The 112,492-nt window shown below is 40.6% G+C and carries 133 protein-coding genes, 1 pseudogene, 1 riboswitch and 1 other annotated feature (2 of these 136 running past the window's edge); of the genes and pseudogenes, 30 read left to right on the top strand and 104 right to left on the bottom strand.

From position 1 onward, the window contains the following. The 6 genes from pepF to ACFO3D_RS14085 all read right to left on the bottom strand — a co-directional run. Window positions 1-596, bottom strand: the 5' portion of a protein-coding gene (gene pepF, locus ACFO3D_RS14110; RefSeq protein WP_390297243.1) for an oligoendopeptidase F. 1,216 nt of this gene lie to the left of the window's left edge; the window shows 596 of its 1,812 coding nt (coding positions 1-596); the start codon lies at window positions 594-596; its stop codon lies off the left edge, out of view. 95 nt (window positions 597-691) lie between these two features. Next, on the bottom strand, window positions 692-1,870 hold the full coding sequence (locus ACFO3D_RS14105; protein WP_390297240.1) for a competence protein CoiA: 1,179 nt from the start codon (window positions 1,868-1,870) through the stop codon (window positions 692-694). Between the two features lie 136 nt (window positions 1,871-2,006). Further along, complete coding sequence (mecA, locus tag ACFO3D_RS14100) at window positions 2,007-2,690, bottom strand: adaptor protein MecA (protein ID WP_390297237.1); 684 nt, start codon at window positions 2,688-2,690, stop codon at window positions 2,007-2,009. 333 nt (window positions 2,691-3,023) lie between these two features. Next, window positions 3,024-3,419 (bottom strand): transcriptional regulator SpxA, encoded by a 396-nt coding sequence (spxA, locus tag ACFO3D_RS14095; protein ID WP_390297234.1) that lies wholly within the window; start codon window positions 3,417-3,419, stop codon window positions 3,024-3,026. A gap of 376 nt (window positions 3,420-3,795) precedes the next feature. Continuing rightward, window positions 3,796-4,383 (bottom strand): GNAT family N-acetyltransferase, encoded by a 588-nt coding sequence (locus ACFO3D_RS14090; RefSeq protein ID WP_390297231.1) that lies wholly within the window; start codon window positions 4,381-4,383, stop codon window positions 3,796-3,798. A gap of 233 nt (window positions 4,384-4,616) precedes the next feature. After that, window positions 4,617-5,846 (bottom strand): putative glycoside hydrolase, encoded by a 1,230-nt coding sequence (locus ACFO3D_RS14085; protein ID WP_390297228.1) that lies wholly within the window; start codon window positions 5,844-5,846, stop codon window positions 4,617-4,619. Between the two features lie 689 nt (window positions 5,847-6,535). Between ACFO3D_RS14085 and ACFO3D_RS14080 the strand changes: the two genes are divergently transcribed. Both ACFO3D_RS14080 and ACFO3D_RS14075 read left to right on the top strand, forming a co-directional pair. Continuing rightward, window positions 6,536-7,174, top strand: coding sequence for an NAD(P)-dependent oxidoreductase (locus tag ACFO3D_RS14080; RefSeq protein ID WP_390297225.1), 639 nt, complete (start codon window positions 6,536-6,538; stop codon window positions 7,172-7,174). A gap of 149 nt (window positions 7,175-7,323) precedes the next feature. After that, window positions 7,324-8,229 carry a nuclease-related domain-containing protein gene (locus tag ACFO3D_RS14075; protein WP_390297222.1) on the top strand — a complete coding sequence of 302 codons (906 nt, stop codon included), beginning with the start codon at window positions 7,324-7,326 and terminating at the stop codon, window positions 8,227-8,229. Between the two features lie 763 nt (window positions 8,230-8,992). Here the strand turns inward: ACFO3D_RS14075 and ACFO3D_RS14070 are convergent. The 4 genes from ACFO3D_RS14070 to ACFO3D_RS14055 form a co-directional block, all read right to left on the bottom strand. Beyond that, a complete protein-coding gene (locus ACFO3D_RS14070) occupies window positions 8,993-10,192 on the bottom strand; it encodes a trans-sulfuration enzyme family protein (RefSeq protein WP_390297219.1) in 1,200 nt (399 codons plus the stop codon). 65 nt (window positions 10,193-10,257) lie between these two features. Beyond that, window positions 10,258-10,932, bottom strand: coding sequence for a GntR family transcriptional regulator (locus tag ACFO3D_RS14065; protein WP_390297215.1), 675 nt, complete (start codon window positions 10,930-10,932; stop codon window positions 10,258-10,260). Window positions 10,933-11,171: 239 nt separating this feature from the next. After that, a complete protein-coding gene (locus ACFO3D_RS14060; protein ID WP_390297212.1) occupies window positions 11,172-12,287 on the bottom strand; it encodes a 5-methyltetrahydropteroyltriglutamate--homocysteine S-methyltransferase in 1,116 nt (371 codons plus the stop codon). A gap of 109 nt (window positions 12,288-12,396) precedes the next feature. Then, a riboswitch (SAM riboswitch) is annotated at window positions 12,397-12,499 on the bottom strand. 102 nt (window positions 12,500-12,601) lie between these two features. Beyond that, on the bottom strand, window positions 12,602-13,699 hold the full coding sequence (locus ACFO3D_RS14055; protein ID WP_390297209.1) for a YkvI family membrane protein: 1,098 nt from the start codon (window positions 13,697-13,699) through the stop codon (window positions 12,602-12,604). Between the two features lie 129 nt (window positions 13,700-13,828). Between ACFO3D_RS14055 and ACFO3D_RS14050 the strand changes: the two genes are divergently transcribed. The 3 genes from ACFO3D_RS14050 to alr all read left to right on the top strand — a co-directional run bounded on the left by ACFO3D_RS14050 (window position 13,829) and on the right by alr (window position 17,584). After that, the gene (locus ACFO3D_RS14050) at window positions 13,829-15,070 is read left to right on the top strand and encodes a PucR family transcriptional regulator (protein WP_390297206.1); all 1,242 of its coding nucleotides are present in this window, start codon (window positions 13,829-13,831) and stop codon (window positions 15,068-15,070) included. Between the two features lie 117 nt (window positions 15,071-15,187). Further along, the gene (ald, locus tag ACFO3D_RS14045) at window positions 15,188-16,309 is read left to right on the top strand and encodes an alanine dehydrogenase (protein ID WP_390297203.1); all 1,122 of its coding nucleotides are present in this window, start codon (window positions 15,188-15,190) and stop codon (window positions 16,307-16,309) included. A gap of 84 nt (window positions 16,310-16,393) precedes the next feature. After that, the gene (gene alr / locus ACFO3D_RS14040) at window positions 16,394-17,584 is read left to right on the top strand and encodes an alanine racemase (protein WP_390297200.1); all 1,191 of its coding nucleotides are present in this window, start codon (window positions 16,394-16,396) and stop codon (window positions 17,582-17,584) included. A 258-nt stretch (window positions 17,585-17,842) separates the two neighbouring features. On the opposite strand, the gene purU is transcribed toward alr, so the two are convergent. The 6 genes from purU to ACFO3D_RS14010 all read right to left on the bottom strand — a co-directional run bounded on the left by purU (window position 17,843) and on the right by ACFO3D_RS14010 (window position 27,495). Further along, a complete protein-coding gene (purU, locus tag ACFO3D_RS14035) occupies window positions 17,843-18,709 on the bottom strand; it encodes a formyltetrahydrofolate deformylase (protein ID WP_390297197.1) in 867 nt (288 codons plus the stop codon). Between the two features lie 306 nt (window positions 18,710-19,015). After that, window positions 19,016-20,203, bottom strand: coding sequence for an amidohydrolase (locus ACFO3D_RS14030; protein WP_390297194.1), 1,188 nt, complete (start codon window positions 20,201-20,203; stop codon window positions 19,016-19,018). A gap of 54 nt (window positions 20,204-20,257) precedes the next feature. Further along, entirely contained in the window at window positions 20,258-21,634 is a 1,377-nt protein-coding gene (locus ACFO3D_RS14025) for an MFS transporter (RefSeq protein WP_390297348.1), read from the bottom strand. A gap of 505 nt (window positions 21,635-22,139) precedes the next feature. Continuing rightward, window positions 22,140-24,479 carry a helix-turn-helix domain-containing protein gene (locus ACFO3D_RS14020; RefSeq protein ID WP_390297191.1) on the bottom strand — a complete coding sequence of 780 codons (2,340 nt, stop codon included), beginning with the start codon at window positions 24,477-24,479 and terminating at the stop codon, window positions 22,140-22,142. Between the two features lie 357 nt (window positions 24,480-24,836). Further along, entirely contained in the window at window positions 24,837-26,024 is a 1,188-nt protein-coding gene (locus ACFO3D_RS14015; RefSeq protein WP_390297188.1) for an amidohydrolase, read from the bottom strand. A gap of 73 nt (window positions 26,025-26,097) precedes the next feature. Next, window positions 26,098-27,495 carry an MFS transporter gene (locus ACFO3D_RS14010; protein WP_390297185.1) on the bottom strand — a complete coding sequence of 466 codons (1,398 nt, stop codon included), beginning with the start codon at window positions 27,493-27,495 and terminating at the stop codon, window positions 26,098-26,100. Between the two features lie 365 nt (window positions 27,496-27,860). After that, window positions 27,861-28,037, top strand: a binding site (T-box leader). A 78-nt stretch (window positions 28,038-28,115) separates the two neighbouring features. Here ACFO3D_RS14010 and trpS point away from each other — a divergent pair. Beyond that, window positions 28,116-29,114 carry a tryptophan--tRNA ligase gene (gene trpS, locus ACFO3D_RS14005; protein ID WP_390297345.1) on the top strand — a complete coding sequence of 333 codons (999 nt, stop codon included), beginning with the start codon at window positions 28,116-28,118 and terminating at the stop codon, window positions 29,112-29,114. Between the two features lie 105 nt (window positions 29,115-29,219). Here the strand turns inward: trpS and ACFO3D_RS14000 are convergent, their stop codons facing one another. The 6 genes from ACFO3D_RS14000 to ACFO3D_RS13975 form a co-directional block, all read right to left on the bottom strand. Beyond that, the gene (locus ACFO3D_RS14000) at window positions 29,220-29,978 is read right to left on the bottom strand and encodes a YjbA family protein (protein WP_390297182.1); all 759 of its coding nucleotides are present in this window, start codon (window positions 29,976-29,978) and stop codon (window positions 29,220-29,222) included. Window positions 29,979-30,144: 166 nt separating this feature from the next. Continuing rightward, on the bottom strand, window positions 30,145-30,351 hold the full coding sequence (locus ACFO3D_RS13995) for a YuzI family membrane protein (protein WP_390297179.1): 207 nt from the start codon (window positions 30,349-30,351) through the stop codon (window positions 30,145-30,147). Window positions 30,352-30,874: 523 nt separating this feature from the next. After that, the gene (fabF, locus tag ACFO3D_RS13990) at window positions 30,875-32,116 is read right to left on the bottom strand and encodes a beta-ketoacyl-ACP synthase II (protein WP_390297176.1); all 1,242 of its coding nucleotides are present in this window, start codon (window positions 32,114-32,116) and stop codon (window positions 30,875-30,877) included. 37 nt (window positions 32,117-32,153) lie between these two features. Then, the gene (locus ACFO3D_RS13985; protein WP_390297173.1) at window positions 32,154-33,092 is read right to left on the bottom strand and encodes a beta-ketoacyl-ACP synthase III; all 939 of its coding nucleotides are present in this window, start codon (window positions 33,090-33,092) and stop codon (window positions 32,154-32,156) included. A 96-nt stretch (window positions 33,093-33,188) separates the two neighbouring features. Continuing rightward, on the bottom strand, window positions 33,189-34,154 hold the full coding sequence (locus ACFO3D_RS13980) for a BMP family ABC transporter substrate-binding protein (RefSeq protein ID WP_390297342.1): 966 nt from the start codon (window positions 34,152-34,154) through the stop codon (window positions 33,189-33,191). A gap of 84 nt (window positions 34,155-34,238) precedes the next feature. Next, window positions 34,239-34,814, bottom strand: a complete 576-nt coding sequence (locus tag ACFO3D_RS13975) for a hypothetical protein (protein WP_390297170.1) — start codon at window positions 34,812-34,814, stop codon at window positions 34,239-34,241. A 137-nt stretch (window positions 34,815-34,951) separates the two neighbouring features. On the opposite strand from ACFO3D_RS13975, the gene ACFO3D_RS13970 reads away from it, so the two are divergent. Beyond that, window positions 34,952-35,131, top strand: coding sequence for a DUF2929 family protein (locus ACFO3D_RS13970; RefSeq protein WP_390297166.1), 180 nt, complete (start codon window positions 34,952-34,954; stop codon window positions 35,129-35,131). A gap of 81 nt (window positions 35,132-35,212) precedes the next feature. Here ACFO3D_RS13970 and ACFO3D_RS13965 read toward each other — a convergent pair whose 3' ends face one another. Further along, a complete protein-coding gene (locus tag ACFO3D_RS13965; RefSeq protein WP_390297163.1) occupies window positions 35,213-35,578 on the bottom strand; it encodes a hypothetical protein in 366 nt (121 codons plus the stop codon). Window positions 35,579-35,673: 95 nt separating this feature from the next. Here ACFO3D_RS13965 and ACFO3D_RS13960 point away from each other — a divergent pair, with 95 nt between their 5' ends. Both ACFO3D_RS13960 and ACFO3D_RS13955 read left to right on the top strand, forming a co-directional pair. After that, complete coding sequence (locus ACFO3D_RS13960) at window positions 35,674-36,495, top strand: undecaprenyl-diphosphate phosphatase (protein WP_390297160.1); 822 nt, start codon at window positions 35,674-35,676, stop codon at window positions 36,493-36,495. Window positions 36,496-36,550: 55 nt separating this feature from the next. Continuing rightward, the gene (locus tag ACFO3D_RS13955; protein WP_390297158.1) at window positions 36,551-36,829 is read left to right on the top strand and encodes a YrhK family protein; all 279 of its coding nucleotides are present in this window, start codon (window positions 36,551-36,553) and stop codon (window positions 36,827-36,829) included. Window positions 36,830-36,845: 16 nt separating this feature from the next. Here the strand turns inward: ACFO3D_RS13955 and ACFO3D_RS13950 are convergent, their stop codons facing one another. Then, complete coding sequence (locus ACFO3D_RS13950) at window positions 36,846-37,982, bottom strand: TIGR04053 family radical SAM/SPASM domain-containing protein (RefSeq protein WP_390297155.1); 1,137 nt, start codon at window positions 37,980-37,982, stop codon at window positions 36,846-36,848. Window positions 37,983-38,144: 162 nt separating this feature from the next. Further along, window positions 38,145-38,387, bottom strand: coding sequence for a DUF2249 domain-containing protein (locus ACFO3D_RS13945; protein WP_390297152.1), 243 nt, complete (start codon window positions 38,385-38,387; stop codon window positions 38,145-38,147). 237 nt (window positions 38,388-38,624) lie between these two features. Here ACFO3D_RS13945 and ACFO3D_RS13940 point away from each other — a divergent pair, with 237 nt between their 5' ends. From ACFO3D_RS13940 to ACFO3D_RS13920, 5 genes are all read left to right on the top strand, one after another. Then, window positions 38,625-39,320 (top strand): Crp/Fnr family transcriptional regulator, encoded by a 696-nt coding sequence (locus ACFO3D_RS13940; RefSeq protein ID WP_390297149.1) that lies wholly within the window; start codon window positions 38,625-38,627, stop codon window positions 39,318-39,320. An 805-nt stretch (window positions 39,321-40,125) separates the two neighbouring features. Further along, the gene (locus ACFO3D_RS13935; RefSeq protein WP_390297147.1) at window positions 40,126-40,377 is read left to right on the top strand and encodes a DUF2249 domain-containing protein; all 252 of its coding nucleotides are present in this window, start codon (window positions 40,126-40,128) and stop codon (window positions 40,375-40,377) included. Next, entirely contained in the window at window positions 40,374-40,589 is a 216-nt protein-coding gene (locus ACFO3D_RS13930; RefSeq protein WP_390297144.1) for a DUF2249 domain-containing protein, read from the top strand. Before ACFO3D_RS13935 ends, ACFO3D_RS13930 begins: the two co-directional genes overlap by 4 nt. Before the next feature lie 4 nt (window positions 40,590-40,593). Then, on the top strand, window positions 40,594-41,838 hold the full coding sequence (locus ACFO3D_RS13925; RefSeq protein WP_390297141.1) for a hypothetical protein: 1,245 nt from the start codon (window positions 40,594-40,596) through the stop codon (window positions 41,836-41,838). Between the two features lie 20 nt (window positions 41,839-41,858). Then, window positions 41,859-42,161 (top strand): metal-sulfur cluster assembly factor, encoded by a 303-nt coding sequence (locus ACFO3D_RS13920; protein ID WP_390297138.1) that lies wholly within the window; start codon window positions 41,859-41,861, stop codon window positions 42,159-42,161. A 106-nt stretch (window positions 42,162-42,267) separates the two neighbouring features. Here ACFO3D_RS13920 and ACFO3D_RS13915 read toward each other — a convergent pair whose 3' ends face one another. The 7 genes from ACFO3D_RS13915 to ACFO3D_RS13885 all read right to left on the bottom strand — a co-directional run bounded on the left by ACFO3D_RS13915 (window position 42,268) and on the right by ACFO3D_RS13885 (window position 46,102). Then, window positions 42,268-43,092 carry an alpha/beta hydrolase gene (locus tag ACFO3D_RS13915; protein WP_390297135.1) on the bottom strand — a complete coding sequence of 275 codons (825 nt, stop codon included), beginning with the start codon at window positions 43,090-43,092 and terminating at the stop codon, window positions 42,268-42,270. Between the two features lie 20 nt (window positions 43,093-43,112). Further along, the gene (locus ACFO3D_RS13910) at window positions 43,113-43,616 is read right to left on the bottom strand and encodes a GNAT family N-acetyltransferase (RefSeq protein WP_390297132.1); all 504 of its coding nucleotides are present in this window, start codon (window positions 43,614-43,616) and stop codon (window positions 43,113-43,115) included. A gap of 42 nt (window positions 43,617-43,658) precedes the next feature. Then, on the bottom strand, window positions 43,659-43,892 hold the full coding sequence (moaD, locus tag ACFO3D_RS13905) for a molybdopterin converting factor subunit 1 (protein WP_390297129.1): 234 nt from the start codon (window positions 43,890-43,892) through the stop codon (window positions 43,659-43,661). Next, on the bottom strand, window positions 43,885-44,358 hold the full coding sequence (locus ACFO3D_RS13900) for a molybdenum cofactor biosynthesis protein MoaE (protein ID WP_390297126.1): 474 nt from the start codon (window positions 44,356-44,358) through the stop codon (window positions 43,885-43,887). The genes moaD and ACFO3D_RS13900 overlap by 8 nt, the downstream gene beginning before the upstream one ends. Next, window positions 44,351-44,860 (bottom strand): molybdopterin-guanine dinucleotide biosynthesis protein B, encoded by a 510-nt coding sequence (gene mobB / locus ACFO3D_RS13895; protein WP_390297123.1) that lies wholly within the window; start codon window positions 44,858-44,860, stop codon window positions 44,351-44,353. The genes ACFO3D_RS13900 and mobB overlap by 8 nt, the downstream gene beginning before the upstream one ends. 94 nt (window positions 44,861-44,954) lie before the next feature. Next, a complete protein-coding gene (locus ACFO3D_RS13890; protein WP_390297120.1) occupies window positions 44,955-45,266 on the bottom strand; it encodes a metal-sulfur cluster assembly factor in 312 nt (103 codons plus the stop codon). Between the two features lie 74 nt (window positions 45,267-45,340). Next, on the bottom strand, window positions 45,341-46,102 hold the full coding sequence (locus ACFO3D_RS13885) for an alpha/beta fold hydrolase (RefSeq protein WP_390297117.1): 762 nt from the start codon (window positions 46,100-46,102) through the stop codon (window positions 45,341-45,343). A gap of 138 nt (window positions 46,103-46,240) precedes the next feature. On the opposite strand from ACFO3D_RS13885, the gene ACFO3D_RS13880 reads away from it, so the two are divergent. The 4 genes from ACFO3D_RS13880 (at window position 46,241) to ACFO3D_RS13865 (ending at window position 48,047) form a co-directional block, all read left to right on the top strand. After that, window positions 46,241-47,074, top strand: a complete 834-nt coding sequence (locus tag ACFO3D_RS13880) for a Cof-type HAD-IIB family hydrolase (protein ID WP_390297114.1) — start codon at window positions 46,241-46,243, stop codon at window positions 47,072-47,074. 158 nt (window positions 47,075-47,232) lie between these two features. Further along, window positions 47,233-47,382 carry a hypothetical protein gene (locus tag ACFO3D_RS13875; RefSeq protein ID WP_390297111.1) on the top strand — a complete coding sequence of 50 codons (150 nt, stop codon included), beginning with the start codon at window positions 47,233-47,235 and terminating at the stop codon, window positions 47,380-47,382. After that, window positions 47,383-47,580, top strand: a complete 198-nt coding sequence (locus ACFO3D_RS13870; protein ID WP_390297108.1) for a DUF3813 family protein — start codon at window positions 47,383-47,385, stop codon at window positions 47,578-47,580. It begins immediately after the preceding gene. A 200-nt stretch (window positions 47,581-47,780) separates the two neighbouring features. Beyond that, on the top strand, window positions 47,781-48,047 hold the full coding sequence (locus ACFO3D_RS13865; RefSeq protein ID WP_390297105.1) for a NifU N-terminal domain-containing protein: 267 nt from the start codon (window positions 47,781-47,783) through the stop codon (window positions 48,045-48,047). A 111-nt stretch (window positions 48,048-48,158) separates the two neighbouring features. Here ACFO3D_RS13865 and ACFO3D_RS13860 read toward each other — a convergent pair whose 3' ends face one another. The 25 genes from ACFO3D_RS13860 to ACFO3D_RS13740 all read right to left on the bottom strand — a co-directional run bounded on the left by ACFO3D_RS13860 (window position 48,159) and on the right by ACFO3D_RS13740 (window position 62,316). Beyond that, window positions 48,159-48,614 carry a hypothetical protein gene (locus tag ACFO3D_RS13860; RefSeq protein WP_390297102.1) on the bottom strand — a complete coding sequence of 152 codons (456 nt, stop codon included), beginning with the start codon at window positions 48,612-48,614 and terminating at the stop codon, window positions 48,159-48,161. 31 nt (window positions 48,615-48,645) lie between these two features. After that, window positions 48,646-49,188, bottom strand: coding sequence for a 2'-5' RNA ligase family protein (locus ACFO3D_RS13855; RefSeq protein WP_390297099.1), 543 nt, complete (start codon window positions 49,186-49,188; stop codon window positions 48,646-48,648). Between the two features lie 18 nt (window positions 49,189-49,206). Next, the gene (locus ACFO3D_RS13850) at window positions 49,207-49,404 is read right to left on the bottom strand and encodes a DUF4083 family protein (RefSeq protein WP_390297096.1); all 198 of its coding nucleotides are present in this window, start codon (window positions 49,402-49,404) and stop codon (window positions 49,207-49,209) included. 21 nt (window positions 49,405-49,425) lie between these two features. After that, window positions 49,426-49,746: a hypothetical protein gene (locus ACFO3D_RS13845; RefSeq protein ID WP_390297093.1), complete on the bottom strand. Its 321-nt coding sequence runs from the start codon at window positions 49,744-49,746 to the stop codon at window positions 49,426-49,428. Window positions 49,747-49,884: 138 nt separating this feature from the next. Next, window positions 49,885-50,295, bottom strand: coding sequence for a GlcG/HbpS family heme-binding protein (locus tag ACFO3D_RS13840; RefSeq protein WP_390297090.1), 411 nt, complete (start codon window positions 50,293-50,295; stop codon window positions 49,885-49,887). A gap of 245 nt (window positions 50,296-50,540) precedes the next feature. Continuing rightward, window positions 50,541-51,485 carry an ABC transporter permease gene (locus ACFO3D_RS13835; RefSeq protein ID WP_390297087.1) on the bottom strand — a complete coding sequence of 315 codons (945 nt, stop codon included), beginning with the start codon at window positions 51,483-51,485 and terminating at the stop codon, window positions 50,541-50,543. Next, on the bottom strand, window positions 51,469-52,422 hold the full coding sequence (locus ACFO3D_RS13830) for an ABC transporter ATP-binding protein (RefSeq protein ID WP_390297084.1): 954 nt from the start codon (window positions 52,420-52,422) through the stop codon (window positions 51,469-51,471). Before ACFO3D_RS13830 ends, ACFO3D_RS13835 begins: the two co-directional genes overlap by 17 nt. Window positions 52,423-52,581: 159 nt before the next feature. Then, window positions 52,582-53,154: a histidine phosphatase family protein gene (locus ACFO3D_RS13825; RefSeq protein ID WP_390297081.1), complete on the bottom strand. Its 573-nt coding sequence runs from the start codon at window positions 53,152-53,154 to the stop codon at window positions 52,582-52,584. A gap of 16 nt (window positions 53,155-53,170) precedes the next feature. After that, window positions 53,171-53,731, bottom strand: a complete 561-nt coding sequence (locus ACFO3D_RS13820) for a hypothetical protein (RefSeq protein WP_390297078.1) — start codon at window positions 53,729-53,731, stop codon at window positions 53,171-53,173. Window positions 53,732-53,766: 35 nt separating this feature from the next. Beyond that, the gene (locus ACFO3D_RS13815) at window positions 53,767-54,387 is read right to left on the bottom strand and encodes a class I SAM-dependent methyltransferase (protein ID WP_390297075.1); all 621 of its coding nucleotides are present in this window, start codon (window positions 54,385-54,387) and stop codon (window positions 53,767-53,769) included. A 72-nt stretch (window positions 54,388-54,459) separates the two neighbouring features. After that, window positions 54,460-54,930: a DinB family protein gene (locus ACFO3D_RS13810; RefSeq protein WP_390297072.1), complete on the bottom strand. Its 471-nt coding sequence runs from the start codon at window positions 54,928-54,930 to the stop codon at window positions 54,460-54,462. Between the two features lie 483 nt (window positions 54,931-55,413). After that, window positions 55,414-55,617, bottom strand: a complete 204-nt coding sequence (locus tag ACFO3D_RS13805) for a hypothetical protein (RefSeq protein ID WP_390297069.1) — start codon at window positions 55,615-55,617, stop codon at window positions 55,414-55,416. A gap of 14 nt (window positions 55,618-55,631) precedes the next feature. Then, a complete protein-coding gene (locus tag ACFO3D_RS13800; RefSeq protein WP_390297066.1) occupies window positions 55,632-56,066 on the bottom strand; it encodes a hypothetical protein in 435 nt (144 codons plus the stop codon). 202 nt (window positions 56,067-56,268) lie between these two features. Continuing rightward, a complete protein-coding gene (locus tag ACFO3D_RS13795) occupies window positions 56,269-56,646 on the bottom strand; it encodes a DUF4440 domain-containing protein (RefSeq protein ID WP_390297063.1) in 378 nt (125 codons plus the stop codon). 19 nt (window positions 56,647-56,665) lie between these two features. Further along, window positions 56,666-56,851, bottom strand: a complete 186-nt coding sequence (locus ACFO3D_RS13790) for a hypothetical protein (RefSeq protein ID WP_390297060.1) — start codon at window positions 56,849-56,851, stop codon at window positions 56,666-56,668. A gap of 21 nt (window positions 56,852-56,872) precedes the next feature. Next, complete coding sequence (locus ACFO3D_RS13785; RefSeq protein WP_390297057.1) at window positions 56,873-57,172, bottom strand: hypothetical protein; 300 nt, start codon at window positions 57,170-57,172, stop codon at window positions 56,873-56,875. 15 nt (window positions 57,173-57,187) lie between these two features. After that, window positions 57,188-57,778, bottom strand: a complete 591-nt coding sequence (locus ACFO3D_RS13780; RefSeq protein WP_390297054.1) for a kinase — start codon at window positions 57,776-57,778, stop codon at window positions 57,188-57,190. After that, window positions 57,771-58,247, bottom strand: a complete 477-nt coding sequence (locus tag ACFO3D_RS13775; protein ID WP_390297051.1) for an arsenate reductase/protein-tyrosine-phosphatase family protein — start codon at window positions 58,245-58,247, stop codon at window positions 57,771-57,773. Before ACFO3D_RS13775 ends, ACFO3D_RS13780 begins: the two co-directional genes overlap by 8 nt. Window positions 58,248-58,281: 34 nt before the next feature. Next, window positions 58,282-58,449 carry a hypothetical protein gene (locus tag ACFO3D_RS13770; protein ID WP_390297048.1) on the bottom strand — a complete coding sequence of 56 codons (168 nt, stop codon included), beginning with the start codon at window positions 58,447-58,449 and terminating at the stop codon, window positions 58,282-58,284. A 412-nt stretch (window positions 58,450-58,861) separates the two neighbouring features. Then, complete coding sequence (locus tag ACFO3D_RS13765) at window positions 58,862-59,083, bottom strand: hypothetical protein (protein ID WP_390297045.1); 222 nt, start codon at window positions 59,081-59,083, stop codon at window positions 58,862-58,864. A gap of 154 nt (window positions 59,084-59,237) precedes the next feature. Continuing rightward, window positions 59,238-60,143 (bottom strand): hypothetical protein, encoded by a 906-nt coding sequence (locus tag ACFO3D_RS13760; protein ID WP_390297042.1) that lies wholly within the window; start codon window positions 60,141-60,143, stop codon window positions 59,238-59,240. Continuing rightward, entirely contained in the window at window positions 60,133-60,636 is a 504-nt protein-coding gene (locus ACFO3D_RS13755; RefSeq protein WP_390297039.1) for an RNA polymerase sigma factor, read from the bottom strand. The genes ACFO3D_RS13760 and ACFO3D_RS13755 overlap by 11 nt, the downstream gene beginning before the upstream one ends. A gap of 120 nt (window positions 60,637-60,756) precedes the next feature. Further along, window positions 60,757-61,326 (bottom strand): hypothetical protein, encoded by a 570-nt coding sequence (locus tag ACFO3D_RS13750; protein ID WP_390297036.1) that lies wholly within the window; start codon window positions 61,324-61,326, stop codon window positions 60,757-60,759. A gap of 127 nt (window positions 61,327-61,453) precedes the next feature. Next, window positions 61,454-61,879, bottom strand: coding sequence for a GNAT family N-acetyltransferase (locus ACFO3D_RS13745; protein ID WP_390297033.1), 426 nt, complete (start codon window positions 61,877-61,879; stop codon window positions 61,454-61,456). Window positions 61,880-62,139: 260 nt separating this feature from the next. Next, window positions 62,140-62,316, bottom strand: a complete 177-nt coding sequence (locus ACFO3D_RS13740) for a hypothetical protein (RefSeq protein ID WP_390297030.1) — start codon at window positions 62,314-62,316, stop codon at window positions 62,140-62,142. Between the two features lie 327 nt (window positions 62,317-62,643). On the opposite strand from ACFO3D_RS13740, the gene ACFO3D_RS13735 reads away from it, so the two are divergent. The 3 genes from ACFO3D_RS13735 (at window position 62,644) to ACFO3D_RS13725 (ending at window position 63,383) form a co-directional block, all read left to right on the top strand. Next, window positions 62,644-62,781 carry a hypothetical protein gene (locus tag ACFO3D_RS13735; RefSeq protein WP_390297026.1) on the top strand — a complete coding sequence of 46 codons (138 nt, stop codon included), beginning with the start codon at window positions 62,644-62,646 and terminating at the stop codon, window positions 62,779-62,781. Continuing rightward, window positions 62,778-63,110 carry a type II toxin-antitoxin system PemK/MazF family toxin gene (locus tag ACFO3D_RS13730; RefSeq protein ID WP_390297024.1) on the top strand — a complete coding sequence of 111 codons (333 nt, stop codon included), beginning with the start codon at window positions 62,778-62,780 and terminating at the stop codon, window positions 63,108-63,110. Before ACFO3D_RS13735 ends, ACFO3D_RS13730 begins: the two co-directional genes overlap by 4 nt. A gap of 75 nt (window positions 63,111-63,185) precedes the next feature. Beyond that, window positions 63,186-63,383, top strand: a complete 198-nt coding sequence (locus ACFO3D_RS13725) for a hypothetical protein (protein ID WP_390297021.1) — start codon at window positions 63,186-63,188, stop codon at window positions 63,381-63,383. A 137-nt stretch (window positions 63,384-63,520) separates the two neighbouring features. Here ACFO3D_RS13725 and ACFO3D_RS13720 read toward each other — a convergent pair whose 3' ends face one another. After that, window positions 63,521-63,943 (bottom strand): lipoprotein, encoded by a 423-nt coding sequence (locus tag ACFO3D_RS13720; RefSeq protein ID WP_390297018.1) that lies wholly within the window; start codon window positions 63,941-63,943, stop codon window positions 63,521-63,523. Between the two features lie 21 nt (window positions 63,944-63,964). Further along, complete coding sequence (locus tag ACFO3D_RS13715; RefSeq protein ID WP_390297015.1) at window positions 63,965-64,810, bottom strand: YitT family protein; 846 nt, start codon at window positions 64,808-64,810, stop codon at window positions 63,965-63,967. 157 nt (window positions 64,811-64,967) lie between these two features. Between ACFO3D_RS13715 and ACFO3D_RS13710 the strand changes: the two genes are divergently transcribed. The 4 genes from ACFO3D_RS13710 (at window position 64,968) to ACFO3D_RS13695 (ending at window position 69,358) form a co-directional block, all read left to right on the top strand. Further along, window positions 64,968-65,828, top strand: a complete 861-nt coding sequence (locus tag ACFO3D_RS13710; protein WP_390297012.1) for a DegV family protein — start codon at window positions 64,968-64,970, stop codon at window positions 65,826-65,828. Between the two features lie 76 nt (window positions 65,829-65,904). Beyond that, window positions 65,905-66,567: a haloacid dehalogenase type II gene (locus tag ACFO3D_RS13705; protein ID WP_390297009.1), complete on the top strand. Its 663-nt coding sequence runs from the start codon at window positions 65,905-65,907 to the stop codon at window positions 66,565-66,567. Window positions 66,568-66,676: 109 nt separating this feature from the next. After that, window positions 66,677-68,917 carry a beta-propeller domain-containing protein gene (locus tag ACFO3D_RS13700; RefSeq protein ID WP_390297006.1) on the top strand — a complete coding sequence of 747 codons (2,241 nt, stop codon included), beginning with the start codon at window positions 66,677-66,679 and terminating at the stop codon, window positions 68,915-68,917. Continuing rightward, window positions 68,918-69,358, top strand: a complete 441-nt coding sequence (locus ACFO3D_RS13695) for a hypothetical protein (RefSeq protein WP_390297003.1) — start codon at window positions 68,918-68,920, stop codon at window positions 69,356-69,358. A gap of 102 nt (window positions 69,359-69,460) precedes the next feature. Here ACFO3D_RS13695 and ACFO3D_RS13690 read toward each other — a convergent pair whose 3' ends face one another. The 4 genes from ACFO3D_RS13690 to ACFO3D_RS13675 all read right to left on the bottom strand — a co-directional run bounded on the left by ACFO3D_RS13690 (window position 69,461) and on the right by ACFO3D_RS13675 (window position 74,392). Beyond that, entirely contained in the window at window positions 69,461-70,369 is a 909-nt protein-coding gene (locus ACFO3D_RS13690) for a VOC family protein (RefSeq protein ID WP_390297000.1), read from the bottom strand. A gap of 284 nt (window positions 70,370-70,653) precedes the next feature. After that, entirely contained in the window at window positions 70,654-72,531 is a 1,878-nt protein-coding gene (gene abc-f / locus ACFO3D_RS13685) for a ribosomal protection-like ABC-F family protein (protein ID WP_390296997.1), read from the bottom strand. A 133-nt stretch (window positions 72,532-72,664) separates the two neighbouring features. Further along, window positions 72,665-72,793, bottom strand: a complete 129-nt coding sequence (locus ACFO3D_RS13680) for an RAxF-45 family protein (protein ID WP_390296993.1) — start codon at window positions 72,791-72,793, stop codon at window positions 72,665-72,667. A 111-nt stretch (window positions 72,794-72,904) separates the two neighbouring features. After that, the gene (locus ACFO3D_RS13675; protein ID WP_390296990.1) at window positions 72,905-74,392 is read right to left on the bottom strand and encodes an aldehyde dehydrogenase family protein; all 1,488 of its coding nucleotides are present in this window, start codon (window positions 74,390-74,392) and stop codon (window positions 72,905-72,907) included. A 212-nt stretch (window positions 74,393-74,604) separates the two neighbouring features. On the opposite strand from ACFO3D_RS13675, the gene yppF reads away from it, so the two are divergent. Further along, complete coding sequence (gene yppF / locus ACFO3D_RS13670) at window positions 74,605-74,790, top strand: YppF family protein (protein ID WP_390296987.1); 186 nt, start codon at window positions 74,605-74,607, stop codon at window positions 74,788-74,790. A gap of 133 nt (window positions 74,791-74,923) precedes the next feature. Here the strand turns inward: yppF and ACFO3D_RS13665 are convergent, their stop codons facing one another. The 5 genes from ACFO3D_RS13665 to abc-f (ACFO3D_RS13645) all read right to left on the bottom strand — a co-directional run bounded on the left by ACFO3D_RS13665 (window position 74,924) and on the right by abc-f (ACFO3D_RS13645) (window position 80,413). Further along, complete coding sequence (locus tag ACFO3D_RS13665; RefSeq protein ID WP_390296983.1) at window positions 74,924-76,192, bottom strand: MDR family MFS transporter; 1,269 nt, start codon at window positions 76,190-76,192, stop codon at window positions 74,924-74,926. Then, window positions 76,189-76,797 carry an ArsR family transcriptional regulator gene (locus tag ACFO3D_RS13660; protein WP_390296980.1) on the bottom strand — a complete coding sequence of 203 codons (609 nt, stop codon included), beginning with the start codon at window positions 76,795-76,797 and terminating at the stop codon, window positions 76,189-76,191. Before ACFO3D_RS13660 ends, ACFO3D_RS13665 begins: the two co-directional genes overlap by 4 nt. 186 nt (window positions 76,798-76,983) lie before the next feature. Then, entirely contained in the window at window positions 76,984-77,835 is an 852-nt protein-coding gene (locus ACFO3D_RS13655) for an alpha/beta fold hydrolase (RefSeq protein WP_390296977.1), read from the bottom strand. Between the two features lie 10 nt (window positions 77,836-77,845). Beyond that, window positions 77,846-78,589, bottom strand: coding sequence for a DUF5694 domain-containing protein (locus ACFO3D_RS13650; protein WP_390296974.1), 744 nt, complete (start codon window positions 78,587-78,589; stop codon window positions 77,846-77,848). Between the two features lie 33 nt (window positions 78,590-78,622). After that, window positions 78,623-80,413, bottom strand: coding sequence for a ribosomal protection-like ABC-F family protein (abc-f, locus tag ACFO3D_RS13645; protein WP_390296971.1), 1,791 nt, complete (start codon window positions 80,411-80,413; stop codon window positions 78,623-78,625). Window positions 80,414-80,784: 371 nt separating this feature from the next. Here abc-f (ACFO3D_RS13645) and ACFO3D_RS13640 point away from each other — a divergent pair, with 371 nt between their 5' ends. After that, window positions 80,785-81,651 carry an SDR family oxidoreductase gene (locus tag ACFO3D_RS13640; protein ID WP_390296968.1) on the top strand — a complete coding sequence of 289 codons (867 nt, stop codon included), beginning with the start codon at window positions 80,785-80,787 and terminating at the stop codon, window positions 81,649-81,651. A 20-nt stretch (window positions 81,652-81,671) separates the two neighbouring features. Here the strand turns inward: ACFO3D_RS13640 and ACFO3D_RS13635 are convergent, their stop codons facing one another. The 4 genes from ACFO3D_RS13635 to ACFO3D_RS13620 form a co-directional block, all read right to left on the bottom strand. Further along, window positions 81,672-83,156, bottom strand: coding sequence for an alpha-amylase family glycosyl hydrolase (locus tag ACFO3D_RS13635; protein ID WP_390296965.1), 1,485 nt, complete (start codon window positions 83,154-83,156; stop codon window positions 81,672-81,674). A 116-nt stretch (window positions 83,157-83,272) separates the two neighbouring features. Beyond that, window positions 83,273-84,277 (bottom strand): NAD(P)/FAD-dependent oxidoreductase, encoded by a 1,005-nt coding sequence (locus ACFO3D_RS13630; protein ID WP_390296962.1) that lies wholly within the window; start codon window positions 84,275-84,277, stop codon window positions 83,273-83,275. An 18-nt stretch (window positions 84,278-84,295) separates the two neighbouring features. After that, entirely contained in the window at window positions 84,296-85,312 is a 1,017-nt protein-coding gene (locus tag ACFO3D_RS13625; RefSeq protein WP_390296959.1) for a FecCD family ABC transporter permease, read from the bottom strand. Then, window positions 85,312-86,328 (bottom strand): FecCD family ABC transporter permease, encoded by a 1,017-nt coding sequence (locus tag ACFO3D_RS13620; protein WP_390296956.1) that lies wholly within the window; start codon window positions 86,326-86,328, stop codon window positions 85,312-85,314. Before ACFO3D_RS13620 ends, ACFO3D_RS13625 begins: the two co-directional genes overlap by 1 nt. Window positions 86,329-86,480: 152 nt before the next feature. Between ACFO3D_RS13620 and ACFO3D_RS13615 the strand changes: the two genes are divergently transcribed. Further along, on the top strand, window positions 86,481-87,449 hold the full coding sequence (locus tag ACFO3D_RS13615; protein WP_390296953.1) for an iron-hydroxamate ABC transporter substrate-binding protein: 969 nt from the start codon (window positions 86,481-86,483) through the stop codon (window positions 87,447-87,449). Window positions 87,450-87,780: 331 nt separating this feature from the next. Here ACFO3D_RS13615 and ACFO3D_RS13610 read toward each other — a convergent pair whose 3' ends face one another. From ACFO3D_RS13610 to ACFO3D_RS13595, 4 genes are read right to left on the bottom strand one after another with little or no spacing between them, the layout of a single operon-like run. After that, window positions 87,781-88,257 (bottom strand): thioesterase family protein, encoded by a 477-nt coding sequence (locus tag ACFO3D_RS13610; protein WP_390296950.1) that lies wholly within the window; start codon window positions 88,255-88,257, stop codon window positions 87,781-87,783. Between the two features lie 17 nt (window positions 88,258-88,274). Further along, entirely contained in the window at window positions 88,275-89,249 is a 975-nt protein-coding gene (locus ACFO3D_RS13605; protein ID WP_390296947.1) for a 3-hydroxyacyl-CoA dehydrogenase NAD-binding domain-containing protein, read from the bottom strand. Between the two features lies 1 nt (window position 89,250). Continuing rightward, window positions 89,251-90,144 (bottom strand): beta-keto acid cleavage family enzyme, encoded by an 894-nt coding sequence (locus ACFO3D_RS13600; RefSeq protein ID WP_390296944.1) that lies wholly within the window; start codon window positions 90,142-90,144, stop codon window positions 89,251-89,253. Further along, the gene (locus tag ACFO3D_RS13595) at window positions 90,134-90,709 is read right to left on the bottom strand and encodes a GbsR/MarR family transcriptional regulator (RefSeq protein WP_390296940.1); all 576 of its coding nucleotides are present in this window, start codon (window positions 90,707-90,709) and stop codon (window positions 90,134-90,136) included. The genes ACFO3D_RS13600 and ACFO3D_RS13595 overlap by 11 nt, the downstream gene beginning before the upstream one ends. 291 nt (window positions 90,710-91,000) lie before the next feature. Here ACFO3D_RS13595 and ACFO3D_RS13590 point away from each other — a divergent pair, with 291 nt between their 5' ends. Continuing rightward, complete coding sequence (locus ACFO3D_RS13590; protein WP_390296937.1) at window positions 91,001-92,617, top strand: BCCT family transporter; 1,617 nt, start codon at window positions 91,001-91,003, stop codon at window positions 92,615-92,617. A 180-nt stretch (window positions 92,618-92,797) separates the two neighbouring features. Here ACFO3D_RS13590 and ACFO3D_RS13585 read toward each other — a convergent pair whose 3' ends face one another. Together ACFO3D_RS13585 and ACFO3D_RS13580 are read right to left on the bottom strand one after the other, a co-directional pair. After that, window positions 92,798-93,802: a DUF2268 domain-containing putative Zn-dependent protease gene (locus ACFO3D_RS13585; protein ID WP_390296934.1), complete on the bottom strand. Its 1,005-nt coding sequence runs from the start codon at window positions 93,800-93,802 to the stop codon at window positions 92,798-92,800. A 259-nt stretch (window positions 93,803-94,061) separates the two neighbouring features. Beyond that, the gene (locus tag ACFO3D_RS13580; RefSeq protein ID WP_390296931.1) at window positions 94,062-94,424 is read right to left on the bottom strand and encodes a YisL family protein; all 363 of its coding nucleotides are present in this window, start codon (window positions 94,422-94,424) and stop codon (window positions 94,062-94,064) included. Window positions 94,425-94,587: 163 nt separating this feature from the next. On the opposite strand from ACFO3D_RS13580, the gene ACFO3D_RS13575 reads away from it, so the two are divergent. Continuing rightward, a complete protein-coding gene (locus ACFO3D_RS13575; RefSeq protein WP_390296928.1) occupies window positions 94,588-95,784 on the top strand; it encodes an ornithine--oxo-acid transaminase in 1,197 nt (398 codons plus the stop codon). Between the two features lie 91 nt (window positions 95,785-95,875). Here the strand turns inward: ACFO3D_RS13575 and ACFO3D_RS13570 are convergent, their stop codons facing one another. From ACFO3D_RS13570 to ACFO3D_RS13445, 26 genes and pseudogenes are all read right to left on the bottom strand, one after another. Further along, window positions 95,876-96,148 (bottom strand): hypothetical protein, encoded by a 273-nt coding sequence (locus ACFO3D_RS13570; protein ID WP_390296925.1) that lies wholly within the window; start codon window positions 96,146-96,148, stop codon window positions 95,876-95,878. A 187-nt stretch (window positions 96,149-96,335) separates the two neighbouring features. Further along, complete coding sequence (gene zupT / locus ACFO3D_RS13565; protein ID WP_390296922.1) at window positions 96,336-97,145, bottom strand: zinc transporter ZupT; 810 nt, start codon at window positions 97,143-97,145, stop codon at window positions 96,336-96,338. Window positions 97,146-97,375: 230 nt separating this feature from the next. Continuing rightward, the gene (locus ACFO3D_RS13560) at window positions 97,376-98,554 is read right to left on the bottom strand and encodes a DUF418 domain-containing protein (RefSeq protein WP_390296919.1); all 1,179 of its coding nucleotides are present in this window, start codon (window positions 98,552-98,554) and stop codon (window positions 97,376-97,378) included. Window positions 98,555-98,592: 38 nt separating this feature from the next. Further along, window positions 98,593-98,949 carry a VOC family protein gene (locus ACFO3D_RS13555; protein WP_390296916.1) on the bottom strand — a complete coding sequence of 119 codons (357 nt, stop codon included), beginning with the start codon at window positions 98,947-98,949 and terminating at the stop codon, window positions 98,593-98,595. A gap of 13 nt (window positions 98,950-98,962) precedes the next feature. Continuing rightward, window positions 98,963-99,364, bottom strand: coding sequence for a VOC family protein (locus ACFO3D_RS13550; protein ID WP_390296913.1), 402 nt, complete (start codon window positions 99,362-99,364; stop codon window positions 98,963-98,965). A 150-nt stretch (window positions 99,365-99,514) separates the two neighbouring features. Beyond that, window positions 99,515-100,051, bottom strand: coding sequence for a DUF1572 family protein (locus ACFO3D_RS13545; protein WP_390296910.1), 537 nt, complete (start codon window positions 100,049-100,051; stop codon window positions 99,515-99,517). A gap of 16 nt (window positions 100,052-100,067) precedes the next feature. Next, window positions 100,068-100,646 (bottom strand): histidine phosphatase family protein, encoded by a 579-nt coding sequence (locus tag ACFO3D_RS13540; protein WP_390296907.1) that lies wholly within the window; start codon window positions 100,644-100,646, stop codon window positions 100,068-100,070. Between the two features lie 107 nt (window positions 100,647-100,753). Beyond that, window positions 100,754-100,954 carry a hypothetical protein gene (locus tag ACFO3D_RS13535; protein WP_390296905.1) on the bottom strand — a complete coding sequence of 67 codons (201 nt, stop codon included), beginning with the start codon at window positions 100,952-100,954 and terminating at the stop codon, window positions 100,754-100,756. A gap of 26 nt (window positions 100,955-100,980) precedes the next feature. Next, entirely contained in the window at window positions 100,981-101,391 is a 411-nt protein-coding gene (locus tag ACFO3D_RS13530) for an NUDIX hydrolase (protein ID WP_390296902.1), read from the bottom strand. A gap of 24 nt (window positions 101,392-101,415) precedes the next feature. Next, complete coding sequence (locus tag ACFO3D_RS13525) at window positions 101,416-101,913, bottom strand: GNAT family N-acetyltransferase (RefSeq protein WP_390296899.1); 498 nt, start codon at window positions 101,911-101,913, stop codon at window positions 101,416-101,418. Between the two features lie 157 nt (window positions 101,914-102,070). Then, window positions 102,071-102,775 (bottom strand): hypothetical protein, encoded by a 705-nt coding sequence (locus tag ACFO3D_RS13520; protein ID WP_390296896.1) that lies wholly within the window; start codon window positions 102,773-102,775, stop codon window positions 102,071-102,073. 124 nt (window positions 102,776-102,899) lie between these two features. Then, window positions 102,900-103,184 carry a hypothetical protein gene (locus ACFO3D_RS13515; protein ID WP_390296893.1) on the bottom strand — a complete coding sequence of 95 codons (285 nt, stop codon included), beginning with the start codon at window positions 103,182-103,184 and terminating at the stop codon, window positions 102,900-102,902. Between the two features lie 113 nt (window positions 103,185-103,297). After that, window positions 103,298-103,642 (bottom strand): annotated as a pseudogene (locus ACFO3D_RS13510) (N-acetyltransferase family protein); the annotation flags it as partial. An 84-nt stretch (window positions 103,643-103,726) separates the two neighbouring features. Next, a complete protein-coding gene (locus tag ACFO3D_RS13505) occupies window positions 103,727-104,374 on the bottom strand; it encodes an HAD family hydrolase (protein WP_390296890.1) in 648 nt (215 codons plus the stop codon). 26 nt (window positions 104,375-104,400) lie between these two features. Continuing rightward, on the bottom strand, window positions 104,401-104,886 hold the full coding sequence (locus ACFO3D_RS13500; protein WP_390296887.1) for a tetratricopeptide repeat protein: 486 nt from the start codon (window positions 104,884-104,886) through the stop codon (window positions 104,401-104,403). Window positions 104,887-104,888: 2 nt separating this feature from the next. After that, window positions 104,889-105,689, bottom strand: coding sequence for a class I SAM-dependent methyltransferase (locus tag ACFO3D_RS13495; RefSeq protein ID WP_390296884.1), 801 nt, complete (start codon window positions 105,687-105,689; stop codon window positions 104,889-104,891). 20 nt (window positions 105,690-105,709) lie between these two features. After that, window positions 105,710-106,156 carry an NUDIX domain-containing protein gene (locus ACFO3D_RS13490; protein ID WP_390296881.1) on the bottom strand — a complete coding sequence of 149 codons (447 nt, stop codon included), beginning with the start codon at window positions 106,154-106,156 and terminating at the stop codon, window positions 105,710-105,712. After that, entirely contained in the window at window positions 106,149-106,712 is a 564-nt protein-coding gene (locus tag ACFO3D_RS13485) for an NUDIX hydrolase (RefSeq protein WP_390296878.1), read from the bottom strand. Before ACFO3D_RS13485 ends, ACFO3D_RS13490 begins: the two co-directional genes overlap by 8 nt. Further along, complete coding sequence (locus tag ACFO3D_RS13480) at window positions 106,709-107,332, bottom strand: D-glycero-alpha-D-manno-heptose-1,7-bisphosphate 7-phosphatase (protein ID WP_390296875.1); 624 nt, start codon at window positions 107,330-107,332, stop codon at window positions 106,709-106,711. Before ACFO3D_RS13480 ends, ACFO3D_RS13485 begins: the two co-directional genes overlap by 4 nt. Window positions 107,333-107,357: 25 nt before the next feature. Next, the gene (locus ACFO3D_RS13475) at window positions 107,358-108,131 is read right to left on the bottom strand and encodes an aminoglycoside 6-adenylyltransferase (protein WP_390296872.1); all 774 of its coding nucleotides are present in this window, start codon (window positions 108,129-108,131) and stop codon (window positions 107,358-107,360) included. Window positions 108,132-108,211: 80 nt separating this feature from the next. Further along, on the bottom strand, window positions 108,212-108,739 hold the full coding sequence (locus ACFO3D_RS13470) for a cysteine hydrolase family protein (RefSeq protein ID WP_390296869.1): 528 nt from the start codon (window positions 108,737-108,739) through the stop codon (window positions 108,212-108,214). 20 nt (window positions 108,740-108,759) lie between these two features. Next, window positions 108,760-109,170 (bottom strand): Cif family virulence factor, encoded by a 411-nt coding sequence (locus ACFO3D_RS13465; protein WP_390296866.1) that lies wholly within the window; start codon window positions 109,168-109,170, stop codon window positions 108,760-108,762. Window positions 109,171-109,337: 167 nt separating this feature from the next. After that, entirely contained in the window at window positions 109,338-109,982 is a 645-nt protein-coding gene (locus tag ACFO3D_RS13460; RefSeq protein ID WP_390296863.1) for an alpha/beta family hydrolase, read from the bottom strand. A 73-nt stretch (window positions 109,983-110,055) separates the two neighbouring features. Then, window positions 110,056-110,928: an alpha/beta fold hydrolase gene (locus tag ACFO3D_RS13455; protein ID WP_390296860.1), complete on the bottom strand. Its 873-nt coding sequence runs from the start codon at window positions 110,926-110,928 to the stop codon at window positions 110,056-110,058. A gap of 113 nt (window positions 110,929-111,041) precedes the next feature. After that, window positions 111,042-112,106, bottom strand: coding sequence for a hypothetical protein (locus tag ACFO3D_RS13450; protein ID WP_390296857.1), 1,065 nt, complete (start codon window positions 112,104-112,106; stop codon window positions 111,042-111,044). Next, window positions 112,099-112,492 carry the end of an ABC transporter permease subunit gene (locus ACFO3D_RS13445; protein WP_390296854.1) on the bottom strand. Its footprint extends 476 nt past the window's final position, so 394 of the gene's 870 nt are visible here — the last part of the coding sequence; the start codon falls outside the window, past its right edge; it ends in the stop codon at window positions 112,099-112,101. Before ACFO3D_RS13445 ends, ACFO3D_RS13450 begins: the two co-directional genes overlap by 8 nt.

Below are 112,492 nucleotides of genomic sequence, written 5' to 3'. Positions count from 1 at the left end.
TCAACCTCTTCCCCATCCTCATTCTTGATTGTCGGGAAAGTGAGGTCAGCGTTATTAAGCATCCCAAACGTATTGGACGGCGTTGACATTGGTTCAGATGCTTCCGCGAGCAAAGCTTCCTCTTTTTCACTAAGCACGTGTGGGCGCTGACGGCTGATTTCATCCAATGTATGCTTATAGAGCTGCAGTTCTTCTTTTCCCTGCAGAAAGCCACGAAGCTTTTCCTCATCTGCAGAAAGAATTTCAGGAACGATAAAACTCATGGAACTTGATGCCAGCGTCAGTACATTTTCTGCTTTTGAATTCATCGCCTGATACGTTGAGTTGGTCGTATCTTGGTCTGACTTCATATGCGCGTATGTAAACAGCATGCCAAGCCGCTCAGACAGCTGATCCTGCAGCTTCAGCACCTCATACAGATTCTCTGCAGAATCAGTTATTTTCCCCTGAAACTTCTCAATTTCCGGTATATCATTTTTTAGCGCCTGCAGTTCTTTTTCCCAGGCTTCATCGGTTTCAAAAATCTGACTCAAATCCCATGTTAGTTCCTCTGGTATTTCACTACGTTTCGGTAACTCCTTTGTTGGTTTTGCCACAATATCTTCCTCCTTTATTTCCTTTTACTACTACTATTTCTATATTTATGAAAAAAAACCTTTATTTCTATTTAGTATAACGAAATACCGGTTAATCATGCTTCCATTTTGCCTGTCGTAAGCAAATTCAAAATATGAACATCACCGGCCAGCGCTTCGTCCATTGTCCGGTAAAATAACAGCGCGTTTCGTTTGGAAAATGTATTTGTGGATTCGCGATTGAGAATTCCCGTTCTTGTTAGCAGCGTGAGGTATTGCTCGATGGGATTTTTGAAAATGGTGATCAGCGGAAAATCTTTATGAGAGTATAGATAACGTCGGAGTTGTCGTTCACACATCTTGAGCGATAATCGGCTGCCAATCGGTAGTGGGTCAATAATATCGAGGCACAGTCTGCTCTGCCAGTCCCATGGCGGTGTTTTCATCAGGTACCCAGCTGATACAGGCATGTCGATGATTGTTGGCAGGTAATCCTTATATGTGCCTTTCTGGTACAACCACTGTCTCCACTTATGTTCAAGGCCGAAACCCTTTCCAGGTGGTCTTGTGCGGAATGAGCGCTTTTCTTTGATCCAGATTAAAAACAACTCGTTTTCGGTAAAAGAATCCTTTCTAAACAAGTCGGTGAACATCATATTATTGAGTTTCGTAATATGAAATTTACCTGCTGCACGGTGATTAGCGGAAAAGTATATATCCTGGAAGAATATAAATTGAAGGGTATCAGGACAAAAATAATATATTGTCTGAGGAATAGTGCTTGCGGATTGGTGGATAAACTGACGTTGGAATTGATCGATTTTTAGGTGATGCCGAGATTGTCGTTCAAACCGATTGGCACCGAGAATCCAGATCGGTTTGATACCGATGCTGTGGTATCCCAGTGTTCTACTGTGAATTTGTTCGGCAGGAATGCGGGCGCATTGATATTCAATGGCTATTCTCCGCTCGCCTATCGTGAGTAAAATATCGGGACGCTGCTGAATGTCTGGCAGATAGGCTTCAAGCTGCGCATTGAGCCCCTGTCCGAGCAGCCACTGATAAAGCAGCAGCTTTCCTTTTTCGTGGTAAATGCCCTCGCCACCTTCCCGAGACGGACAGTCGTCAATGGACAGGTGGGCAAAGTGAGGAATTATTTGCGGGCCAGCTTTAACGATTACCGGCGAATGGCATGTCGGGCAAAAGAAGTTCTCCTGCCGCATCCCGAAAATCTCAGGTCTGGTAAGCATTGCAAGGGTTACTAGTTCTCCATATTCTGTTGTCGCCTGAAGCATGACAAGTTTCACCTCCATCCTTAAATATTCGACAGGGTGAAGACGGATTCCTCTTTTGGCGACAAATTTTTAGACAGGAATAAATCAGAACAGGAATGAAACTTTCTTAAGAACCACAAAAAAAAGACACCCTTCGTTAAGAGCGCCCAATGTTGGCCGGAAAGTAGGTGCGAACCTGTTCGAATGTGTTACTTTCGAAAACTTGATTTCCGTATTCTTCCAGAAAATGAATGGTAACTTCCGTATCGTGTGCAAACTCAAAAATCTGACTGATGATATCTTCATGTTCATCATCATCTGTGTCCTCGCCACTAGGGAATTCCATATACAAGTAATATTTATTGTCATGGTGATAAAGTGTATCGTCAATTCCCGCATCTTTGTCCTGGAGATAATAACTCAACTGTATAACGTCTTCAAAGTCATTAAACTTAACCGTCAATGACAGGTTATCATCCGCAGTTCTGTCTTTGCTGGAGCCATATTTATCCTCAAGTAAATCCTCAATTTTTTCATCAACTGAAATATCGATGGTCTGGCCGTTCTCAGTTGGCAATTCGATATTCTCACCGTTTTTGGATACTTGTGCTTTCGTTACAATGATTTCAAGGCCTTTGTCGAGTGCCTGCACTTGAATCCATAGCGGCCCATCAACAGTAAAGTCCTCCTTGTAGTTCACTTCATCCATCATCTGCCAGAATAACTGCTCACTGCGTTCACGGTTATACCAGATTTCTTCGCGTTCAAATCCCCGATCCTCAATGTCAATATACGAGATATAAAATTTTACAGTATTTTCATTTATACGTTCTATTTCCATCTCACTTCTCTCCCTTCGTATGAAACTTGACTTTCACGGTCAATAAATTGGTGGAAGAGACTACTTCACCTTGAATCTATACATTATTCGTGTTCCCTTTTTGACACGTTGTTAACCATTCAACTATTTCTATATAACCATTGTATGGCATACTGGCGAATTTGAAAATTCATATGCCCATTATTCAACGATTAATATAATATTTTACCCGATTTGTGGAATTTTGTCATTAGCAAATTTCAGCAATTATTGGATTCTTTCTATATGAGAAAAACGCAGACCCATTTCGGGTTCTGCGCTTTTATGTGTAATTGTTATAACAATGCAGGGATTTTAGTTAACCATCCGCTGAGCTTCACGCAATTGGAATGTACGTACAGTTCTTGGAAGGAACCTGCGAATTTCATCTTCATTGTAACCAACCTGCAGACGTTTCTCATCAAGGATGATTGGTCGGCGCAAAAGGCCGGGGTTCTGCTGAATCAGGCGGAACAAATCTTTCATTGGAAGCTGGTCAATGTTAACATCCAGCTTTTGGAACACCTTGGAGCGAGTGGAGATGATCTCATCCGTACCATCTTCAGTCATACGCAATATTTCCTTGATCTCGTCCAGTGAGAGCGGTTCCGAGAAAATATTACGTTCGGTGTAAGGGATTTCGTGCTCTTCCAGCCATGCTTTTGCTTTCCTGCAAGAGGTACAGCTTGGTGAGGTATAAAGTGTTACCATGAAACTTCACTCCTCAATCTAATAAATTGTATGGTCATTTCATAAACATTTTTCAGAACTTATTAAATTACAATAAGTTTAAATAACCTACTATGTAAAGTATACTATATCTGTCAAGTATAAGGTAGAGTATATCCAAAAAAATTTGCTGAATTTATAAATGTTCATGAAATGTTCTCATTTAATTGTAAGTTACCCTATTTATTTTTAATTAAACCATTTATTTGAGAAAAGTTGAAAAAACTTTTTCATTTTTTTCATTGAATGCAGCCTGACGACGAGATGTGCATAATTATAGCCCCTTATTTGCAGAAAATAAGAGGCTGCATCAGACAGTGGCATGCATGTACCACAGTCACAGGTATTTAAAAAAGAATTATGCTTTTCCCTGGAGGGTTTCAAGGATATTATCGGACTCACGATCCTCATCGTAGCTAAGGACTTCTTCTACCGGCTGGTATGCCTGGCCATAGATTTCCTCGTCCTTGTAAGTATGAATATCCTCGTACATTTTTTTCATTTTTTCATAAATTTCTTCTTCCGATTCATTTTGTGGAGACCAATATAAAATTTCCATTGAGGTTTCCTCGTTGGTAGCTAAGGAGCGCCGGTTATAACCGATGGATTGAGCGTGGGTGAAGCCTTCCCGCTTATAAAAATGAAGTCGCTTCGCTGTGTCAGTGTCATCGTAGTCGACTGGTTCCACTTCCAGGATGATTGGCTTTCCTTTCTGTTTAAGCTTCTCCATTAGTTTGTGGCCAGTACCTTTTCCACGTGTGTTTGCTGAAACCCAAACGTAATCGATAAAAATAAAATTATCGAATTCGGCGTACATCATCACATGCTCATCACTCTCGTCCTTAATGTAGACGTCGCCTTTTTCCGCGAGAAGCATTTCCATATGCTTCTTGGATTTCATCTCTTCGATGGGAAAGTATTTACTTAATTTTTCATACCAGTTCATAGATCTACTCCTTAATGTTTAGTAGTCTTTTCCATTATAACGAATTGATGTTCCTTTGTTAAATGGGATTTGCCGGAAAATTTCGGCTTATCATAAGGGAAATTCGGATAAAATCCCCGATTCCCTTCTACAGCATTATTTTTCCTTTGAATTTTAAACGTAAACCTTAATTTTCGTGATTAGTTTACGAAAAAAACCGCACTCTATACGTAAGAGCGCGGCCATTCATATGCTTATTCATTTTTATCGAGCGGTGTGTAGTCAACATTTGGTGTATAAGAGTTACCTGGGTTCCAAAGCAGGAATTCATTGATGCCATTTTCGTTCAGGGCTTTTATCTGAGCTTCCACTTCGGCTTTCCCATATTCGGTTGGCGGTCCGCTGTATAACCATGGCGCTTCAAAGTCCTGAATCCATGGCCTTGAGGTTGGCGGATCCTCCAGTTTGGATAATACCTGATTTTCCACTTTAGCATATTCCGTTACCAGTTTGTACGGCTCTTTATCTGGAAAAGGAATTCCAAAATATGATGTCCAGTGACTAGGATAAATCATGGATGAGATTACATCGACGTTGCTTGAGATTTTAGAGAAATTCTGACCGATGCCAGGTGCTGCCGGGATGGTTGCTGAATACCCAAAGATGTCGACGGAAACATCCACATCATACTTGTCGAGTTCTTTGTGTGCATACTCAACAAAATCGGTTACCGCTTTTACACGGCGGTCGACGTTACTCATATCAACATTTTTGTAGTCACCTTGGCTATAAGAAAGAACGTCATCATAGTGCTCAAATCCTTCAGGGAACCGAACATAATCAAATTGAATTTCCTGAAACCCCATTTCGGCTGCCATCTTGGCAATTTTCACGTTATATTCCCATACTTCTTTTTTAAATGGATTAACAAACGCTTCTCCTCTGCCATTCGTCCATACTTTTCCGTTTTGAGTATAGGATAATTCAGGACGCTTTTTGGCAAGAACCGAATCTTTAAATACTACAACACGCGCAATCGGATAAATTCCTTTTTCTTCGAGTGTTTTCATCATTTTTTCAGGATTGTCGATAAAGTTCTTTCCTATATCCTGGTAAGGTGATCCTTCCTTAGGCTTAAAGGTTAGATTACCATGGTCTTCCTTGATATCTATTACCATCGCATTCAATTCAGAAGTTTCGACAAGATTGATAAGCTTTTCAAATCTGCTTCCTCCGGCTGATGGACCTGTAACATAGATACCGCGCACCGCATTAGGATATTCAAATGTATACCCTGAATCATATGTAAATAGCTGCATTTGCTTACTGGTGTCAATCGGTTTCAAACTGGTCTCTCGAATCGGATGCGGACTTGCTTCTTTAATCTCTTCACCGCTGCTTTTATGCATCGCCATTGGAATTACAGCAAGACTTAATAGGAGAATTCCCAAAAATGCCAAAATCCCGAGATGCCTTTTCCCCATTTCTATCAATCTCCCATTCTGATTTATAATTCTATTATAATGGATGATACCCGTTTTTAGAATAAGTTAATTCGAAATTTGTCGAAATGATTATTTTTACTTATACAAGCATTTTGAATGTGGTTGTTTATTTATATATATTGAAAAAATCCGGAATGTAGTACATTATCCGGGCTGTCCGGTAAAGTGGGTTTTTGGGAATTTATGGATACTGCAGTAGATATATTACCGACTTGATTTGCTGGTAAACATGGCGTGGAGTGAAACCGGGGTTGAAACAGATGAATTATTGCATGGAATAAGTTTGAGGAGGCTAGGGAAATCTGAAGAGGAAGGGTTTAAGTGAGAACTTCGCTAAATGGGCACACATAGGCCCACCTCAGTTGCCACCTATTTAATCATGGATTCAAATTTTGAAATCATCCTTTAGTTATTTTTTTCCTATTAATATAGTGAGTCGAGTAAAGTTTTTCCATATAAGGTTTCTCGGTCTTTGAGAAACGCAAGTCCTTTTTAGGTCCTTTCCCCATGATTTATAATAACGAACGCCCAGACCTTAAGAACCATTTTTTCACTTATGGAGAACGTAATTTCTTGACTTAAATAACTTATTTAATTATACTTACTTACATAAAGTAACTAAAATAAATGAATGGATATAGACTTAAAGGAACTAAGGAGGAAAATAAATGAACATTGCAGTTATTGGAGCAAGTGGAAAAGCAGGAAGTTTAATAATGAAGGAAGCAATCGGGCGAGGGCATGATGTAACAGCAATTGTTAGAGACGCATCAAAACTTACAGATAAAAACGTACCCGTAATTGAAAAAAATATATTTGATTTACCATCGGATGATTTAAAACAATTTGAAGTGGTGGTCAACGCTTTTGGAGCTCCTCTTGGTGAAGAGCAAGCACATGTGGATGCTGGCCGTGCACTCATTGAAGCACTTAGTGGAACAAATACTAGGGCAATTGTTGTTGGGGGCGCCGGTAGTCTTTATGTAGATGAAAATAAGACCCTTGAGCTTATTGATACACCTGAATTTCCTGATGCAGTTAAACCAACAGCAAAGGGACAGGGAAGAAACCTGAAAGAATTGCAAGAATCAACGGATTTAACATGGACGTTCATCAGTCCATCCGCTGTATTTGACCCTGAAGGAAAAAGAACAGGATCGTATCAGGCTGGAAAAGATCACCTACTTGTAAATTCCAAAGGTGACAGCTATATCAGCTATGCCGACTATGCTATCGCTGTTGTGGATGAAATCGAAAATCCACAGCACGTTAATGAAAGATTTACCGTAGTTGGTGAGGCCGAATAAATAGATCATAACGGCTTTAGTTCTATTTTTTTATAGAGCTAGGGCCGTTTTTTAATTAAAATATCCGCCCTCGAGTAAAAGCTAATGTAATTATGGGACAAGTAGTTATATAATGAAATTATATTCTATAAATAAAGAGGATGTGGACTATGCCTTTTATACCGCGTACTAAGCCGAATGAATTAATTATCTTCGAGCTATTAAACAGACGAATGAACTTATCCAGCAAGGAAAAACTGCACTTTCTTAATCTAAGGAAGGGCTATGAAGGGGAAAAGCAATTTGATTCTTTAACAGAAAAGCTACAATGTGAATGCTTGATACTAAATGATTTGTTACTAGAAATAAACAATACTACTTTTCAAATTGATTCCCTCGTTATTGCATTTGGGAAGGTTCATATATATGAAGTGAAGAATTATGAGGGCGATTTTTACTATGAAGGTGATAAACTTTTCAAGAAACCTAGATTAGAAGTTATTAACCCACTTTATCAGTTGAGTAGAAGCGAATCCTTACTACGCCAGTCACTCCTTAGCCTCGGCTCCAAACTCCAAATCAGCGCCTCAGTAGTTTTTATCAATCCCAAATTCACCCTATACCAAGCGCCTCTCGATAAACCTATCATTTTCCCAACCCAACTTACTCAGCACATGGAAAGTTTAAATGGAATATCATCTAAACTAACGGATAAAGATATAAAAGTTGCAAACCAATTACTGGCAGCGAATATCACCGATTCCCCATATAATCATTTACCATCCTATGATTATGACAATTTACGTAAAGGGATAACCTGCCCAAAATGCCATTCGTATTTCGTTTCTATTGAGAAAAGAACTTGCGTTTGCCCTGAATGCGGTGAGAAAGAACCTGTTGCGGATGCTGTAGTAAGGAGTGTTAACGAGTTTAAGATTCTTTTTCCAGGTGAAAAAATTACTACCAATATCATTTATGATTGGTGCCAAATAGTGCAATCGAAAAAAATGATAAGAAGAATCTTGGCAGACAATTTTCATGCTGTCGGCAGCAGTCAATGGACTTATTACGAATAAGTTATAGAATTCCATAGTCCCTCATTATATTGTTTGAAGGTCTGTTTTATGCTCTTTTGCGCTCTCATCAGGGGAATGAATTCCTTTTGAGCTTTTCATCGCCTTGTTCGGGCGCTCATCGCTCCTATGAGTGACCTTTTTTGCTTTCGATTGCTTCGTTCGGGTGCTCATCGCATCTATGAGTGACCTTTTCTGCTTTCGATCACCTCGGTCGGGCGCTCATCCCCCCTATGAGTGACCCTTTCTGCTTTCCATCGCTTCGTTCGGGCGCTTATCGCACTTATGAGTGACCTTTTTTGCTTTCCATCGCCTTGTTCGGGCGCTCATCGCTCCTATGAGTGACCCTTTCTGCTTTTCATCGCTTCGTTCGGGCGCTCATCGCACCTATGAGTGACCTTTTCTGCTTTCCATCGCTTCGTTCGGGCGCTCATCACACCTATGAGTGACCCTTTCTGCTTTCCATCGCTTCGTTCGGGCGCTCATCGCATCTATGAGTGACCTTTTCTGCTTTCCATCGCTTCGTTCGGGCGCTCATCGCATCTATGAGTGACCTTTTCTGCTTTCCATCGCTTCGTTCGGGAGCTCATCACATCTATGAGTGACCTTTTCTGCTTTCCATCGCTTCGTTCGGGCGCTCATCGCATCTATGAGTGACCTTTTCTGCTTTCGATCGCTTCGTTCGGGCGCTCATCACAATATTGACTCTTAGCGTTTTTTCACAAATACCCTCATTATTTGAAAGAAAGCCCCAAATCCGGGACTTTTATGATTTTACTACTCTTTCGCCAATGACTTTTTCTAGTGCTTGCTCCATATCATTTATAATATCGTCACTCTCTTCAAGACCAACTGACATTCGGATTAATCCATCCGTTATGCCGAATTTTATTCGTTCCTCTGGAGGGATAGAAGCATGTGTCATGGTAGCGGGATGTTGGACCAATGTCTCGGGGTCCCCTAAACTGAACGAAATCATTGCCAGAGTTAGGCTATTTATAAGCAACTTTGCTGCCTCAGTACCACCTTTCACTTCAAATGATACAATACCTCCCGTACCCCGCATTTGTTTTCCAGCTAGATGATACTGGGGGTGTGAAGCTAGACCGGGATAATAAACGTTTTCAATACCTGGATGTGCGGATAAAAATTCAGCTACTTTTTGTGCATTATTACAATGCCTATCCATCCGCAACGCCATTGTCTTTAACCCTCTAATTATCAGAAACGCATCCCATGCATTTAAATTTTGTCCCAGATTGCCCATGAATTTTTTGCGCATGGTCTTTATTATGTTTTCATTACCAATAATAAACCCAGCCAGAACATCTCCATGGCCATTAATATACTTGGTTGCACTATGTACAACTACATCCGCACCAAGCTCGAGCGGATTTTGGAGATATGGACTCATAAAAGTGTTATCAACAATCAACGGGATGTTATGATTTCTGCACACATCGGCAATTTCTTTTATATCAAGAACGGTCAGCCTGGGATTTGACGGTGTTTCGATATAAACTGCTTTCGTATTTTGTTTTATAGCATCTACTACATTATGAACATTCGTACAATCGGTAAAACTAACTTCTATTCCAAACCTTGGAGCTAGCGAATCCAAGAAACTATACGTTCCGCCGTAAACATCTTTTGTCACGATTACATGATCACCATTCTGCAAAAATGTTAATAATGCAGTTGAAATAGCTGCCATTCCACTGGCTAAACCTAGACAGTCTTCGCCTCCTTCTAGTGAAGCAATTTTCTTTTCCAATATTTTGACCGTCGGGTTACCATATCGACCGTAACATGTCCCTTCTTTCTCCCCTGAAACCACCTTTGCTGCCGTATCGGTATCTGGAAAAGCATACGCTACGGCTGGAGTTATGCTTTGGGTGACCATCCCAGTTTGTGGGTCAGGTTGTAAATCTTCATGAATGATCCTAGTACCTATTTTCCAACTCATTTATATTTCCCCCTTTTAAATTATGTATAATTGTATACAATTTTAATGAAATTTAGAGTATGTGGTTAATCAGGTTGCTGAAATTCTTTAATTCTTTCAATTGCAGCATTCATACTATTAATAACATGTTGCTGTGCTGCTAATTCCGCTTTATTCTTTTCACCCATAGCTATATACTCCAGTATGAGGGCATGATCATCCACTTCTTTGTTAATTCTCTTGGTTTTATCAATCAGCCCTAGCCTACGATATCGATTAATATGGTTATTGAGTAAATTCAATATTTTTGTTGCGGCTTTATTTCCACTTATTTCATATAAATAGGAATGGAATTTCATACCGTAATCAACCTGATCATGGTGAAGCCCTTGTTCTGAGCATTCCTCTATCATATATGCGATGTGCTTTAAAAACGTTATATCCTTTCTAGTTATATGTTTAGCAGCGTCAATGGCAATAATTCCTTCCAACCTGCTGCGAACCATAAATATTTCCCTTGCTTCTTTGGCAGTAATAGGGGCTACTTTCATCCTTCCATTTGGTTTTCTTACCAATAATTCTTCGTGTTCCAACTGTTGTAAAGCTCCACGCAATGGTGTTCTGCTAACTTCATATTCCTTAGCTAAACTTTCTTCCACAACATTGTCATCCGGTTTCAAACGACCTGATATAATTTTTTGCTTAATTTGATCATAAACAAAATCTTTCGTTACCACTCTAATATTTCGATTACTATTCATTCTACGCACACCTTTTATGTATAATTGTATACAATTATTTTGAGTTAAGCCTTAATTTTTGTCAAGTGATTTTCAGAATAAACACAACTGTATCGATGATTCACTAAAAGAAATAGTACAGTTTTTTAATCAATATTAAAACCCCTCTCCATACAGAGAAGGGGTTAAGTCGTAAAGCAAAATAATTTAAATGGTTGCCGAGGTGCATAGGCTCTCCACCTTGCCTGCTCTTTATATCATCACTTCCATACATCTCCGGCGATTTTCACCACGTGACGTATTTTTTCCCATTGTTGTTCTTCGGTTAGATTATTTCCTTCTTCTGTAGAAGCAAAACCACATTGAGGGCTCAAACAAAGCTGCTCCAATGGTACGTACTTGGCAGCTTCCTCAATTCGGGCCTTTACAAGTTCCTCATCTTCTAAATCACTAAATTTCGATGTAATCAACCCTAATACCACATATAGATCAGATCGATTCACGCTCCGCAAAGGTTCGAACCCACCAGAGCGCTCGTCATCGAATTCAAGGAAAAGCCCATCAACATCCAGGCCGCCGAAGATTGTTTCAGAAAGTGCTTCATAGCTGCCACTGGTCATAAACGTTGACTTATAATTTCCACGGCAGATATGCATCGTTACGAGTAAATCGTTCGGTCGCTTGGCAATTGATTCGTTTATTGCCCGCGCACAAAGTGATGCAAGCTTTTCCGGATTATGTCCTTTCTCTTTCAACGCGGCTCTTCCTTCTTCGGAAAAAAAGCTCGCCCAGGACGTGTCGTCGATTTGCAAGTAACGGCATCCTTCATCGTAAAGTGCCTGAATAACTCCCTGATACGCAGCTATCAAGTCATTGAACAGTTCCTCATCACTGGTGTATAGCCCCTCCTCAAAATCCGCTCTGAAAAACAACATATTGGGACTTGGAATCGCAAATTTCGCTACCGCATCCCCGGCAATACTTTTTAGGAATTTAAAGTGATCTATCATGTAATGATCACTGAATCCAATTTTACTGGTTACCTTAATGCCATGTTTTTTCGTATCTACTCCAGTAAATTGCAGTCCCTGTTCAGGAGTATAACCCTCAACTCCATCGAAACCTTCGAGAAAATCAAAATGCCACCAGCTACGGCGAAATTCCCCGTCGGTTATTGCTTGGAGTCCTGCTTCCTTTTGTTTTTCAACTAGTTTCGTAATTTCTTCATTTTCAATTTCACGCAGTTGCTCGGCGGTGATTTTCCCATTTTCTTTTTGTGCTCGTGCCTCTTTTAAACGCTCAGGGCGAAGGAAGCTGCCTACGTGGTCTCCTTTAAAGGGTGCTCTAACTACATTCGTTTCTGCTGTTTTAGTCATCTAAATCCCTCTCTCGTTTTGATGGTACATTGCTTGAATCTTGTCCATAAGAAAAACCCCTTCTATATAAGAAGAGGTTTTGATTTTCACATTTAATCTGAAATCGCTCTTCTTATCTTCAAGCAAATGCTACTGGAATTAGCACAGTACTTTTTTACAAGTCTGTTGCTAAGGCTTCAACGGGCCAGTCCCTCCACCTTTCTTGATAAGATCAATAAGTATTAAATTGTTTGATTATATCAATACCTTACACGGAGTAGTGATTTTAATCAAGATTATTTTTAAAATATAGCTCGAAGGAAAAAGCGACGTATTTAAGACATCGCTTCTTTTTTATTTACGACTTCACCTTTTTGTTCCTCTATTTCTAATTTCCTAATTCGGAATGGGGCTGCGATTAATACAGCAATCAATACTAGACCGAGATATCCGATAAGCGGATAAAAATATGCAACAAGATCGGTGAACCCAATTAAACTTACCACAAACCCAACAATCATCGTAACTGTAAAAAATGCTTTAAACTTGCTTGTCCCTTCTTCAGTAAAACGAGCGGCAAACGAGAAGAACATACTTAATGCCGTATTGAAAATCATAGCAAAAATTATGATGGCCATAAATGTTCCTAGTACCGGTGAGATATTATTGACAATCGCCAGCATCGGCATTTCTGCCCCGCCAACTTGCTCAACCTTGGAGAAAATAGCCAAGTTACTTAATAATATTAGGACACCGATTCCCAGACCGCCAGCCAATCCACCTAATGCAGCAGTTTTATGATTTGTTTCTGCTCCACCCATTACCAATGCCATGGATGCACCTACTGCAATGTTAAACGATACGTAATTAATCCCTGAAATTAACCAGTTCGGTAATGTAGTAGGCAGTTCCCTTGCAACACTATCCAAGGTCGTAAGCGATCCGTCAGCTGTCATTAAACTGTAAACCGAAATGATCAATACAAATAAAATCAAGAAAGGTGTTATACCACCAATGATGGTAACTACTTTGTTGACTCTCAACATTCCTACCAAAAGAACGAGAACGGTCATTAAAATAGAGCCTGCAACAAATGGTAATCCAAATTGCTGGTTCAAGTTGGAACCTGCACCCGCAATCATCACGACGCCCACACCGAACAGAGTAAAAATAAGAATATAGTCAATGATCATTCCCAATGTCCTACCACTTATTTTATAAATTACTTCCTTATGGGAAGTCGTTTTCATTTTACTCCCTAACCATACGAGAGCCATGCCTGCATAGGCAAATAAAGCGGTTGAAATAATTGCTCCAACGATGCCCATTAAACCAAAACTAGTAAAATACTGGAGTACTTCCTGCCCAGAAGCAAACCCCGCACCTACGATTACGCCCATAAAAGCGCTTCCAATAATCATAGCTTTCTTCATGTTACTTTCCTCCATTCCTATTTGCCCATTACACTATAACATTCGAATGATGATTTTTGTTTGTGTATATACTAAAATATAAATACTACGATTTGTTTATTTACTCAAATAAATGTGGAGGAAATATAAATGACACAACATCAAGATACACTGAAAAATCGGTTAAATGAAGTATATGTGTCTCCCGACGAGCTGGCTGACCGTATTGCTGATATTTTCAAATGTCCAATTACAATAGAGGATTCCAATCATCATGTCGTCTCATACAGCAAACATAAAGAGAATATTGATGAAGCAAGAATTTCAACAATCATGAACCGAAAAGTTCCTGATAAGGTTATAAATGGGTTATGGAAAAATGGGATTATGCCTAAACTAATCGACAGTGACCATCCTGTCATCATACCGGAGATAAAAGAAATCGGGCTTGGGCGACGGGTTGCCATCTCTATCCGAAAATCGAATGAGATCCTTGGGTTTATCTGGGCTCATACTTCGGACCAGACCCTTTCCGACGAAGAAATAAAATTGTTTAAAGAAGCCTCCGCTTATGTCCGAAAGTTTTTCCTTCAAAGCCGGCAGCGACGTCAAAAATCCGAAGAAGGCTATAAGGATTTCTTTTGGCAGCTTTTACGCGGCGATTTCAGGGATAGTGATGATATTCACCGGAAGGCCAAGCAGTTCAATATCAATCTTGAAGGCAATAAAGCCATCGTTATCATCAGTTTTTCAGATGAAGTTACGGAGCAGATGGAAAAACATGCCTATTATTTATCGGAATCACAAGTAAAGGTTTCAGTCATTACCCGATTGTTTGATGATAATGAATTTATCATGCTTGTGAGGTTAGATGACGAAGCAAACCCAGACCAGACGATAAATGAATTTATACACCAATTCATTCAGAAAATGAGTAAACAGTTAAAACTAAATAGTGTGAATGGTTCTGCCGGGCTTTTCTATCACTCTGCCCAAAATATAGCTGATTCCCATCATCAGGCAGTAGAGGTATTGAGACTTAAGGAGAAGTTTCCTGATAAGCTTAACGGAGTTTTTCTTTATGAGGATTTAGGCGTCTACCAATTTATTGAGCGGTTATATGAATTTCAAAAGCAAATTCATTACCAAAATCCACAGATCGAGAAGCTGCGCAGTTATGATAAGACCCACCATACGTCCCTATTACATACGCTGGATGTGTACTTGCATTGTAATAATAATGTATACCAGGCTGCGAAGACGTTGTTTATCCATTCCAATACAATGAACTATCGGTTGAAGCGTATCAGGGAGGTCAGCGGAATTGACCTGAAAGACCCTAACCAAAAAACAACCCTCTATCTGGATCTGATTATCGAAAGTATAAAATAAGCATGATTTGTGTATTTACACAAATCATGCTTTTCTCTTTCAGCTTTTCACCTAATGTAAACGCTTCATGAAAGAGTTACGATGAGGTTATAAATTGGTTAGAGGGAGCTGTGAAATATGATTATTGGAGTACCGAGAGAAATTAAGAACAATGAAAATCGTGTTGCAATGACACCTGCTGGAGTTGTAAATTTAATAAATGCTGGCCAAACAGTTTATATTGAAAAAGATGCTGGGTTAGGAAGCAACTTTTCAGATGCCGAGTATCAAGAAGCTGGAGCGGAAATTATCAGTGATGCCGCTGATGTTTGGGAAAAAGCAGATATGATTATGAAGGTTAAAGAACCGCTTGCTTCCGAATACAAGTATTTCCGCAAGGGACTTATTCTGTTTACTTATTTGCACCTGGCTGCAGAACCTGAATTGGCAAAAGCACTAGTCGATAACGAAGTAACAGCAATTGCTTACGAAACAATCACCGTACAACGCACACTCCCATTGCTGACCCCAATGAGCGAAGTTGCTGGTCGTATGGCTACACAAATCGGTGCGCAGTATCTGGAAAAATCTGAAGGCGGAAAAGGTATCCTGCTTGGAGGAATACCAGGAGTTAGCCGCGGTAAAGTAACTGTTATTGGTGGAGGCGTTGTGGGTACAAATGCTGCCAAAATCGCTCTTGGCCTTGGTGCAGAAGTTACAATTGTCGATTTAAATCCGGTGCGTCTACGTGAACTCGATGATATTTTCGGTTCAAGCATTCAAACGCTTATGTCCAACCCTTATAACATAGCAGAAGCGGTAAAAGACTCTGACCTTGTTATTGGTTCCGTACTGATTCCAGGCAGAAAAGCTCCAAAACTTGTATCTGAAGAAATGGTTAAATCCATGCAGCCTGGCTCTGTTATTGTTGACGTTGCAATTGACCAAGGCGGCAACTTTGAAACTGTGGATCACCCAACAACACATGATGATCCAATCTATGTAAAACATGATGTACTTCATTATGCGGTTGCGAATATTCCTGGGGCTGTACCACGCACAGCTACTGTTGGATTGACTAATGTGACTGTACCTTATGCTGTACAAATTGCTACAAAGGGAGTTAATCAAGCCGTTCAGGATAATCCAGCCGTACTTTCCGGTTTAAATACTGCAAATGGTGAAATAACTTATGAAGCTGTTGCCCAAGATCTTGGTTATGAATACGTTAGCCCAGAAGCGGCACTACGTCTAAAATAAATCACAAATTTATCCTAAAGTATCCTTCTACCTTGAGTAGCGAGGATACTTTTTTAACAAACACCCGCCACAGGAGGAATTAGCATGCATCATGGAAGCTACAGGGATACCTGGACAGAAATTTCGTTGGATGCCATCAGGGAAAATGTGTTAGCTTTTAAAGACCACATAGGTAGTCATACCAATTTAATGGCTGTCATCAAAGCAGATGCTTACGGACATGGAGTAGTTGAAGTGGCTGAAGAGGTCATTGCTGCAGGTGCAGATTATTTGGCTGTGGCACTCCTGGACGAAGCGATTCAACTCCGCGAAGCAGGAATTGAATCACCACTTCTTGTCCTCGGATATACACCACCGGAAGCGGTTGAAGCCGCTATTAAATACAATATTACCCTGACCGTATTCACTGACGACGTTGCAGGGAAAATAAAAGCAATTGCTGAATCAACCAAAATGACAACACGCGTTCATCTAAAGATAGACAGCGGCATGAACCGGATTGGAATAAACAATCGAGAAGATGCTTTACAATTGGTGGAGCTACTTAAATCAGATTATGTCTTTATTGAAGGTATCTTTACCCATTTTGCTGACGCGGATAACCCGGATTCCGCTTATACTGAAAAGCAATTTAAAAAGTTTAATGAGATAACCGGGTATGTGGAGCAGCATGTTTCCATTCCTATTAAACACTGTTGCAACACCGCAGCAACAATTGCCTTTCCAAAGATGCACCTGGACATGGTTCGCGTAGGCATTGGACTTTATGGCCTATACCCTGCTGAACATTTAAAAGAAATAATTTCATTAAAGAAAGTAATGAGCCTCAAAACCAAGCCAGTCTTCATCAAAAAGCTTGAGGCGAATGAGGCAATCAGCTATGGGCTTACCTACAAATCTGAAAAGGAAAGCATCATTGCTACACTACCAATCGGATATGCGGATGGACTTTCCCGCTCCCTTTCAAACCGTGGTCATGTAACAATACATGGAAAACATGCTCCGATTGTCGGGAGAATTTGCATGGACCAATCGATGATTGACATTACCGGGGTGGACAACGTTGATGTAAACGATACTATTACTGTATTTGGAGAACCAGCCGAGGGCTTTATTGCAATGGAAGAAGTGGCAGACCTTATGAACACAATCCATTATGAAACAGCCTGTCTGATAGGTAAACGTGTACCGAGGGTTTATATAAAAGAGGGAAAAATATGGAAGAAAAAAGGATTATTAAGCAAAGAATATAAAAGTCCGGTGTATATTAATTAGGTCAGTGGAATTGAGTTTTTGTAGTTATTTTTCACAAAATGATTCTGCATGAGCGTAATAATTAGGTTGGTATCCGGAGCATGTGTCGGAAAACCCAACTTTACAATTCAAAATTATTATAGAATTTATGTTAAGAAGCGGGTGTTAATTCCCCGCTTCTTTTTCAATGAAATCCAACTATTTTTCTACTCTTGATACATTAACAATAAAAGGAGCCTCAACTATTTGTTGAATGACCCCTTTTAGAAATATAAACATTCAAGTAAATACAATTGTTTTATTCCCATGCACCATTACCTTATCTTCAACGTGCCAGGAAACCGCTTGTGCGAGAACAGTCCTTTCAACCTGGCGTCCAGCAACCTTTAAATCTTCAGCTGTATAACGATGGTTTACCCTTAGAACATCTTGTTGGATAATAGGACCTTCATCAAGGTCATTCGTAACATAATGGGCAGTGGCACCAATTAATTTCACTCCACGGTTAAAAGCTCTCACATATGGATTTGCGCCTACAAATGCTGGTAAAAATGAATGATGAATATTAATGATCTGGTTTGGGTAATGAGATATGAAATTTGGGGAAAGTATTTGCATATACCTTGCCAGAACAATAAGGTCTACTTTCCCTTTTAACAGTTCCAGTGCTTTTTTTTCAGCTTCCGGTTTTGTCTGTGGACTTATTGGAATATGGTAAAAAGGGATTCCAAATCCTTCAACCACCTCTTTTAAATCAGCATGATTGCTAATTACCATAGGGATATCAACGTTTAGCTCATTGGACTTCCAGCGCCAAATAAGTTCCATGAGACAGTGATCTCCTTTGGAAACAAAAATTGCCACCTTCTTCTTTTTCTCACTACTTAACTGCCATTCCAACGAATAGTCCTGTGCCAACACGTGGAAATCTTGCTCAAGTTCCTTATAAGAAGAATCAAAATCAGTCAATTCAAACTCAATTCTCATAAAAAACATTCCTGCTTGTGGATCTGTTGTATGTTGGTCAAATTGAACAATATTAGCATTATGTTCTGATAAAAAATTAGATACAGTCGAGATAATTCCTGGTTTCTCTGGACAGGAAATTAATAATTTTGCTCGTTTAACATTATCTTTATTAAACAATTCTTTCCCTCCTAATATATCTACTTTATATACTTTAATCTCTTTTACAGTATAAAGTGTTTAGGTAGAATTAAACAAGCTACTAGGTGGACACATGATTACTCCAAGGGTCCACCTAAATGATACTTGACACCTTAATCACCTAAAAAAACAACAAATGAAAGTTCTGTAACTTCCATTTGTTGTTTTTACACCACCCTTTAAATTCCTTTATTGCTTCTAGTTGTATTACGACTGCTGGAATCAATGGATGATTGGCATCTAGTTGAAACCTAAGACTTTTAAAAAACCTAGTTATCAAGTTATTTAATCCATACCTAAATAACTGCTAACAACATGTCCCACTGATTTGGCCGCCACAAGAATCGAATCCTCGTCAATATCAAATTTTGGATGGTGGTTAAAGTAGGGCTTTTCAACACCCTGTGGGGTACAGCCGACAAAGAAGTAGGAACCAGGAATTTTCTCCAGATAGTATGCAAAATCTTCCGATGGCGCCAATTTCGGAAATTCTTTTACTTCTATAATGTCTTTATCCTTAACCCCTCCCAGGGTATCTGCAACAAACGTAGTCAATTCAGGGTCATTATATAATGGTGGATAGTCAGATGTATAAGTAAGTTCACAAGTTACACCAAACAATTCTTCCAATCCATTCACAATCCGATGAAATTCCTTATCAATAACCTCTTGTGTATCAACATTCGAATAACGAATATCCCCTTCAAGCTCAATGCTGTCTTTTATAACGTTAAAACTACCTTTTCCATCAAAGGAACCAATTGTTACTACACCAGTAGAAAGTGGGTCTACTCTACGACTGATAATCGTTTGTACTGCCGTTACAAAATAGGAACCTGCAACAATAGCATCATTTGCTTTATGAGGGGACGATCCATGTCCACCACTTGCCTGAATCCGCAGTTTAAAATAAGTACGACCATTAAAGGAATATCCACTATGATAACCAACCGTTCCTGCTGGAGCCATCGGTAAAACATGAATACCAAATATTGCCTCTAAATCATCAAGGTTACCTGAGTCAACAATGCTTTTTGCACCACCAGGGGGTTGCTCCTCTGCATGTTGATGAATAATTTTAATCGTTCCTTTGATTTTATCCTTTAATTGGATGAGGCAATCGGCCAAAACTAACAAATACGCTGTATGAGCATCATGTCCACACGCATGCATGACACCTTCATTGCTTGATTTGAATGGAACATCTGCTTCTTCTTTGATTGGCAGTGCATCAAAATCAGCGCGTAGGCCGATTGTTTTACCTGGTAAGTCTCCTTTTATCGTTACAATAATTCCATAACCGTTTCCTACATTTGTTTTCACATCGACATCTTTACCTTTGTAGAAATCAGCAATGTATGCTGCTGTTTTTTCTTCTTTAAATGAAAGTTCAGGATGCTCATGTAAATAACGACGAATTTCAATCATTTCATCTTTTCGTTCTTCGAGCATTTTCATTAATTCTTTTCTCATGAAGTAAGACCCCTTTTCATTTTAGTAAGGTAAGGCGTAACAAAATGCCTTACCTTATGAATACGCCTTTTGTTCAGCCACTGGTGTTTTTTTATCAGCTTTACCTGGAACAAGTACAATAATAGAGATTAAAGAAAGAGCAGCAAATATTACATTGGTAATTATTCCAACAGTTGCAGATATATGAACAGTACTTACCGTTGCTACCGTACTATATATTGTTGCGGAAACTGCAATACCAAATGCATTTCCTAATGAACTTGCCATTTTATAAATACCTGAAGCTTCTCCTACCTTATCATCTGGTGCTGCTGAAACAGCTGTATCAGTCGATGGCGTGGCATACATTCCAAGACCTAGGCCGAATAAAATAAATCCGACGAAGACCATTGCTGTGTATGGTAAATCAGGTAGAAATGTTAAGCCCATCAATGCAACGCCAATTAAAGTTATTAGTGATCCCCATACCATTGGTTTTTTTGCACCAGTTCGTTGCATCAATTTCTCTCCAACACGTATCATAGCAAGAACAGCAGCTAAATAACCAAGTGAAAGTAAACCAGATTGAAATGCAGTAAACCCTCGGCCCACTTGTACATACGTATTCGCTACGATCAATGTACCAGCAACAGCATTTAGTAAGAAATTCGAAATAGTCGCTCCTGTGTATGGTTTGTTTTTAAACAACTTGAAGTCAATAAGAGCACTATTCCTTTTTCCTTCATATTTAACAAATACTATTACTCCCACAATGGATACTGCTGCTACTAATAATGTCAGCAGGCTCGTCCAACCCATATTAGCACCCTGTGTAATCAATATGTTAATCGCAAGCATTGTAACGATAAAAATTCCTAATCCGCCAAAATCGAATTTAAACTTACCATTTGTTTGGGCTTTGCTTTCGGGAACATCCCTTATGAGCCACATCGCAAGTAGAGCGAAAATAATGGAGAAAATGAAAATCCATTTCCAGCCCATATACGTTGCAATAGCACCCCCAGCAAAGGAAGTTATTCCAGAGCCTCCCCAAGAACCAATAGACCAGTAACTAAGTGCACGTTGTCTTTCTGGCCCCTCAAAATAAGCCTTCATCAGTGCAATTGTAGCTGGCATAATAGCAGCTGCAGAAAGTCCCTGTAGAACCCGTCCAATTATCAATAATGGAGCTCCTTGCGCTAAAACAAGTAATAATGAACCAATAATACTTAATATTAAACCAACATAGGTGATTTTCTTCCTTCCAATTCTGTCTGCTAAACCACCTGCCACCACAATAAACATACCTGAAAATAGAGAAGTTAAGCTGATTGCAATGTTTAGAACCCCTAAATCAACACCTAAGTCCTTTTGAACTGCTGGCACAATGTTTACCATTGCTTGAGCAAATAACCAAAATGTAATGACACCAAATACAATACCTGTAATCATCTTATTTGTACCTTTATAGTTAGACGCTTCCAAGTTAATCCTCCTCAATATGGTGTAGGAGCATGTTTTAATATTTCTCCCTCGACCAGCTAATTTGTTTCAATACTTAATAATGGAATCAATGCAGTAACGCGTTTTTAAACTCCAGTTGTGATCACATCTTTATTATAAGAAAATACATTTCAACTAATAAGCTTATATTTGTCCTATCACAAGACTTATTACCACCTATTTTTAATCCACGTTCCATTAGGTAAAAAATGAACCGTTGTTTTTTTACAAAATACAACGGTGTAATGCGAGAGGAACCATGCTTCTTCTAAGGGGTATGTGTGGAAGTTTAGGCGTATTGCCGGTTTTAGCTGGTCTTCCTTCAACTCCTTAACAGATGTTGACTAATCTTACGGAGGGATTCTGTAAGACTCCAAAGCATGAGTATTTATAATTTCATAACAAATAAAAAGAGCATCAATGCATAACACATTGATGCTCTTCATAAAACTAGTTACGTTATCGCCTTACGAATATCGAAAAAATGGATCGCATTAAGGGTTAAATAGGAATAAAAGGACCATTCTTTATCAAACGTCTCATCGAACAACTCTAACGATGGTTGACTAGTTTGAATGATATACTCAATCGCTTCTTCATCCATTCCATGCTTACTATTTAGATCCCACCATTTCTTGTACAATGCACCATGGTCTTGATCAAATACACGTTTGCGAACTTGATACTCACCTGGATCAAGATTAGAGATCGTTACATGAATAGCCTTGTTTAACTTTTTCAAAAAAGTTTCTTCCGTTGAATAATATGGATTCACATTATTACAATTCATCAAGACAAGCTGATAGCCCCATTCATTTCTCGTCATGATATATTCCTCTCCTATTGCAATAATATTTCCAGTCAAATGTTTTAAAAATTGCATTGCAAAATATGCTGGCCTTTTTCCACTGAAATAATGGTATAATTCCATACCTTCTAAACGAATACCTCTGTTTTTTCCATTTTTTTCATGCTGTTCAGTGTTAATCCAAAAACCAATTGTACTTACCTCTCTTGCTATTTCCAGTACATTTTTAAATACCAATGCACCTCGGAAAAACGTTCCATTTGTATATCTCGTGTTTCCCGACAGCGTGTTCCAGCTTACCAGGTGGATTGGTTTTTCCTTGTGATGTTTTCTTAAGTATGCTTTTAGTCTTATCGTCTTTTCCTTAATGTAGTTTCCGGCCAAAGCAAAGCGTTCATCACCAAGTTCCTCAAAGTCAATTACCTCATTTTGATTTGCTTCATATCCAATGAAATCAGCCGGGACATTACTATCCAACATCCACTGGTGATGCTTATTCGTCCTCTCTTCTTTAAACGAAAAAGGTAAAAATAACCCTACATGAACAGATGGAACCCGATTCTTTAAAACACGATAAAGCCTTTGATAAATTCGCTGCATCTCACTTTTGCCTACCGCCGTTAAATACGGTTTATAAAACAAAAAGTACCACGATTCTATAAAAGATCGTTCATACACATTCAGACAATGTTTCAAAAACAAATCTAGTTCCCTGAAATAATGCTCTTCGTCCTCGGTAATTTCCTGATAATCCACACGTACAAATAAGGATAGGCCATGCGAGTGCAGAAAATTCAATGCGAAATCAACATTGTAATAAGGAGAGGTTGTAGCAATTATTTCATCAGTTTCCACTGGTGGGATAATAGCAGAACCATGAATTAATCGACGAACTCCGACATACGTTAGCCCTAAGTCTTTTTTCGCCATTAACAACTGTGATCGTACGCCTTCTTTTAAAACCTCACGTAATTCTCCAACAGATAGGTTATGTTTCGGACGAACTATTTTCTGTTCAATAGGCTGTGATACATCAATCGATAATTCTTCTGAACGCCACTCCGAACTGTTATAAGGTTCGACGGTATCGCCATCAAGAATTGTGCGTAGTTTTCTAATAATATCGCGTGACTGTATAGTTTGAGAAGAATCTGTGTAATGATATATTTTTACGATATCTGTTTGGTTCTTCTGATGGTTTTCCCGATAAGTTTTCGGTGTTTCCTGATAATTCTCCTTGAATACTTTTGTAAAGGACTTTGGATTTGGAAAGCCATTATTCATCGCAATTTGTCCAATAGGTTTTGATGTATAAAGTAAGTCCTTGACTGCATGTTCCAATCGAATAGTTGTTAAAAACTGATAAAATCCGATATTCGTCATTTCTTTAAAATAACGGGATAAATACCCCGTAGATAAATAAAATTTTTCCGCTATGCTTTTAAGCGATATCGGCTGATTATAATTCTCTTTCATAAAATTAATAATTTCTGTTAAACGATAATCGTTCATGTTTATTTTTTCAAAACTGCTTGCTTTTTGTTTAAATCGCCGAATCAATATAAGTAAAATATTATTTATATAGGACTGAATTGCAATTTTATAGCCCTCGTCTTTCCTATAATAGGATATTAAGGTCTCAGCCAGTAATTTTTGAATTCTTTTAACGTGCTTCTCGCGTCCCATATCGACTTCTTTTGAGAAACATTCAAATCGGTTGCTGCTATAAGCATCATAATGCTGACTCATATATTGATCCGTAACGGTAACAATCAGCACCCTATTATTTTTCGTCCCCTTTATTTGATAAAGTTGATTTCGGTTAATAACTAATAAGTCCTTTTCTTCCAATGCATAATAGCGGCTATTCGTTTCAACAGTCAATTTTCCGCTTATTACCATTATAAATTGAAGTCCTTGATTTAATCTCGGGGATAGCGATTTTATTTCTTGCAAATTAATCGAAATCTCATTTACCTCTGCCATGTTGTTTCCTCTTTTTCATTAAAATAATAGTTATTCTATTTATAGCCTTACAAATAGTTATTTTTGTTAGTTCTGTTTTAACACAAGGTGTGGAATAAGGACAAGAATAGTTAATTACATGCAAAATGAAGATAAACCTTCCAGTGGTATTAGGGATAGTCCAGAAGAAGGTTTAACCTATATATAATAATACAATAACAATAATCATTTATTTTGTATGTCTAGCTTTTCAATTATTAATAACGGCTTCACCTTTCAATTTGACTCGCTATGTTTTCTCCGGAGTTTTAAAGAACTTCTGGAATGATATATCCAGATCAATGGTTTCTATATTAACTTTTCTCGCTACCAAGTTATTCAGTCCACGCTTAAATAACTGCAAACAATATGGCCCACTGACTTGGCTGCAACAAGAATCGCATCCTCGTCAATATTGAATTTAGGGTGATGATTGAAATATGGTTCTTCTACTCCCTTTGGTGTACAACCAATATAAAAATAAGAACCGGGAACCGTCTCCAGATAGTACGCAAAATCATCGGATGGTGCCATTTTAGGGAATTCTTTTACTTCTTTAATGTCTTTATCCTTCACCTCTTTCAAGGTATCCGCTACAAACGCAGTTAGTTCTGGATCATTATATAATGGTGGATAGTCATGTTTATAAGTAAGTTCGCAAGTTACACCAAATAATTCTTCCAATCCATTCACGATACGATGAAATTCTTTGTCGATAACCTCACGTGTTTCCTTATTTGAAAAACGTATATCACCTTCAAGTTCGATGCTGTCTTTAATAACATTAAAACTACCTTTACCGTCAAACGAACCAATTGTCACCACACCAGCATTTAAGGGATCCACTCTGCGACTAACAACAGTTTGAGCAGCTGTTACAAAATAGGAACCTGCAACAATGGCATCGTTTGCTTTATGAGGAGAGGAACCATGTCCCCCACTTGCTTGTATCCTAAGTTTAAAATAGGCTCGACCATTAAAGGAATATCCACTATGATAACCAACTGTCCCCGCAGGAGCCATTGGTAAAACATGAATGCCAAAGATAGCATTTACATCTTCCAGAAATCCTGCTTCGACAATGCTCTTCGCTCCACCAGGTGGTACTTCTTCTGCATGTTGATGAATAATTTTAACGGTACCATGGATGTTATCTTTCAATTGGATAAGACAATCAGCTAAAACTAAAAGGTAAGCTGTATGAGCATCATGACCACAAGCATGCATTACGCCTTCATTTTTTGACTTATAAGGAACATCTGCTTCCTCCGTAATAGGAAGAGCGTCAAAATCAGCCCGCAATGCAACGGTTTTGCCTTGCTTGCCACCTTTTATCGTCACAACAATGCCTTGCCCATTGCCTACGTCTGTTACAAGGTCTACATCCTTATCTTTGTAAAAATCTGCGATATAGGCTGCCGTTTTGTCCTCTTTAAAAGAAAGTTCAGGATTCTCATGTAAATAACGGCGAATTTCAATCATTTCATCTTCTCGTTTTTCCAACATTTTCATCAATTTTTCTTTCATCAAAATCATTCCCTTTCAGATTTTGTGTAGGTAGGACAAACAACTAATTGTCCTGCTATTTAACTACCCTGTTCTACAAATTTCCCTGATTTTTAACATCGCCTACATCATTCGGGACAAGTATTAGAATAGATATAAGTGAGACAGCAGCGAAAATAACATTCGTGATAATTCCCACAGTTGCAGATATATGCACATTACTTACAGCTGCCACTGTACTATATACTGTGGCAGAAATTGCAATACCAAAAGCATTTCCTAAAGAACTTGCCATTTTATAAATCCCTGAAGCTTCCCCAACCTTCTCATCTGGTGCTGCAGCTACTGCTGTATCAGTCGATGGTGTTGCATACATTCCAAGACCTAAACCGAATAAAATAAATCCTACAAAGACCATTACTGTGTAAAATATACCAGGTAAAAATGTTAATCCCATTAACGCAACCCCAATTAAAGTAATGGCTGACCCCCAAATCATTGGTTTTTTTGCTCCAGTCTTTTGCATCAGTTTTTCACCTACACGGATCATGGATAGAACAGCAACTAAATAACCAATGGAAAGTAAACCAGATTGAAATGCAGTAAAACCGCGACCTACTTGTACATATGTATTAGCAACAATCAATGTACCTGCGACAGCATTCAATAGAAAATTTGAAATGGTAGCTCCAGTATATGGTTTATTTTTAAATAACCCAAAATCAATAAGAGCATTTTTTCTTTTTGCTTCGTATTTTACAAAGATGACAACTCCACCAACGGAGACTACTGCTAAAATTATTGACGTTAAACTTGTCCAACCCAAGTCAGCACCTTGCGTAATAAATATATTAATCGCAAGCATGGCAATAATAAATATTCCTAAACCTCCGTAGTCGAACCTGAATTTTCCAGTTGTTTTAGCTTTACTTTCCGGTACTTCTCTGATTAACCACATTGCAAGTAAAGCGAAAATGATAGAGAAAATAAAAATCCATTTCCAACCCATATACGTTGCAATAGCACCCCCAGCAAAGGAAGTGATTCCAGAACCTCCCCAAGAACCAATAGACCAGTAACTAAGGGCGCGTTGTCTTTCTGCACCCTCAAAATAAGCCTTCATCAATGCAATCGTAGCTGGCATAATAGCAGCTGCAGAAAGTCCCTGTAGAACCCGTCCAATTATCAATAATGGAGCTCCTTGCGCCAAAACGAGTAATAATGAACCAATAATACTTAATATTAAACCAACATAGGTGATTTTCTTCCTTCCAACTCTGTCTGCTAAACCACCTGCCACCACAATAAACATGCCTGAAAAGAGGGAAGTTAAACTAATGGCTATGTTTAAAGCCCTTAATTCAACCTCTAAATCCTCCTGAACTGCTGGAACAATATTTACCATAGCTTGAGCAAATAACCAGAATGTAATGACACCAAATACAATACCTGCAATCATCTTATTCGTACCTTTATAGCTGGTACCTTCCATGATGATCCTCCTTTTGAAATCAAATTATCTCTCGAAAAATAAAGATTACTCTTGTTTAGCTTTCCTAAATCACCTGCTATTATTACCAAAGTTCATCCTCTTTTTTATGATTTGTTTAGACAAATATATAATTTACCGTTATTTTTTTAACTCATTAAAAAAACCAATGTTTCACACATTGACTCCACCATAATAGTACTGCGTATGTTTTTGATAAATAATGGTCGTTCAAACCTTCCATGCTATATATCGAGATACTTAAATAATGAAAAGTATTCAAATCGATAATTCTGATAAAGCTGATTTTGCAGAATCTGGACTTGATTTTCCCCTATATTATGGTTTATAATAAACCAAAATTAATATACTGAGCGATGACAAAGATAAAGTACAATGTCCTATTGGCAGCAATTAGAGAACTTGTGGCTGGTGAAAACAAGTGCCTAGGACAGTGGAATTGGGCTTTGGAGCTAATTAACTTTTAAAGTGATTCTGCACGAGCAGAATAATTAGGGTGGCACCGCGGTTCATTCGTCCCTTCTTCAGGGATAAATGGGCTTTTTTTATTGGCAAAAATTCAACTTTTTATAAAGAGATTTCAAGGAAGGAATTGATTGAAAATGAAAACAATTTTTTCAGGGATTCAACCTAGTGGTACACTCACCCTAGGAAATTATTTGGGGGCAATTCGGCAGTTTGTTGAGCTGCAGAAAGAGCATGACTGCTATTTCTGTATTGTTGATGAGCATGCCATTACAGTACCTCAGGACCGACTTAAACTGCGGCAGAACATTCGCTCACTGGCTGCACTTTATCTTGCTGCAGGAATCAACCCGGATAAATCAACACTATTTATCCAGTCAGAAGTTCCAGCGCACACGCAAATGGGATGGATGCTGCAGTCCATTAGTTACATCGGGGAGCTCGAGCGGATGACCCAGTTTAAGGATAAATCAGCCGGCAAAGAGGCGGTCTCCTCCTCCCTGCTGACGTACCCACCATTAATGGCTGCTGATATTCTTTTATATAAAACAGATATCGTTCCGGTCGGAGATGATCAAAAACAGCATCTTGAACTGACACGCAATCTCGCCCAGCGGTTTAACAACCGGTTCAACGACATATTTACAGTACCGGAAGTCAGCATTCCGAAAGTCGGTGCACGGATTATGTCACTGCAGGAACCTACAAGTAAAATGAGTAAGTCGGATGAAAATGAGAAAGCGTTTATTTCCATGCTTGATGACCCAAAACGGATTGAGAAAAAAATCAAGAGTGCCGTAACTGACTCTGAAGGCGTCGTGAAATTTGATAAGGAAAATAAACCAGGCGTCTCCAATTTAATGACGATTTATTCCAGCTGTACTGGTATGTCATTGGAAGAAATTGAAACTGCATACGAAGGAAAAGGATACGGAGACTTCAAGCAGGACGTCGCTAATGCGGTAGTTGATTTGCTTAAACCGATCCAGGACCGCTACAACGAACTTATTGATTCAGAAGAACTGGATGAAGTATTGAATAAAGGCGCCGAGAAAGCCTCGCTTGTTGCCAACAAGATGGTGGCCAAAGCGAAGAAAGCAATGGGGCTCGGCCGCGTCAAAAAGAAGAAAAAATAGGTTCGAACATAGAAAGGGTGCTCCGACGATTAAACAATCGGAACACCCATTTTTTGTTTATTGTTGAATAGCGGCTTTTCTGCAGCTTGTCCGCTTATGCATCATTTAATTTTGCTTGGATGTATTTTTTGCAGGTTCCTGTTCGAGCTCCCACATTTTTTCCAGAAAAGGCTGCCCTTTAACCATCTTGCTGCATAACTCCTCATGTTGCGAGCTCCATCCCTGCTTTACTCCTTCATATAAAGCATCCCAAACCTCATCCTCATTCATATCCCGGATATACGGATATTTTTTCGGGTCCCATTCCGTAAGCCAGTAACGCAGTTCCTCCAGATTCTTGGCTGTACGGAGCTGATCCAGGCCAATCATCAGAATCTGCTTCAGCTGTCGCTCCCTCCTGGTCAGTCCATAAACAAGATCAGGCGACATCGAGAGCATGTGGTATTCTTTTCGTACATTTGGTTTGAATCTGAATGTTTCTGGTTTAGTTGTTTTGATCATGTCAAATACAAGTTGTTCCTGACGCGGAATTAGCCGGCTTTTGCGGATTGGAATCTGATAACCAATGGTGTCAAAAGCGACGATATCACGGCCATCCGTCACCACACAAGCGTAATCCAGCACCGTTCTTTCCTGGCCTTTTCGAATGAATGCACGCTTGTGGATCATATCCAGCATACTTTTTGGAAGGTCGTGCATGTCATTCTCGATGTATTCGTATAATTCTTCTGATATGTACAGCAGCGGCACCTGATCAAGCAGTTCGATTCCATCCTCTTTCCGCCACTCATGAAAATGACAGACACTATAGCCGTTCTCTTCTCCCTCAAACCAATTTACCCACACGTCGTGTAAGTACAACATAAACAACCCTCACTTTCCTGCATTTAAACGTTTCATTTGATTAAAGAAAAAACCTCTCTAATAGACCCGTTATATTTCCCGGACAGCAATTCGGTTTTTTCAACAAGAAATTCATTTAAAATACATTATGACCAGGATTTAGAAAAATATTCTAGTTGAGGGAAGTTTACGTATTGTTGGGATACTGAAACAGAGCGATTGCCATAAGCAGAAAGCCAACTGGCAGGAAGTAACACTCTGGCCGTCCACTTATAAAGATGAAAAAATTAGTCCACGAAATTCCAGCCGGGATAAAGTTCATATATGCAATTGTTGTAACACCACCTGCCACAGCTAGTCCAAATCCTATTAGAAAAAGAAAGACATAACCCAATTTTACCCACCACCCACGCTTGTCCAATTCTATATTTCTAGTATATGCAGTGAGGTGAGATTCATGATTAATAGTTTTAAGAGATAGGGTTGAGGAGGACTCGCTTGATTTTCCTGCGCTAATACACTCTCTCGACAAGATTGTGTACTGCTTGATATCTGATACCCCTCCTGTATAAAGATCCGCACCCTTAAGATAAAATTTCTTTATGATGAGAGGTCGAAGGTAGCTCAACTCCTCCCCTAACGCCTCTCATCAAACGCACTATTCCATGTGTACAAAAGCGCAAGCGCCCTGCTTATCACCGTATGACCTGGACGGAATCGTATGAGATAAAGGAAACACAATGAGCAAAGCGAATTGATGTTGACTTATCGTAAGAAGAGTCCGGAAGGGCACTAGGTGATGGGCGCTGTAGCTGGACGTGGCTTTTGCTGACAAAGAGCTTTATAGAGCCAAAATTATATACTTTCTTACCTTGAAAAAAAAGCTAACCGCCTAAACGGTTAGCCCTTCTTATCGATTAATCATTAAATTTTTTAAAGATAAGCGCCACATTATGTCCGCCAAATCCTAGCGAGTTGGTCAGGACGACATCTACGTTCTGCCTTCTTGCTTCATTCGGCACATAATCGAGATCACAGTCAGGATCTGGTGTTTCATAATTGGTTGTAGCCGGTATTATGCTGTCTGCGATTGACTTAATAGCAATTACAGATTCGATACCGCCGGCAGCGCCAAGCAGGTGGCCGGTCATCGATTTAGTTGATGACACTGCAACTTTATAAGCATGATCACCGAACACCGTCTTAATTGCCTGTGTTTCAAATTTATCATTCAGCGCTGTACTTGTTCCATGCGCGTTTATATAGTCTACGTCTGATGCTGACATACCGGCATCATTCAGCGCCTGTTGCATTGCACGGGCAGCTCCTTCGCCATCCGGTGCTGGTGCGGTAATATGGTGTGCGTCTCCAGTTGCACCGTATCCGACGATTTCACCGTAAATGTGCGCACCGCGTTCCTTTGCGGATTCCAGTGTCTCAAGAATCAGGATTCCGGAGCCTTCTCCCATTACGAAGCCGTCACGGTTCTTATCGAATGGACGGCTAGCTTTCTGTGGGTCGTCATTCAATGACAGAGCTTTGGCGGATGAAAAGCCTGCAAACGCCATGTTGGAAATCGGCGCTTCGGTTCCACCTGCAATAATATAATCAACTTGTCCACGTTGGATAGCCTTGAACGCATCACCAATTGAGTTTGCACCGGACGCACATGCAGTTACCGAGCAAGAGTTGATCCCTTTGGCGCCAAGTTGAATAGACACCTGGCCGGCAGCCATGTCAGGAATCATCATAGGTACGAAGAACGGGCTGACCTTACGTGGCCCTTTTTCCAACAGTTTAGTGTGCTGGTCTTCCCATGTGGCCATTCCGCCGATTCCAGAACCAATCCAGACGCCGACGCGATAAGCATTATCTTCGTTGATTTCCAGCTTCGCATCCTCAACCGCCATTTTGGATGCTGCCACCGCGTACTGGGTGAACGGGTCCATTTTGCGGGCATCTTTTTTGTCCATATAATCTTTCGGTTCAAAGTCTTTTACCTCGGCAGCAACCTTCGCCGGGTACTCATCTTTATTTACTTTGGTTACAAAGTCAATACCGGAATTACCTGCGACAATACTTTCCCAGGTAGTATTAACATCATTGCCAACTGGAGAGATTGCCCCAAGTCCAGTGACAACTACTCTTCTTGCCTCCATTGGTTTTCCTCCTATTACATAACATATTGTTCAAACGTTATCTGCCCCAGCGAAGTGCTATGGCACCCCATGTTAATCCTCCGCCGAAACCTACCATTACGACTAGATCATTATCTTTGATTTTACCACTCTTAACATCCTCTGATAAAGCAATCGGGATGGATGCGGCTGATGTGTTTCCATACTTTTTGATGGACATCGCCATTTTCTCTTCCGGAATACCAAGACGTTCCCGTGCAGCTTCCATGATTCGGATATTTGCCTGGTGCGGAATCAGATAGTCCACATCCTCTTTATTGTATCCGGCTTTTTCCACCACATTTACCGATGATTGCGGCATCTGACGGACTGCAAACTTAAATACCTCACGGCCATTCATGATAAGATGGTCTTCTTTATTCTGATAAAGTTCCTTACCGCCAGCTCCGTTAGAGCCCAGTTCAAATGACAGGATCCCTTTTCCTTCTGAAACCGGTCCGACTACTGCAGCACCAGCGCCATCCCCGAAAAGAACACAGGTATTGCGGTCGCTCCAGTCGGTGATTTTGGATAACTTTTCAACACCGATCACCAGAATATTTTTATACGCATTCGTTTCAATAAACTGTTTAGCGGTAACGAGTCCGTACATAAACCCTGAACACGCCGCACTGATATCCATCGCCGCAACTGTATTTGCCCCAAGACGATCCTGCAGCATACATGCGACAGACGGAAATGGCTGATCCGGAGTTACGGTCGCAACCATAATCATATCCAAATCCTCAGCTTTAAGACCTGCATCATCAAGTGCATTCTTCGCTGCATAATACGCCATGTCTGATGTATCGATATCATCATCAGCGATTCGGCGCTCTTCAATCCCAGTCCGTGTACGAATCCATTCATCACTTGTATCGACTATTTTTTCCATATCTTTATTTGTAACTACGTTTGTTGGGACGTAATGTCCAGTACCTAATAGACCAACATCCATATTTCCATCCCCTTATTAACTATTCTTAACACTAATTCTTATGACTTGGTACTAATTTTAATGCATTCCTCCTAAATGTGCAAGAAGGAAACTTACTTACTGCCGCTCATTCGGCAACAATCCAGTATCTTTATACGCTTCTACTTCATCCATGACTTTCTCGCGGAAATCTTCCGGTACATCAGGACTGAACTTTCCCAGTGAGATAACTTCATCCTGGAAGTCGAATGTCATGACACCACCGCGAAGTTCCCCCTCGTTAAACTGCTCAGCAATAAGCACGTACAAATCTTCCACATGCTGAACGGTACTCGTCAGTACAGTTTTCTTATCGATATCTGCCTGGTCAGTTACATAACCGATTGCATATACACCGTCTTCGGCCGCCTGCTTGATAATCGCTTCACTATAAATATCCCCCGTTGGATAAAAAACATCGACACCTTTTTCCCGCATCTCTTTATACTGTTTAAGCGCCTTCTTTTTATCGTTCCAACTGTGGACATAATTAAAATGAACCTCAGCATCCGGGTTCTGATATTTCACCCCTTCAAAAAATCCTTCTATTTCAGGCTGCCATTCATATGCTCCTATGATTCCAACTTGATTACTTTCGGTCATTTTACCGGCGACCATGCCACCGAAAAAGCCCATAGCATGCGAATTAAAATTAAGGCTGGTCAAATCCTCGCCAAAATATCCCCCGTTAAAATAAACAAAGTGAATCGATGGATAGGATGCAGATATGTCCTCGAAAAACTTTCCATATGTACTGCTGTGTCCGAATATCAGATTAACGCCCCGGTTAGACAGATCTTCCACAGCTTCCCTTAAATCCTGTTCTGTCTGGATATTTTCTTTGAAAAAAACATCTACCTCAAACTCCTCGCTTATCGCTTGGAGGCCCTTATATCCTTTTTGTGCCCAGGGCTCATCATGAACCGAGTTTTCCACCAGCATGCCGACCCGCTGGATGTTTCCTTCGTCAAAAAAATCTGAACAACCGGATAAAAGCAAGATTGTTACAGCAAATAATATTATGATGTGAAGTTGTCTCAACACGCGCACTCCAATCCGAGTCATTAGTAGCCTGATTATATTCTATCCTCAATTACATGACACGTAAATGTTGCCACACATTACATTTTAATGACATTGGTAAATATTTCTGTATTTATTGTAGTGATTTTTTACCAGACCTACTAATTCATTTATAGGTATATTGTTCCGTATATAGACCGAATTTTCAAGTTTTATATTTACTTCCTTATCATCGGTGGCAGATTTAACTTCCAGAACCCCAGGAAGCTGTGATGCCTTCATCCACAGTAAAAGACTCCGCACGAAATCATCCACGTAAACAGCGTTTTTTTGAAAAAAATTCGAGTCAAACGGAATATGATTGTTCTGACGGTAAATTCCTGCTTCATTCATCGGCATCCATTCCCCGAAAAGCAACGGCAATTCTACTGTGGTTTGTTGACCATCTCGGGTAATAATTAACTGATCTGATTTTACAACAATCGAGCTATCGTATTTATTTTCCCGCTCCGGCTCAGTTATATGCCGAAACAGTGCGTTTCTTCCAACCAGCATGGACAAATGTTCCTTAAAATCGGTTGTGATTTCGTCCACTCCAGCCGTTTCATAATCATTTTCCAGAAGCTCTTCAAGAATATGGTACCCAAGCCAGTCAAAGCAGTTTTCTACCAAAACTGTCATTTTCAAGTCCCTCCTTTTTTCCGATATACCAGCAAATAAATACTTTTCATTTTGAAACCGGTTTGATAAACTATAAAAGGAATGCTTTTAATAGATTAAAATCAACGTGTGATAAAATAAGGATGAGGTGTTTAAAGATGCGTTTCGTGATCCCATTTATCTGGGCTCTTCTGATCAGTTTCGTGATAGCCTACGTTCTGACCAGTATGGCCGGATCTACTGTCGACCTGTTCAGTACCTTTGTAGTAGCGGTAATTCTTACACTAACTGCGTTTATTCTAGGTGAAGGTATTTTGAAGGACGGAACCGAACAGTAATCCAATTTGATGAAAGAATCAACCCTTGCCTTCCAAATTACGAATGGCAAGGGTTTTTTGCTGGAGTTCCTGTAATGTGTATTAGTACCACGGAAGCAGGCTGATTGCAGTAAGAGCTGCAAGCGGCAGAACAAGCCGGTTGAACCTTCTCCGTGGACGGTACCCGTATCCGTACCCATATCCTGGATAACCATATCCATAGCCAGGATACCCAAAGCCGAATACCCGATGGTCATGAGGATTGCCATGATGACAAGGATTATTCATGTGACCGGGATTACCTGGACCACCCATACCCAGTTCAATTGGCACCGCCAAATATACGTTATCGTCGTCAACGTCCGTAATGATGCCGTCCACCTGCATGCCGTCCTCTAGTTCGGCAAGTACGTAGGCGTGCATATGCTTTTTGCATAAATCATACATATGGTAATGATTGTGACTCATATTTTCTACCTCCTCACCATCTAGACTATTCAACGGCCCATGGGTTGGTGACTTGTACGGAGCTGAAAAAAATTGCCGGTTTAGGAGGCAGATTAATGGAAACTGTTAATGAACTATATTTACTGATTAAGTATTTATTCCTGGGATTTCTTCAAGGATTCACAGAGCCAATTCCGATTTCGTCAAGTGGTCATCTGGTGCTTGTCCGTGAACTGATGAACATCGAAATTGAAGGTCTATCATTCGAAATTCTTGTTAACTTCGCGTCGCTCATTGCGGTTCTGGTTATCTACCGTAACGATATCATCCGGCTGGCACAGAACTTTTTCCGCTATCTTTCAAAAAAAGATCCGGGTGCCAGAGGAGATTACCAGTTTATCTGGTATCTGGTCGTTGCTACAATCCCAGCAGGTGTAATCGGAGTATTATTTGAAGAATTCATTGAAAGTAAGCTTAGCAAGGTGTCCGTAATTGGTTATACTCTGCTCATTACAGGACTTGCCCTTTGGATTATCCGCAATCTGCGCGGAAGGAAAAATGACGGCGATTTGACGCTGAAGGATGCCCTGATTGTCGGGTTCGCACAGGCAGTTGCACTGATACCCGGAATCAGCCGGTCGGGTGCGACAATCGTTGCTGCCATGCTTGTCGGTATGAAATCTGAGACCGCATTGCGATTCTCCTTCCTTTTATATATCCCGGTAAGTCTTGGGGTAACCATCTTGAGTGTCGGGGAAATCTTGGGCGACCCGAACATTAGCGCCCTAGCAATCCCTTATGTAATGGCCTTCGCTGCAGCGCTGATTGCTTCCTATTACTCCTTGCGCTGGTTCATGGGAATAATGGCTCGCGGTAACCTGAAGTACTTTGCGTTTTATTGCTTTATCGTAGGTATTCTGGTCATTCTATTTATTTAACCTTGTTTCACAAATCTCTCCCTATGGGTAATGTCACTATGGGAGGGATTTTTTTATGTCAATTAATGAAGAGAAAGACTTTACCGGCATGCAAATTGGAACCTTTGAGGTTTCTTTCGATAAAAAATACCGCATCATATCGTTGCTGAATGATTTAACACTTGGATTGGAATTCTTGATCGGCAGTATTTTCTTTCTGTTTGAAGATTTGAAAACAGCTGGTGTTGTACTGTTTATTATTGGTAGCGCACAGCTTTTGGCAAGACCAATCATTAAGATTATCCATGCAATCCATTTTTCACATGTACGGTATAAAAAACACTCCCAGCCATAGCTGACTGGGAATTTTATTACTTATTTACTGCTTTCTTTTTTTGACGCATTGCCTTTGGAATATATACACAGTATGGTTCACTTTCCATGTAATCCCCTGTCACATTATAGGCGCGGGACCGTGACCCGCCGCATACATGCCGGAATTCACACACACCGCATTTTCCTTTATACTTATCCGGATTGCGAAGGTTCTGGAATACTTCCGATTCACGATAAATGGTTGCCAGTGGTTTCTGGCGAACATTACCTGCTTTAATAGGCAATAAGCCACTTGGATATACATCCCCAGTATGGGAAATAAATACGAAGCCGTTTCCGTCGTTAACACCTTTAGGAGCACGACCGAGTCCGTCGATTGTATCAATTTTGCCACTGTTCAATGCATCTTCATAACGGATTACGTCCTCTTGGTTTTTGGTTTCCCGCATTTTGCCCTGAATCACTACACGGCGATAATGCTGCGCTGCGGTCGTTTTGATATCAAATGAAGCAGTTTTAGATAACTTGTAGAGCCAGCGGAGTACCTTTTCGTGCTCAGCCGGTGATATCATATCCGATTCTTTCCCCCGCCCTGTCGGCACAAGGAAAAAGACACTCCATAAAACAACGCCAAGCTTTTCGACCATTTCTGCCATTTCATCAAGATACTCATAATTGTAGCGTGAAATAACTGTGTTAACCTGGAGGGGCATTTCGAGTTCGTGCAAATATTTTATCGCATTCATCGTTAAATCAAATGACCCGGAAGTGCCGCGGAAGTGATCATGCACCTCGGCACAATGCCCATCAATTGAGAACGCCCACCTTGCCAAGCCGACATTCTTCGCCTTTTCCATCGCCTCTTTGGTGACGTTCGGAGTGGCGGATGGTGTCATGGACACTCGAACACCCTTTTTCACTGCATACTCCGCAATGTCAAAAACATCCGGCCGCATCAGCGGGTCTCCGCCAGTGAAAACAAGCATTGGGTTGTTCATTTCATATATGTCATCAATCAGTTTTTTTCCTTCTTCAAAAGTCAGTTCCAGTGGATGACGGTGGTATTGTGCTTCAGCCCTGCAATGCAGACATTTCAGCTCACATGCCCGTGTCAGCTCCCAGATTACGATGAATGGGTTTTCATTATAGTCTTGTGGAAATTGTGGTAACATGTTACCCCTCCTAAGTTAGTTGCTAAGTTGAGTTTACTTGTTTTGTACGTGGCTGGTTGTGACATACTTCACACTTCCCGATGTGTCATAAATTGGACATAATTAAGCCTCTGGAATAGGTTCCCAGAGGCAATAATGGATAATGAATTCTTGCTCAGCGGTCTATGCTTCTTTACCTATAGCCACACGCCACATTGATGGCCCTTCTTCTAAGTATTCCCAGGTAAAGACGCCTTCCCGCTCAATCATAAATTGATATCTAAGCGGCCGTGGATCGTGGTCATTGGACAATTCCATAAACTCACCAGGCTGCAACCCATCGAATGTTTCAAAAATCTTTGGATGTCTGTATCTCGGTTCAATTTCAGGTGCATGTATTTTTACAGCGAAATTCTTTTCACTCATTGTTTAACCCTCCAGCTTTCAGATTTGATAACCTTTCACGACTCTAATGATAATGCCTGTTCAGTTAGGATGATGTGAGAGAAAACACACCTCCATATGATTCTCGTCACTTTTATAAAACGTTCACATTTGCAAATTCTATCTTTGAAGTTAACATGATAAACTAGAAAGGCATATTGTTATAGGAAGCTTAAATTTTGAGTATATGTCACTTTTTTTGCTGAGAGGAGCATGTATATGAACATCCAATCCATTCAGGAACTGCTGCAGAAAGTTCCATTATTCAAGGATCTAACCGACTCCGAGATGGAACCGATTGTAGAATTGGCCAAACACCGGATGTACCGTCACGGCACACATATTTTCATGCAGGGCGACCCGATGACCAATGTTTACTTTATCCACCAAGGAAAGGTGAAAATATATAAAACCGATTTCCACGGAAAAGAACAGATTGTAAATGTACTCCAGCCAGGCGATATGTTTCCCCACCAGGGATTTTTCCGTCAGGACGACTACCCGGCACACGCGGAAATTCAGGAAGATGCAATTTTAATTTATATTCCAATCAATTCATTCGAAAACTTTTTGATTAACCATCCGGAAATCTGTGTAAAACTGTTCCGCGTGCTCGGTGACAGGATTATGGACCTGCAAAACAGGCTTGAGGAAAAAATACTGCACAATACATATGAACAGATTATTATGCTGTTACTTCGGCTTGCCAAAGATTACGGCAAAGAAACCAAAGACGGCATGATCAAGGTGACCACACACTTCACAAACCGGGAACTCGCAAATATGATTGGCTCGAGCAGGGAAACCGTCAGCAGAACGCTCACTCAGCTAAAAAAACATGACCTGTTGACCACTGACAAATCAGGCTCCTTTGTATTGGATACAGAAACTCTCGAAGAAGAATTATTCAGTTAGAAAGAGGCTGGGACATAACTATAAATTTACATTCTAAAGACGAACGAATTCGGCGCGGAATCTTATAATGTTATCCTCTTATAGTTGGATCTTATTTCACAGTTGGTATAAAATGCGAGATAAAAGTTTAATGATTTCCGCTTCGGACAGTCGCTTTCACCACTCCGGGTACAAGTCCAACATCTGTTCAAGCTAAAGCTTTCACAGTGTTTCCTTTGCCGCCGGGCAACGCTTCAACTTCCTCGGAAGAAAACCACTTCCTGCGGAATCTTCAGCTGTTGCTTCGACGAACAGGACGTTCTAGTACCGGCGTTGGTCACAGGACGTGACCTGTTTTAGCCGGTGACCCGCAGGAGTCGACTGTCCTCCGCTCTAATCAACACTATGGTAGCGAAGGAAATACACGAAGACTCCTTCGGGAAAGCGAAGACGTTGAGACCCCACAGCGAGCTTTCTTTGCGAGCGAGGAGGCTCAGCGCGAGCCCGAGGAACGCGTAGTGTATTTCCGGAGCGAAGCTTCATTGTTACGTCGCAATTTATAGATTATACGAAGGCATCCTAACAAAATGATATAGATAGTTCGGATTATTATATAAATTATCACTTTCCTCTCAATCTCTATTAATTTTAGAATGACTGACAGTTGTTGTTCAATGGAAAATCCCCCTTTCTCCACCTCCACAAGATCTCCCGACAACCTCCCTCTCCCCCTCTTTCAAAAAATGTGACATACATCACTACTTCTCCTATTGAAAATGATTATCATAAAGTTAGGCTTAAGAAATCAATAGATGAGGTGATTTTCATGAGTGAACATGGAAGTGTCGTCGAGTTAGATGTACGTGAAGATTTAGCAATGAAAAAAGAGCCATTCGATAAAATTATGGGGACTGTTAAGACTCTTAAAGACGGAGAGGCATTTGTGCTGCATGCACCATTTAATCCTGTACCATTGCATGCCGTTCTGAAACGGAAAGGCTTTGAAAATAAAGTGGAAAAAATAGAGAAAAAACATTGGAAAGTAACCTACACAAAGACGAAGGGTGTTGCAGAATGATTATCGATAACCGTGGCCTCGAGCCTCCTCAACCAATGATGCGTACGTTGAAGGCACTGGACAAAATGGATAACGGCGCAACACTCTCCATCATCAATGACCGCCGCCCGCTTTTTTTATATGAGGAATTGAATGACCGTGGCTACCTGCATGAGACCGAAGCGCAGGATGATGGAAGCTACAAAATTACTATAACGAAATCTGGTGCGTAACATGATGCCTGGCGGAGGCCTAAAATCAGACACAAATATTAAGCTACCACTTGCGTTTATCCTATATGCTCTGGCGGCGCTCGTTGTCTCGCAGGCAATTCTCTTTTTCAGTAGTGATATCCTTGCGATGGGGCAATTTCGAATACCTGATATCTGGATGGGAGCGCACTTTCTCCTGCTTGGCTACGCGGTAATGATTGCTATGGGAGCAATGTATCAACTCGTACCGGTTGCGTTTTTGACTTCTATCTGGAGCCAGAAATTCGGTTACGTTCAATTTTTGATAACAGCCACAGGGGTGACCATTTTTGCTATCATGCTCGGTGTGATGCCGGAAAATGCGCTTTATGGTGGCATAATTGCTATTATTGGCATTCTCATGTTTATTTTCCAAATGGCTAAAACAATCATCAAGCAAGAGAAGAAAAGCATACTGACATACTTCGTTATTGGAGCGATCAGTTGTTTTTTCTTGACCATTATTGCCGGTTTCATGCTGGCATGGAATTTGTCCGTAGGCGGTATCGGCAATCACGGGGGAATCCTTTCATCGCATATCGTACTTGGAGTCTCCGGGTGGTTCACCTTATTGATATTCGGATTTTCATATAAACTTGTTCCGATGTTCAGTTTGTCACATGGATACTCAATGAAATGGGCTAAACCTGCGTTTATCACATATATTATCGGGCTGGCAGTTGTAATCAGTTCATTCTGGATTACTGATGAGCTTGTACAGCAGGTCGGATGGTTATTACTTTTAGCGGGGTTCTTCTTTTTCATCTTGAATATCAAAGAAATTCTTGATAAACGTCTTAAAAAGAAACTTGATAAACCATTCTCATTCTCGCTTGTTGCCATCATGAACGGCTTAGGTGTACATGTTCTCGCATTCCTGTTCAGTCTAAGTGGTATTACTGAATCGGCAGTCTGGGGATGGCTCATTTTCCTTTATGTGATGGGATGGATTATTTTCAGCATTCTCGGCTATTTATATAAGATTGTTCCATTTCTGTGGTGGACGCATAAGTACTCCGATAAAATCGGTAAAGAAAAAGTACCAACGCTTAAAGAAATGATTAATGAAAAACATGCAGTAATCCTGTTTACCATGTTTGTAATCAGCTTGGTCGGCCTGACAGGAAGTGGCCTGCTGTATATAGGGGCGCTTGTGCTGTTTTTCCAAGGACTGCTTGCATTAACATCATTACTTTACGCGTTATCGATTATACGCGTTCTTTATATGTAAGAAGAAAGGGGAAGAAAAATATGTCTCTAGAAACAAAGGTTGGAGCTTCATTATTTGAAGTGATAGATCCTGAACTTGGCGTGAATATAATGGATCTTGGACTTGTATATGGTATCACGGCTGACGATAAAGAAAACATTGAAATAAAAATGACACTCACCACACAAGGCTGTCCAATGCACGACAGCATAAAAGCGGGTGTTCTGCACCGCGTTAAGCAAGTCGAGGGTGTTGGCAATATTCATGTGGACCTTGTTTGGGAGCCAGCATGGACGCCAGCAAATATGAGTGACCGGGCTAAACAACAGCTTGGAATGGGGTAAAAGAAAACATCGTTCGGCCATAGACGCCGCACGATGTTTTTTTGTTGCGCTGTATCCAGAATCATGGTGAGGCTCTAAATCCTCACATTGGAATGTTTATACAGTTTTAATGTCGCTTCAGCCAACTATTCAAGTCATCGAAAAATTGCTTCGTGTCGATGCCATCAAACGGGCGATGCTGCAGATTTGGATACTCCTTCTTCTCTTTATCGTTTGAACCAACCCGTTCAAAAAAATCACGGAGCTCCACTGCAGGCGTTATTTCATCATCCTGTCCATATTGCAGTAGAAAAGGAATCTCGATTAAATCAGCTCGTTCCTTTATCACCACAATAGTACGCATCAATTCCCGTCCAAGCCCGGGACTCACCCAATTATGACGCAAACTGTCATTTCGAAGCATGTCGAGCTTATCCGGGCTCTTGGTTAGCTGTACATCACCCTGTTCTTGTTCAATCAGATAGTCAGGTTTAAGCTTGCCCATTACACGGATCATCATTTTTTCATACCAGGAAGGTTCATAGGAGATAACGGGTGCAATCGCAATCGCGCCAGCTAATCCTTCCCCGCGCCCAACTAGGTAATCCAACATAATTACACCGCCGAGACTGTGCCCTGCAAGATATAATGGCAGAGCACCAATCTTTTTTGACACAAGTTGGATAAACAGGTGCAGATCTTCCCGGAATTCAGCCCAATCGTTTATATGCCCACGGATTCCGGTACTGTTTCCATGGCCACGTAAATCATATGCATAAACTTTGTATCCTTTTGCCGTGAGTTTCTTGCATAGTGTAAATAACCCGCCATTATGATCACCGATTCCGTGTACTACTATCACAGCTCCTTTTTGCTTAGTTTTAGGCGCAAAAACCCGATAATAAAGCTTTTCATTACCTATACCGGAAAAGTGTCCATCTCTTTTTCTCAAAAAAGCCCTCCTCTCTCAGATTATTGAAGAAACAAAACCATCTCCACTTCATCCAGATAACCATCTTCCAGTTTCAGGGCTTCTTTTTCCACACCATACACTTCAAAACCAAGACCTTCATAAAGGGAGCGTGCCGCCTCATTGTCCGCAACTACGGTCAGTTGAAGCTGCTCGAGCTTGAGTTCCTTCGCCTTTTCGGTTACCGCAACGAGCAAGGCTTTTCCTGCTCCCAAACGCCGTGCGTTCGGTGAAACATACATAGCCAGAATATTCGCTTTGTGCCTCATTTTAAAATGAGGCTTTAACGCCAGAGTTGCTATGCCGACCAGTTCCCCATCTTGAAAAGCTCCATAAGTGTAGCTGTTCGTATCAGCAAGTCGCTCCGCTGCCCTCTCCACAGGTGCAGTCCGACTGATCGCTTCCTCATATGTAAGGACAAAAGCATCGGGACTTTTTAGTACCGCTTCTACTCGTAAATCCCAATATCCCCAGGCATCTTCCGGGGTCAACTGCCGTATCTTCATCTCTCAAGTCCCCTCTCCACTTTGCTCCTTAAACGGCAGGACTCACCCACCGCTTACTGGCGGGATGAATGCAACTGTATCACCGTTGTTCAGTACAGTAGCCTCCTGGGCATATTCTTCATTGACCGCAATCATGGCATGGTCCAATTTCAGACTACTGTATTCTTGTGTGAGCTTTTGCTTCAAATCAGCAACAGATAGGCCGTCAGCTTCCATCGAAACTTTTTCACTACCCACTTTTTCCTGCAGTTCTGCAAAAAATAATACATCAATCATTGTTCATATCCTCCTCGGAAGGGATGTCTTTTTCATATGAAGTATTTTCTTTCTGATCGCCAATCCACTTGGTACCGTCTTCCCAGTGTTCTTTTTTCCAGATTGGGACAATTTCTTTAATACGCTCGATCGCATACCTGCTTGCCTCGAACGAATCATTCCGGTGCGGAGTAGAAACAGCAATAACCACTGCTACATCTGATATATCAAGATGACCCACACGGTGAACAATCGCAGTTTCGGCATTATTCCAGCGTTCGTTTATTTCATCGCCAATCTGGGAGAGTTTTTTCTCAGCCATCGCGGTGTAAGCCTGATACTCGAGATACAACGTGCGCTTCCCTTTAGTAAACTCACGAACCGTTCCAATAAATGTATTTACGGCGCCTGCCTCAGCACGGACAACCTTCTTGATACACGCATCAATATTGATTGGCTGTTCAGTAATCCGAAATTTTTTATCCATTTAAACACCTTCTTATGCAGTCAGCTAATCGTGCAATATCTGCATTTATTTCATCCATATCAAAAACGGGAAATTCAGTTACATTTTCTCTCAACTCCGGCTCCCACGTCACTACTGCAATTATAGTAGAAAGCTCGTCCAAAAGCGATAAATCCCGTTGTGTTCTAACAATCACCACTTTTGGATAATCGGCTTTTTTATAGCCTTCCACCAACAGCAATTCAACCTGAAAATAACGATACAGTTCAATCAGTCGGTCCAGGTTCATATCGGTATTAAATGTAAACTGGCTTATCTGTTCGCCCTGCACACCGCTGATAAGTGAACCTGCTTGCATGTGCTGATGGCTGTCAGTATTATCAACTACTGACGGTTCACCGCCATGGCCGTGATGTTTTAACGATGCGACTTGAACACCATCATCTGAAAAAAATTTTATAAGCTGTGTCATTAATGTTGTTTTTCCTGAATTTTTATACCCGACTACCTGACAAATATTCATACGGACCCTCGCATTCAGTAAATACCGGATTATTTTTAGTGCAAAAAAAAGGCCGATCCATTGGATATGAATCAACCTCGCTAGATTTTATGAATTAATCAGGAATGCCTAATGCGATTTTAGCGTAACGAGACATTCTTTCTTTGCCCCATGGCGGATCCCAGACAATGTTGACATATACTTCTTTAACTTCTGGAATATCAGCTAGCGCATGCTTTACGTCCTGCTCAATATGCGCTGCCAGCGGACAACCCATGGCGGTAAGCGTCATGGTTACTTCGCAAAAACCCTCGTCATTTAAATCAACATCATATATCAACCCAAGATTTACAATATCAATCCCCAGTTCAGGGTCAATTACATTTTCAAGGGCGCCCATTAAATTTTCTTTTAGAGCTTCGTCCATACTAAACCCTCCTTCGCTCATGCTACTTCTATTTAACCATATTTCAGGAAGTTTTTAAATGATATTACTCACACTTAAAGATGTTTTTCGAACCATTTCACTGTTTCTAGAATCGCAAACCGGCTTACTTTATGATCACAGTTCGATTCTTTTATAAAACGGATATTTTCCTTATTTTTATATAGCTCTTTGGCGTCTTCATAAAACGTATACGAGTGATCAAACGGAACTACTGCATCATTCTCTCCGTGCCAGAAAAATAATGGACGCTCCTGCAGTTTTTCCGGTTGTATTGATAAATCATAATAGCCGAGCTGCACATACAGCTGATCAATCACTTCATCCGATACAGGCAGGTCACCCATCTTTTTAAAGCTGTTGACGAGTGTTTTTGCATAGGTGGTTATTTTCGGGGAACCCATAAGAACACCGGCAGCCTTCACCCATGGGTACTGGGTCAGTGCTGCAGCGGTGGTAATGCCACCCATGCTGGTTCCGGCGAGGCCAAATCGCCCATCAAGCAGCAGCCCTTCTTCATCAAGCGCGTCCCGGACATCCTTAACTTCCTTTATATTCTCCATAACAATATCCCAGAAGGATATCTGTTTTTTTATAGCTGAAATCTCGACCTCACGCTCACCGTGGTACATACTGTCGGGAAGCACCACACGAAATCCCTTTTCAGCAAGCAAAAAAGCAAGTGGCAGATTATGTTCTTTGGCACTGGTAAATCCGTGGAAATATGTAACTGTCGGCAGTGGCTGGTTTTCTTTTTCCGAATCCACAACAATCAGGCCAGGAATTGTTTTCAACTTGTGGTGATAAACCCCAATCATCTGAAGGACCCTTTCCTAAATAGTATTATCTATACGTATCATAATATTATTTACACAAAGTTTGCAAACAACAGACTGAATTATCCTTTACATATCAAGAAATCATTTATAAACTAAGGTAATACGAGGTGAAAATATATGGAAAATAAACGACATTTAATAGCACTGGATCTTGATGGGACACTTTTAACCGATGATAAAAAAATCAGTGAACGAAATAAACAAACTGTCCAAAAAGCAATGGAAGCTGGTCATGTGGTCGTAATTGCAACTGGAAGGCCGCACCGTGCCAGCATTAATTATTATCATGAGCTTGGAATGGATACACCGATGGTTAATTTCAATGGTGCCTTAATCCATCATCCGACCGATAAAAAATGGGATGCCCTGCATAGCCCGATGCCAATTGAGACGGCACGCAAAATTGTCGAGGCGTGTTATGACTTGAATGTTCATAATATCCTGGCTGAAGTTAGGGATACAGTATATCTGGACCAGTATGATGACAAAATTATTGAGATTTTCCAGTCAACAAGCGGCGAACAGCCATTTATCATTGGCAGCCTGAAAAACGAACTCGAAGAAGATCCAACCTCATTATTAATCCACCCAAAAGAAGATCACATCAGGGAACTGCGCGGCCACCTGGATGATTATCATGCAGAACTAATCGAGCACCGTAAATGGGGTGCGCCTTGGAATATTATCGAGATAGTTAAAAAGGGCATGAACAAAGCAGTCGGACTGCAGAAGATTGCTCACTATTATAATATCCCCCAAGAGCGAATTATTGCCTTTGGCGATGAAGATAATGATCTGGAAATGATTGACTATGCCGGAGTTGGAGTCGCGATGGGCAATGCAATTGATGAACTTAAATCAGTTGCCAAGCACGTAACAGAATCAAACGAAAATGACGGTATTGGTGCATTTTTGGAGAATTATCTTAAAGTAAATGAAAAGGCCATCTAAAAATTTCCTTCAATATAAATGAAATATCGAACCATACTAGTAGTGAACGCAAAACGCGTTCACTGCTTTTTTTATTGTTGCACTTCCAGTCAGATGAGATGAAATCCTATTCGCTGCAAAAAACAGCGGGTGCACATTTCACCAGGGAGGAATCGCCGATGGGAAAGAGCAGCAAATCCAAACGTTTCACCCAGCAAGGTGCCGATTCTGTCAAAAAGCATGATGAGCGCTTTCCGTACAGGTCCCGTTTTTCCGACAAAGAACGGAAACAAGAGGAAGCAGACAGCCACACTTTAGGAGGGTTTTAATTGGCGAACAAAATGATTGAACAAGCCAGAAATGCCGTTAATCGGTTAACAAATATGCGTGGTGGACAGGCAAGCGAGCAGGAGAAACAGGCAGCACAACATGCCATTGAAGCTGCCAAACAGGATGGTTCCCCGGAAGAACAGCAACAAGTTCAGCAGCTCGAGCAGCAACTTCGCAACCACAACCAATTAAGCTAATAAAAGTGATGTGCGTTAATGATCTTCAATTCATTAAAATTAATGAGGCGGGATTATAACGTGCATGCTTGTAAACCATCCCTGCCGCCTACCCGGCAGGGATGGTTTCCCTATTTGTGAATGCTTTTGTTATTGGCCAATTTCTGCTAATATAGATGCAGGTACGCACTATTATGTAATAATCAAAGGGAGGATTAAAAATGGGAGTAAGAGCTGAAGCTACACCTAATCCAAATGCGCTTAAATTCACAACTGACAAGCTGATTTTCCAAGGTGACGCAAGCATCTCCGTTATGCCTGGGGATACAAGTGAGCACGCAATCCTAAACGACCTGATGGAAGTTGACGGTGTTGACAATGTGTTCGGTTATCAGAATTTCATTACCGTAAATAAAGGCTTTGATACTGAGTGGGATGAACTACAGCCAAAAGTAATCGAAGTATTTGACAAGCACGGTTTAGCTTAATAAATACATAAACCGCTCTGCTGTTGGGGATAGGAAAAGCACCGTTTAAAGCGGTGTTTTTTTCATTTAATCGAGCCTCTCGTACCTCTGTATAATTTCTTCCCATCCCCCCTAACGCACCTCGATTATAAAGGTATAAGATGCCTCACCTTTCGGCCACTCGGCCATAATTTCAATGATATGCTCGCCTTTTTTAGAAGGCAATGTTACAATGCTTTGATTTACATATAATTTCTCAGCACGTTCCTCTTGTTTCCACAAATATGCTTCTAACTTAGGATTGGATCCATCAGTAAATGTGATTGTCGCAACTGAACCCGGCTCCACTACTATCATCTCCAAATCAAATTGGTCCGGGATCTGAAATGGTGCAAAACTGTCAGCTACCGTCCGGCCAGCCGAAAAAATGCCGCCTTGATCCCAGCTGTACGTACCTTTGAATACTTCAATCTGCTGATTATTGACTTTTGCGCTCGCATCTGGCGGTTCCTCCTGGGAATCCTTTGAACAGCCAGTTAGTAGAGATAAGAAAAAAACTATTACGCATGAAAGAATCTTTTTGTTCATCTACCCCACTCCTATCAGCGAAGTTTCACATTTATCTATTCGCCTGCCCCAATGGAACATCCAGTAACTTTTTATATCTGTTAACTTCGTACTCCTGATAAACCCGGACAAAATTCACCTCTAGTATTGGATAGGGATTGAGTTCTTTTTCAGCTGCTACAGCCATATCTTTCAATTCCTGTTTTGTTAATCCATACGCTGTTTTACCCAAAGTCATATGTGGCACAAAGTCATCAAGTTCAAAGTATTTTTTAATCAACGCTTCTGGCGGTGAGACTTCTTTAACAATACGGTTATGTAACGTGTACAGGTCATCTGATTTTGCACTTAAATATAAAATATCATCGCCAAAGAACATTGGTTTATTTAATGCTATTTGAAATGGATTAAAGTTAAAGCAAACGTGTTCAACTTTACATAGCCATGATTTGTCCGGTGTTAATCCCCCTTGTGCTTTTAGGGTGATATGTGGTTCGACTATGTCAGATATCGAATTGGTTTGCCAATTTTGTCTAAATTCATCAATTTTCAATTTGTGCTCCTCTGATGGTACAATCCCTAAAAAATACTGCACCTACTCACACTCCTCGTGTTATTTTTTATCTTTCAGCAAAGAGATAATCCTGTCGTTTTGTTCGATGATTCGATCAAGCTTCTTTTCGATTTCTTCTGCTTCATTACCTTGTGTAGAGGAGTTAATAAGTAATCGCCTGACAAAGAATATAAATGATATAATAAATAATAGAATCAACGCAAAAACAATTACTAAATAAACTGTTTGAAAATCCAAATCTTTACCCCCTTGAATCCTTTAAGTAGATTTTCTCATCATTAGAAAGCTAATAAGGTAGCTTAAACAGGTGATACCAAAAATAGAGAAAATGCTGGTTGTTAAAACCAAGTAAAAACTAATCGGCAGCGACCAAAGAAAGGCGATTAACAGATAGATGCGTTGATTCACCACGGATGCGATAATGGCCAGACAACCCGGTAGAAATAACATTATAAAAGTATTGATCATTGGATCAGAACCGGTTGGATTGGCATAAGGATTATAATAATTTAGGACAACCCACATAGTAATACTTACGATTCCAGCTGCTATACCCAGGACTTTTGATGTTAATTTCATTTAGATCACCTCCGAGGTTTCTTAGTAGTTAGTCAGTTTTTCTTACCGTTCCGAATAATCGCAATAAATAATGCTAGCCATATTGGAAAAGTTACAATAATCCAAGTGAGTGAATCGATGATACCACTCCTTTTCGACTTAAAAGACCTTATCTAAAGCTGTTTCCAGGACCGCAACATCTTCTTCCCCACTGGCGCCGCTCGCGCCAACTGCACCAACAACTTCCTCGTTAATCATTATCGGAAGGCCGCCTTTTTGTGGGATGTACTTGCCCTGTGTAACTGTTGTGATGGCATTAACAAACATCGGCAATTTCTCCCCGCGTTTTGCTACGTCCTCACTGGTCGTTTTAAACGCTGCCGCTGTGTAGGCTTTTCCGATTGCTACGTCAACGCTGATCCATTCCACGTTATCCATTCTGTGCAAAGCAACTAGATGACCACCTTCATCCACAACTGCGAACGTCATTTTCAGCCCTTTTTCTGTTGCTGTAGTTTCTGCTTCACTTATTAACATTTTTGCCAAATCCAAAGTAAGTATATTGCTCAAATTCCGTAGCTCCTTTGTAGTGATTTATTCAACTTTTTAGTGGTGAGGTATACATGCGTTTACCTATTGCTTTTATTTATCCCGCAGCCACCATTCACCCCAGACTACAAATACTATGATGACCACTAGGATGACCCCGATATACCAGTCCGGGACATGCATCCAGCCATAACTCATCTATGTCCCTCCAAGTCTTAAATTATAAACAGAGACCAAATCATTGTTCTGATTCGGTCTCATGTAAGTTAAATACTAATATCGCGTTTCTGGAAGTATGCGAAAGTTACCGCCATAAATATTATATAGTATACACAAAGTATAAGCAGTGAGATGGTTGGGGTAACACCTCCAAGAATTGTATCTTGCGTTGCGTAAATTGTTAAATCCAAATGCGGGAAAATCAAGAACTTTACCCATTCGAATTTTTCCGCCAACACAATAATTATTCCTCCAAGTGTTGATGAAACAAATAGCACAAATATACCAAATCCTACTGCTAGCGCCTGACTTTTGAAAAGCGTCGACAGCATAAATGATATAGTAATGATGATAATCAAGCTTGGCAAATAATACACCAGTTTCCATAAGAACTGACTTCCTACAGTGGCTATTTTTTCGCCTTCAAGCCCTGGTTCCAATATTTTAGCACTGAAGTCCCCGGTTTCAAACATTAACACTCCCAAAATATAACCGACAGCTATTACGGTGATCAGAAGAACCAGGGAGTAGGCTACTAAAGCAATATACTTTGATAGTAAAATAATCCATCGCGGATGTGGTCTGATCAATAGTTGCTTAATAGTTCCAGCCGAAAACTCCGAAGAAACAATCGCACTGCTGACAATTACAGAGAAAAGTGTAACCAGCATTGTTACACCAATTACGATTTCATTCATATAATCCCAGTTTGTATATGCATTTGGATTAATATCTTCATCCAAAAGCATTTGATTACGCGCAATTTCCTCTTTTATAAATCCTTGTGCATCATTTGGAGCCTTTTCAAGCTCAGTTTGCAATCTATTAATCTCTGTTTTTGTTTGTTCCCGCCAGTTTTCACTCGGTTCATCTGTTACACTCTGCTGAATAAGTCCAGCGCCAATCAGGGCAACTACTACAACAAGTATATAGATCCAATTTGCTTTTTTGTGGAATATCTTGCCTACTTCATTCTTAATTAATGAAAGCATTATCTTCCACCTCCTGCTTGTCTTTACCAGTTAATTCTAAAAATCTGTCCTCAAGGGTGGTAGCCTTGACACTAATCCGGTATACATCGATACCATTCTCTACTAAAACTCTATTTATCTTAGCGGTGGTTTCCTTGTCTACTGTTAAGGAAATTTGCTCGTCAGTTGATTCGGTTATCTCCGCTCCAGTCGCATGCTGCTTTAAAAGTTCCATTGCCTTTGCTGGATCACTGACTTCAAAGGTGACAGCCTGCAATAGCTCTTCCTGATTATTTAACAAGTCAATCGACGAGATATGTACTAAACTTCCATCTTCTATAATTGCAAATCTGTCACACATCAATTGCATTTCAGATAACAAATGGGATGAAACCAATACTGAAATACCTTCTTTCGTCAGTGAACGAAGATAATTTCGAAACTCTCGGATTCCCTGAGGGTCTAGTCCATTGGTCGGCTCATCGAGAACAAGCAGCGATGGTTCGTGAAGTAACGCTTGGGCCACCCCAAGTCGTTGCCGCATTCCCAGTGAATAAGTTTTAACTTTTTGTTTAACTGCTTTTTCAAGTCCAACTAATCGAATAACTTCTTCAATCTTCTTTTCGGAAATCTCGTTAGTTGCCATATTTGCATAATGTTTCAGATTTTTATATCCGCTCATATACTTGTAAAATTCCGGATTTTCTACAATTGCCCCCATTTCACTCATCGATTCCTTAAAATGCGTGTCCAAATTGTACCCATTAACAATGACACTGCCATCTGTACGTCCAATCAGACTCATAATCATGCGGATTATCGTTGTCTTCCCGGCACCGTTTGGGCCAAGCAACCCGAAGATTTCACCTTTCTCTATTGAGAAGCTAACATCTTTAACGATCACTTTGTTTTTTATGTTCTTTGTCAAAGATTTAACTTCCAGTGCTTTTTCTGCCATTTCGCATGCTCCCTCTTCTCCTTCTTAATCAAAACAACAACAGTATATCATAATTAACGAAGATTATTTGGAAAATTTATCAAATTTTATATTAAGTTTCTTTTAGGATCGTCCCATTTAATTATGTATCTTGGTTTAACTAGCAAGAATGTAAAACTATTATTCCTCCCAAATCCTTTCTACACTATCTAACTCTTCTCCATTAAAAATCAATTTGTATATGTCAGGTTTTGAAGTGCTTTTCCAAAAATCAAACCCAAAGTTATCATTGAAGAAATTCATAATGATAGTCATTATGTTTCCATGTGTTCCAATCACAATGTTTTCACCTTTATGGACACGCAACAATTTCATAATTAAGGGAATCGACCGATTTTGGGCCTGTTTAGTTGTTTCTCCATTTTCCAGGCAAAAGTTTTTATCCTTGAAGGACCATTCAATGGCTTTATCTATTTCGTCTTCAGATAGCTCAAACTCAAGTCCTTTTATCGCCCGCTCCCTTAACTCCTCATATTGGTGAACAGGCAACCCTTTAGCTTTAGCCAATCCCTCTACAGTTTGCACCGCTCGCTTATATGGACTGGAGACGATATAATCAATATCCCTTTTTATTAATATATCCATAACTTTGTTGGCAGCTGTTAGCCCTTCAGAAGATAAAGGCCTGGTGCTTTCTTCTCCAAGAACAAATGGTGATTTGGCGTGCCGTACCATATATATGACAGTTTTCAATTTAACTCCCCCTTTTCTATTTTGAACCCTTATACCCTTTAAAAGATCTTGCTATCTCGAAAATTTTCTCTTTCGGAATGGGCTCCTTTTTGTGTGTCTCTTTACCTACCATGAGGTACAAACTGAATGTTGTACCGCTGTCTTCCCATGTAAAGATCTGGGTCCTCCCGTTAAAATGATACAAACCTCTCAAACCATCCCCGATATCTATGAGCTCATCTTCAGAATATCCGTGATTGGCTTGTATTGGATTAAATGTTGAACTACTTTGGTCTATCTCCAAAATCTTAATGGGAGTATCATTGGAAACATAACGTGTTTTAATCATCTTGAATTTAGGCTCATCCCTTTTATAAACAGGTTCCCCGTCTTTTAACTCGAATGGCCCTCTATTTTCAATAGTTAATGAGGTTTCCTTAACATCGAATGGAACATAGGTGGGAAACTGAATTGTCCGGTTATACCCTTCCAACTTATCACTTTCGTTAATTTCCTTTTCACCCACAAATCCAGATGACTGAGAACAGGCACTTAACATCACAAAAATAAACACTAACATTATAAGTTGTTTAGGCATATCCAGATTCCCCCCTTTTTAATGAAATAACACTGCTACTTGTTTCTTAAAATCACGGACTGAAAATGAAATTCTCCACCAACTACTTCTTTAGGGACAACGTTGAAATATTCAATAATGAAAAACTTTGCCAATAATGCTTTAAGAGAATCATCTTCAAAAAAGGAAAAAAATCGTTTTGGGGAATAAGCATCGTCTTCCCAAATTCCTTCTTGATTTCTCCCGCCATACACTCCGAAATAGAAAAGCCCTGATGTTTTAAGAACGCGCGTTAATTCTTTCAGTACATCGCTTATCTCATTTTTCGGAACGTGGAGGAGGCAGTTTAATGCCCAGATAGAGTCAAAATGGTTATCGGGAAATCCCAATTCAGCAAAATTCATAACTTCAGCCTGCAGTCCTTTTTTCCCGCACAATCTAATCATCTCAGCCGAAATATCAGTGCTGAAAGTGTTGAGACCCTGCTCTTTGAAGTACAGGCTATCCTTCCCAGTTCCCGCTCCGATTTCCAGTAAGCTATCAACTTTCTCTTTCTTTAAATACCCCAGAAAAACTTCACGCTCTTTTGCCTTCCAGCTCTGTATTTCGTGGCCGTCTCTTTCAATCGCCTTTTCGTTATATGAATCCTTAATTTTTTGTTCGAATGACTTATCCAATGCGACTCCTCCTCGGCCTACACCGCTACCCGGAATTAGGCTTTATATAGAAATCCAAAAGTTAATTTTTTATTACTTTACTTCCATAATAACTCTCTCAATTTGATTAAAATGATGCCGGTCATGCTCAGCTAACCCGTTCAAATAATCATACAAAGAAAGGGTAGTTGTTCCAATCGTAAACTTCCTCTCCCAGTCTTTATCCGGAATTTCTGTTATTACTTCACAAAGCCTCTCTCTAGCTGTTATAAACCTTTTAATGGTCTTATGTTTAACTTCCGCTCTGCTTAATTCCGCAGATTCCGCATTTATCTTATCACTATCCGGTACTTTCGGTAATTCAGTAATCGAAAATAAATATGGCAACCGTTTATGAACAATAAATTCATCCCAAAACTGGAAGTGGCCAACTATTTCTGCAATCGTCCATTTTCCTTTCTCGATTGGCGTCCTCCATTCTTCTTCACTAAGTACAAGTAGTGAATTGACGAAGTCCAGGGATTTAACCTGATGCTGCAGGATTTCTTCTTTATACTTATTCACTTAATCACCTCGTTATATGGTTGACTCTTTGCTTTTGGTAAATGAACGGATAAACAAAATTCCAGCAAATACGGCTAACAACATGTGGGACCGGGGGATCAAAAACAAGCTAACTATGAAACTCTTAATAGGGGGTTCAGAAATGCCGAACCATCGTGACCAATAACCCACTGGAATAAAGACTAAAAACATTAACACAACTGAGGGAATAAATACTTTCCAGTTATACCTGAATTCCCTTCTAAACACTTTGGCAAGCGATTTCCATTCAGTAAGAACACCAAACAAAAATGCCCATAATGAAATTCTAAAAATCAAAATAAACCTTTCTTCTATTACCTTTTGATGTGCTATCTGCAGAGCATAGCAGTCTTTAACTATTAGATACAACAACCCTATCATGCATAAAATCAGCAAAAGACCGAACAGGATTTTTTTCCTATTGATAAGTTCTCCCCTCCATCCAAATTGTTGGAGATACCTTTATTTCTTATCCCTCTTATGGATTCCAATTAAAAAAATAAATAAAATAATTTCCATAAATAAAATTAGCCACAAAAAAGGATGGATGCTCCCTATAACGGTATTACTATAACCGCTATTCAACTTAACATAGTGTCCCCACATCACCATCGCAAGTAATTGGGTACATACCGCGAGGGTCATCCATGAAATCATCTTAATCACGTAAACCGCTCCTTTCACGACATAACAAGGGTTTGTTTTGTATGTGTCCATATGAAAAGAATTAAATAGACTAAAGACATCAGCAGTGAAAATGTGGCGTAATTGAGGTTGAACATGATGTTGGCGCCGAATAAAGGAGTAGTGAAGATTAAATAAAAAGGGTATTGAATGGAAGCAACTATGTCTAAGATCCCATTACCAATCAGATGACTCTCAAATGTCTTGATAACAAAAACAATAATACCTGAGACCGCTCCCCCAATCAGAAACAAACTCAGCAACTTATTTTTCTTTCGCATAGATAGTAACAGCACAATCAAGAAAACAGCAGTCATCAGCATGTTAAGGGTCGTTGCGTGTGAATCCGGGTGCTTTATTGCGGGCATAAAGTTAACCACAAACGCCACCAGATAAGTGCCAATCAACAACAACAATAATGGATACTTCATTTCCGTCCTCCTCAGGTTTTATTTATTCTATTTGTTCTTAATTTCTTCCAAAAGGGAGATAACTTTTTCGTTCTGCTTAATTATGGTGTTATTTTGGGCTCTTAGTTTTGTAAAGTCATAAAGGTATACTAGTAAGATTATTATTACAAGAGCAGTTATCATTCTATTTTTTACCTCCCTGCCTGGTAGGGATTAATAAACGCTATCTTTCCAATTCAATATACTCTCTTAATAACTTCCATTGACCAGATTCTTCCCGCCAGATAAACATACACTGGGCAGTATACGGTTCACCATTTATAAGATTTGTTTCCTTGCCCAAAATCAGAATTTCTTTCCCCTTATTTCGTTCGGTGATGGAAAAAGGTTCGAAGCTTTTTTTGGCATTATCCATTTGTTTTAGAGAGCTCGTAATATCGTAGTCATAATAATAAGGATCAGGTTCATTAATATCCGAGTTTGCCCAATATCCTACGAAATCCCGGGACATGTATTCTCTGATTCCATCGCTGTTTTTTGTGATTAGCCCCTTGTTCCAGGCATCAAAATAATCTTTTAGTACATCGTCAATATTCCGCATTAAATCCTCTCTCCTTTAATTAAAAGTTACCAATGACCCCACCTATAACCAATAAGACTATAGCGGCCAGTATACAATAACCAATAATTCGTATTGGTAGGGGCAGTCGCCCTCCCATTCCAGCCGAGGGTCCACCTTCAACTTTCTGAAAGTGATCAATCGCATCATTGAACGGTTTTTCGTGTTCTTCGTTGTTATCGTACATTTTTTATCCCCTCCCTCTTTGTCAGGTGAGATTGAGTAGGTTTCCCATCAACAGTACAAAAAGAGTAAACAGCGATAGTCCCAGCGTTAATACTACAGTAACGATACTTCTACCCATCGCTTTCCAACCATCTATTCCCGCACAACCCGCCAGTCCAGTAAAGAATGTAAGAACCGAAAACACCAGCACCATATACAGCGGATGAAAGCCTGCCAGTTCAAAGAATAAATTCCGGATTCCATTGACAAAAGTCAGCAGAAAGAATAAAAGAATGCAAATAAAAGAAGCAATGAAAGAAGATATATTTAGATTCTTTCCCATGTGTCCTCCCCTGGTTTAATTATGTATTATCAGATCAGCATGTTCTTTTGGATGTTGTTTATTAAGGTAGTAATCTTCGGCCATCCAATATCTATTTCGGAATTTATCCATATGTTGTTTAACCTTCTTACTTTCACGGTTAAACCGAGACTCACGGTCTGCATCCATAAAAATAATGTAATCGTAAACGTCTTGCCATTCTTCCCGTTGAAGAAAAACCCCTTCAATTATTATCACAGCGGTTTTCGGTAAAGTTACAGTCTGTGCAATGTGTCCCTCTGTTTTGGGATTGTATTTTGGCAGGTAAAATTCGTTTGAAGTTTTAAGTTTATTGAAGAAGTTCTCTTTCAGCCATGTTACTTCCCATTGCAACTGGTAATATTCATACCATGCTTCATAGCCGGTATTGTATCGTTTATTTCGATTTGTGATATAGTCATCGATATGGAAAACATGTACCGGTATGCTTTTCTCTTGTAGTAATTTTTGCATTTTTATTGTGAGGGTTGTTTTTCCGGAGCGACTCAGACCATCGACGGCAACTATTTTCTTTTCTCCTGATTTAGGTTTAGGTAATCTATCCCTTATAATATCTAAGTTATTCATGCAGTACTTCCTCTTTATTCAGAAGGTTTGTAATTAAAACTGGGATGGCATCGTATATGTAATCAACCATATTTTTAATTTCATTCAAATACTTGCCATCCTGATCCGGCGGCGGTATCACAATGGATGTGTCCCTGTTCTCATAGATTTCATTAAACGTATGTATTTTCCTACCGTATGTAGAAAGAATATAATCCTTATGTTCCTTGCCCATCCCGATGAGAAAATCATATTGGGGTATATATTCTTCTTTAAAGGCGGTTCTTTTATAGGAGGAGGTATCCACACCAAGTTCTTTCATTCGGTCAAAATGAATATCACTATAAATCGATAAATCACTTTCTGCACGAAACCCTGCGGAATCGACTTCCATGTTATCCATATTATTTTTACTTATATAATGTTTGGCACATAATTCTGCCGTGACACTTCTCGTGAAATTATCGGTACACAAAAACAGCAGCTTCATAGATTCCTCCCCCCAATTTTCCCGGGATTTTTGCTCATGCCTGTCGATTAAAAGTTTTCTTTTTCAAAGATTGAAAAATCACTATTACCAATCCAACAACCAATAAACTAAATAAGAAAAGCATGGTATTACCGGTACCCACAAATGGAAGGAAACCAGTGAGCAGAGCAATTATTCCTACAAAAAATAAACCCTTAACCAATAGGAATCCTCCTTCATGCATGAAATCGCTTTATATACTGTTGACCTTAATATTAACATATAATTCCAAACTGGTGCGCAAGGAATTATAATTATCTGATATTTACGAGCAACAAACAGGAGAATCTTCCTTTTCTCCTGTGTTAAAAATTATAAATTCTGTTTACTTTTGAGATACTTCTCATATGCCTATTCGACAGTATTAACTGGTCCTTCCGTTATACTTGATATTCTGTTATGTATTATCATGGATCAGGTACAGCCCCAAAAGAGCGCCCCGACTAAACACCAAATGCAAAAATAGCTCCTGGTATGCCCATGGTAAATAGGACTGACCCCAATACTTTAGCCAGAAGAATAGACGTGAATAACTTCATAGTGATTCCCTTTTATCATTTAAGTATCTTAGCCTCTTAGCCGCAACATTCCTCTACTTCCTCAAACTTTTCCTTATTCACCCAGACCTCTTGTGTTCCGTCCTCACCTTCTTTGATAATATAATCAATATTTGCCTTGTTAAGACGAAAAACCAGATTCTGAGTTTTATCTTTCCAATATTCATAATCAGCAGTTGGTTGATTCGAACAACCTATTAAAAAGATTATTAAGGCTAGTCCAACAAAGGTTCGTATCATAAGGATGCCTCCAACTTTCATTAATTAACTATCTTTTTTCCAATACCCTGGTGGGCGTCTCCTTATTCCCTTGGTATGTAAGACAACTTACAAAGACTCTATTTTTTTATAAGACACTAATCTACTGTAGAAGTATTCCTACTGTTTAATATCCTTAATACTTATCTATTGTCACACCTAATACAGAGGCTCTTATAATTTCCATTCCCTGGAATCTCGCTAACTCTTTTGGAGTTCCACTTATAACTGCCCCGCTGATAGTAATGTCGGTGGGATATTCAGTATAGGGGTGTTCTGCTGAAACACTAAACCCATAGGCATCTTCGCCCCGCTTTAGCTTCCATTTATCTTCTTCCCACTTACTATCCAGTCTTTCCATTTCTTCGGGACTCTTTCTATTAACCCACAACCAATCCACATTCTTAACTCCTAATGTGTCACCCAATTTACTAAGTGTCACTGGTTTCTTGAATGAAAGAGCTACTTCAATCAGTTTGTTCTCTTCAAGACCGATAGCTATACTTAATTCTTGGGATAAATAATCATAATCAATAGTTGGATAATAAAAATCAATATAACGTTCATTATTCAACTCGTTATATCGAATCACCCTTTTTTCATTTGCTCCAATGCTATAGGATTCAGACATCCCGCTGCCACGATCAATAATCTCTACATCACCTATCGCAGGGATTTTAGTCATTGAAGTGTCCCAAACAATTCGTCTGTCTCCAATTTCTTTAAATATTGTTTTCTTAGCCATTACACTAAATATATCGTGATTGTAGCGTATCTTGCTGCTAGTAATCCCAGCTCCTTGGCTCAAGCCATTTTTTTTCATGGATTGTATCGTTTTCTGATCCAGCTCCTCAAGTTTATTACTTATCAGATATTGTGTTCCCAGATGAATAAAGATAATGAGCCCAGTAGCTGTAATGCAGGTAATAATGATATATAAAAGAATTTGCTTCCACTTTGATCTCCTTGTTGTCTTTTTAAAAGAAGGACTGGTGGTAAAGTCTATTTCATTTCTTGGGGATAAATCCTTTTTATCGCTCATTATTTGCCTCCTTATAAAACTTCAATAACTTCTTTCTAGCGCGGAATAAGTTGGTTTTCACCGAACTGAGACTAATGCCTAGTAACTTGGAAATCTCGTCATAAGAAAGTTCAGATTCATATTTTAGTAATAACAGTTCCCTATACCTGGGTCTTAACCTGGAAAGCAACATATAAAGTTCGTCTCTCTGCTCTTTTGCGAGCATAATCATTTCTGGAAATTCATCTGAGCTGCTCTCGCTCAGATTCTCATCTATACTCAATATGTATTTTTTATTTTTCCGGCATTGATCATAGTAATAATTCAGTGCCACCCTAATTAGCCAACTCCTTATCTTGGAGGAGCGTATGGAATCTGAAAATCTTAAATACTTAAATGCTGTTTCTTGAACAGCATCTTCAGCATCTCTTTCCGGCACTCCTTTTTTTACAAGGTATCGGAAAGCAATATTAAGTTCATCATTAAGTTCATCATCTTTACTGCGTTTGTCCACTGCCCCTCCCCCTATGTTCAAAAGACGTATATATCGAAAAAAAGTTAACAAAGGAAACTTGGTTTTCCATAAAAAAACCGCATCTCCAAGTAACGATGCAGTTTTCTCGTCTATTCTCTACTAGTCAGTATATAACTTATTCATAACCAAATCTTTCCCGTTATACAAAAGCAAATTTGGTCTTTGGAATGCGTTCTCGTTCACAAACCCAAGTATGTGGAATGTATACCCTTGCTCCGGCATTTCGTTTACTACGTGAAAATCTCCGATGGTTATGTGATAGCTGTCTGCAGTGGTAATGGTGGTGTTTCCATATACAATTACATAGTTCTTGCTCGACGAATGTTCCAGTCTGAATGTTGAAAGCACTTTACGGGCAGTATCAATATGTTGAATTCTATAAATATCATTCAATAAAGTTTTTTTATAAACGGCAATGCCTGGTCGATTGTCTGCACTGTATAACACGATCCTATTATCATCCACTTGCTTATGGCCGATAATTTCCAGATTTGCAACTGGGTTAGCCCGCTTATCGAAGACGCCTATTAAATTTTCTTCTATGTTTTTTGCGGAAGTAAGCTCTGGAACAGTATCATAAAGCCAGGCACCGATCATTACTAGTGCCAAAAACAGCATCATCACATACGAGACCCTTAATGAATATTTCTCTCTCGCTAATTCCCTCATCCCCCCGCCCCCCCTTATACTATCTGTACGGCAATACTAACATATTTTTCCATTAAAAAGAGAATCTAAATTTAATTATCTAATTAAAAAGCTCCCATCCATTGGATAAGAGCGTTTTTCTTTCGATTTATAACTGTTCTTCATATGTCTTTCGGTAACCATAAAACGGACGGTATCCCTGTTCCTTATAGTATGTCTGCGAAGAACTGGTGGCGAGCATCTCCATTCTCGTGGAAGGATACTGATCGTGGACAAAGCGCAGTAGTTTTTTACCGATACCTAGCCCCCGATATTTTTTATCTACCATCAACTCAGCAATATACAGGGTGATTCTGGTGTCAGTAAGCCCTCGCACACAAGCAATTACGTCACCATCCGCGTTTTCCACCGAGAAAGCAACGGTTGAATTGTTCCAGGCTTCTTTGGTGTCTTCATTCTTTTCAACCAGATTGCTCCAGCCCTCCGCACTGTTCATTTCCTGAATCTGGCGAAAATCCTCTTCCCGATACCGACGAACAAATACGTTTTCAGCATTTTTTAAAATAAATTTCATAATTATTTCTCCTAGCGTGAATTTTTGTTGTTAAATAAAAATGAAACATGAAAAAAGATTAATGATGCAATTACCCCATATGTCAAATACGCGGGCAATTGATTTGCTATCAAATTAAGCTCGTTTTCAATGAAGGCAAGGATTAGAATTTCTTTGATTAGTTATTCCTTCCAGTTGACTCTCAATCTACGAATGTACTGGGATAATGATATAACTCAACAAAATAATAATAATTGGTCAGCAAAAAAGTACCACTATCCTTATTCCTCTACAGAATCTAAAGCAACCTGTTTATGGGTGTTATTATTTTTCATTAAGTTTTTTTCAAGCCGACTTACTTTTTTAAACAAAGTAATTATCGCCACAACAATAGCTATTGGAATTCCCCATGTCAAAACAATCCCTAGAATCATTCCCATAATTGTAGATGTATCCAATTAATTTTTCCTCGCTTTATTCTTTTCCATACTGTGTAAAATTGAACCGGCAATAGCGGCGAAAAGATCACCGATTAACGTTAGAAGCACGGCCATGAAATCCCCTCTTTCTGGAAATTATCTTGCTAATTTGAATTTTACCATATGCAGGGAATGTTTAGTATGAGTAATTGTTTATTTGTAACTATGTAGTGGAAGCAAAGTTGGAATTATTAGTTGTTATCATCATAACTCTAGCCCCTTAATCACCGTATATTGAAATTCTGGTTAGTAAACCTTAAATCTGGTGATCATATATCCTTCACAATTAACGACCAGGGAGTAACCATGGATAAATATAATAGACCGCTGACAATTCAAGAGCGTTTTGCGGAATATAATATTGATGAACATAAAAAAGAAATAAAAGAACAAATGATGGAAATCGATACTGGATATGAAATCGGAGAGGAAGAAACAGATTGAACTTTAAACAAGGTGATATTATCCGATTGGACTTTAACCCTCAAAAAGGATATAAGCAACGGAGCACCAGCCCCGCAGTAGTAGTCAGCAATAACTTTTTCAACAAACTTAGCTCATTAGCTCTTGTTTGCCCGATTTTCAACACTTCCACTGATTTCCCACTCAATGTTAGTCTTGCAGAAGATTTAATTACTACAGGTTCCATCCTATGCCAACATATAAAGTCACTCGATTTGAAAGCCCGAAATGTCTCCTTTGTCGAAAAGCTTCCTGATAATCAATTGCAAGAAGTATTGGATATAATTAATAGCCAGCTTAAACCTAACTAAAGATTTAAGTGACTTATTCGTTTCCTGTTATTTTTCTCTATTTTTCAGGCAACCTAAGCGCAGGAGGTGAAGGTTATGCTAGATAGAGAAGATAGTGTGGACCCTGGCAGACAGGACCCGCATTTTGACGGTAAACGGGAAGGTGTTTATTCTGACCCGGCTGGAAAACAATTCGGCGTACGTTCTGACGCTAAAGAAAAGAAAAATCCGTATAATGTTACAAAGTTAAAGAAAGATCCTGAAATGGAACGGTTTAAGCGGACATTAGAATAATGATTAGCCCGGTCCCCTCCACATTCACGGGGCCGGACTTTTTCCTGCATTCATATAAGCGTCCGTGATTTTTTAGCGAACAGTTCAAGATTATCAATGCAAAAACGGCCATCATGCTAGATGGCCGCTGCTCGTAATTATCCCTGTTTCTGACTTTCGTCAAGGTTGATCGGGATGTAATTTTCATTTACAATGTCGCCCTGTGGCGTTCGGTCGTACAGCGTAAGCACAGGAACCTGCTTGCCTCCCTGCATCTCCGTTGTGACCTTTACTTCAACGGTAAAGTCGGCCCAGCCGTTTACTTTATCGCCGAGTTTCAGCTTGGTTTCCTTCTTCAATAGGGTCTTCCCTTGTTCAAGTTTATAATAGACCGTGTCGTCAGTCGCCTGGGCTTCGCCTTTAATTGTCGCAATCCCGTCAGCAACCTGAACATCCACATTACGGAATTTCACCGATGCCTGTTCTGTTTCTTCAGTTGCCTGCTCGATACTGGTCTCTTCTTCGTCGCTGCAAGCAGTCAACACAACAGCTGCAAGCAACAGTATCAATATTTTTTTCATGCTAATTGTCCCCTTACACTATTAATGGTCACGCCGGAAAAACCCGAAAATACCGGTTGTCTGCACGATGTTGGTGAAGGCATTAGGATCAATCTCGCCAATAATCCGCTCTAGGTCATAGAGCTCATAACGGGTGACAACCAGATACATCATGTTCTTATCTTCCTTGGTGTACGCACCTTTTGCCGGCAGGATAGTAATACCCCGTACCATTGTATCATGGATTGCTTTCTGCAGCTCATCAGCCTTACGTGTAATAATCATAGCAGTAACTTTCTCGTGACGAGTGTGCAGTGCATCAATCACCCGGGTAGTTACATAGAGTGTCAACAGTGTGTACAACGCGTTTTCAGGTTCGTAAAGTATACCGGCCATTGCGATGATTATTGCATTCAGCAACAGGAAATAAGAACCGATTGGTCGGTCCTTCATCCGGGATAATACCATGGCTACGATATCCATACCACCTGTCGATGCACCATGTTTCAAGGTGATACCAACGCCCGTTCCAGCAATAACCCCACCGAATACTGCGTTTAAGATAATGTCCTCGGAAAACGACATGATTGGAATCAGTTCCAGGAATATAGTCGTACCCACAACAGAAATTACACTATAAACCGTAAAGCCTTTTCCAACTTTATACCAGCCCAGTATGGCAACCGGGATGTTCAGTATGAATAACAGAATACCAGTACTGACACCTATTCCCAAAAAGTCGTTGAATACGCTGGCAGTCAGCTGGGCTGCCCCGGTAAAACCGCTCGCGTATACATTGGCGCTAATCAGGAAGAAATTCAGTGATAATGCGTTTAGTAGTGCTCCGAATATTACGATGATAATTCGTCGTGCTTCAAATAAAAACATACGTACCTCCTAGCCGTTCACTATGATTATATATATCACTATTTTCACAATTGAATTATATATAAACAAAGTCAACCATATTTTCCCTCAAAATGCTTTGACTAACCCTGTCTATAGCTATAAACTTAAATAAAAGTAAAAAGAAGAGGGTGACGAAATGACTGTTAAAATTATGACAGATTCCGCCAGTGATTTGTCAAAGGAACATTATAACGAATTTGACATCGAAATGGTATCATTAACGGTTCATCTGGACGAAAAAGAATATGCTGATGGTAAGGAGATTCAGCCAAAGACCATATATGACGCGATGCGTGAGGGAAAAAGCCCGAAAACATCCCAGGTGTCACCGGAATCCTTCAAGAGCGTGTTCACTTCCTATGCCGAATCAAAACAGCCCCTTGTTTACATCGCACTTTCATCCGAACTATCTGGGACATATCAAACCGCGAAAATGATGGAACAAGAAGTAAAAGAAACTTATCCGGATGCACAGCTTCAAGTTATTGATACTAAATGTGCGTCACTCGGGTATGGTCTTGTCGTACTACGTGCAGCCGAACTTGCAAAAAATGGAGCAAGCTTCGAAGAAATCGTTGAAATGGCAAAATACCACGCAAACCACATGGAGCATATTTTCACAGTTGATGATTTGGAATATCTTTATCGTGGGGGCCGGGTCAGCAAAACGGCCGCATTCGTTGGCACCCTGCTGAAAATCAAGCCGATTTTACATGTTGAGGATGGCAAACTTGTCCCTCTTGAGAAAATCAGGGGGTCCAAAAAGCTGTTGAACCGCATGCTTGAACTAATGGAAGAACGAGGAACCGATTTCAGTAACCAGCGTATTGGAATCAGTCATGCTGATAACCTGGAGACAGCTGAAAAGCTTGCAACGATGATTAAGGAGAAATTCGGCACAGAAAACATTGTGATCGAGATGGTCGGTTCGGCAATTGGAGCTCATGCCGGGCCGGGAACCCTTGCACTATTCTTTTTAAATAGCGATTATAAATAATTTTAAAGGTGCTGATTCGGACTTCGCGGGTTGGCACCTTTCCGGTTTATAAAAGAACTTTGAAGGAGCGGATAGTATGCCAGTAATTAAAGCTTTTGTTTTCGACGTATATGGAACACTATTTGACGTGCATTCCGTAATAGAAAAATGCGAGGAATATTTTCCGGAGAAAGGTGAGTCCATCAGTAAGACATGGCGGGAAAAACAAATTCAATATTCCAATCTTAGGCAGATCATGAACAACTATGAAACATTTTTCACTATTACAAAGGACGCCTTACACTATGCAATTAAAGCACATGACCGAGAATTTGATGATGATTCAGAAAGAGCGTTGCTCGGTGAATACTTCAAGCTTGCTCCCTACCCCGAGGTCAAAGAAGTGCTGGAAAAATTGGATGGGAAAATGCTTGCTGTTTTCTCAAACGGCTCACATGATATGCTTGACCCGCTAATTGACCAGTCTGAACTCACAGGCATGTTTGATAATGTAATCAGTGTCGACGAAGTCAAACAGTACAAACCAGCAGTAGCCTCGTATAACCATGCTGCAAAAACGCTTGGAGTAACCCCGGATGAAGCTCTTTTCATGTCATCCAATGGGTGGGATATTTCCGGCGCGAAGAACTATGGATTTAATACGGCATGGATTAACCGGAACAACCTCCCTGTTGAGGAGCTGAATCTCGAGCCAAACGCCATTTATGGCGACTTGGCCGGAATATTGGAATGGGTGTAGAACCCCCTGGTAATACCAGCATTTATTTTTTCGTAATGATTTTGTAACATTTTCCATCGTCTACCGTCTAATTAGTCAAAGACGTTAAAAACACTGAGGTGACAATACTATGAAGAAAACGTATTGGCTGATCATTGCGGCGGGACTGCTGGTTATTTCTGCAGCTGCAGCATTCTTTCTTTCCAATGAAACGACAGCAACTATTCCATCTAAATCAAGTTACGCGCCGTCATTTAAGGACTGGACTATTCACTTTTCTGAAAAGATGAATCCGGATACGTTTACGGAAAAAACGGTACGGGTGGAAAATCGGGATGGCGAACAGATTGATGTAACGCTTGATTGGAATGAGGAGCAGACGATCCTGACGCTACGGGCACCGGAAAAAGGATATACGCTTAACCAATCCTATAAAATAACGGTGTCAAATAATGTAGAAACGGCATCAGGTCAACAGCTTAAAAAGGATTTCTCACACTCTTTCACTGCAGTCGCCGAACTGCCAAACATCAAGGATAAAGAACAGCTCGTGACCCTGCTATCGGAGCGGATGGAACAGCGCCAACAGATGTTTACCGAGCAAAGTGAAGGTACAGCAGAAAGTTCAGATGGCGATGCTGCGATGGATACTGCCAGCAGTAGTAATGAACAGAAAAGCTCCAAAACAAACGTACAGGTCAATGGCATTGATGAGGGGGACATTATTAAGACTGACGGCAAGTATGTATATTTTTCCCGGGAATCAGATGTGGTGATTACCAGCGCGGAAGGGAATAACAGTAGCGTGCTAAGCACCATTTCTTATGAGAACTTTCACCCGGCTGAGATTTATCTTCATAAAGATTTACTGGTGATGATTGGCCATACTTCCAAACCAATCAGAGAACCACGAATAGCTGATGAGCCCGGCTCAGCCGAGAAAACAAGCTTGCCGGTGCACAGCACTCAGACCACCGCCCTTATTTACGATGTGTCCGACCGGAATAATCCCAAAAAGGTTCGGGAGGTGTCCTTTGAGGGATCACTGAATTCTTCACGTTTGATGGATGGTCAGCTTTACTTGATTGCTAACCAGCATCCTCCCTACCATATTTTACGGGACGACTCCCAGAATACATTGAAAAAGACGGAGTTGCGGCCGTATATATTCGATACAGTAGAGGGAACCAAAGGCCGGCCGCTTGATTTCGATTCCATGTTCTTTTTTCCGGAAAGCCAAGAGGAAAGCTTTTTGATGCTCGGTTCCATTGATTTGGATAACCTCAAGAAACGCGCCAACATTCAGGCGTACCTAGGTGCTTCCAATCAGATTTATATGTCCGAGAATCATCTTTATATCGCTGTCCACCAATACAACTATAAAAAGAGAGACACAAATGGAGCCGCAGATATCGCGATTGCTATGCCACCAGCCAATACAGAAATAAGTCAGTTTAAAATTGATAAAGGTAAAATCACCTTTAATGCGTCCACCGTGGTACCAGGCTCACTGATTAATCAGTTTGCAATGGATGAGCGTGACGGAATCTTCCGTGTCGCTACTACGAAAGGAAATATGTGGCGGGGCGAAGAGCCATCGACCAATAATCTCTATACGTTCGATATGCAAATGAACCCGGTTGGGTCGCTTGAAGGATTAGCTGAAAATGAGCGGATATACAGTGTACGATTTATGGATAATGTTGCCTATATGGTAACGTTCAGGCAGGTCGATCCCTTATTTGTTATCGACCTAAAAGACCCAGCTAAACCAACAGTTCTTGGCAAGCTGAAAATTCCAGGGTTCAGCAATTACCTGCATCCGCTTGATGAAAATCATGTAATCGGGTTTGGTCAGAACACTAAGCTCGTTGAGTCAAAACACAGTAAGGAACCCCAAGTACGAATGGATGGGCTGAAAATATCTGTGTTCGATGTTAGTAATCCGGTAAACCCGGTTGAAAAGTATAGTGAGATAATCGGCCAAGGGCATTCTATGAGTGAAATTAATCATGACCACAACGTTCTGTATGAGCATCCCGAGAATAATATTTATGGGTTCCCTGCTACCTTGTTCGAATCAAAAATAGTCCAGCAAGGCGATGCAACTTTTGAGGATCAAAAATTTGTTTACGAAGGAGCCTTCCTTTACAACATTACACCTGAAAAGGGAATTAAGCTGAAAGACACGATTACACACCAGGAGAATATGAACATTGATTATCCGGACTGGGCCTCGCAGGTGAAGCGCATGGTATCAGTCGGGAACACGCTCTACACCTTCTCGCTGAACCAGATGAAAGTATACGACCTGTCGTCGGAAAAAGTTATAAAGACGGTTGACCTCCCTGAGCTTAAGGAGAGGTTCTAAATGCGCAGACTGATTGAAGGCAGTATCATCGCCCTGATTTTTATCGGGGCGGTACTGTTTTTAATGCCAGCTATAACTGACCCAAAACCTCCGTTGCCAACCATAGTGGCGGATGGTGAGATTGATATTCCTGTATCACAAGGGTCCTATTGCTGGAGCGGATTGTTGAGCAGCAAGTGTGTTGATATGGTCTCCGCCGAAGAAATTTCAGGTCCACCGGTAAGTGTGCCACCTGAAGCAGTGTTGTTCATTGGCTTTGATAAGGAACCTTTGAATGGTTCACTTGGTGTGCAGCTTATCAAGAATAGATTTGATAAATCAGTCCCTGTTTCTGGTGGAAAGATAATAGCACCTGCTGAGAAAGGTAAGTATATCTATATGGTTCACGCAAACTGGGAGGAAGGCAGCTCCAGTTATGCTTTTCAAGTAAAGGTTGAATAACTAATAATAAAGCCTTAACGAAATAATTTCAGCAGTAACAAAGCAATCCCGCTCAGAAATGAATCTGAGCGGGATTTGTTCAATAACCAGTTGTATTCTAGATTATACTCCCTTGTATGCTTTTTGTAATTCTGCAATATTAAATTTTTTCATATTAAGAAAAGCCTTCGTTACACGTGCATTTTGCTCCGCTGTGCCGTTGCTTATCATGTCGTAAAGCTCGGTCGGCACAATTTGCCAAGATACTCCAAACTTATCTTTCAGCCAGCCGCATTGCTCAGCGTTAACAACAGAAGTAAGCTTTTCCCAGTAGTAATCGATTCCTTCTTGTGTATCGCACTGCACCATAAACGAGATTGCTTCGTTGAAATTAAAATTATGTTCCTGAGCGCTGTCCATTGCGACAAACCACTGGGTCTCAAGCATGAAATCAGAGAACATGATTGTTCCTTCTTTATCAGGTTCCATTCCTTGAGGATATCGAGCGATATGGCCCAGTTTTGAATCCTTAAAAACTGAGGTATAAAAATTAACCGCTTCTTCCGCATTCCCACATTGATCACCGACAAATAAAAGCGACGGCACGATTGCAGGTCGTTCTTCTCCTTCTGGATTGGTAAGAATCAGTTGCCATGACAGACCAAACTTATCCTGAATCCATCCATATCGCTCACTGAACGGATATTTAGCCAATGGCATTAATACCGTTCCACCCTCAGAGAATTTGTTCCATACCTCATTTATTTTCTCTTCAGCATTTTTTTCTCGTGATGGATCAAAATTAACCATGAACGACACTGATGGATTGAATTTGAACAATGGGCCTCCATTGATTGCCTTAAACTCCTGCCCCCAAATCTCAAAAGAAACTAAATCGCTATCGCCTGATGGTGTATCCTGAATGGTGGTAACATTTGTAACTTCAGATTCAGGGAATATAGAAGCATAAAAATCTGCTGCCTCTTTTGCCTCCTTATCAAACCATAAGTTTGGAACAATTTTTTGTGGCATACTTTTCCTCCTTCGTATTTTTTGTACGAAAAAATGGTAATAATAATCCCGTGGTGAAATTTGATGAAATCATCTTAGAAGAAGGACTTCTAAAATAGTTATGTATTCTCCGTTATACTATTAGACGTTTATATTACTATACCGTTTCATCTTTTTATATCCTGCTCTCTTTGTTTCATTGAGGTATGGATATAACTCGGTTAATACTTCGAAAAATATGCTTGAACCAAAAAAGAAGCATTAATCTATAAGTGATTAACGCCTCTAATTATTGTGAGAGAAAGCTAGTTGTCTATTTCATCGCAAAGTTCTTCCCATTTCCCTTCAAGTTCTTCTTTTTCTCGATATAACTCTTGTAATTGCTCTAGGTCATCTATCTCAAGCAGCTTCTCATCCAACGCTGTGATTTTGTCTTCAAGTGACAGTAGACTTTCTTCCAAATTCACGTAAGTCCTCTGCTTATTTTTCATATTAATTTTTGGTCGTGAAGGTACTTCTTTCTTTTTATTCTCGGCCGCCTGAATCGCTTTTTCCCTTAATTCATTCATCTTTTGTCTGGCCCAGTTATAGTCCCCCTCAAAGTGGTGAACTTGCCTGGACTCAATCCAGTAAATCTTATCAAAAAGTTTATTTAGAAAATAACGGTCATGCGAAACAGCCAACATGGTACCCTGAAAGTCCTCGAGGGCTTCTTCAAGAACCTCCCTGGATTCAATATCGAGATGATTAGTCGGTTCATCGAGAATTAGCACATTTATGTCCTGATACATCAATTGAGCAAGCCTTAACCGCATCCTTTCCCCCCCACTAAGCTGAGAAACTTTTTGAAAGACCGCATATCCATAAAACATAAATCTAGCTAAAATATGCCTAGCTTCCCCTTCTGAAACATTTACTTCACTTCTGAAAGTTTCAATTACGGTTTCATCTTCAATATCCGAAAATATATTTTGCGATAAATAACCGATTTTGACATTACTTCCAACCCGTATCTCACCATGATCAGCTTCAACTTGTTGAAGAATCATTTTGATCAGCGTAGATTTCCCTGTTCCGTTTTCCCCAATAATAGCTGCCCGGTCCTGATAGAAAACCTGCATGTTCACTTCCTCAAATAGCAGCTTGGCGCCAAACCACTTTGAAACGTCGGTCAGCATTATAACGTCTTTTCCACTTCGCTCCGATTCTTCCATTTCCAAATTCATTTTCTTCCGATTCAGTACCGGCCGACGGAGTTTTTCCATCCTTTCCAAAGCCCGCTCCATATTTCTTGCCCGCCGATGAAGATCAGCATTGGGCGGAGTGGCTCTGTTCGCCCAATCCCTCAATCGTTTAATGGCTTCTTTCATCTTCTTTATCTTCTTCTGTTGTTCCTCATACGCCTGGAATTCCCGTAAAAGCTTTTCTTCTTTTTCTTTCACAAATCCAGAAAAGTTTGTATGGTAGGTGGCCACTTCCCCGTCCTCTAAGTCGATTACCTTATTAACTACCTCGTCGAGAAAATAACGATCGTGTGAAATTACAAGAACGGTTCCGCTATATTCCTTTAGAAAATTACCAAGCCACTCAACTGCCATTAGATCAAGATGGTTTGTCGGTTCATCCAGGAGCAGCAAGTCTGGCTGTGTAAGCAGCATCAAACCCAGCCCCACCTTTGTCTTTTCTCCTCCACTTAGTTTGGCGAATGGCTGGTCAAGCAAATGGTGAATATTCAGGCCATGTACAATTTTATCGATATTGGCCTCTATTTCATATCCACCGCCAATTGTATATTGATCCTGCAAAACACCATACTCAGCGATGAGCTTATTTAATTGATCGGCGTTTGGTTCCACCGCCATGTCAGTCTCCAGCTGTTTCATTTTCCCTTCCATTTTCAATAAGGCGTCAAACGCTGTACTTAAAACTTCTCTCGTAGTGGTTTCATCGTGAAAGTCTGGAGTTTGTTTAAGATACCCAATAGCAGCCCCCTTTTTCCAGTGTATTTTTCCTGAATCTGGTGTTTCTTCCCCTGCAAGTAAGCGAATTAACGTTGTTTTTCCACTACCGTTCCGACCAACCAGGCCAATCCGCTCTTTTTCTTTAATTTCAAATGATATATCTTCAATAATCGTGTTTCCCCCGTACATCTTCGCTACTTTATTTACGCTGCATACAATCATATTTCTTCCTCCTTGAATAAATAAAAAACCATGAGAAGACATACCTTCCCATGGTTGCAAAGAAAAAAGGAGAGCATGAAAATGCTCTCCTTTCAACCGTCCTTTATGTGGGTTAAGAGATGTTTTCACTGTTTTAGATTGCTATTGAGTTGCTGGAAAAGGGCATACGTGTCCCGTTAGCAACTGCAACAGCAAATTTTGCACGGCAAAAATAAAGGAAGTCCATCCAACATCCGCGCACTAAAACAGCTTGATTCAACATCTCTTACCCCACCTCCGTTCATCTAAAGTTATATATATTTTATTACTGAACGGAGGAATATTCAAGGGGTTTCTTTTAAAAAGTCAGAAAAGCGTGATTCAGCTGAAAACCCTATTTTTTCTTTTCGTCTTCCAGCTGTTCATATTGCAGCGGATATTCGCGTTTTTCTTCCTGTACGGAAATCCATTGGAAAGTGGTAAACTCATCCAATGACCACTCACCGCCAAAACGGCCAAGTCCTGAATTCTTCTCTCCACCAAAGGCAACCAGCGGCTCATCATTTACGCTTTGATCGTTAATATGAACCATTCCTGTTTCCATACGCTGAGCGAATTTCATTCCACGCTCATACTTACCAGCATGGACAGAACCACTTAGACCAAATTCTGTATCATTGGCGACACGAAGAGCTTCTTCTTCGCTCTCTACTGGAATAATGGTTACTACCGGACCAAACATCTCATTTTTAGCTGTGGACATATCGTTTGTTCCTTTTAAAACATATGGTGTCATTACATTTCCGTCAACTGAACCTTCAAGCAGTACTTCTGCTCCTTCTTCTTTTGCTTTATCGATTTCACCAAGAATGCGCTCTACAGCTCCTTGATTAATAAGCGGTCCAATTAATGTTTCTTTATCATTTGGATCGCCAACTTTTATTTTCTTGGCTGCCTCGACGTATCGCTTTGTAAATTCATCAGCAACATCTTTTTGAACGATTATCCGGTTGATCGCCATACAGATTTGCCCACTGTGCATGTACTTTCCGAACAAAGCTCCTTCGATCGCCCGATCGATATTTGCATCATCCAGTACGATAAATGGATTGTTCCCCCCAAGCTCAAGTACTGACTTTTTAATCATCCGGCCGCAGATTTCACCGATGTGCTTTCCGGCATTAGTTGAACCAGTAAAAGAAATCATACGGGGAATTTCATGTTCGACAAATGCATCCCCAACCTCATCGAGTTCAGGTATTACTACATTTAAGATCCCTTCCGGAACGCCAGCCTCTTCAAAAATCTTTGCAATAACTGTTCCGCCAGATATCGCTGTTTGCGTATCAGGTTTTAGAACCACCGCATTTCCAGTGGCAATCGCAGGTGCGACCGACCGCATTGCTAGATACATCGGAAAGTTAAACGGTCCAATTACACCTACAACCCCGAGTGGTTTCCGATATATGTTATTTTGTTTTTCCGGAACAACGGAGGGAACCATTATACCGCCCATTTCAAAAGGAAAAGTGGAAGCGTGCCGTGTAATGCTGATACAGAAATCGACTTCCACGTTAGCTTTGATATACGTGGAACCTGCATCTTCAATCAACAGCTGGACAATTTCCTCACGACGCTCTTCCATAATCTGGACTGCCTTTTCAAGAATCCTTGAGCGTTCGAACGCGTTGACTTCAGCCCAGTTTTTCTGGGCTTCTGCTGCTGTTTTATATGCTTCATCAATATCGTCGGTCCCAGCTCCCTGGATTTTTGTAATGCTTTCTTGCGTATATGGATTTGTCAGATCAATCTCAGTTTTACCCGTCCCTTTTCTCCACTGTCCTCCGATATATTGCTGATTTACCCCTGTATATTTACTCATTTGGAATAACCCCTTTCGCACAATTCATGATGTTCTCCCTTTTCTTTTCCACCTTTCATCTAAATAAAACGTAGGTAGCGTTTTAAAGAAGGTTGGATGTTTTTTTAAAATTTTAATTGAAAAAATCTTCTAATGTCTAGCATTTCAAAGACCCCCCTTGCATATATTCCACTAAGGACAGCCTTAACAGAACTATATGAAGGAGGGTTCACATGAGTATATACGACCTAATTAACGATTACGAAACTGAACGGAAGCAGGCTCCAGAATCAATCAACGCTATCCTGGATTTCTACCAAAAAAAATACATTTCAGGCGACATCGACATAACCGAGTATCGCGCTGTCTATCACTACTTGCACCGGCAGGGCGCAATTTCAGCACACGAGTATGCATGAATACGGATGAACGAGATACCACAATTGTATATTCTAAATTAAAAGAAGCTCATGGAGATGAGCTTCTTTTGATTATAGTGTGAAAGGGGCAATTGCTTGTTACCTGCCTTTATGTCTTTTATATGTATTCTTTTTAATGGGTTCCATTTAAAGTATTTTCATTAATCTGTCCATGCTTACGCCTGCCATGTGCCCTACTCCCTAATAAAAGCGTAAATAGCTGCGTAGCCGAAACGATTACCAGTAATGTTAATAAAGATTCAATCGATCCAAATGTCAACAGAATTCCACCAATCCAAGGGCCAAGCATATACGCAGAATTCCCTCCCATGCTTACTACAGAAAAATAAGTCGCTTTCAAATGATCCGGAGCCGCTTTTGCGATAATCCCCTGCATCTTCGGCACCATGATCAGTTCGCCAACTGTTATGATGGCAAAAGACATAAACCAAACCCACACTGTATGGTTGAAAATCAAAATGGTATAACCAGTTATATCGAGGACACACCCTATGGCTAATATCAGCTTTACATTGACCCGATCGATAAACTGCGCAACAACAGGCTGCATAACCACTATAATCGTCATTATCATTGATAGAAGAATACCGAACAGCTGTACACCGTTTTCAAACGAATCGCTGAAAAATTGTGCAATATTGGAATCCTGTTGTGCCTCGGTAAAAAAAATTAAAAAATAGCTGATTGTCATCCAAACGAGGACTCCATTTTTGATCAACTGACGGAACACACTCTCCTTTGGATGTGTACCGTCCTGTTCTTCTGTCGTTTTCTGGGCGGGCGAATTTTTCCCTTTTGCTTTAAAGACACTCGCCATGGTAACGGCGATACCAATCAGAACAGCGGAAAATAATAGAATTGGATAACCTGAAGTCCCCGCCCCAAGAATACTTACGCCGATGAGCGGTCCTATTACTCCTCCAAGATTGGTACCCCAGTAACTGTAGCTGAATACTTTTTCAATATGCTCCTCAGGGGTTTCGAGGGAGAGAATTGCATTGCTCGAGGAGTTGAAAATAGCCCAGCCGACTCCTGCAATAGCTGCACATACACCTATCACATAATAATTACTCGATGCCACGTATCCTATTAAACTTATAGCTGGAATAATTAACGCAAACGGGAAAATGCGATGAACCCCGATCTTATCGCCAAGACGACCGCCCCATATACTGAACAGCATTGAGGATAGTGGGGATATTCCTATTAAAATTCCAACTTCTGCTGGTGTCATATTAAATTTATCGCTAAAATAAATTGCCATAAATGGCATAACCATGAACCTTGTTGTTACGAATACAAGATTCGCCGCCAGGAGGGCCCACACTACACCAGGCAGCTGTATGTACGCAGTCTTGATTTTCAAGGTTAACCTTTTCATTGTTCTGAATCACTTGGTGTATTTTTAAAAAATGGCTCCCCCAACTTAAAACCGAATGTAGCTACATAATACCAATCGCTATCTTCCGCATTATCCTTCATTTCATTTAACTCACTTAACAGGCTGTGGTATTTCTTTACCCACTTCCTAAACTTTTCCTCAGTAGTCCTCACTTCTAGCTGGGCATTAATATTACTCCACTGGGCAGGATCTGTACCCTTGTTTTTAAATGAGTCTATTGGTGCCCCATATACTCGCTGTTTTGCTCTGTCAATAGAGGTAAGGGTCATTTGTCTATCGCTTTCACCAGTCTCAGTCTCACTTGGGAGAAGGTCATTGTTAGGTATATAACTTCGTGCAACAGCTTCATAAATTTTTTCGTTCATATTACCTTTTTGTATTTCACCAACAAAATAAATTAATCCGTTCTTTTCAAGGCTCTTTAAATGGTAATGAACTTTTGATCTCGGTATATTTAAGTATCGAGATAATTGTTGTCCTGAATATGGTTTTTCAATAAGCAAGTGTAGGATTTTAACTCTTAATGGATCACTTAAAGACTTTAACTGTTCTAACTCATTAATATAAAATACATTTTGTCGCATATAGTCAACCTTTCTTTACCAGTCAGTTTTATTTGACTACATTATAAGTCTACATTAGTTTTGTTGTCAATTAAATTTGACAATAAATTAATGTATCTCCTAGGGTTGGAACCATATGGAGGTAATATTCTATTTATTCCGCTCCTGTTGTTTAGTGATTCTGTATGTTTCCGATCACTTAATACATCATTTATCAATCTCGCAAACAAATTGCACGTACGCTTTCCGAAACAGATCTTCCTCTTCCAAAAAAGGATAATGATTACTATGCTCGAACACTACCAATCTCGAGTTTGGAATCAGCTCGCTCATTTCCTCCGAATACGTGAGGGGACACTGAACGTCATTTCGTCCGCACATAATTAACGTTGGAGCAAATGACAGTCCTAGCTTTCGTGTCACATCATAAACCTGCAGTTCTCGGCTGAAAAAATTCATACGGATCGCAGACATGCCTTTATTGATTTCCTTGTTAAAATAATCATGATACCGCGCTGGGTCCGTTAGTGAGAATTTCGTCCGCTCAATTTTAAACTGCCTCCGTTCCTCATCCTCTAAATCAGCCCGCTTCAGCAGTTCATTCAGCTCCTGCATTCGCTCGAAATCTGGGTGGGCTTCGTTATAGATACAATCCTCCGAAAAGGTCATATATTCCCGGGCGGCCGCTCCAACAATTACATTGAATGTTAGACTCCGAGAATAGTAGATTCCATAAATAACACCGAGCATTCCACCGGTCGAGTGGCCAGCGATTCCCCAACGCGGGAAGCCCAATTCTTTTCGTACTGCTTCGAGATCAAAGACTGTTTCCAGCATACTCAGCTGGTAGGGTTCGGCTGCACCAGCCGAACCACCAGCCTCACGTGGGTTTACCAGAAATACTTGATTCGTCTCACAGAACATATCGGCAAAATAATCCCCAGTCTCGTTAAACTCCGAATAATGATGCGTAACACACACCGGAGTTCCCTCGCCTTTCACAAAAACTTCAAACTTCCCGCGTAGAGTGTTAACCATTTTTCTTTTCCATTTGCCCACAAAATCTCTCCTAACCCAGGTAGTCTTCCACTGATTCGAGGTTTACCTTCCCACTATCCTTGATAAACTGCTGGAGCACATGCAGATGACCTGCACCATACAGTACAAAAATGCGATCATCGGATGAGTCGGCCAGTTCCATCAGGTTTTTATAAATAAGCATATTCCGGTAATACCAATACTGCGCGGCCCACATCGCTCCCCCAGGTTCTTTTTCACTACCTACCAGGGCAAGCTGCATATAAAAACGATGATTCTCAAGTATAGCTTCCTGTTTGTTCAGATGAAGCAAGTATTCCCCAATTGAATGTGTGTTAAAGTATTCCTGAGATTTTTTCATCACCTTCTCAATCTCTTCTACAGTCTCTGAAAAAACCTCCGAATTGTTTTTCGTTGCCCACTCTTCCATATCGGGAACACCTTCCACCGCCTGATTCCAGTCCACTGCATGTAATTCTTCAAGCCCCATTTCCTTTCCGAGCCTGAACCCTATTTGATGCCGTTCGTTAGCAGTTAATTTGAAATCACCTGCAAGATAGGAATGAAAATCATTATTCAAGGAGTCTTGATTTTCCGTTAATACTTCCAGAGCTATCTTAGTTGGGTGAAACATCTTAACTGCCTCGACCACATTAATAATTTCTTCCTGCCTTTGATACGAGAGTAAATCACTTGTATGAGTCATGAACATGTCACCATTATCTGGGTTATCAAAGTGGTTAGTTCCAAGCAATAAAAGAGTCGGTTTAGCCATCAAAAACCTCTCCTTTCTCCTCCTAAAAATTCCTCATCGCCCAAGTTTCCTCTTAATTTCTCTAACTTCTTTCCAATACGCTTCTTTATTCCCGATTTCTCCGTCCAAGCCAAGAAGTTCGGCTAGCCGGATTTCCAGTTGCTCACGTTCATTTTTCCATTCCTGTCCAGCGGTGTCCACCCTTTTTTCCAAATGTTCAACAAAGTCATCATATGATCCTCGGTAATCGACCACTTTATCACCGTTCAGAAAAATAATACGGTTGGCGAATTTTTTTACAAAATAGCGGTCATGCGATACTGCAATCATGGCGCCAGGGTATGACTGGATAACATCCTCGACAGTTTCCCGGGTATCCACATCAAGGAAGTTCGTCGGTTCATCGAGCACCAGCAAATTAGCTTCACTAAAATAAAGTTTTATGAACGCGGCACGACATTTTTCCCCCATGCTTAACTCTCCAATCCGTTTATGAACGGCATCTCGCCGGAACAGAAAGGATCCCAGTATTGTCCGTGCCTCGGTCTGCGTCATATCCGGAAGCGACAGCAAGCTTTCAAGCAGGGTCTTCCCCTTATTCAACACACCGAGCTCCTGATCAAAATAACCGATTCTGGTCTGAGGGTTTAGCTGAACCGCTCCTTCATCAGGAACCAAGTCACCAATCAGCAGTTTCAGCAACGTGGATTTACCGGCACCATTGGGTCCTATAATTGCAATTCGGTCTTCCCGGTCTACCGTGAAGTTTAAATCACAGAACAGTTTTTCCTCCTGAAATGAAAAATTCAGGCCATCTACCCTGACCAGCGTCCTTGCCGAGAATCCACCAGCGTCCAGGCTCATATTAATTCGCTTATCCTTCGCAGGTTTTTTTGCCCCTTCATTCTCCAGGCGCGCCAACTCAGATTCTTTTGCCTTATAGCGGGAGATGTTTTTCTTGGCTTTGGCACGCAAAAAGTCATCCGTTCCAGCAGCACCATGTGCCTTATGGAACCACTGTTCATAACGACGAATGGTCTCTTTCAGCTCTTTTTTCTTTTTTACATATTTTCGGTAATTCCGCTCCTGGGTCCTGGCTTCAACTTCCTTCTGTTCTTTATAGTCAGAATAACCACCTGTGTAACGAGTACATCCTTCGCGGGTTAGCTCATATATTGCATCAGCTGTTTTATCAAGAAAATACCGGTCGTGCGAAACATACAATAGAGCACCGTGGTATTGCCGTATCCATTCCTCAAGCCACTCAATCGTTTCTTTATCAAGGTGATTGGTCGGTTCGTCCATGATTATCATTTTTGGCTCCTTAAGCAGGACACCTGCCAGTTGGACCTTCGTTTTCTGGCCACCGCTTAATGAATGGAACGGCTGGCTCCATATCCCAGCATTCAGTCCTAGGCGGGATAGCGTTGTTTCTGCCGTGACTTCCAACTCATAACCACCCAGTTCAGTAAATCGCGCAAATGCTTTCTCATACGCCGCCATCCCCGCTTCACCCTGCAAATCAGCCAGTGCACGGTCCATCGCTTTTTTGGCAGTAAACCAATCGGCAAAGAAACCCAGCACGAAATCCTTTGCCGAATGGTCTCCATCTACCGCAGGAGACTGATCAAGCCATCCCCACTCATGGCCCGGGATCACCCGGTGAATATCCCCGTCATCAAACAGCTCCTTTCCACTGAGCCCCTTCAGTAATGTGGTTTTACCAATTCCATTGCGTCCGTAAAGCGCAATATGTTCCCCTTCGTTAACTTCCAAGCTAATATTCTCAAACAATGTTTCACCGTTTATTTCTTTTCGCAGATTCTGCGCTTTTAATATATGCATAAAATCACCCCTCATTTTTGTACACAAAAAAATCACAGACGTCTGCCTGCAATTTTATCCTGATAGGAGTGTAAAGAGATGACAAATAAACCTGCCATCCCACTTTCATAAGTTAGTTTTAATTAGTCACAATGATTTTTTACACACGTATCCCGCAAGCATCCACATAGGCAGACGCGCTGTTCACTTATTTATTTGATGAACGAGAACGTGTGATTTTTCATTGTCCTAATTAAAACCTCCTGCTTTTCCGTCGTTAAGTTAATTTTATTAAAGCATAACCGGTCACCTATTGCAACAGTGTTCTGATGATTGAATTATGGAGACGCGGGGAATGAATATTACATCTTAAATTTTCAGGAGGGTTAAAAATGACAGACGATAATAAACAACAGACACCACCAGCACAACATCAGGCGAAGCAGCCTGGTAAAGAGAATAAGATGCATCCTGAACCACAGTACATCAGTAAGGATTACAGTCCGGGCAACAAACTGGAAGGAAAAGTAGCCCTTATTACGGGTGGTGACAGCGGAATTGGCCGTGCAATCAGCCTTCATTATGCAAAAGAAGGTGCCGATGTTGCGATTATTTATCTGGACGAGCATGCGGATGCAAAGGACACAAAACAGCTCGTGGAAAAAGAAGGGCATAAGTGTCTCCTAATTGACGGGGACATACGAAATATATCATTTTGTGAAGCAGCTGTAACCGAAGTGCTCGAGAAATTCGGAAAGATCGATGTATTAGTGAATAATGCGGCGGAACAGCACCCGCAGGATGATTTTATGGATATTACAAAAGAACAACTGGAGCAGACCTTCGAGACCAATGTTTTCGGTATGTTCCATATGACAAAGGCTGCGCTACCTAACCTTAGAAAGGGAAGTGTGATTATCAATACATCTTCTGTCACAGCGTATCAGGGCAACCCTCAGCTGATTGACTATTCAGCAACGAAAGGCGCAATCACATCATTTACGCGCTCCCTGTCACAGTCACTGGTTGAAAAAGGAATCCGGGTAAACGCGGTAGCGCCTGGTCCGATCTGGACGCCGCTGATTCCGTCAACATTCAGCGCTGACAAGGTTGATGAATTTGGAGGTAACACACCAATGAAACGTCCGGGGCAGCCGGCAGAACTCGCACCGGCATATGTGTACCTGGCAAGCAGTGACTCCAGCTATGTATCCGGACAGATGATCCACGTGAATGGCGGAACTATTTTAAACGGATAAGAAAAGAAGAGGGCCTGGCATTAAACGCCAGCTTCCCTCTTCTTTTGCTTTCTGGTTAAATAAATTACTCCTGCTACAAACACTCCAAAAACTCCCAGCACTACTCCGATAAATCTCCAGTTCAGCCCGGTATCCTTCTGCACTACATAAACTTCGGCAGTTTGCCGTGCAAGGCCAATTTTGAATTCGCCTTTCTCATTCTCCCGTACGAGATTATCGCCAAGTAGCCCTTTCAGCTGCATACCGGATTCTATTCCATCAATTGAGATGGATTGTGACTGCTCGTCATTATTAATTGCAATGTAGATGGATTCATTTTCATACGTGCGTTTAAACAGGCTCATCGCCCCGCTTGAGCCAAGGAGTTCATAATTACCCTTCTGCAAAGCCGGGAACTGGGAACGCAACGCTGAAACCCGGTTGATATATTTCTTCAGGTCTTCATCCTGACTGTTAAACTGAACCAACTGCAGCGTGTTAGCCATTGGAATTTCAGACCCCTGGTAAATCATTGGTGTACCTGGTGCGGTATACAAATAAGTCAGTGCCAGCTTCCATGTGGTAAGTGGATTCAGTCCATTCACCAGCAACTTCTTTGTGAAACGTTCCGTATATTTGTTATCAATATAGTTGAGTCCCTCTTTTTTCCCGTTTTCAACCCATGTTTCATAGATGGTTGAGACAGGCGTTCCTGATTCGGAAAACACTTCTGCCATCGGCTCATATAAAGAGTTGTTCTCGACCGCATCAATTGTTGAAAAATCTGCAAGTCCCTTATTATAGGTTTCTGGTTCCAGAATATCAGCCAGTTGGAAAAACTCCGGATTCAGTTCGTCAATATGTGTTGTCAATTGCTCAAGGAAATCGGGATTCGTTTTGTCGGCCGCATGGAATCGGTAGCCATCAATATTGGCCTCCTTTATCCAGAAATCAGCAGCTTCGGTTAGAAAAGATTGGACCTCTGGATTGGTTTGATCAAGAACCACAACCTGTTCAAGCCATTGGTGTGACGCAACATCACTTTCTGGTTTTACCCAATCAGCTTTCGCCGGGTCATCCAGCATAGGGTGGGTTTCTGCCACATAGTTGGTCACAAACTCAAGAACGATTTTCATATCCCTTTCGTGTGCTTCTTTTACAAGCTTTTTCAAGTCTTCCATCGTTCCATATTGCGGGTCGACTTTATGGAGGTTCTCAATCCAGTAACCGTGAAAGCCACCTGGGGCGTTATCCATAATCGGAGACAGCACCAGCGTGGTGTACCCAAGCTCTTTCAATGTATCAAGTTTATCGGTAATCCCTTTTAGATCACCACCATGATACGCATTGGGATCATCGAGGTTCACCTGTTCCGTCTGTGATATATCCCCATTATTAAACCGGTCAACGAGGACATTGTATATAATCTGACTATGTATCGTCTCTGCTTTTTCCTGGGCAGCGGCAACAGGGCTCGTCAATCCTGCAGAAAGCACGATTACCAGAAGTATAAATAGGCGTTTCATGTATGTGCTCCTTCATTATTAGTATAGTAGCTCCTTTTCTATTATTAACTTTTGGCATTAATAGTCAATGAAACCACCAATATTGTCGTAAAACCTTCATATTTACGGCCTGTAAGCTAGTCTGAAAAATCGTAGTTCGTCGAGTACAAGTGAGCAAGTTTCGCTTCTGGATGAATATGAAGTTTGGCGCTGTTAACGGCAATTGGGCCTTCGTTAAATCCACCAGCGATTAACGGCAGCTTGTTTTTATAATTCGCGATGTCGCCAACCGCATATACCCCGGGGATGGATGTAGCCATTTCACCATCCACTACGATTGTGCTGTCTTTCATCTTCATGCCCCATTCGGCAATCGGACCAAGAGCAATTTCAAAGCCGTGATTCACAATCACCGCATCAATCTCAACTTCTTCCGTTTCACCGGTTTGCGTATTTTTTAATCCAGCAGTTTGTATTACGCCATTATTCCCTCTTAGGCGGTCAATTATATATGGAATTTTCACATGAACAGAGGAATTTTTCATTTGCGATACATTACTCTCAAGCCCCGGGAATTGAGTTTTCCGATAAACGAGGGTGACCTGATCAGCAATGGATTCCAGTTCATTCGCCCAGTCCACTGCTGAATTTCCTCCCCCGGAAATCAGTACGTGTTTCCCCCGGTAGCTCTCCAGCCGCCTAATCGTATAGTGAAGATTTTTTTCCTCAAACTGTTCAGCCTCAGGCAAATCCAGCTTTACCGACTTTAATGTACCAAACCCGGTTGCCAGAATGACGGTTCGTGTATAGTGCCTCGCACCATTGTCACTTGTCAGGATAAAAATGCCGTCCTCCGTTTTTTCAAGATGCTGGCACTGCTCCCCCAAAACTACTTCCGGATTGAAGGTCATTGCCTGCTCAATTAGCTGGTCGGTCAGTTTCTCGCCAGAAACAGAAGCAATTCCTCCGATATCACGGATTATTTTTTCCGGATAAAAATAGGGAACTTTACCACCAAGAAAGGGCAGAAATTCGATTATCTTGGTTTTCATCTCGCGCATTCCACTGTAAAAAGCGGTAAATAACCCGACAGGCCCTCCGCCAATAATAGTCACATCATATATTTCATGTTTACCGGGCATGGACTACCCCTCCCTGGATTAGTTGGTTTTTATTAAAAGATAGACGAAATACGGTGCACTGAGAATTGCTACGATAATTCCAACCGGTATCTGCGTTGGTGTCAGCAGGTTTTCTCCGATTGTGTCGGCCACCATCAACAATAGAGCGCCGATAAGTGCGGATATTGGAATAATATACTGGTTAAGCGGTCCGATCAGTTTTCTGGCAATATGCGGTACTACAAGTCCAAGAAACGCGATTGCTCCCCCTGCAGCCACACTTGCGCCAGCGAGCGCTACGGCGATTACCAGCAGTACCCGTCGTTCTTGTTCCACACTTGTCCCGAGCCCTGCCGCGACATCGTCACCCAGGTTAAGGACATTCAAAGCATTTGCACGCTGAAGCGCTAACGGAATCAGAATCAGAATCCATGGTAACAGCGCCAGCACGAACATCCAGCTCGCGTTCCAAATATCACCTGAAAGCCATACAGTTGCCTGCCGAAAGTCCTGCGGGTCCATTTTCAGCTGAAAAATAATCAAAGCTGCGCTGAACCCGGCGTTGACACCTATTCCGACGAGAATCAGCCGAATCGGATTTACACCATTCTTCCAGGCGAGTGTATAGATTAGAAATGCTGCAAACAACGCGCCAGCCAGCGCAAAAAATGGCATAGCGAATATAGAAAATACTGAATCAATCTGGTTTTGAAAAAAGAAGATAAATAACACAACAGCTAGCCCTGCCCCGGTATTGATTCCGAGAATCCCAGGGTCGGCCAGTTCATTTTGGGTGACTCCCTGCAGAATTGCGCCTGATACAGCGAGTCCTGCACCTATCAGAATTGCCAAAATGATTCCCGGCAATCGAAAGTCAAATAGTACAAGCTCTTGCCTATCCGTCCCCTGGCTAAATAGCGTTTTCACAACGTCAACAGGGGCTATCTGAATGACACCGGTACTTAATGTAACAAAAAACATAACGATAATCAGTACAACTAATAAGATCATAATTCCTGCAAAGCGACCGGTTTTCTTTTTATATGGTGTACGCATTATTTTGCACCCCCACTACTGCCGCGGGCCAGGTACAGGAAGAATGGCACCCCAATCAGAGATGTGATGGCACCGACCGGCGTTTCAAAAGGCGCATTCACAAGCCTGGAAACCACATCGGCGAGCACTAGTAAAAGCGCCCCAAAGACGGCCGAAGTAGGGATGATCCAGCTGTAGTTTGTACCGATAATAAAACGGGCCATATGTGGAATAATAAGACCGATAAATCCAACTACACCGGCGACCGATACTGCTGCACCGGTCAGTATAAGTACTGTTATAATACCGAAAACTTTGATGATGAGATTGTTTTGCCCCAGTCCAGTGGCAACCTCATCGCCCAGGTTCAAAACTGTAATCGACCGGGCAATCACTAGTGCGATGAACATACCAACTACACCTGATATAAGCAATAGTTGAACGGACATCCAATTGGCGCCTGCAAGTCCACCGGCAAGCCAGAACCCGAGTTGTTTTTCAAGTTGGAAGTGAAGGGCAATTACCGATGACAGCGAGCTGAGCATAGTTCCGATTGCTACCCCGGCAAGCGCCAGTTTTACTGGAGTTAAACCTCCGGAAGAAAAAGAGCCGACCATAAAAACAAGTGTGACGGCAATCCCCGCTCCGACAAATGATGCAAAAATCAGTCCGAGATTGGATGCAGCCGGAAAAAATGCCAGCATAATTACGAGTGCAAAAGACGCACCGTGGGTAACCCCCATAACCGATGGCGATGCGAGCGGATTACGTGTCATCCCCTGCATGATGGCACCTGAAACGGCGAGGAAACCACCTACCATTGCAGCTGAAAGTGCTCGGGGAATCCGCAGTTCCCGAATTACCTGATGCGACGTCAACTCGGGATTAAACGCCAAAACTGCCTGCCAGACTGTTGACAGGCTGATATCCGTCGCTCCATAAGCAACAGATAGCCCGATGGCAAATATCAGGCCAAACAGCGTGACTGCGTTTAACATTATTTTCCAAAAAGCAGATTTATGTATGATTGATAACATGATATTCTCCCACGTCTACAAATTAGTTCCCAACTTAAAAGTATAAGGCTTCCGGGAGTTGGCTGCAATCGTTTAAAGTTAATTGACAAATCAATTGAAAATGATTATCATTACCATCAGAAATATATTATAACATAAGAGGAGACATACATATGCACACACAAAAAAAGTTTATTATACTAGCTGGTGTTCTATTTAGTCTTATGCTTCTACTTGCTGCTTGTGGCGGTGAAAACGGAGGAACCGGCGATTCGGATTCAGGAGGTTCAGCTGAGGGCGACCAAAAAGCTGAAGTTACGGTTGACAGTAAAATGGGTGAAGTCACTCTGCCGACCGATGCTGAACGGATTATAGCCCCTTACCATGAAGACTCATTGCTTGCACTTGGTGTCAAACCGGTAGCGAAATGGGCAATCGGAAATAGTGTTCAAACTTATCTTGAAGATCAGCTTGGCGACCTTCCCAAGATAGAATGGAATATGCCTGTAGAACAGGTACTCAAACATAGTCCTGATTTGATTATCCTGGAACATGGCCTTGACAGTTATGAAGGCTCCTATGAAGACTATCAGCAAATCGCACCAACCTATGTGATGACCGAAGAAGTAACCAATGACTGGCGGAAACAGATTGAGGTATTCGGCAAAATCCTTGGGAAAGAAGATAAAGCCGATCAGGTCCTTAAAGAATATGAACAAAAAGTAACCGACGCGAAACAAAAACTGAACGATGCCATCGGTGATGAAACAGTAGCGGCAATCTGGGCGGTCGGCAACCAGTTCTTCCTGTTTGAGCAAAATCGTCATAGTGCTGAAGTTCTTTACAACGAGTTGGGCGTGAATACACCGGAACTTGTAAAAAGTCTTGGTGAAGCGCAGACTTCCTGGAACCCAATCTCGCTGGAAAAGCTATCTGAGCTAAAAGCTGACCATGTGTTCCTGCTGGCGAATAAAGGTGAACAAGGAATCGAAACGTTGAAAAACAGCTCTGTGTGGCAAAGCACACCAGCAGCCAAGAACGGTAATATTTACGTTGTGAATGACCCAAGTAACTGGACCAACAAAGGGCTTATCGCTTCTAAAGATACAATCAACGATTTGCTGGAATACCTGGTAAAATAATCTTTCTATAGTTATAATTGAATGAAACTCATAAATGGAGGCACTACTTCTAAAAATAGTGCCTCCTTTTTATATTGGCGAGCGATTATATGGGTAAGAGTGTTTTGATTCGGGCAGGAGGGTATTAATTCAGCGCCGGGGAGGTTTTTTCAGCGCTAAATTGTGAAATTCGGCTTTTTCCAGCGTTCAGGGGTGCTGATTCAGTGTTCATCCGTGTTTATCAGCGCGCCCGCGACATTATTCAGCGAAACACCCGTCTTCCATATAAAAAGGACCTTCCATCACGGGAAAGTCCTTTCGTGAGACAACCTATAGGAAGCCCAGCATAATGCTAGCCCTTCTTCTTAATCCCAATTACGCGGCCGGCTTCTTTCGGGTTTTCGTCCGGTGTATAGTTGGCAGCAAATTCTTTAACATTCTCAAATATATCATCGGGAAACGGTGCTGGCCTGCCTGTTGATTGGTCAATTCCCATCAGCATCTGTTCACTTGTTGCAGCACGTTTGCCGTCTTTTCCGTATAATTCCAGAAAGCCATGGATACGTTTAGCATCATAATCAAGTATCTGCATACGGACTTCAAATTCCTCATCGAGTTTCATTTCATCCAGATACAGGACATGTGTTTCCAATGTAAATATTGTATAGCTTTGCGCTTCACGGAATCCAGCGTCAATCCCAACAAGCTCCATAAACTTATCGACACCCAAGCTGAATGCTCGGACATAATCCGCATCGTTCATATGACCATTGTAATCGATCCATTCTTTTGGCACGCGATCTCGCAATATTACTTTTGAAGTACTCATCATTGTTTCCCCTTACCTTAAAGTTTTCCGTTCAAATTAGCGGCTGGCCAGTATTTTTCAAGCAGTCCCTGCAGCTCAATCAAAAACTGATCACGGCGTTTTTCTAGCTCGTCCATCTCAACGCCTTCTGTCTGGGCCTCACATCCGGTGATAACTTTTTCGGCGAGTTCATCGGATAATTCAGGTGCTTCCAATTTCGTCCACGGCAGTTTCAATGCTGGTCCGAATTGTTCCAACAGATGTCGCATTCCTGCTTTTCCTCCACCCATGTGCAGTGTGAGAAATGGTCCCATCAGCGCCCAGCGCAGTCCTGGTCCATAAACGATTGAAGCATCGATTTCTTCCGTAGTCGCAATACCATCGTTTACAATATGCAGCGACTCACGCCATATAGCCTCCATCAGACGATCGGCGATATGGCCTTCAATTTCTTCCCGGACAACGAGGGGTTTCATCTTCATCCCGTCATAAAATTCTCGTGCTTTTTCGATGAAACTACTATCGGTGGACTTACCACCAACCAGCTCCACTAAGGGCATTAAGTAAACCGGATTAAATGGATGCGCCACTATAACGCGTTCAGGGTGTTTGGCACAATCAGCCTGCAATACAGATGGCAGGATTCCTGATGTGCTGGATGCAATGACCGTATCTTCAGGAGCAAAATTATCGATATCCGATATAACTTTTCGCTTTAAATTTTCTCGCTCTGGTACGTTTTCCTGCACGAAACCTGCATCTTTGACTGCTTTCTCAAGATTTTCCTCAAAAAACAAATTATCCACCGATGCATTCTCCGATAAACCCATTTGCTCCATTGACGGCCATGCATGATTGACTGCTTCGCGCATTCTGCCTTCCGCTGCCGGATCAGGGTCAACCGCGGTCACCTTGTAGCCGTTTGCCAAGAATCGAGTGACCCAGCCATTACCAATCACCCCTGTGCCAACAACCGTAATATGTTTTATTCCTGCTGCGTTTCCTGCTGTCATATTACTCCGCCTTTCCATATGGGTTTCTGAGATTTAAATAGTCGCGTGCTTCAGCAGGTGTCATCATTTCTTTGCCTAGACTTTGAACGATTCCTACCGCTTTGTCCACTAGCTGTTCATTAGTAGCCAGTGTACCTTTTTTCAAATAAAGATTGTCTTCCAGACCAACACGAACATTTCCGCCCTGAAGTACCGATTGTGCCACCATCGGCATTTGCATTCTGCCGATACCAAATGCAGCCCAATTGGCATTCTCCGGGATACGGCTTTTCATGTAAGCTAGTGTTTCGGCATCTGCATCAGCTCCCCATGGAATACCGAGACAGAACTGGAATAATGGATCCCCGTCAATCAGTCCCTCTTGTGCCAATTGGTTAGCAAAACGGACATGACCTGTATCAAAGCACTCCAATTCAGGCTTCACTCCACTCTGCTGGATCAATTTCGCCTGGTCGCGCAACCAATCAGTAGGACTCACATAAAGCTGATTGCCAAAGTTGACACTGCCACAATCCAACGTACACATTTCTGGAAGCAACGCGCCAACCGGTTCATGTCGTTCTGCCGGGGGCTGCATATCTGTACCTTCTCCGCCGCGGGACGGATCTTCCTCACTTGGTACCCAATCACCGCCACCGCCGGATGTAATATTAATGATGACATCTGTTTCCGCTTCACGAATCCGCTCCACTATTTCTTTATATAGATTGACGTCATGGCTAAGTTTTCCGGTTTTCGGGTCACGCGCATGAACGTGGGCAATGGTTGCTCCTGCTCTAGCTGCCTTAATGGCCGAGTCTGCAATCTCTTTTGGGGTAACCGGCACATGTGGGCTTTTCTTTGTTGTTTCTCCTGCTCCAGTAACGGCACATGATAGTATAACTTTATTTTTCATCTTGGTTGATTCCTCCTGCATTGTTATCATTATTAATTGGTACGTGTTTGAATATCTCACCGCTATCGAAAAAGTCGATCAGACGACGAATCCAATCATAGTAATTCATCCACTCCCGAATCTCCACTAAAACTTCATTTATCAGCTGTTCGTCCTCTTTGGTCAGCTCCTGGTTGTTCTGTAAGGTTTCAAGCTGTGATTGCAGCTTCTGCTCAAAGTGACGGCTTCTGCTGATTGCTTTCTGCCAATTCGATGTGAACAAAGATACGAAGGTCTGATAATAATCCTGCTCCACCTGGTATAAATCTTTTCGAACGCCTTTTTTAAACGTTCGTTCTGCGATATTAAGATCAATCATTTCACGAACAACCTGACTCATCCTCGTCTTACTCATGCCCGTTTCAGCCGATAACTCGTCCAACGTCATGGGCTCCCGCTGCATGTAAATAATCCCCAAAACGCGACCGACACTTGTGGAAACACCAAAGTAGTTCATATTATCAGCTATTTTTTCAATAAACTGTGTTTTCACTTCCTCGATTTTACGTAGATTATTATCCATCATAATCCCCTTTTCATTAATCCTGGTGGAACTTTATCATAAAAAATCCAAACGTGAAAATCACAAATCCCCCCGCAAATTTATGTTTTTTCGAGTAAATTGAAGCATAACCCTAATAAACTTTATAAATATAAAAGTTTACAAACTTTATAAAGTTTACATACCTGCATTTTCCCCTTACTATGGAGAACGTTGCTTACTAAACGTCGATTACAATTCCCTATCCCCCATTCCCACTGAAATTTACATTTTCATTACTAAACAAAAAACATCAAAAGAAAGGATTGAATATATATGAAAACAAAACTGATTGATTGGCCTACTTTTATAGGCGCATTAATATTACTTCTAGGCGTGACTATCCCTCTGATACTATACCCCGTAAAAGGTGCTGAGATAGTTAACCTCGCAAATGATTTCATGACCGGTAATTTCGGTGTGTTTTACTTATTAGTTGGTCTGGCGGCATTCGCTTTCCTGATTTTTGTCTCCTTCAGTAAAAATGGACATGTTAAGCTAGGTAATAAAGACGCAGAAAAGGAATTCGGAACCTTTTCCTGGGCAGCGATGCTATTTGCAGCAGGAATAGGATCCAGCATTCTGTATTGGGGAATGATTGAGTGGGCTTACTATTATCAGGGACCACCATTTGCCATCACCCCGGGCTCTAAAGATGCCATTTCATGGGCTTCCGCATACGGTATATTCCATTGGGGCCCTATAGCGTGGGCAATTTATACGCTTCCAGCTTTACCGATTGCTTACTTCTATTATGTACGAAAAAAGCCGGTTTTAAAGATTAGTGAAGCAGTCCGTCCAGTTCTGGGCCGGTTTGTCGATGGCCCAATTGGTGTTATTATCGATGTATTATTTATGTTTGGGTTAATGGGAGGTGCTGGTACGACTCTTGCCTTAGGTACGCCGATGATTGCCGAGGGCGTGCATGACCTTACTGGTATTCCAATAACACTAGGATTAAAAGCAGGAATTATGCTTGTATGTACGCTGATTTTTGCTATAAGCGCCTATTCCGGCCTTAGAAAGGGTATCAAAATTCTAAGTGATATCAATCTGTGGCTCGCTATTTTTGTATTAGTATTTATCTTTGTCTTCGGTCCAACGCTGTTTATCAGCGAAACAACATTAACTAGTATCGGACTGATTATGGACAACTTTTTCAAGATGGCAACATGGCTCGAACCGTTTGGTAATCTGGCCGGTTTTACTGAAACAGGATTCCCTGAATCATGGACAATATTCTACTGGGCATGGTGGGTCGTTTATGCACCATTTGTAGGACTGTTTGTCGCACGGATTTCACGGGGACGGACCATCCGTGAAATGGTGCTTGGTACCATGATATACGGAACTCTTGGGTGTGTGTTGTTCTTTGGAATAATGGGTAATTTCGGACTTTACCTGCAACTTACCGGTCAGCTTGATGTTATCGGATTTATGAACCAATACGGAGCGCCAGCAGCTATCATTGAGATTTTGCATCAGTTGCCAATGGCTGACGTAATGGTTGCGCTGTTCACCATTCTTGCAGTTCTATTCCTGGCAACCACTTTCGATTCTTCATCGTATATTCTGGCTGCGGTCGTCCAAAAAGAAGTACAGAGCGAACCTATCCGTTGGAACCGACTCTTCTGGGCATTCACGTTATGTCTGCTGCCGCTTGTGCTAATGTTCGTAGGTGATTTGGAAACACTTCAGACTGCCAGTATTGTTGCCGGTTTCCCGGTAATTTTCATCATGTTTTTACTGGCATGGTCCTTTATGAAGGCATCAAATACAGATATTCATGAATCAAAGAACTATGAAGCACCTACCATCCATATAAACCGGCGTGAAAGATTGGGCAGGTTACGCGAAGATAAGGATGTAACAAAAGAGGATTCTACTAAATAGATAATGTAAGATACCAAAAAGGCTCGGGAGCACCGAGCCTTTTTAGTCTTTTTTATGGGATGGTTTCAAGTTTCATTCTCGATGAGCTTGTTTGGATAAGTTAGTACCTATCCTAACATTGATTGCCTTATCTATCACTTGCGCCTACAAGCAGAGTAACTTTTTCAGGATTTTTTAGAATTAAAAGGAATCTTCATATCCGCTCGCTTCATAAAGTTCCTTGGGGGACAACTTTGACCATTCTTCAATGGTGGTATTAGGATGACTTTCTACATAGTCGCGTACAATATGATAACCTACAATGTAGCCGAAATTGCTCGGAAAGCCTTTATCCCCTCCAAAAAGTACCGTATGTATTTTTTTGCGATCTGTTGAATGTAGTACGGATTTTGCCTTATTCCATAGCTTTTTTTCTTCATCGGCGTTCATATAGTTATATACTGCTGTCGGGGGTTGGCCATATAATAATGAAGCAAAATATTCTGCTTTTCCTTCAAATATGATATTGCCAAGTAAATCCCACTTATAATTCTCTGCGTATTTTGCTGACCAGGTACTGTGATGGTATTCATGAGCTATAGTGCTTTTTAAAAGGACTTCGCTATAAGACGAGGAATAAAAAATCGAAATTCTACCAGCACCTATACTTAACCCAACATAATTTGCTTTCTCCTGCGGCAGGATACAAACAATTGTATTAGGCCCTGGAAATTTATTAGAGGATGCCTTTAAAGCCTTAATAGTAAGATTCTCTATATTTGAGACGTTTAGCACTTTATTTTGGCTTTTTATCTTACCTAAGTTTGCGGGAGGGGAATAAACATAGTCCTCTACTAGTTGTGAAGATGCCCCACTAAAACATTGATTTTGAGTGTGATCCATCACTACTTTTTTCCACAACTTAAAGCGTTCGCTTTTGCTTTCAATGTCCTCTACCTTCTTCACATACTGATCAACCCATTCATAAGCAGAAATCACACGAAAAGTCTGTCCATTTTCATTTTCTGCGGTAGTCACGTACTTTTCACCATCTTCTTTATGGGCAGACGCTTCGTTGGTTGATTGTTCACTTGTCTTCGCGTATTTAGTACTTGGTTGAGTATGCTCACCATCCTTTGAACCAGAACTCTCACATCCCCCTATCCATAAGGTTGTTACCAAGAAAAAAATAATAGCTTTTTTCACGAAATCCCCCCATTTTTCCTACCTGTACTACGATTATATAAATGTAAAAGATTCAAAAATTATCCAATTATACTGCTATTCATCTTGGTCTTTCCTTTTCTATGTAGCCCGTTAAATATAAATAAATTAAATTACTATTGATACATTACCTTTCCATATACAAAAAAAGAGCACTAATCATTTTTTGATTAGTACCCCATAATTTTCCTCCCTCGTATGCGCGAGTTATTGCAAGGGAGAAGTTCTTCTACTATAAAACTTACGCAAAACCGAATCCTAACCGGCCAAAGCCTAGAATCAGTGTGAGGATAACCGCGATAGCCAGCTGAATCCACCAGCTTGTGGTTTTCTCTTCCCTTCCTGACTTCATGCTGATCATTTCCATGGCAAAAATAGCCCATATGCCAGCAAGTGCTTTGAAAATGGCCTCTCCCATTTGCGGACCACCAAAATATGCGGCCAGTAATGAACCACCGGAATACAATATCAATAAGTAATCAAGACGAAGTATCATTTGTGTAATTTTAGCGCCTTTTGCTTTGCCGGACTTATTCAATATTACCACTATGGCAAACAGAATAAATGCCAAGACCCATGCAGTGACATGGAGATGTGTATTCATCTTATGTTTTCCTCCTTCAATCCTTTATACATACCAAAACTATCATATCACGTTACCCAATCAAACTCATATGAATATTCCTTGAACTTTCCTCTAAAGAAAATTAGTATGAAAACTGTTATACTGAAGAGGTAGTGTGAAAATTTAAAATCGGAGGGATAGTATGGCACGAACTAGTCAACAAATTATCGACCAGACTCAGGAATATGGCGCTAAAAATTATCATCCTCTTCCTGTTGTTATTACAAAGGCCGAGGGTGTTTGGGTTGAAGATCCGGAGGGTAACCGCTATATGGATATGCTGAGTGCGTATTCAGCAGTGAACCAGGGTCATCGCCATCCTAAAATTATTGACGCACTGAAAACACAAGCTGACGCTGTAACACTGACCTCACGAGCATTCCACAGTGACCAACTTGGTCCATGGTATGAAAAAATCTGTAAACTAACCAACAAAGAAATGGCACTTCCAATGAATACTGGCGCAGAAGCCGTTGAAACTGCACTTAAAACAACACGCCGCTGGGCTTATGATGTGAAAGGCGTCCCGGAAGATAAGGCGGAGATCATTGTATGTGAAGGAAACTTCCACGGCCGGACACTGGCAGCCGTTTCTCTATCATCCGAAGCGGAATACCAGCGAGGATTCGGCCCATTGCTTCCTGGTATTAAAGTAATCCCTTATGGTGATATCGACGCGTTAAAAGAGGCTATTAACGATAACACTGCCGGCTTTATGTTTGAACCAATTCAGGGTGAAGCAGGTATTGTTATGCCGCCGGAAGGTTACCTGAAAGAAGCATATGATATTTGTGCAGAAAATAATGTCCTTTATATTGCTGATGAAATCCAAGCAGGGCTTGGCCGTACAGGTAAAATGTTTGCCTGCGACTGGGAAGATGTAACGCCAGATATTACTATCCTTGGTAAGGCACTTGGTGGTGGAGTATTCCCTATCTCCTGTATCGTAGCCAACAAAGATATTCTTGGGGTACTTAATCCAGGGTCTCACGGTTCAACTTTTGGAGGTAACCCGCTAGCATGCGCGATTTCACTTGCATCCCTTGAGGTTCTTGAGGAAGAAGAACTTGCAGAACGCTCACTTGAACTTGGGAATTATATGATGGGCGAGCTGCGTAAAATTAAAAATCCGCGCATTAAGGAAGTTCGTGGTAAAGGGTTGTTTATCGGTGTTGAACTTAGTGAACCAGCCCGTCCATATTGTGAAGAACTGAAGGAAAAAGGATTACTATGTAAAGAAACACATGAAAATGTAATCCGCTTCGCTCCTCCACTTGTTATTAAAAAAGAGGATCTAGAGTGGGCAGTTGGACATATTAAAGAAGTTTTGGAAGGTTAAACAAAAATGCAGACCAAATCTACGTTTCGATCTGGTCTGCGTTTTTTTCCCTATAAAAAAGACACTCAACAAATGAGCGTCTCAGTTTATTCTATATATTCATCTTTTCCCTGCATTTCTCCACCATTTCATTTAAAGCTTTCGTATGACTATCAGCAAAGAAACCAATTGGCTTAATTTTTTCATCTGAATAATCACCAATTTCCTTCGCATAACCAATAAACGATCCAGCTCCGTTCTGCGTTAAGGAAATCTCCCAGGTCCATTGATGTACAGTATCTTCATCCTGTGGCTTGTTAAGCCGCACCAAATATTTGTCTACTCTGCACGGTCCTTCTTGATCTACTGGCTGTCCTTCTAACACGCTTGATCACTCTCCTGTTCCCTCATCGGATATTCAGACCTGTACGGCCCTTTAACTTGCTGATTTATACATTGGATTCTCTTGGTTATCATATCAGCAAGCAACTCCTACTACATATTTACCCGATTTTTTGTTTATGCAAGCATGTTTTAAACATTTCATGTGAAAACAGGCTGCTCTTTTTAGATTAAATAAACAATAATAAACTGACAGCCATAACAGCCATTCCACCGATAACACCGTAAATAGATAAGTGTGTTTCATCATATTTTTTTGCTGCCGGTAATAATTCATCCAGTGAGATGAATACCATTATTCCTGCGACTGCCGCAAATATCATCCCAAACATCACGTCCGTTAAATACGGCATAAGAATCAAATAAGCAGCTAATGCTCCGATTGGTTCGGATAACCCGGATAAAAATGAGAGTTTGAATGCTTTTTTCTTATCGCCTGTTGCAAAATAGACAGGTACTGATACGGCAATCCCCTCTGGTATATTATGAATGGCAATGGCAACTGCGATTGCGAATCCGAGCCCTGGATCTTGTAATGCTGCGGTAAACGTAGCTATTCCTTCAGGGAAATTATGAATGGCAATTGCCAGCGCGGTAAATGTCCCCATTTTTAACAGCGCGGGATCATTTCCCCCATTAACAGCTTTATTCATATCTTCCACTTTTTTAATCTCATGAGGATTCCCCTGTTTTGGGATAAATTTGTCAATTATCGCAATCAGTAACATACCCGCGAAAAATCCTGCAACAGTCAACCAATTCCCTGATACCACGCCCATCGAGCCGACAAGAGCATCCTTAGCTTTTATAAATATTTCCACCATCGAGACATATATCATCACACCTGCAGAGAAACCAAGCGATACCGATAAAAATTTTGTATTCGTTCGGGAAGTGAAAAATGCAAGTATACTTCCAATCCCTGTGGCGAGCCCTGCCATCAAGGTCAGACTAAATGCCAGAATTAAATTTTCTGTCATGCTATTTTCCTCCAATCGTTTAAATGAACACATTATATGAATTAATTTAAAATTGTTTCCTTTACGCAACTTTTACTTAAAAAAATATAGTTGTTAAAGTTTACTGTATGCAACATTATTGTACGTTGTTATAAATTATATGTAAACCCTAATTGAAGTAAAACCTGAATTTTTTCCTGCGTTAAAAAAGGTACAAGCCAAAATTCCCGACTTATACCTCTTTTATATATTTATAGCTGGCTCTTTTTTCGTAACGGTTGAGCCTTTTGGTAGGTAAGACTGCGCCACAACCATTCAAGTGGACCAAACCGATATCTCGCAAGCCACCATTTGCTGAAAAGGATCTGTAGACTGTACACCACCACTATAATTCCCATAGCCTCAAGCGGTCGGACAGTCCCATACAAGCCAAACCCGATTCCATAAAACAGCACAAAACAGACGATTGACTGTGTAATATAGTTGGTCAGCGACATACGGCCAATATATGTCAGCGGCTTGAGAAGCTTTCCGCCGAATGTACTTCTAAAAATCAATGTCACTGAAAATAGATAGAACAAGGCACACGCCGTACCGCCAATATTATCCTGAATATAGTAAAACCAATCTGGGTTCCCGTATAAATAGGGTCCCAACTTTAGTGCCAGGAATAACAAGAGGCTTACTGTCCATCCAACCCAGAGTGCTAGTTTATGATCTTCCGGCTTATGTAGCCATCGCTTTCTAGCGATATACATGCCGAACAGGAAGAGCGGCAACAACGTGGTCAGCAACATAATATATGCAAAAACACTACTGCCGTACAGCCAATCATTCAGGTTTTGCGAAAGAATAACCGACAAATCACTACTTCGATAATTTTCTGTTACCTGCTGAATTTTTAATAGGTCATAGCTACCTAGGTAAGCCCGAAATTCATACAGCATCTCAGAGTAATAATATACGCTCCCCCCAAGCAACAGGGCTCCCCAAATCAGCATAGTTATTTTTTTTCGATAAACAAATACCAACAATAATAACCCGGTCACGCCATACGAAAGCAATATGTCACCGTGCCAAATCAGAAATGCGTGAACTATTCCAAAGCCAATCAATACAAGCAGCCTTCTTAAAAGAAAGGGAATGACTGCAATATTCTTTTCCTCAAGCCGCTCCTTCAGTATCTGAATTCCAAAACCGAAGAGGATTGAAAAGAGTGTATAAAAGCTCGCCTGGAAAAAAATATCGATGAAAGCTTGGATAAACTGGTCAGTCGGTGAAGTCCATGCATCGTCTTCACCGCCGTACATAAAATACGGTGCGGAAAAAGCGCCTATATTTACAACAAAGATACCGAGCACCGCAAAACCGCGGGCGGCATCAATCCAGGTTAATCGTTCTGGTCCCTGCATCGGAGAAACAGTATTCATGTATGTCCACTAACCTTTCCTCAATACGCTTGTATTAATTACTCTTCGAAAAAACATACGCCAAGAATGTTGCCATCGGGGTCTCGAAACTCAAAGGAGAGGACATCGCCATAATCTACTATCTCATCTACATCCACGTTATTTTCTTGAAGACGTTCGTGTGCCGCTTTTATATCATTCGTGAAAAAATTAAATTGGCAGTGGGTTGCCGGTTTAACTTCACTCGCCCGTACCAAAGTCAGAGGTGTTTCGCCAATTTCGATAGCTGCATACCCACCCTCTTTTTGAAACCAGCGTAACTCAAGGTCCAATACATCTGTATACCACTCAATCGACTTTTCTATGTCCGTGACTTCCAGAAATACGGTATCTATCCGTTTGAATAATTTTGTCATTTCGTCCAGCTCCCTATCTTAAGTGCTCATATTTTTCATCTTTATACAGGTTGGGAAGATACGCTTCCAGCAGGTTTCCATCCGGATCAGCAAACTTGAAATGCGCTTTACCGCCACCCTCAATAATCCTTGCACCCATTTGTCTCAGCTTTTCTCTACATGCCTCAGCCTGACCAGGCGAAATAGCCAGCACCGGATGTGTAACATTGTCGTCAAAGGATTGGACCCCTTTCTCAGGGTGCTCGATTAAGCAAACTGCTGCTGGGGTGCCACTACTCTCGCTAATCCCCAATACAACCGTATTCCCGTAATCCTTCTGTACTTTTAAACCCAGAACATCCTGATACCATTTGACTGCTCGTTTCATGTCACTCACCCGTAAGTTGACCTGATAAACTTCTGTAAGTAGATTCATAGATAAACACCCTTTATTTAAAGCTTTATGTAATTAATCCACTGTTTCTCCAAAACTTCTCTATTTATTCATTCTACTTTTTGTTGAAATTTACCTGCATACAGACAAAAAAAGCGCTTCTCCCTACGTAAAGAAACGCCTATTTCCAAACTATGATTTATGCTTTCGTTGCATATCCCGAAGATAATCTTCCGACTTCCCTTTTGGAATGCTCAGTGTCTCCCACTGCGTTCCCTTAACCTGTTTTCCAATATAAATTATCTGTCCGATGTGTGATGCATAATGGGCCAATTGACGCTCAATCGCATCAATTACCAGGTGAGCCTCGCTCCTAATATACACTTCATTCAACAGGTCCTTCTCTTCCAGGTTATTTAATGCATTAAAAAGATTCTCCCATCCCTTCTCATACATACTAAGCAATTCAGCTTTGGAAAGAATGTCATCAACAAATTCGTCATCACGGTTACGGGTTGGTTTTTCTCCGTCTGAAGTCAAGAAATCAGTCCACCTGGAGAGCATATTTCCGTATAAATGTTTTACTATGATTGCTACACTGTTGGACTCCTTGTTTGGCTGCCAGCGCAAGTCATCTTCGGAAAGCTGGTCAATTGCCTTCTTGCCCTGATTTTGGATGGTTTTAAATCTATCTTTTACAATCCTTAAGTATTCAGTGCTAACGTTCATCGAACCACCTCCTGAATCAAATTTCTTTTAAATGCTTAGTACAGTTAAATAAGCTACAATCCCAGCCCTCGTCGTTTTTATCCAGCACAGTAACAGAAGTGTTTTTAAGTGATTCGTCAACTTTGAATAAAGGTACTATTTCTTTCACAAGATGCTTTATAAATGAACCATGGCTCACAACCAATATATTTTTGTCCCTATGTTTCTCGCTGATTTCATCAAAAAAAGAAAGTCCTCTGCTGATAACCTTCTCCGTGGGTTCAAATTGCAGATCCTCTTCCCACCATTTTTCTCCCCACTTTTCAACTCTCTCAGCTGGGGTTGTCCCTTCAATCAGTCCCCCGCCCACTTCACGGATTCTTGGGTCCACCTGCACAGGGATTCCAAGCTTTTCAGCCACAACCTCTGCAGTTTGCTGTGCTCTTGACAGATTACTAGAGTATATATAATCCCATTTTTCGTTTTTCATCCGTTCTGCAAGCTGGCGGGCTTGCGCTATACCATCCTGATCAAGGGGAATGTCAGAGCTTCCTTGAGCCCGTCTCTCTTTATTCCATGCTGTGGTCCCGTGTCTTATAATGCCAATTCTAGTCATATGTAAATTCCTTCTTTCTAATTTTGTTCACGTTTCACTAGTAGATATAAAATAATTAAAGTATGTCTTAAGACTCTTCCCTCCCTACAACAGAGTATTTTATTACCTTACAAGCCTCCCCCACCAATTCCTGGCGGGCCATTTCGGCGAGACTTTTCTTTTTCTATCGCGATTTCAACTTCTTTCTCATGTTCTGTTTTTTCCCTATGCCTAGGATATGGGTTCCTTTTCTTTTTTCCTTTGTCCCTATAAATCATAAAAGCAACTAATGTAATTAGAAATAATCCCCACAATATGTTGGAAAGCATCCGATCCATCCCCCTTTTGGATTATTTTAACCGTCAATCATGTATGAGGCATTCGATTTAACCAGACTCTCCATGCCACCTGGATGAAAAGGTAGTAATTTATTAGCTTTTTCAAAATCCACCCATTTAATCTCTGATATCTCATCCTCATACTGGATGGCTATCTCGCCTCCAGTGATCGTTGCCTCAAATGTAAAAAATAACGCATGATGCCCCTTTTCATGGAAAAACACTTCATTTACTGCCACTATATTGCCGGCTTCGATAGTTAAACCGGTCTCTTCTTTTGCCTCGCGAACGACTGCCTGTTTTAACGTTTCTCCCTTTTCAACCTCTCCGCCAGGCAGGGACCACCTTCCACCTACATTGTTCACCAGGAGAACCAGCCCCTCTTCTTCTTTGCAAATAAACGCATACGCAACATCGACTCTTTTCAATTTGCTGTCCCCTTAAAAAGTTATTTAATATCCATCGTTGTTATAACTCCTGATTGAATGTAAAGCTTGCTCGGCACCAAATCGGATAATTTTCTTTTCAAGGTTCATCCCCAATCGTTCTAAAAGGCTGCAGGAAGATTTATTAGCTGTTTGTGTTTCAGCAACTAATTTTGAAATCTTTAATTCATTAAATGCATAGTGAATTATCTTCTCCACGACCTCAGTTGCATAACCTTTTCCCCACCAATCAGGATGAAGCTGATAGGAGATTTCAATATCACCTTCATGATGTGAACTAAGAGAAACAAGGCCAATGAACATCTTTGTTTCCTTCTCCTTGATTACCCAAAAAAAAGCATCCTCTTCAGGGAAAATCATTCCCTCAATAGTTTCTAGAATGGTAGACTCTGATGGGATACCTCCAAGAAATTTTCTTACTTCTTGGTTTGTGTATAATTCCTTAACATCATTAGCATCAGACTTCTGAAAAGCTTTTATGAAGCATCGCTCGGTTTCAATCAAGCCATCACTTCCTTTGTTAAGATTCCCTTCATACCGTTGAAGTTTAGACGGACAGCAGTTATTTGTTTTTTGAATATTTACATATTATAGCACTTAATAACTACAGTTGGAAGGGATTACAAAAATAAAACCACCTGCAGATTTTATCAGGTGCAAGTTACAAATATTTCATATATTGATACAAAATTTTATACAGTAAATCCTTGTCGTAACCACATCTTAAATTAACTCTTTCCACCCATTCATCAAGCGAACCAGCCTTCTTTTCTTTGTACAGCCCTACTGTTGTACTTAGAAAACTCTGCCAGTTACCAAATTCCCAGTGGGCTATTTCAGAATTATATGGTACTCGACATTCCAAAAGTGGGATAGGCTTAATTAAATTCTGCGAATGCTCAGCAGCATGTAAAAAATAGTCTGTTTCAATAGGCCTAATATCGTATGTCTGGCTGGAAACACTGCCGTTAGGTCGATGATATAATACTTCTAAACTATCTTTGTCACATCTAAGTCGAACATCTGCAGCAGGAAAGAAACCACTAAGTTTTTCATTTGTATAATCTTCGTGATCACGCTCCACCAATATCGGTTTTATCCACTGATCACCTAAATCGCACAAGTAACGGTTGCCTGACTCATCTAAAGCAATTACAGCAACATGGGCATCTTCAGTTTTTAAGCCATGGCCAATTGGATATGCCTCTATTCCGTCGTGCTTAAATTCATCAAGTAACCAAATTGCAAGATCGAAACAATTCCCCGATGTTCCATATCTTTGTCTGTGTTCCTTCATTAAAGAAATATCACGCTGCTTTTTATCGCTATTTTGATTATAATTCCATAGCTTTGTTAGAGTTTCCATTGAGAAATCATTAAACTTTTCCCAGGTTGCAAGGATACTTTTGGGAGGAAAAATAGTAACACCCCGCTTTTTTTTTATAATAGAACGAGGAAACTTTACGAATTATAAGGTGTCCTTTACAGTTTTATGGCGCAAAATTGAACGCTAGCAATAATAAGTAGGCCATGGCCCCAATCAGTACTAATGCCAACAAAAACCCAATTAAAGCCATTAACTTCTTTTCACTCTTTTTAAAGAAGGCAATTATACATAGAACCAACGTTACTGGAACACCAACTATTTGAGCATATATTATAGTCGTGACCAGGCCTTGCTGGGACATGGGAAGGTTTGGCATAACGAATAATGACATGATCAATACTATAGGTATACCAAGTGAGAAATAGCTTAACCATGAATACTTTCTCATGTAATCTCCCCCTGAGGATGATGAACTTTTAAAATACCTGTCATTCACTTACCTTCATCTATACGTGTTTTTACTGAAATAATTACATCTATAATTTTTCACTTAGGGTGGTTTTAATCCCTAAATCTTCCCATCAATATAGTGTTATAATATTTTCCGTCTGCTAGTAATTTGTCCTTTTTTAAGATACCTTCTGATTCAAAACCATATTTTTTGTATAAGTCTATAGCCTTTTTATTGGTTTCAAGAACATTCAACGTAATCTTTTTAATACCCGTTGAATCTGCCCAATGAATAGATTCCTTTAAAAGATTTGTGCCAATACCGTATCCCCAATACTCTTTTAGAACGCAGACTCCAAATTCTACTTTGTGCAGGGTTCTCTTCAGAGTATTTCCTTCGCATCTGGAGAAACCTACAATCTTTTTATTGACTTCAGCAACCAGAAATAAGTTATTGGGACATTGCCGGTCTAATCAAATAAGAGGGATTTCCATTAATCTTTCTGGTTCCGACTTTCATTACCATTTCAGCCCTTTATATTAATCTTTTTGTCGAAGGATATGTTGTTCTGTTAGTAGATCCCGCAAGTTCATTTTACTTCTATCCAATGGAAGCCCTATCATTCCTACTCGTTCGGCTGCTTCAGTGTTTTCGGTTTTATCATCAATAAAAATACTCTCCGTGCTAAGTGCCTGTGCTTGATTTAGAGCGATATTATAAATGGCCTCAGCTGGTTTTGATTCTTTTACAAATGCAGATAGGATAATTAAATCAAAAAATTTTCGAATCCCTAATCTATCAAAGACCCAGTCCATACTTGGCAGGGCATTTGATATCACAGCCAGTCTGTACTCCTTGCTTAATTCCGAAAGCACATCTTTCACTTCAGGGAAAAGCTCACAATTACCAGCAAAATGAGTAAAGTGAAACAATTCATTAGTTAATCCCACTTCTCCAAATTCCTCGGCCATCGCCCCATAGTACTCCTTGAAGTATTGTTCTTCTTCATTCCAATTTGTTATGAAGGGTATTTTAATGAGCTTTGCCTTCATGATAGCGGAATCAATTTTTGATTTCGGATATCCTCTTTCCATCATTAAATGCCTTACTCTGTCATCTCCTTTTAAAGGAGTATCAAAAAGAACACCCCCTGCATCCAGGAAAATCATTTTCACTTCATTATCCATTTACTTCATTGCCCCCATAAATACTCCTAAATACTTTTAAAATACTCCCGTAACGCTCTTTCATAATTTAATAGTTCCTTGTTTTCTGTTTCATCAAGTAGCGTATTGCCGAGTTCATTGACAGCTTTACTGAATTCCTTTCCATCAAACAGAGTTAACGCTGTGAAAACCGCAATCACGCTATCACCAGGAAGTTTCTCTTTAGCTTGTTCCAGGTAGGCAAGCGACTTAAATAAATTGCCCTCAATCCGATGGGAGGATGCCAAACATACATAGCAGTCTCTTAATTCTTTCGCATTCTCAATCCCTCTGTTTAGCGCCTCTTCGTAAAAGGGAATGGCCTCTTCCTCGTTGCCGACATTGTCATAAGTCATGGCGGCATACAAAAATACTTCCCCTGGTGCCTTAGCTTCGTTGGTCAGTTTTGAAAAATACTCAATGGCTTCTTTGGGATGACCTTTTTTTAATAAATCCCTTGCTTCTTCAATTTTGACTCTATAATTATTATTCATTGTCAGTTGCCTCTCTTTAATCCTAGTATTACTTTAATTTCAATGTCTTCTTTAAAGACACCGGAACTATCAATTGCCAGAAGTTCCTCCCGCAGATGGGTTTCAAAAGGTTCAGCCCTTTTTCCTAGAAACCGCTTTGCGCCATAGGAAGTTGAATACAAATTACCGATAATCGATTCAATTGTCCATATGTGTTCATGTGCCGGCAGCTGATGAATTTCCATTTCAAATTGCGAATCAGCCACTATTTCCTGGTGACTTACAGAAGGATGCGAATATGTAGTATTACCTGCCTTTCGCTCCTCACCGTACCAATGCTTCCTGACCTCTTCCACTTTCTGTTGCCATGGTAAAAGTTCTTTATCCGGTGAATAGTCATCGATAATTGCAACTCCGCCCCCGTCGGTCACTAAGAGGTATAATGTATCCAAGGTAACCTTTCTGTCCATCCAGTGAAAGGACTTAGCCATAGTAATTAGCCTGAGTCTGTCATCGGACTGGCCTTTATATTCTTCAATATCGCCAGTGAACCATCGGGTGTTTTCCACTCTGGCTTCGTTACTGATACGTTTTGCTTCTTCAATCATCTCAGGTTCTTTATCTATACCGACTATCTCTTCAAACCAGTCGGAGAATCTTATAGCAAGCCTGCCTGGCCCACAACCGAGATCAAGCATCTTTCCCTGTCCATCCAATTCGAATTTTTTCACCAGCGCTCTGACTAATGAAGTGGGATACATTGGTCGGTAGCGCGAATAATATTCTGCTGCACCTTTAAATAAATTATCTTCGTAGAGCGTCATCAAAATTGACTCCATTCAAATTAAATATAATCAAACACCTTTACATCAACCTCATCTATGTATCCGATGTCCTCGTTTAAATCCCACAGCAATATTTTAGATGTTTCATCGTTTTCCCGAAATGGCTTAAGCTCATCTACTTTTTTAAAATATGCAGGATTATGTTTCATTGTTTGGTTAGAAACCCTTTTCTTTTTTAATATTCCAAGAAACTCCATGTCGTCTACTTGCTGTCCGGTTTCCTCACAAAGTTCCCTGATGGCGCATTCCTTTGGTGTTTCATCTGCCTCTCTTTTGCCCGCCGGAATTTCCCACTGCTGTCTCCATATGTTATAGCAGAGCAAATAGTTCCCTTTGCATTCTATTACCGCAAAGGAACCAGCCAGTGGGGAATAATTGTCCATTTCACTCTCTTGCATACGAATAAATTCTACAAACTCGTAGCCATGATTTTTTGTTCTAATCATTTCTTCTCGCCATTTCCATTAAAAAATCCTTAGCCATATAATAAGCATTAGTCGTAAACAATTGGGTTTTAATTTGATTTCCTCGGAGCATACTTCCAAAGTCCTCAAAGTCAACCAGCTCCATAGCTATCTCTTCTGTATCATCCAAGTCCTGATCATATGCCTGATAGGCATCCACAATCATGTACGTCGTTACCGTGTTGGTTTGTGTTGCCGGGTTCACCATGAACTCTCCTAGTTTGAGCGGATTTCGCTTGGATGTATATCCTGTTTCCTCGCGAACCTCTCTGATGATTCCTTCCTCATGTGATTCATTTTCCTCGATTTTTCCAGCAGGAATTTCCAAAAAGAAGTCACCTCCGGCATGACGGTATTGCTCCACCAGGACCAGTTTATTTTCTTTAGTTATAACGATCGCGTTCACCCAGTCATCGTATTCGTTAACATAATAGTCCTTGATCACCTTTCCATTCGGGAGTTCACATTTATCTTTGCGTAGATTCCCGTACGGCGATTTGTATATATGCTCTGAAGCTACTGTTTTCCACTTTTTCATCTGTATCCCCCAAACTTTGAATTCGGGCCGTACGGCAGGCTATCGCTAAAAAAAGAAGAAGGTGAACTGTCTCTAATATCCGTTGATATCCAGTTAACTGCCTCGAGTAAATCATTCGCAATAAAATCAGGCTCTATTCTCTTCCAATTCTCACGATATTTAGTCAGCGAGCCCTCTCCCCATCCCGTCTTAACTAATACCTTTTTAGCTCCTGCCTTTTCTGCAGCGAGCATATCAGAGTCACCCGTGTCTCCTACCACGTAGCATTCTTCAAGCTCCAAATTATGCATCTCTTTCGCCTGCAGTAACAGGCCAATATTAGGCTTTTGACATACACAATGGTCTTCAGGTTTATGAGGACAATAAAAAATGCCATCTAGGTATGCCGAATGTTTTCTCAAATCCTCTTCCATTAACCTAAAGCCCTCCAACAATTCTTCTTCCGTAAAATAACCACGACCCACCCTGATTTGGTTTGCAAAAAGAAATACTTTTATTCGCAAATTATTCAAGACTTTTATTGCATTGGGTGTAAAATCATACATTGAAAAGTCGAATGGATGCATCCCCCCTCCTGTCCCTCCCATAGTTCCGTCACGGTCTAGAAATACAGCTTTCATTTCTTACCTCCTATCTAGTTGACTTCTAGATAACCAATTCAAAAATTTTGGTTATCCAGCCTTCATCCTCCACAACACCCAACCTGGCACATAGTGACTTATGGATGCTAAGGAATTCAGGGACCATACTTTTCATCACTTGGAGAATATCAGTGGTGTTCCTGCCACATTTCCAACTCTTCAATAATTCTAACTGCCGATCACTCAACTTGCTTCTTTCACCTTCATATCCGGCCCAGTCCCCAAAAGAATTTGGCTGGACCCCGGAATCCATATACCAAGCCGCTGCCATGGACAAGCGTAAACTATCCACACATTTAAGGGCATAATAATATTCGTCCCGCATCGCTCTTCTGTATGCTTCGTGAAAATGGGCGAAAAATTTAGTTCTCCATAGCTCAAATTCTTCATAACTAGGTTCATAGCTTAAAGATGTGGACTGCTTCTGAATATCAGCCATCATACCATCTGTATCTTTAATTATTTTGATATTTTTTAACCAGACAGACGGCTGTATATGTTCGGGTCTGTAGTAAAACGTATCTACCTTAACAAAACAATCAAAGTGTACAACCGTATATATCGAATTAGGGTTCACATCTTCCAAAAAAAGAATATTGCCCCAGTTTTTTGGACGGGTATTTTTGGCCTGTATGTAGTCCCGTATCTTCTCGGACCTTACTACAATCCTTAGATCGATATCGGAATAGTTATCGGTATTTCCATTACCGATTGAACCACCGTAAAAAACTGACAAAACGTTCTTATCCTGTAGAAAATCATTTTCAATGTTAACCATGAGCTCCCGCCGTTGACCAGGAAGTTCTAAATCTCTTTTTCTATGATTAGCTGAAAATCCCACTCACTATCAACCACTCCTTAATCGCTAAAATTTATTTCTGAACTCGGTTGTACTTCCGCAAACCAGCGTAACAAACCATTATGATGGTTAATTATTTGCTGAGCTGTGAGTTCCTTTGTATCCCATGTACTGTGCGTATCTGAAATCAGCGTAACTTCATAACCCATGCTGAAAGCTCTTCTGCAAGTTGTATCGACACAAATTTCAGACTGTATACCAGCAAGATACACATTGGTGATATTTCGATCTCTTAGTTCCTGATCCAATGAAGTTTCAAAAAATGAGTCCGGGGTATTTTTCTGAATGATGACATCGTTCTCTCGTGGGGCTATCTGGGGATGAATTTCCCATCCATGCGTTCCATGTTCCAAGGGTTCACCAGCTGCTTCATTATGTTGAACATAAAACACTGGCCTCTTGGCCAATCGTGCTTTGTCCGACAGACCACTTAAACGGTCCAGCAACTTTTCACCATTATAAACGGTGAAACCTTTCTGAAACATTCCATTTTGGACATCAATAATTATTAGAGCTTTATTAGTCATCGTAATCTCTCCCGTAATTCTTAGATTCGCATGCCTTTTTCTTCATACCAGCGGACAATACGCCATTCCCCATCAGACTCCTTACGCCAGACCTCCAATGCAAGCGCCCTAACCTTTGCACCTGTTTCACTATTCCGATGGATTACTTCATATGATCCAGCAGCCTGAGTATCTGACTGAGGAACGACACTTAATCCTGTAAAATCAAACTCGATGTTTTTCCCTTTATAGAAATCTGCCGCCTGGCGGTTCCCTTCCTTTATTCCTTTCGCATCAAAATGTTCAACCTCTCCCATCCACGGCATATACATTTTGCCCTGGAAATCCTCAGAAATAAAACTGTTCATTTCCTCGTACAACCCATCTGAAAACCTTCGATATAACTCCATCATACGATAAATCCTATAAGATACATCGTGTTCAATGGACATTAATTTTTCCTCCAATCCATAATATATCAAGCTCATTGTTGCTCCCTTTTATAGACTGATTCAGACTCCTATCTAAAGGTTAATAATGAAGCATCTATTCACCAATCATGCCTTCTTATTTACGGACCCGCTTGTTTAAACAACATCCTGTTTCAGACAGATTTTATTTAATTTAGAAAATTATTTAAGTCTTTCATCATTTCACTTAGAGCTTTTAAAGAAGAGGTATAGTCGAATGGCTCAACATCTAATGAATGGTTAGCATTGTCGATTCCTTTAATCACTAAGTTCGACTTCTCATCAAGTTTCTTTATTTTCTCTTGGACATAGTGAGCATCATTCTTTCCAATGACCATAAATGTTTCATTTTGACTCTCAAGTATTCCCTTATAAAACAAATCAATTTTTAATAATGGAGTTAATAATATAACTTTTGAGTGTGAGTAATTTTCATTTTTGGCTAAGCTAGCAGTAATAGGAATGGTTCCAAGCGACTTACCTAAGAAAATTGTTTGGCTATACTCGCCTTTTTCTAAAACATCTTTAACTACAGTAGTGACATCTTCCACCATCAAATCGGTAAATTCATTTATTGTTAGATTAAATTCACGTTCATCGTATGAATAATGAATATGAATCACGTCAAAATTATTTTCCAGCATAATCATTGTTGAATAATAAAATAAAGGTTTGTCGTAGTTGTATCCAGCACCGGAGAACATAAAACAAACAGCTTTTGAATCATTTACAATGTGAGTGTATTGAATCGCCCTGTTCGACTGGGTATATGAAGTCTTTTTTTGAACTTCCACTTACTTCTCACTCCTCTACAGTTCAACTCTCTAAAAGTACAATACAATAAGCAAGCTTATCCTCTTAGTGGAGCTATTCGTCACTTTGCATTAAATTTTTAGTAATGTTCAATTTCCAAAAGTCCCTCACCATTTCTTTAAATTTCTCTTTTTCTTCCAAAAATGGTGAGTGGTTGCTCTTCTCAAATATATATAATTTAGAGTCGGGTGCAAGTCTATGTATTTCTTCTGAATAAACTAGTGGGCACTGGGAGTCATGCTTTCCGCAATAGACTATCGTAGGTGTGGTGATATTTTGTATGTCATCCCTAATATCATAGTTTGGGAGTTCTTCATAGGAGTAGTAATCCAGCCTTTTGCGGACAACTTTTCCACTGCTGGGTTTAGAGAAATATTTATCAAATCTCGTTGGATCGTATAATGACATTTCCGTCCATTCCCTGCTAGCTTGCTGTTTTTCTTCTCGGGTCGCTTCAGAGGAATTTAGGATAGAAAATATCTCTTTCAATCGTGCATTTTTTGAGTTTTTGTAGCTATACATGCTGTCTTTATGTTCCATATAATCATTAGTTGCTGAAGCGCCTCCAACCATCAACCTATTTAGCAAATCCGGATAATTGGCAGCATATATCAGACCCAATATTCCTCCTGTTGAATGTCCGGCAAAACTCCACTTCTCCAAGTTAAGAGCAATCCGTATAGCTTCGAGGTCCTTTACTGTTTCTCTCATGCTTAATTCTTTATCCAAGCTAATGCTGCTGGAGTTTCCGGCCCCTTTGAGATTTACAAGGTAAACTGTAAAGTTCTCAACAAACATGTCGGCAAAATAATTTCCACGCTCATTAAATTCACTGTATAAATGCGTTACACATAATGGTACGCCTTGACCGGCAACAAATACTTCGAACTGCCCTCTATCGGTAATAATTATCTTTTGCTGCCACATTTTCCTTCCACCTTTTCACTGTTTTAAATTATTTTAATTGTAACATAATTGTAAATAATAACTATATCTCTAGTCATAAAAAATAACCCAGCCTATAGACTGGGCAGACCAAATTACTTGTTGATTAAGATAAAGTCTTCTTCACTTATTTCCATTTCTTCTGGGACACTGCCATGGAATGACTTTCGTTTTTTAACAAGTACCATGGTTTCTTTATCCATTGTGCGTTTTAAACCCTCTGCCATAAAGTTAAATGCCAGGATGGTTAGAACAAACATCATAATTGGAACCAATGGAATCCAAGGTGTAGAGACTAGCTGGCCATAATACTGTCCAATCAATGCTGACCATTCTTTCGATTCAGCCTCGAGTATAATTTTCCCCTCAAACATAGTTGCGTAAGTACCACCGAGGAACAAATTAAATAGCCCAAGATGCATTAACAATAAAAGCGTTTGCACATTCTGCTGAAGGAATATCAGCAAGAGCCGTGGCCATAGATGTAGACTGACATGTCTTCTAAGAATCTGGATTCGACTGCTGCCAAGCGTACGAGCACTTGTGATAAATTCGTTTTTTAGGATAAGACGTGTTTCTTCTTCAACAGTTTTTGTCACAATAGGTAAAGCAAGAACTGTAAAAACGATAATCTGAAATATAATCGTTTCCGTAAGACTGTATTGAGCCATCCCGCTCCCTTGTAAATGCAGACTCACCCCACCAGCAGTCTGAATTGGAACAAGTGTCGGGATATCATATACAACCGGCTGTAAAATAAAATAGGCTATTAAAGTTATAGGCAGAAACTGAAACGCATCAAAAATTTTAGGAGACCACGGACTTGGCTTTTTTACAAGTGTACCCCTGATCACTCCCAAAACCGTGGAGATAATCAGTCTTAGTGAAGCTACTATCATTACCGTCAACAAGGTATATTTGGCTCCATCAATCGCTTTATAAAGAAGATTGTCACCCGTACTGTCGGTGCCAAGTGGAAACTTTAGGGAAGGGGGGAATGGCGCAGCACCCAGCAGCTTCCCGTCCTCCATTATTATTTTGACATTGGGAGTCACGTAATCTTTTATAACAGCACTGTAAAGAAAACTTGCAATCAACAGTCCAAAGATAAACAGAAAACTGATAAGGAACAGCGGATTTTTAAGAAGTCTCTTATACATACAGTTCACCCGCTTCCCCGGTAAACTTTCCTGCAATGTACTTAATAAGAAGTTGTACTATGAAAATAGGAATAAAAAGCATAATCAGACCGAGCGTGAAAATTTCCGCTGAATAATTGGCAAATATAAATTGTGTGATGCCGTACATGTTGAACAGGTATTCAAGCATTACCATATTCGCAAGCATAAGCCATAGCACCGGGCCAATATGGATAACAATTCCAGTCAGCGCATTCCTGAGAATATGTTTAAAAATAACAACAACGTTCCCCACACCTTTTGCGCGTGCCATGTCCACATAGTCCTCGTCCAGCTCTGTCTCAAGAGATAGTAGTGTCACTTTGAAGAGATAGACACATGGAAGAATAGCGAGCGTTACTATAGGA

It is taken from the genome of Virgibacillus kekensis (assembly GCF_042654125.1).
In the GTDB taxonomy this organism is placed as follows: domain Bacteria; phylum Bacillota; class Bacilli; order Bacillales; family Amphibacillaceae; genus Lentibacillus; species Lentibacillus kekensis.
The sequence above is the reverse complement of the archived record's forward strand: the minus strand, read 5'-3'. Positions and strand labels throughout refer to the sequence as shown.

What these genes read in the sequence shown, in the direction of transcription:
- ACFO3D_RS13715 (WP_390297015.1), bottom strand. Translation starts at nt 64,810, where the DNA reads ATGTTTTTATTTGAAGCACGACGAATTATCATCGTAATATTCGGAGCA.
- ACFO3D_RS13800 (WP_390297066.1), bottom strand. Translation starts at nt 56,066, where the DNA reads ATGAAGTATCCATTATTGTTGTTGTTGATTGGCACTTATCTGGTGGCG.
- ACFO3D_RS13515 (WP_390296893.1), bottom strand. Translation starts at nt 103,184, where the DNA reads ATGAGAAAGTATTCATGGTTAAGCTATTTCTCACTTGGTATACCTATA.
- ACFO3D_RS13930 (WP_390297144.1), top strand. Translation starts at nt 40,374, where the DNA reads ATGATTATCGATAACCGTGGCCTCGAGCCTCCTCAACCAATGATGCGT.
- ACFO3D_RS13935 (WP_390297147.1), top strand. Translation starts at nt 40,126, where the DNA reads ATGAGTGAACATGGAAGTGTCGTCGAGTTAGATGTACGTGAAGATTTA.
- ACFO3D_RS13520 (WP_390296896.1), bottom strand. Translation starts at nt 102,775, where the DNA reads ATGGAAACTCTAACAAAGCTATGGAATTATAATCAAAATAGCGATAAA.
- ACFO3D_RS13765 (WP_390297045.1), bottom strand. Translation starts at nt 59,083, where the DNA reads ATGATACGAACCTTTGTTGGACTAGCCTTAATAATCTTTTTAATAGGT.
- ACFO3D_RS14060 (WP_390297212.1), bottom strand. Translation starts at nt 12,287, where the DNA reads ATGACTAAAACAGCAGAAACGAATGTAGTTAGAGCACCCTTTAAAGGA.
- ACFO3D_RS13470 (WP_390296869.1), bottom strand. Translation starts at nt 108,739, where the DNA reads ATGACTAATAAAGCTCTAATAATTATTGATGTCCAAAATGGAATGTTT.
- ACFO3D_RS14075 (WP_390297222.1), top strand. Translation starts at nt 7,324, where the DNA reads ATGCCTTTTATACCGCGTACTAAGCCGAATGAATTAATTATCTTCGAG.
- ACFO3D_RS13595 (WP_390296940.1), bottom strand. Translation starts at nt 90,709, where the DNA reads ATGATGGATAATAATCTACGTAAAATCGAGGAAGTGAAAACACAGTTT.
- ACFO3D_RS13745 (WP_390297033.1), bottom strand. Translation starts at nt 61,879, where the DNA reads ATGAAATTTATTTTAAAAAATGCTGAAAACGTATTTGTTCGTCGGTAT.
- ACFO3D_RS13560 (WP_390296919.1), bottom strand. Translation starts at nt 98,554, where the DNA reads ATGAATACTGTTTCTCCGATGCAGGGACCAGAACGATTAACCTGGATT.
- ACFO3D_RS13495 (WP_390296884.1), bottom strand. Translation starts at nt 105,689, where the DNA reads ATGACGCTCTACGAAGATAATTTATTTAAAGGTGCAGCAGAATATTAT.
- ACFO3D_RS14030 (WP_390297194.1), bottom strand. Translation starts at nt 20,203, where the DNA reads ATGAGAAAAGAATTAATGAAAATGCTCGAAGAACGAAAAGATGAAATG.
- abc-f (WP_390296971.1), bottom strand. Translation starts at nt 80,413, where the DNA reads ATGCATATATTAAAAGCGCAGAATCTGCGAAAAGAAATAAACGGTGAA.
- ACFO3D_RS14065 (WP_390297215.1), bottom strand. Translation starts at nt 10,932, where the DNA reads ATGAATAGTAATCGAAATATTAGAGTGGTAACGAAAGATTTTGTTTAT.
- ACFO3D_RS13925 (WP_390297141.1), top strand. Translation starts at nt 40,594, where the DNA reads ATGCCTGGCGGAGGCCTAAAATCAGACACAAATATTAAGCTACCACTT.
- ACFO3D_RS13920 (WP_390297138.1), top strand. Translation starts at nt 41,859, where the DNA reads ATGTCTCTAGAAACAAAGGTTGGAGCTTCATTATTTGAAGTGATAGAT.
- ACFO3D_RS13650 (WP_390296974.1), bottom strand. Translation starts at nt 78,589, where the DNA reads ATGGCTAAACCGACTCTTTTATTGCTTGGAACTAACCACTTTGATAAC.
- ACFO3D_RS13950 (WP_390297155.1), bottom strand. Translation starts at nt 37,982, where the DNA reads ATGTTACCACAATTTCCACAAGACTATAATGAAAACCCATTCATCGTA.
- ACFO3D_RS13865 (WP_390297105.1), top strand. Translation starts at nt 47,781, where the DNA reads ATGGGAGTAAGAGCTGAAGCTACACCTAATCCAAATGCGCTTAAATTC.
- ACFO3D_RS13575 (WP_390296928.1), top strand. Translation starts at nt 94,588, where the DNA reads ATGGCACGAACTAGTCAACAAATTATCGACCAGACTCAGGAATATGGC.
- ACFO3D_RS13960 (WP_390297160.1), top strand. Translation starts at nt 35,674, where the DNA reads ATGGAAACTGTTAATGAACTATATTTACTGATTAAGTATTTATTCCTG.
- ACFO3D_RS13940 (WP_390297149.1), top strand. Translation starts at nt 38,625, where the DNA reads ATGAACATCCAATCCATTCAGGAACTGCTGCAGAAAGTTCCATTATTC.
- ACFO3D_RS13680 (WP_390296993.1), bottom strand. Translation starts at nt 72,793, where the DNA reads ATGTTGAATCAAGCTGTTTTAGTGCGCGGATGTTGGATGGACTTCCTT.
- ACFO3D_RS14085 (WP_390297228.1), bottom strand. Translation starts at nt 5,846, where the DNA reads ATGGGGAAAAGGCATCTCGGGATTTTGGCATTTTTGGGAATTCTCCTA.
- ACFO3D_RS13475 (WP_390296872.1), bottom strand. Translation starts at nt 108,131, where the DNA reads ATGGTTAACATTGAAAATGATTTTCTACAGGATAAGAACGTTTTGTCA.
- ACFO3D_RS13490 (WP_390296881.1), bottom strand. Translation starts at nt 106,156, where the DNA reads ATGATTAGAACAAAAAATCATGGCTACGAGTTTGTAGAATTTATTCGT.
- ACFO3D_RS13875 (WP_390297111.1), top strand. Translation starts at nt 47,233, where the DNA reads ATGGGAAAGAGCAGCAAATCCAAACGTTTCACCCAGCAAGGTGCCGAT.
- ald (WP_390297203.1), top strand. Translation starts at nt 15,188, where the DNA reads ATGATTATTGGAGTACCGAGAGAAATTAAGAACAATGAAAATCGTGTT.
- ACFO3D_RS14050 (WP_390297206.1), top strand. Translation starts at nt 13,829, where the DNA reads ATGACACAACATCAAGATACACTGAAAAATCGGTTAAATGAAGTATAT.
- ACFO3D_RS13550 (WP_390296913.1), bottom strand. Translation starts at nt 99,364, where the DNA reads ATGAATCTACTTACAGAAGTTTATCAGGTCAACTTACGGGTGAGTGAC.
- ACFO3D_RS13830 (WP_390297084.1), bottom strand. Translation starts at nt 52,422, where the DNA reads ATGGCAGAAAAAGCACTGGAAGTTAAATCTTTGACAAAGAACATAAAA.
- trpS (WP_390297345.1), top strand. Translation starts at nt 28,116, where the DNA reads ATGAAAACAATTTTTTCAGGGATTCAACCTAGTGGTACACTCACCCTA.
- ACFO3D_RS13635 (WP_390296965.1), bottom strand. Translation starts at nt 83,156, where the DNA reads ATGAAACGCCTATTTATACTTCTGGTAATCGTGCTTTCTGCAGGATTG.
- ACFO3D_RS13505 (WP_390296890.1), bottom strand. Translation starts at nt 104,374, where the DNA reads ATGGATAATGAAGTGAAAATGATTTTCCTGGATGCAGGGGGTGTTCTT.
- ACFO3D_RS14070 (WP_390297219.1), bottom strand. Translation starts at nt 10,192, where the DNA reads ATGAGTTGGAAAATAGGTACTAGGATCATTCATGAAGATTTACAACCT.
- ACFO3D_RS13985 (WP_390297173.1), bottom strand. Translation starts at nt 33,092, where the DNA reads ATGGATGTTGGTCTATTAGGTACTGGACATTACGTCCCAACAAACGTA.
- fabF (WP_390297176.1), bottom strand. Translation starts at nt 32,116, where the DNA reads ATGGAGGCAAGAAGAGTAGTTGTCACTGGACTTGGGGCAATCTCTCCA.
- ACFO3D_RS13605 (WP_390296947.1), bottom strand. Translation starts at nt 89,249, where the DNA reads ATGACAGCAGGAAACGCAGCAGGAATAAAACATATTACGGTTGTTGGC.
- ACFO3D_RS13480 (WP_390296875.1), bottom strand. Translation starts at nt 107,332, where the DNA reads ATGAAAGCTGTATTTCTAGACCGTGACGGAACTATGGGAGGGACAGGA.
- ACFO3D_RS14080 (WP_390297225.1), top strand. Translation starts at nt 6,536, where the DNA reads ATGAACATTGCAGTTATTGGAGCAAGTGGAAAAGCAGGAAGTTTAATA.
- ACFO3D_RS13795 (WP_390297063.1), bottom strand. Translation starts at nt 56,646, where the DNA reads ATGCGGAATATTGACGATGTACTAAAAGATTATTTTGATGCCTGGAAC.
- ACFO3D_RS13725 (WP_390297021.1), top strand. Translation starts at nt 63,186, where the DNA reads ATGCTAGATAGAGAAGATAGTGTGGACCCTGGCAGACAGGACCCGCAT.
- ACFO3D_RS13735 (WP_390297026.1), top strand. Translation starts at nt 62,644, where the DNA reads ATGGATAAATATAATAGACCGCTGACAATTCAAGAGCGTTTTGCGGAA.
- ACFO3D_RS13705 (WP_390297009.1), top strand. Translation starts at nt 65,905, where the DNA reads ATGCCAGTAATTAAAGCTTTTGTTTTCGACGTATATGGAACACTATTT.
- ACFO3D_RS13555 (WP_390296916.1), bottom strand. Translation starts at nt 98,949, where the DNA reads ATGACAAAATTATTCAAACGGATAGATACCGTATTTCTGGAAGTCACG.
- ACFO3D_RS13465 (WP_390296866.1), bottom strand. Translation starts at nt 109,170, where the DNA reads ATGTCCATTGAACACGATGTATCTTATAGGATTTATCGTATGATGGAG.
- ACFO3D_RS13500 (WP_390296887.1), bottom strand. Translation starts at nt 104,886, where the DNA reads ATGAATAATAATTATAGAGTCAAAATTGAAGAAGCAAGGGATTTATTA.
- ACFO3D_RS13690 (WP_390297000.1), bottom strand. Translation starts at nt 70,369, where the DNA reads ATGCCACAAAAAATTGTTCCAAACTTATGGTTTGATAAGGAGGCAAAA.
- ACFO3D_RS13665 (WP_390296983.1), bottom strand. Translation starts at nt 76,192, where the DNA reads ATGAAAAGGTTAACCTTGAAAATCAAGACTGCGTACATACAGCTGCCT.
- ACFO3D_RS13535 (WP_390296905.1), bottom strand. Translation starts at nt 100,954, where the DNA reads ATGCTTTCCAACATATTGTGGGGATTATTTCTAATTACATTAGTTGCT.
- ACFO3D_RS14000 (WP_390297182.1), bottom strand. Translation starts at nt 29,978, where the DNA reads ATGTTGTACTTACACGACGTGTGGGTAAATTGGTTTGAGGGAGAAGAG.
- ACFO3D_RS13540 (WP_390296907.1), bottom strand. Translation starts at nt 100,646, where the DNA reads ATGACTAGAATTGGCATTATAAGACACGGGACCACAGCATGGAATAAA.
- abc-f (WP_390296997.1), bottom strand. Translation starts at nt 72,531, where the DNA reads ATGATTGTATGCAGCGTAAATAAAGTAGCGAAGATGTACGGGGGAAAC.
- ACFO3D_RS13620 (WP_390296956.1), bottom strand. Translation starts at nt 86,328, where the DNA reads ATGTTATCAATCATACATAAATCTGCTTTTTGGAAAATAATGTTAAAC.
- ACFO3D_RS13955 (WP_390297158.1), top strand. Translation starts at nt 36,551, where the DNA reads ATGTCAATTAATGAAGAGAAAGACTTTACCGGCATGCAAATTGGAACC.
- ACFO3D_RS13600 (WP_390296944.1), bottom strand. Translation starts at nt 90,144, where the DNA reads ATGAAAAATAAAGTTATACTATCATGTGCCGTTACTGGAGCAGGAGAA.
- ACFO3D_RS13750 (WP_390297036.1), bottom strand. Translation starts at nt 61,326, where the DNA reads ATGAGGGAATTAGCGAGAGAGAAATATTCATTAAGGGTCTCGTATGTG.
- ACFO3D_RS13910 (WP_390297132.1), bottom strand. Translation starts at nt 43,616, where the DNA reads ATGAAGATACGGCAGTTGACCCCGGAAGATGCCTGGGGATATTGGGAT.
- ACFO3D_RS13610 (WP_390296950.1), bottom strand. Translation starts at nt 88,257, where the DNA reads ATGAGTACTTCAAAAGTAATATTGCGAGATCGCGTGCCAAAAGAATGG.
- ACFO3D_RS13695 (WP_390297003.1), top strand. Translation starts at nt 68,918, where the DNA reads ATGCGCAGACTGATTGAAGGCAGTATCATCGCCCTGATTTTTATCGGG.
- ACFO3D_RS13720 (WP_390297018.1), bottom strand. Translation starts at nt 63,943, where the DNA reads ATGAAAAAAATATTGATACTGTTGCTTGCAGCTGTTGTGTTGACTGCT.
- ACFO3D_RS13945 (WP_390297152.1), bottom strand. Translation starts at nt 38,387, where the DNA reads ATGAGTGAAAAGAATTTCGCTGTAAAAATACATGCACCTGAAATTGAA.
- ACFO3D_RS13615 (WP_390296953.1), top strand. Translation starts at nt 86,481, where the DNA reads ATGCACACACAAAAAAAGTTTATTATACTAGCTGGTGTTCTATTTAGT.
- ACFO3D_RS13675 (WP_390296990.1), bottom strand. Translation starts at nt 74,392, where the DNA reads ATGAGTAAATATACAGGGGTAAATCAGCAATATATCGGAGGACAGTGG.
- ACFO3D_RS13710 (WP_390297012.1), top strand. Translation starts at nt 64,968, where the DNA reads ATGACTGTTAAAATTATGACAGATTCCGCCAGTGATTTGTCAAAGGAA.
- ACFO3D_RS13450 (WP_390296857.1), bottom strand. Translation starts at nt 112,106, where the DNA reads ATGTATAAGAGACTTCTTAAAAATCCGCTGTTCCTTATCAGTTTTCTG.
- ACFO3D_RS14020 (WP_390297191.1), bottom strand. Translation starts at nt 24,479, where the DNA reads ATGGCAGAGGTAAATGAGATTTCGATTAATTTGCAAGAAATAAAATCG.
- moaD (WP_390297129.1), bottom strand. Translation starts at nt 43,892, where the DNA reads ATGATTGATGTATTATTTTTTGCAGAACTGCAGGAAAAAGTGGGTAGT.
- spxA (WP_390297234.1), bottom strand. Translation starts at nt 3,419, where the DNA reads ATGGTAACACTTTATACCTCACCAAGCTGTACCTCTTGCAGGAAAGCA.
- ACFO3D_RS13970 (WP_390297166.1), top strand. Translation starts at nt 34,952, where the DNA reads ATGCGTTTCGTGATCCCATTTATCTGGGCTCTTCTGATCAGTTTCGTG.
- ACFO3D_RS13900 (WP_390297126.1), bottom strand. Translation starts at nt 44,358, where the DNA reads ATGGATAAAAAATTTCGGATTACTGAACAGCCAATCAATATTGATGCG.
- ACFO3D_RS13860 (WP_390297102.1), bottom strand. Translation starts at nt 48,614, where the DNA reads ATGAACAAAAAGATTCTTTCATGCGTAATAGTTTTTTTCTTATCTCTA.
- ACFO3D_RS13885 (WP_390297117.1), bottom strand. Translation starts at nt 46,102, where the DNA reads ATGATTGGGGTTTATCACCACAAGTTGAAAACAATTCCTGGCCTGATT.
- ACFO3D_RS13580 (WP_390296931.1), bottom strand. Translation starts at nt 94,424, where the DNA reads ATGAATACACATCTCCATGTCACTGCATGGGTCTTGGCATTTATTCTG.
- ACFO3D_RS13630 (WP_390296962.1), bottom strand. Translation starts at nt 84,277, where the DNA reads ATGCCCGGTAAACATGAAATATATGATGTGACTATTATTGGCGGAGGG.
- ACFO3D_RS13780 (WP_390297054.1), bottom strand. Translation starts at nt 57,778, where the DNA reads ATGAATAACTTAGATATTATAAGGGATAGATTACCTAAACCTAAATCA.
- ACFO3D_RS13760 (WP_390297042.1), bottom strand. Translation starts at nt 60,143, where the DNA reads ATGAGCGATAAAAAGGATTTATCCCCAAGAAATGAAATAGACTTTACC.
- ACFO3D_RS13485 (WP_390296878.1), bottom strand. Translation starts at nt 106,712, where the DNA reads ATGAAAAAGTGGAAAACAGTAGCTTCAGAGCATATATACAAATCGCCG.
- ACFO3D_RS14055 (WP_390297209.1), bottom strand. Translation starts at nt 13,699, where the DNA reads ATGAAGAAAGCTATGATTATTGGAAGCGCTTTTATGGGCGTAATCGTA.
- ACFO3D_RS13590 (WP_390296937.1), top strand. Translation starts at nt 91,001, where the DNA reads ATGAAAACAAAACTGATTGATTGGCCTACTTTTATAGGCGCATTAATA.
- ACFO3D_RS13640 (WP_390296968.1), top strand. Translation starts at nt 80,785, where the DNA reads ATGACAGACGATAATAAACAACAGACACCACCAGCACAACATCAGGCG.
- ACFO3D_RS13890 (WP_390297120.1), bottom strand. Translation starts at nt 45,266, where the DNA reads ATGGACGAAGCTCTAAAAGAAAATTTAATGGGCGCCCTTGAAAATGTA.
- ACFO3D_RS14010 (WP_390297185.1), bottom strand. Translation starts at nt 27,495, where the DNA reads ATGGAAGGTACCAGCTATAAAGGTACGAATAAGATGATTGCAGGTATT.
- ACFO3D_RS13625 (WP_390296959.1), bottom strand. Translation starts at nt 85,312, where the DNA reads ATGCGTACACCATATAAAAAGAAAACCGGTCGCTTTGCAGGAATTATG.
- ACFO3D_RS13820 (WP_390297078.1), bottom strand. Translation starts at nt 53,731, where the DNA reads ATGCCTAAACAACTTATAATGTTAGTGTTTATTTTTGTGATGTTAAGT.
- alr (WP_390297200.1), top strand. Translation starts at nt 16,394, where the DNA reads ATGCATCATGGAAGCTACAGGGATACCTGGACAGAAATTTCGTTGGAT.
- ACFO3D_RS14090 (WP_390297231.1), bottom strand. Translation starts at nt 4,383, where the DNA reads ATGAACTGGTATGAAAAATTAAGTAAATACTTTCCCATCGAAGAGATG.
- ACFO3D_RS13660 (WP_390296980.1), bottom strand. Translation starts at nt 76,797, where the DNA reads ATGCGACAAAATGTATTTTATATTAATGAGTTAGAACAGTTAAAGTCT.
- ACFO3D_RS13700 (WP_390297006.1), top strand. Translation starts at nt 66,677, where the DNA reads ATGAAGAAAACGTATTGGCTGATCATTGCGGCGGGACTGCTGGTTATT.
- ACFO3D_RS13455 (WP_390296860.1), bottom strand. Translation starts at nt 110,928, where the DNA reads ATGTGGCAGCAAAAGATAATTATTACCGATAGAGGGCAGTTCGAAGTA.
- ACFO3D_RS13845 (WP_390297093.1), bottom strand. Translation starts at nt 49,746, where the DNA reads ATGAAATTAACATCAAAAGTCCTGGGTATAGCAGCTGGAATCGTAAGT.
- ACFO3D_RS14015 (WP_390297188.1), bottom strand. Translation starts at nt 26,024, where the DNA reads ATGAAAGAAAAATTGATGAAAATGTTGGAAAAACGAGAAGATGAAATG.
- ACFO3D_RS14025 (WP_390297348.1), bottom strand. Translation starts at nt 21,634, where the DNA reads ATGATTACAGGTATTGTATTTGGTGTCATTACATTTTGGTTATTTGCT.
- ACFO3D_RS13880 (WP_390297114.1), top strand. Translation starts at nt 46,241, where the DNA reads ATGGAAAATAAACGACATTTAATAGCACTGGATCTTGATGGGACACTT.
- ACFO3D_RS13975 (WP_390297170.1), bottom strand. Translation starts at nt 34,814, where the DNA reads ATGACAGTTTTGGTAGAAAACTGCTTTGACTGGCTTGGGTACCATATT.
- ACFO3D_RS13965 (WP_390297163.1), bottom strand. Translation starts at nt 35,578, where the DNA reads ATGAGTCACAATCATTACCATATGTATGATTTATGCAAAAAGCATATG.
- ACFO3D_RS13835 (WP_390297087.1), bottom strand. Translation starts at nt 51,485, where the DNA reads ATGCTTTCATTAATTAAGAATGAAGTAGGCAAGATATTCCACAAAAAA.
- ACFO3D_RS13775 (WP_390297051.1), bottom strand. Translation starts at nt 58,247, where the DNA reads ATGAAGCTGCTGTTTTTGTGTACCGATAATTTCACGAGAAGTGTCACG.
- ACFO3D_RS13790 (WP_390297060.1), bottom strand. Translation starts at nt 56,851, where the DNA reads ATGTACGATAACAACGAAGAACACGAAAAACCGTTCAATGATGCGATT.
- ACFO3D_RS13785 (WP_390297057.1), bottom strand. Translation starts at nt 57,172, where the DNA reads ATGGGAAAGAATCTAAATATATCTTCTTTCATTGCTTCTTTTATTTGC.
- ACFO3D_RS13545 (WP_390296910.1), bottom strand. Translation starts at nt 100,051, where the DNA reads ATGAACGTTAGCACTGAATACTTAAGGATTGTAAAAGATAGATTTAAA.
- mecA (WP_390297237.1), bottom strand. Translation starts at nt 2,690, where the DNA reads ATGGAAATAGAACGTATAAATGAAAATACTGTAAAATTTTATATCTCG.
- mobB (WP_390297123.1), bottom strand. Translation starts at nt 44,860, where the DNA reads ATGAATATTTGTCAGGTAGTCGGGTATAAAAATTCAGGAAAAACAACA.
- yppF (WP_390296987.1), top strand. Translation starts at nt 74,605, where the DNA reads ATGAGTATATACGACCTAATTAACGATTACGAAACTGAACGGAAGCAG.
- ACFO3D_RS14105 (WP_390297240.1), bottom strand. Translation starts at nt 1,870, where the DNA reads ATGCTTCAGGCGACAACAGAATATGGAGAACTAGTAACCCTTGCAATG.
- zupT (WP_390296922.1), bottom strand. Translation starts at nt 97,145, where the DNA reads ATGACAGAAAATTTAATTCTGGCATTTAGTCTGACCTTGATGGCAGGG.